This window comes from Haemophilus influenzae (genome assembly GCF_001457655.1).
GTDB classification, from domain to species: domain Bacteria; phylum Pseudomonadota; class Gammaproteobacteria; order Enterobacterales; family Pasteurellaceae; genus Haemophilus; species Haemophilus influenzae.
Genome location: NZ_LN831035.1, coordinates 1,612,059 through 1,727,401 on the forward strand (window position 1 = coordinate 1,612,059; position 115,343 = coordinate 1,727,401).

Sequence of the window (115,343 nt, forward strand, 5' to 3'; positions counted from 1 at the left end):
GCCGTATTCGCTTCTAAAGTACCATGCATACCCAACATACCTAAGAATTGTTTATCCGTACTTGGATAAGCACCCAATCCCATTAATGAGGAAGTCACTGGTAAATTTAAACGTTGTGCAAACTGAATTAACTGCTTACTACATTCAGCAGTGATTGCGCCACCACCGACAAAAAGTATTGGTTTCTTCGCCACTAAAAGTGCTTTTAACGCTTTTTTAATTTGACCTTTGTGTCCATTTACTGTGGGATTATAAGAACGTAACTCGACAGATTCAGGATATTCATAAGGATATTTAAAATTCGGATTTACAGTGTCTTTTGGAATATCCACAACAACAGGGCCTGGACGACCCGTAGATGCAATATAAAAGGCTTTTTTCAAAGTAGATGGAATATCTTCCGCCTTTTTGACAATAAAGCTATGCTTCACAACGGGACGAGAAATACCCAGCATATCACATTCTTGGAAAGCATCACTGCCAATTAAATTGCTCATAACCTGACCCGAAATGATAACCATAGGCACAGAATCGGTATAAGCCGTTAAAATACCAGTGATAGCATTTGTTGCACCAGGCCCCGAAGTCACTAGCACACATCCAACTTTACCCGTTGAACGTGCGTAACCATCCGCCATATGCACCGCGGCTTGTTCGTGGCGAACTAAAATATGTTCAATACCACCCAGCGTATGAATTGCATCATAAATATCTAATACCGCGCCTCCGGGATAACCAAATACATACTCTACGCCTTCATCACGTAAAGATTGAACCACCATCTCTGCGCCAGATAACTTCTTCATTTTTCACTCCTTAAATTCACCGCACTTTTAAAAATACGAACAGATTATGTCAATATTCCACATCATACAAAGTAAAAAAAATTTGTCTAGCCACTAAAACAACAAAAAAATCAATTAAAAAAATATAAAAAACCAAAGATAAATGAAAATTTAGTTTTTTATAAATTTTTACATCAATAAAAATAAAAAAATGCGACAAAATGCCGCATTTTATAAAATAGTAAAAATATTATTTTTTATTCAAGTTTTTGAATGAGATCACACTTTTAGCGTTTTTTAACTGCAAATACAATGACAATCAATGAAACTGCCGTTGCTGCAAAACCAGCTAAACCTGAATAAGTAAACCCTACCACAATGTAACCAATAGAAGTCGCTGTTGCAACTGTGGCAGCATAAGGAAGCTGAGTAGTAACGTGATCAATATGATTACATTTCGCACCCGTTGAAGACAAAATTGTTGTATCCGATACTGGCGAGCAATGATCACCACATACTGCCCCTGCCATTACTGCAGATAAACAAGGAAGCAATAATTCTGGTGCGGCATTCGCTGCCATTGCTGCGGCAATTGGTAACATAATACCGAATGTTCCCCAGCTAGTACCTGTTGAAAATGCCATCGCTGCACCAAGAACAAAAAGTATAACAGGCAAAAATTGCATTGGAATATTACCAGACACAAGAGAAGATAGATATTTACCTGTTTGCATATCGCCTACTATTTTATTAATTGTCCAAGCAAAGAATAAAATTGCGATTGCACCTGACATTGATTTAATTCCCACAATCCAAGAACGTGCATATTCAGGAACACTCACTTGACGATCAAGAATAATTAATAAAGTAGAAATAATAATTGAACAGAATCCACCTACAACCAAAGATGTTCCTACTACGGTGTTTTCAAATGCACCTAAAACACTAAACACTTTGCCATCCGCAGCCAATGCCTCTGCGCCTGTGTAAATCATCATTGAAACTGTAGCGATAATTAAAACTAAAATAGGTAATATAAGATTACGCACCTGACCTTTTTTACCCGTTTCTTCTTCCAACTGATCTTCAGTATTTTCCAAAGCTAATTTTTCGTGACGCACCATTGAAGCAATATCAAAAGAAAAATATGCCACAAAAAACACCATAATAATGGAGAAAATTGCATAGAAGTTCATTGAACTCATTGCTACGAATGCACCAATTGGTGTGTACTCCGTGATCGAATAAGTCGCTAATAAACCACCTATTAAAGTAATAATGTATGCGCCCCAACTGGAAACTGGCATCATTACACACATCGGTGCTGCCGTTGAATCTAAAATATAAGCAAGTTTCGCACGAGAAACTTTAAAACGATCTGTCACAGGACGAGCAATTGCACCTACAGCGAGACTATGGAAATAATCGTCAATAAAAGTAACAAAAACCAATGATGCCGCTAATAATTTAGCACCACGACGACCTTTAATACGGCTTTGTGCCCATTCAGCAAAGGCACGATTACTACCTGATACGGTTAAAAGTGCGGTTAAAACACCAAGCAATAATAGGAACAAAACAATGTTCATATTTGAATTGATTTCACCATCGGCATAAACCAAAGAAACCACATTTTTTACCAAATAATTAAATGCGCTGCCGATTTGCCAATCGCTTAACATTAATGATCCAATAATAATCCCCGCACTAAGGGAAACCAAAACACGGCGAGTTGCTATCGCCAAAATTATCGCCAACAAAGCAGGGACGATTGACCAAACAGATGATGAAAAATCAATAAGTTCCATTAAATAATACCTATAATTAATGGAGAGAACGGAAAGCACAGGACAGAATAAGACCAAAACAACCGTAGCACTCCATAGTTAATCAGAAAAACTATGACAGTGTCGCCCCTTTCGAGCACGCCACCAACCAAACAAAACGACTTTTATTTGATTTCGGCAACTATTCCTTTCTTTTTTCTTCTTCGTTATCCACTCTGAAAAAATACTTATAATAATTGCGCCTCTACTTTTGTAGTGATTGGAGAGATTACCGTAAAACAAACAAAATGCCAACAGATTTTATAAAAATTTTATAAACTTGAATAAAAATATAAAGAAAATAAACACAAAAAAATATATCTGTTTAGACCATTTATTTAATAATAGATATTTACAATAAATTTTATTTTCTCTATTATTAAATAAATTTTCCCACATTTAATGTTATTTATTGAGGTTTATTATGAACGAATTAGTAAGAGGTTTAACAAATCTTCGTAGTTTACGCGCAGCTGTACGTGAATTAACGTTAGAACAAGCAGAAAATGCCCTAGAAAAATTACAAACAGCTATCGAAGAAAAACGTGCTAATGAAGCAGAATTAATTAAAGCAGAGACAGAGCGAAAAGAGCGTTTAGCTAAATATAAAGAATTAATGGAAAAAGAAGGTATTACACCTGAAGAATTACACAAAATTTTTGGCACAAAAACTGTATCAATTCAAGCAAAACGTGCTCCACGCCCTGCAAAATATGCGTTTATTGATGAAAATGGCGAGCATAAAACTTGGACGGGTCAAGGTCGCACACCACGCCCAATTCAAAATGCGTTGAACAAAGGTAAATCATTATCTGATTTCGAAATTTAATTTTTCTATTTGAAACTAGAACCTATTTTATGGGTTCTATTTTTTTATCTAAACATAGCACACAACATTATGATTGAAAAAAAAATATTATTCACTGATTGCCCTGATGATAAAGGCTTAATCGCAAAAATAACTAATATTTGTTACAAACATCAACTAAATATTCTTCATAATAATGAATTTGTAGATTTTGAAACCAAACATTTCTTTATGCGCACAGAATTGGAAGGTATTTTTAACGAAGCTACTTTATTAGAAGATCTAAAATATAGCTTACCCGAAGAAACGAATTGTCGATTAATTGGCACCCAACGTAAGCGAATTGTAATTTTAGTCACCAAAGAAGCTCACTGCCTCGGCGATATTTTAATGAAAAATTATTATGGTGCGCTTGATGTAGAAATTGCAGCCGTAATCGGCAATCACGATAATTTACGTGAACTTGTTGAACGTTTTAATATTCCATTTCATTTAGTTAGCCACGAAAACTTAACCCGTGTAGAACACGACAAATTACTGGCAGAAAAAATTGATGAATATACGCCAGATTATATTGTTCTCGCTAAATATATGCGTGTGCTAAACCCTGAATTTGTCGCGCGTTATCCAAATCGAGTGATTAATATCCATCATTCATTCTTGCCTGCTTTTATTGGTGCCAAGCCTTATCAACAAGCCTATGAACGCGGTGTAAAAATTATCGGCGCAACGGCACATTTTATTAATAACGAATTAGATCAAGGCCCAATCATTATGCAAAATGTGATTAATGTGGATCATACTTATAATGCAGAAGCGATGATGCGTGCTGGCCGTGATGTGGAAAAAACCGTGTTAAGTCGCGCCCTTGATCTCGCTTTACACGATAGAATTTTTGTTTATAAAAATAAAACGGTGGTGTTGTAATGGAAAAAATTACTCTTGCACCAATAAGTGCGGTTGAAGGAACAATTAATTTACCAGGTTCTAAAAGTTTATCGAATCGCGCATTACTTTTAGCCGCCTTAGCTAAAGGCACAACAAAAGTAACCAATTTATTAGATAGCGATGATATTCGACATATGCTTAACGCCCTCAAAGCATTGGGCGTACGCTATCAACTGTCTGATGATAAAACTATTTGTGAAATAGAGGGATTAGGCGGAGCATTCAATATGCAGAATAATCTTTCACTCTTTCTTGGCAATGCTGGGACTGCAATGCGTCCATTAACCGCAGCACTTTGCTTAAAAGGAAACCACGAAGTCGAAATCATCTTAACGGGTGAACCTCGGATGAAAGAACGACCTATTCTTCATTTGGTAGATGCGCTACGCCAAGCGGGTGCAGATATTCGCTACTTAGAGAATGAGGGTTATCCTCCGCTCGCAATTCGCAACAAAGGGATAAAAGGTGGAAAAGTCAAAATTGATGGTTCAATTTCATCTCAATTTTTGACCGCACTTTTAATGTCTGCACCACTTGCAGAAAATGACACAGAAATAGAAATTATCGGTGAACTAGTCTCTAAACCCTATATTGACATTACCCTTGCAATGATGCGAGATTTTGGTGTTAAGGTTGAAAATCATCACTACCAAAAATTCTACATTAAAGGCAATCAATCCTATATTTCGCCTAATAAATACTTGGTAGAAGGCGATGCCTCATCGGCATCTTACTTTCTCGCAGCTGGTGCCATTAAAGGAAAAGTGAAAGTAACAGGCATTGGCAAAAACTCAATTCAAGGCGATCGTTTATTTGCTGATGTATTAGAGAAAATGGGGGCAAAAATCACTTGGGGAGAGGATTTTATCCAAGCCGAACAAGCTGAATTAAATAGTATTGATATGGATATGAACCACATTCCAGATGCCGCAATGACGATTGCGACCACTGCTCTTTTTGCCAACGGCGAAACCGTCATTCGCAATATTTATAACTGGCGTGTGAAAGAAACAGATCGTTTAACGGCTATGGCAACTGAACTCCGTAAAGTCGGTGCAGAAGTCGAAGAAGGCGAAGATTTTATTCGTATTCAACCGCTTGCACTCAATCAATTTAAACACGCCAATATTAAGACCTATAACGATCACCGTATGGCAATGTGTTTTTCTCTAATCGCTCTGTCCAATACACCTGTGACAATTTTAGATCCAAAATGTACTGCAAAAACCTTTCCAACATTCTTCAATGAATTTGAAAAGATTTGTTTAAGAGATTAAGTAAAAAATGCGGTCAATTTCAAAAAAGTTTTCAAAATTGACCGCACTTTCATTCCATTTTAAAAAATCCTAAATAAAGATTATTTATACCGTTTTTTCACCGCACTTTTATCTTGCTCACGTAACCGTTCTAGTTTTTCCTTAATCTGAATTTCCATACCTCTATTTGTCGGAAAATAATATTGAGTGTCTTTTAATTCAGGTGGGAAATAATTTTCGCCTGCCGCATAAGCGTTAGGTTCATCGTGGGCATAACGATATTCAGCACTATAGCCAAGCTCTTTCATTAAATTAGTCGGCGCATTGCGTAAATGTGGGGGAACATCGTAATCGGGTAAATCTTTCGCTTGCTGTTTTGCAGTATTAAACGCCGTATAAACTGCATTACTTTTTGGAGCAACCGCAAGATAAATGATGGCTTGGGCAATGGCACGCTCCCCTTCATAAGCCCCCACTCGAGTAAAGCAATCCCAAGCAGCCAATGCAACTTGCATAGCACGAGGATCTGCATTTCCCACATCTTCTGAAGCAATGGCAAGTAATCGACGCGCGACATATAGAGGATCGCCACCTGCCGTTAAAATTCTTGCATACCAATACAGCGCAGCATCTGGAGCAGAACCTCGGACAGATTTATGTAGCGCAGAAATTAAATCATAGAAACGATCGCCTTGTTTATCAAATCTCGCTTGGCGTTCACCTAAGACTTCTTTTAATAAAGTGCGGTCAATTTTCTTTCCATTTTCAGTTTCATCTGCCATATCCACCATTAATTCGAGACAATTCAAGGCTAATCGAGCATCCCCATTAACATATTCGGCAAGCACTTGCAGTAAATTCTCTTCTAAAATTAGCCGCTCTTTACCCAATCCTCGTTCAGGATCTTCTACAGCTTGCTGCAAAACTTGTTCAATTTCAGCCGTTGTGAGTGATTTCAGCACATACACGCGGGCACGAGAAAGCAATGCATTATTTAGCTCAAAAGAGGGATTTTCTGTTGTCGCCCCAATGAAAATAACGGTTCCGTCTTCAATGTGTGGTAAAAATGCATCTTGCTGGCTTTTATTAAAACGATGGACTTCATCCACAAATAAGATAGTTTTACGATCCGCAAGACGATTTTGTTTTGCACGATCAATCGCTTCACGAATTTCTTTGATGCCACTCGTCACCGCAGAAATTCGCTCTACTTCCGCATTAATACGTTGTGCTATGATTTCTGCAAGGGTTGTTTTCCCCGTACCTGGTGGGCCCCACAAAATCATTGAATGAATATGGCCAGCTTGGATAGCTTTTCGCAGTGGCTTGCCCTCGCCAATTAAATGGCTTTGCCCAAAATATTGTTCTAGACTCGTTGGACGCATCTTGGCCGCCAGTGGGCGAAAATCATTTTCGGCAAAATCAAAATTGAGGTTAGACATTTTTATTTCTCACAAAATTGAAGGGCGTATTTCTACGCCCTTATTTCAAATAATCATTCATTATTTTTTGCGTTGATCATCAACTTCAATGCCTTTTTCTGGCTTGAATTGGAACAAGCTATCAGACAAGGTTTGATTAGTAATATTACGTAAAACATAAAGATTGGTTTGACCATCTTTCTCTGTCGTGCTGAAATTTCGCAATATTCCATTAACATCAACGCGAATATCAAATTGCTTAATGTTGCTTGTGGATAAGGTTGGTTTTAACACAAAGGTATCCGCTTGTTGTGTCACCGTATATTGATGCCAATGGCTATGATCATTGCTGGTAAGCAAAACAAAAGGAGTATTATTGACCGCATCTTTTACCCATTGTGCGGTCACTTGTTGCACAAATGGATCGTAGAACCATAAGGTTTTACCATCAGAAATAATCTGGGTTTCTTGAGGGGTTTTAGTCTCCATACGGAATAAATTTGGGCGTTTAATTTGAAGTTTGCCACTTCCTTGTTGAACATTTTTTCCACTTCCAGAAGTCACTGTTTGCACAAATTCTGCACTTAATACATCGACTTTAGCTAAACGCATTTGTAATTCACTTGCCGCATCAGCCAATGCCAAATTACTCAAACCAAGTAAGGTAAGTGCGGCAAATTTTAAGGTTGTTTTTTTCATTTTACTTTTCTTTTAAATTAGTATTCTGGACGATGCGATAAAATCTCACGCTTACCATTTTGCATTGGGCTGACAATTCCTTGTTCTTCCATTTGATCCATAATACGCGCTGCTCGGTTAAAACCCACGCTGAATTTACGTTGAATAGAAGATACTGAAGTTGTACCAGTATTAATAACAAAATCCATTACTTCATCAAAGAGTGGATCTAATTCCCCACCGCTTGATATCCCTTTTTCTGAACTTTCCTCATCGTCTGCACTTTCTAAAATGCCATCAATATAATCAGGTTTACCGCGTGCTCGCCAATCATCGGCAATATTGATGACTTCATCATCACTCATATAGGCTCCATGTACGCGGATTAAATCAGATGAACCTTGTCCAGAATAAAGCATATCTCCACGACCTAAAAGAGCCTCAGCACCACCTTGATCAAGAATAGTACGTGAGTCAATTTTACTTGCCACCGTAAAGGCAATGCGACTTGGAATATTTGCTTTAATTAAACCAGTAATCACATCCACAGAGGGGCGTTGTGTGGCTAAAATTAAATGGATACCAATAGCTCGTGCTTTTTGTGCCAACCGTGCAATCAGTTCTTCGATTTGCTTACCCGCTACCATCATTAAATCAGCAAACTCATCGACAATAACCACAATATAACTCAATTTTTTCAACGCTGGTGGCATTGCATCCATCGTATCGCTCGGTCGCCAAATTGGATTTGGCACAGGCATTCCCATTGCTTCGTATTCATCAATTTTTTCATTAAAGCCTTCAATGTTTCGTACGCGTAAAGCTGAAAGCAACTGATAACGACGTTCCATTTCATCTACGCACCAACGCAACGCATTAGCGGCTTTTTTCATATCCGTTACAACTGGTGTCAGTAAATGCGGAATATCATTATAAACAGAAAGTTCGACGACTTTAGGATCAATCATAATAAATTTCACATCTTCTGGTTGAACACGATAAAGTAAACTTAGAATCATCGTATTCACACCAACAGACTTACCTGATCCCGTTGAACCTGCTACCAATAAATGTGGCATTTTTGCTAAATCAACAATGACTGGTTTGCCACTAATATCTTTACCTAAAGCAATAGGTAAAGTTGCCTTGCTATCACGGAATTCATTGCTATCTAATACATCACGTAATGGCACCATTTGACGATGAAGATTTGGGGTTTCAATACCAATATAAGGTTTACCTGGAATAACCTCTGCCACACGAATAGAACGAAACATCAATGCTCTTGCTAAATCGGTATCGATGCTCGTGACTTTTGACGCTTTCACCCCAGGTTGTAATTCTAATTCATAACGCGTAACAACAGGGCCAACAAGCACATCTTTTACGCTGGCTTTTACATTAAAATTGCGTAATTGTTGTTCAATACGCTGTGAGGTTTCCATTATTTCATCTGGTGTAATGCGTTGTTCATTTGGCGGATATTTTAAAAGCAAATCCAAACTAGGTAATGGTGTACTCGGTTTTTCACGTTTTGTTGTTTGCTGTTGAAATGCAGGATGAATCAAGCTACCGCTATAACCTTTATAATTAGGCTCTTGATTTTTGTCTAATTGAACGGCTTCCATATCATCCTGTAAGGATACGTTAAATTTCACTCCATCTTTTTCTAAATCTACCTTTTCATCAACTTGAGTAGCAAAATGATTATCTACCATTTCAGTATTCAAAGATTCATGACTGGGTCTTAATAAAACTGTTGGCATTTCATCTTTTGTTAGCAAAGAAACTTGAGTAAAATCATCCGCACTTTGATTAATTGCTAAATCTTCTTGAACAACTGTTTTTACAGGCTTATTCCAAACTGCGACAAAATCATTTTTGCTTACCCTTTGTTCATCTGAATCACTCGATAAATTCACACTAGGCAAGCTTTCAGAATCAAACCCAAAAGAAAATTGCGGTTTTTCATTCTCTTCGTTCGCAAGTTCATATTCTGATTTTATAGAAACCTCTGGATTTAACCCGCTAATATTAATTAAATGTGATGAAGATTCGCCAATTGAAATATTTTCTACTTCTAAGGATGGCTTTACTGTTTCTATTTCACTATTTTGTTCTACATTGAGATGATTTTGATCTAGATTTTCTGTTTCTGAACGATCTGATTTTACAATCACAATTTGCTCTAATTCTTCCATTGATTTTTCTTGCTCTGCATTTTCTGATTGCTCATTTTTCATTGTTAGCCAATGATAAAATGCAACAATTAATCGAATTAATGATGTGCCAGAACAAAAAATAAAACCAATTAAAGCAAGCACAAAACCAATTAAAATTGAACCAAATTTACCTAATACAGGATAAAACCAATTTACAACAAGCGATCCGCCCAATACGCCGCCACTCAAATAAAAAGTATTACTTGATAAAAGCAACATACTCACTACACAAAGCCCAATAATCAGCATGGTAAAGCCAAAACTACGTAAAATAATTCGAGTACAGGAAAGCTGTTTAACTGCTTTTGTTTTCAATAAATAAATAGGCACGAGAAAAGCGATGAAAGGAATAATATGGGCAACATAACCTAAAAAAACAAAAAAAAGATCGATTATCCACGCCCCAAATGAACCGACTTTATTAATTGTGTTTCCATACGCACTGGCGGTTGCCCAAGAATTATCAAGGGGCGTATAACTTGACCAAGCAACAATCAAATAAAGTCCAAAAAGTGCGGTTAATCCCAGCAAAAATTCCGCTAAATATTGTCTTGGCGTAAATCGTTCTGTAATTTGTTTAATCATATTATTTCAATACAAGGAAATTGGTTTGTTTTACTTCTTCCATCACAACATAAGTGCGAGTGTCATTTACACCTGGTAAACGTAATAATGTCGTGCCTAGCAATTTTCGGTATTCCGCCATATCTGCCACACGAGTTTTTAATAAATAATCAAAATCGCCCGATACCAAATGGCATTCTTGAATTTCTTCCAACGCTTGAATCGCTGCATTAAATTCTTCAAACACATCGGGCTTACCCCGTACTAATGTAATTTCAACAATCACTAACAATGGCGCATCCAATAATTCTGGATTTAACAGTGCGCGATACCCCATAATCACACCTTGTTTTTCCAAACGTTTAACTCGTTCTAAACAAGGCGTTGGCGAAAGCCCCACTTTTTTCGACAAATCGATATTGGAAATCTTACCGTTGCGTTGTAATTCATTCAGAATTTTTATATCTATCGCATCCAATGCTTTATTTCGTTTTTTTTCCATTTTCTTTATTTCTTTGCACATAAAAAGGAACAACTATTCTACAGAATTTTCCTTTCATTTTCAGTAGGCAATGATTTTTTTACAAATTATCTAACACAGCGAGCGCATCCGTGAGTTTTTTCACAGTAAAAACCTGCATATTTTCGACCGCACTTTTCGGCTTGTTACCAAAAGGAACAATAGCACGTTTAAAACCGTGTTTTGCAGCCTCGCTAATACGTTCCTGTCCACTTGGCACAGGACGAATTTCTCCCGCTAATCCAACTTCGCCAAAAATCACTAAATCTTGCGGCAAAGGGCGATTACGGAAACTTGAAATTAATGCAAGCAACAAAGCTAAATCCGCACTGGTTTCACTGACTTTTACACCACCAACCACATTTACAAAAACATCTTGATCCGCCATTTGCAAACCTCCGTGTCTATGTAAAACCGCCAGTAATAGCGCTAAGCGATTTTGCTCTAATCCCACCGCAACACGGCGAGGATTTGCCAGCATTGAATGATCCACCAAGGCTTGAATTTCCACTAAAAGAGGGCGAGTACCCTCCCAAAGTACCATAACAGAACTGCCTGACGTAATTTCATCTCCGCGACTTAAAAAAATCGCCGATGGATTTTTCACTTCGCGCAAACCCTGCTCTGTCATTCCAAATACACCTAATTCATTGACTGCACCAAAACGGTTTTTATGGCTACGCAAAGTACGATAACGAGAATCGGCTTCGCCTTCTAATAGTAATGAACAATCAATAGCATGCTCTAACACTTTCGGCCCTGCAAGCGTACCGTCTTTCGTTACATGCCCCACCATAATAATGGCGACTTGTCGGGTTTTCGCATAACGAGTGAGGAAAGAAGCACATTCACGCACTTGTGCCACACTGCCTGGCGATGATTGAATATCCGCCAGATGCATTACTTGGATCGAGTCTACCACTATAATTTGCGGTTTTAACTGATCCGACAAATTACAAATCTGTTCCACAGAGGTTTCTGACAACATTTTTAATTGATCGTTTGGCAATCCCAATCGACTAGCACGCATCGCAACCTGTTGTAACGATTCCTCTCCCGTCACATAAAGTGCGGTCATATTTTTCGCCAAACCACACATAACTTGTAATAACAAGGTACTTTTCCCTGCTCCAGGATGCCCACCAATTAAAATCGCACTGCCCGGTACGATCCCGCCGCCCAATACCCGATCTAATTCATTAAAGCCACTGGAAAAACGTGGTGTTTCTTGCAAACTAATTTCAGAAAGGGTTTGAATTTTTGCCTGAGTTTCCCCCGCATAGCCACTAAAACGATCATTTTTTGATTTTGCCGTGGAAATTAACCGCACTTCCGTGATTGTATTCCACGCTTTACAAGCCGAACATTGCCCTTGCCAACGAGAAAACTCTGCACCACAATCGTTACATACATAAGCTGTTTTCGGGGCTTTAGCCATTTCATTCTCCGTATTTGCCGTGGGTAAGTATACCCACAGTTAATTTATGTTTATAGTAGTTCCATCTGGGGAACATCAAACTACCCCAACGGGGTAACACTGAGATTAGCCTAGGGTATACCTACCCTAGGTTACATTAAATCTCCTCAATTAATTATGATTATAATGCTTCCCCTTTGGGGAACATCAAACTACCCCAACGGGTAGCACTGAGACTAGCCTAGGGTATACCTACCCTAGGTCATAAGATAATTCCATTAATTTGATCATTCGCTTAAAATAAACTCGACTTTTCAAAAGTGCGGTCAATTTTTCAATAGTTTTTTCATTGTCTTTGGTTTCACTATGAAAACGAATCAAGTCACGAATTTCAGCAAAGATTTTCTGATTGCTTTCTAACAAAGCTAGCAATAGCGTTTCTTTTTGTTTCTCTGTTGCCACCGCTTCTAAGATTTTTCCATTTTCATCATAATAATGATAAAGATTAAAAAATGCCCCAACTCGCTCCACTGTTTTCATAAAATCTTGGCTAAAAAGTGCGGGAGAAAAGGATAAGGTTTCTTCCAAAAGTTTCTGTTCCATTTTCAACACGGAATTAAATTTTACACAAAAATCTACCGCACTTTCTTCTCGTTCTTCTTTTAAGAAATCACGCCATTTATTTAACCAATCTGTTAAAAATTGTTTTGAGCCCAGCAAATAACCTCGCTTCGCTTTACTTCCACTATTAAAATAAATATCCCTTTCAAAAGGCAAGGTTTCTACAAAATCAAAAAGATCCTGCACGTTGCCAGATTTCAATTCAAACTCAATTTCACAAATCGGTTGCTCAGATTCGCCTGCAATAATTTTGCCTTGATCGAACGCCACTTCAATTTTGGATTGTTGAAATTCAACTAACCAAAAAGTGCGGTTAAAATCTGTGGAGAAAATAGGTTGTAGTGAAGAACGAGGTAATTGTTCAAAAGGATAAAGCTCTCTTAATTGGGCATTGGTTGGCGTTTCTTTTTCGGTTAATAGTAAATTATATTCTGGACGACTATGCAATCCACCAACAACTTTACCGTTGGTTTTAAGCGTTAATGTAAGTTCTTGCTCTTCTTGGCGAATACGTAATCCCATTTTTTGTTTAGCAAGAAAATGATCGGGATAATCATAATAGGTGTTGCCCAAAAATAAATTTTGATGTTCTAAAATCGTAAATTTTGCAAGATATTGTGGCAATTCAATACCTATTTGTGGCGAAATCGCCAATTTTAATTCAATTTCTTGTAGCATAATATTCCTTACTCAAATTAACTGTTTGAATATACAATACAATAAAAATAAATCAAGATTTTTGTGATGACAAACAACAATTACAACAGCTTCTTTGCAATCTATATGCAAATATTTTAAAAAAATAGTATAAATCCGCCATATAAAATGGTATAATCTTTCATCTTTCATCTTTCATCTTTCATCTTTCATCTTTCATCTTTCATCTTTCATCTTTCATCTTTCATCTTTCATCTTTCATCTTTCATCTTTCATCTTTCATCTTTCATCTTTCATCTTTCATCTTTCATCTTTCACATGAAATGATGAACCGAGGGAAGGGAGGGAGGGGCAAGAATGAAGAGGGGGCTGAATGAACGCAAATGATAAAGTAATTTAATTGTTCAACTAACCTTAGGAGAAAATATGAACAAGATATATCGTCTCAAATTCAGCAAACGCCTGAATGCTTTGGTTGCTGTGTCTGAATTGACACGGGGTTGTGACCATTCCACAGAAAAAGGCAGTGAAAAACCTGTTCGTACGAAAGTACGCCACTTAGCGTTAAAGCCACTTTCCGCTATGTTACTATCTTTAGGTGTAACATCTATTCCACAATCTGTTTTAGCAAGCGGCTTGCAAGGAATGGATGTAGTACACGGCACAGCCACTATGCAAGTAGACGGCAATAAAACCACCATCCGTAATAGCGTCAATGCAATTATTAACTGGAAACAATTTAACATTGACCAAAATGAAATGGTGCAGTTTTTACAAGAAAGCAACAACTCTGCCGTATTCAACCGTGTTACATCTGACCAAATCTCCCAATTAAAAGGGATTTTAGATTCTAACGGACAGGTCTTTTTAATCAACCCAAATGGTATCACAATAGGTAAAGACGCAATTATTAACACCAATGGCTTTACTGCTTCTACGCTAGACATTTCCAACGAAAACATCAAGGCGCGTAATTTCACCCTTGAGCAAACCAAGGATAAAGCGCTCGCTGAAATTGTGAATCACGGTTTAATTACCGTTGGTAAAGACGGTAGCGTAAACCTTATTGGTGGCAAAGTAAAAAATGAGGGTGTAATTAGCGTAAATGGCGGTAGCATTTCTTTACTTGCAGGGCAAAAAATTACCATCAGCGATATAATAAACCCAACCATTACTTACAGCATTGCTGCACCTGAAAATGAAGCAATCAATTTAGGTGATATCTTTGCTAAAGGCGGTAATATCAATGTCCGTGCTGCCAATATTCGCAATAAAGGTAAACTTTCTGCTGATTCTGTAAGTAAAGATAAAAGCGGTAACATTGTTCTTTCCGCCAAAGAAGGTGAAGCGGAGATTGGCGGTGTGATTTCCGCTCAAAATCAACAAGCCAAAGGTGGTAAGTTGATGATTACAGGCGACAAAGTCACATTAAAAACAGGTGCAGTTATCGACCTTTCAGGTAAAGAAGGAGGAGAAACTTATCTTGGCGGTGACGAGCGCGGCGAAGGTAAAAACGGCATTCAATTAGCAAAGAAAACCTCTTTAGAAAAAGGCTCAACAATTAATGTATCAGGCAAAGAAAAAGGCGGGCGTGCTATTGTATGGGGCGATATTGCGTTAATTGACGGCAATATTAACGCTCAAGGTAGTGGTGATATCGCTAAAACCGGTGGTTTTGTGGAGACATCGGGGCATTATTTATCCATTGACAGCAATGCAATTGTTAAAACAAAAGAGTGGTTGCTAGACCCTGATAATGTAACAATTGAAGCCTCTTCCTCTTCTCGCGGTAATGCCAGTATAGATAGTGAATTCCCGGACGGTTCGGGCACAAAGGAAAGCCCTAAAACAAACGGCGAACAGCCGACAGTATTAACCAATGAAACCATTTCAAATTATCTGAAAAGCGGCACCTGGGTAATGAATATAACAGCCAAGAAAAATATTACCGTTAACAGCTCAATTAACATTGGAGACAGCTCCCACTTAATCCTTCATAGTGAAGGCAAGAATAACGGCGGTGTTAAGATTAAAGAAGACATTACCTCTAATGGCGGAAACTTAACCATTCAATCCGGCGGATGGGTTGATGTTCACAAAAATATTACGCTTGGCACAGGCACCTTGAATATTACAGCTAAAGGATCCATAGCCTTTGAGGGAAACGGTGCAGAAAAAGCCCGCAACGCATCAAGCGCTCAAATCACCGCGCAGGGAACTATAACCAATACTGGCAATCAAAAACAACTCAGACTTAATAATGTATCTATTAATGGGACGGGTATAGGTTTAAATTTTGTTTCAATTCAGCCTAACACTTCTCACAGATTTGATGGGGAGCTTATTATTTCAGGGAGAGTACATGTTAATCAAACCACACCTAAAAACCTGTCTTTTTGGAAGGTATCCGATGAATCTTATTGGAATGTCAGCCATCTTACCGTAAAAGAGAAGTCAGCATTCTCATTTACCAAGTTTGCGTTAAATAACAATCATGGCCGAGAGACTTCCAGATACCGCAAAGGTGGAGGTGTAATCTTTCGCTCACCTACCGGTCACACAAATTTCACAGTTAAACAAGGCTCAGTGGCTAATTTTTCATTCAAGGCAAAAAATGATACAAATCATGCAAATCAACTCCCGATTCAGTTTAACTCTAATATCTCAGTCGATGGAGGAGGGAAAGTCCTTTTTTGTATAACCTCCAATTACTCCGGCAGATCAGTGGGGATAGGAATGTCTAGCATTAATGTTTCTGATGGCTCAAACCTTACTTTTAATTCTTCCATTCGCGGCCAGGAAGCCTTTAATATCAGTAAAGATTTAACCATAAATGCAACCGGTTCATTTTTTGAACTTGGGCAATACTCGGATACCTTTAATGGTAATGGCTTTAACCACGACGCCATTAAATCAACTCACAATATATCCATCTTAGGTGGCAATGTTACCCTTGGCGGGCAAGATTCAAGCAGTACCATTACAGGTAATATCAATATCTCTCAGGCAGCAAATGTTACCTTGCGAGCTTATAATGGTAACGGTCGAAACAAACAACTAACCCTTGGCAATGTATCTATTGAAGGGAATTTAAGTTTAATCGGTGCAAGTGCAAATATTAACGGCAACCTTTCCGTTAAAGAAAATGCTAAATTTAAAGGGGAAACCCAAGACAACTTGAACATCACCGGCACCTTTATCAATAACGGCGACTCTAAAATCAATATATCTCAAGGAGTGGTAAAACTTGGCAATGTTACCAATGATGGTGATTTAAACATTACCACTCACGCTAAACACAACCAAAGAAGCATCATCGGCGGAGATATAATCAACAATAAAGGAAGCTTAAATATTACAGACAGTAATAAGAATGCTGAAATCCAAATTGGCGGCAATATCTCGCAAAAAGAAGGCAATCTCACGATTTCTTCCGATAAAATCAATATTACCAATCAGATAACAATCAAAGCAGGTGTTGATGGGGAGAATTCCGATTCAGACGCGACAAACAATGCCAATCTAACCATTAAAACCAAAGAATTGAAATTAACGCAAGACCTAAATATTTCAGGTTTCAATAAAGCAGAGATTACAGCTAAAGATGGTAGTGATTTAACTATTGGTAACACCAATAGTGCTGATGGTACTAATGCCAAAAAAGTAACCTTTAACCAGGTTAAAGATTCAAAAATCTCTGCTGGCGACCATAATGTGACACTAAATAGCAAAGTGGAAACATCTGGTAATACTGACAACACTGGAGACGGCAGTGGCAATAATGCCGGCTTAACTATTGCCGCGAAAAATGTAGAAGTAAAAAACAACATTACTTCTAACAAAACAGTAAATATCACCGCGTCAGAAAAACTTACCACCAAAGCGGATGCAACCATTAATGCAACCACTGGTAACGTAGAAGTGACAGCCAAAACAGGTGATATTAAAGGTGAAGTCAAATCCACTTCCGGTAATGTAAATATTACAGCAAACGGCGACACGCTTAAGGTAAGTAACGTCACAGGTCAAAATGTAACAGTAACAGCAAGCTCGGGCGCTGTGACAACCACCGAAGGCACAACTATCAGTGCAACAACCGGTAAAGCAAGTATTACAACCCAAACAGGTGATATTAAGGGTGAGGTTAAATCTAATTCCGGCGATGTAGAGATTACAGCAAGCGGCGACACGCTTAATGTAAGTAATGTTTCAGGCAATGCTGTTACCATCACTGCAGATAAGGGCAAATTAACCACCCAAGCAAGCTCTAGCATTACCTCAAACAATGGCCAGACAACTCTTACAGCCAAGGATGGCAGTATCGCAGGAAGCATCAATGCCGCCAATGTGACATTAAATACCACAGGCACTTTAACTACTGTAGAAGGTTCAAACATTAACGCAGCCAGTGGTACCTTGGTTATTAATGCAAAAGATGCTAAGTTGAACGGCGCGGCATCAGGTGACCACACAGTAGTAAATGCAACTAACGCAAGTGGCTCTGGTAGTGTGACTGCGGTAACCTCAAGTAATGTGAATATCACCGGGGATTTAAGTACAGTAAATGGATTAAATATCATTTCGAAAAATGGTAGAAACACCGTAGTGTTAAAAGGTACTGAAATTGAGGTGAAATATATCCAGCCAGGTGTAGCAAGTGTAGAAGAAGTAATTGAAGCGAAACGCGTCCTTGAGAAAGTGAAAGATTTATCTGATGAAGAAAGAGAAACATTAGCTAAACTTGGTGTAAGTGCTGTACGTTTTATTGAACCAAATAATACCATTACGGTTAACACACAAAATGAGTTTACAACCAGACCATCAAGTCAAGTGACAATTTCTGAAGGTAAGGCGTGTTTCTCAAGTGGTAATGGCGCAGCAGTATGTACCAATGTTGCTGACGATGGACAGCAGTAGTCAGTAATTGACAAGGTAGATTTCATCCTGCAATGAAGTCATTTTATTTTCGTATTATTTACTGTGTGGGTTAAAGTTCAGTACGGGCTTTACCCATCTTGTAAAAAATTACGGAGAATACAATAAAGTATTTTTAACAGGTTATTATTATGAAAAATATAAAAAGCAGATTAAAACTCAGTGCAATATCAGTATTGCTTGGCCTGGCTTCTTCATCATTGTATGCAGAAGAAGCGTTTTTAGTAAAAGGCTTTCAGTTATCTGGTGCACTTGAAACTTTAAGTGAAGACGCCCAACTGTCTGTAGCAAAATCCTTATCCAAATACCAGGGTACACAAACTTTAACAAACCTAAAAACAGCACAGCTTGAATTACAAGCCGTGCTAGATAAGATTGAGCCAAATAAATTTGATGTGATATTGCCGCAACAAACCATTACGGATGGCAATATTATATTTGAACTGGTCTCGAAATCAGTCGCAGAAAGCCAAGTTTTTTATAAGGCGAGCAAGGGTTATAGTGAAGAAAATATCGCTCGCAGCCTGCCATCTTTGAAACAAGGAAAAGTGTATGAAGATGGTCGTCAGTGGTTCGATTTGCGTGAATTTAATATGGCAAAAGAAAATCCGCTTAAGGTTACCCGTGTACATTACGAACTAAACCCTAAAAACAAAACCTCTAATTTGATAATTGCGGGCTTCTCGCCTTTTGGTAAAACGCGTAGCTTTATTTCTTATGATAATTTCGGTGCAAGGGAGTTTAACTATCAACGTGTGAGTTTAGGTTTTGTTAATGCCAATTTAACTGGACATGATGATGTATTAAACCTAAACGCATTAACCAATGTGAAAGCACCATCAAAATCTTATGCGGTAGGCGTGGGATATACTTATCCGTTTTATGACAAACATCAATCCTTAAGCCTTTATACCAGCATGAGTTATGCTGATTCTAATGATATCGACGGCTTACCAAGTGCGATTAATCGTAAATTATCAAAAGGTCAATCTATCTCTGCAAATCTGAAATGGAGTTATTACCTCCCAACATTTAACCTTGGTATGGAAGACCAGTTTAAAATTAATTTAGGCTACAACTACCGCCATATTAATCAAACATCCGAGTTAAACACCCTGGGTGCAACGAAGAAAAAATTTGCAGTATCAGGCGTAAGTGCAGGCATTGATGGGCATATCCAATTCACCCCTAAAACAATCTTTAATATTGATTTAACTCATCATTATTACGCGAGTAAATTACCAGGCTCTTTTGGAATGGAGCGCATTGGCGAAACATTTAATCGCAGCTATCACATTAGCACAGCCAGTTTAGGGTTGAGTCAAGAGTTTGCTCAAGGTTGGCATTTTAGCAGTCAATTATCGGGTCAGTTTACTCTACAAGATATAAGTAGCATAGATTTATTCTCTGTAACAGGTACTTATGGCGTCAGAGGCTTTAAATACGGCGGTGCAAGTGGTGAGCGCGGTCTTGTATGGCGTAATGAATTAAGTATGCCAAAATACACCCGCTTTCAAATCAGCCCTTATGCGTTTTATGATGCAGGTCAGTTCCGTTATAATAGCGAAAATGCTAAAATTTACGGTGAAGATATGCACACAGTATCCTCTGCGGGTTTAGGCATTAAAACCTCTCCTACACAAAACTTAAGCCTAGATGCTTTTGTTGCTCGTCGCTTTGCAAATGCCAATAGTGACAATTTGAATGGCAACAAAAAACGCACAAGCTCACCTACAACCTTCTGGGGTAGATTAACATTCAGTTTCTAACCCTGAAATTTAATCAACTGGTAAGCGTTCCGCCTACCAGTTTATAACTATATGCTTTACCAGCCAATTTACAGTCTATACGCAACCCTGTTTTTACCCCTGTATATCAAGCAAACCAAGCAATGCTAAAAAACAATTTATATGATAAACTAAAGTATACTCCATGCCATGTGCCATGGCGATACAGGGGATTTCGATACAAGGGATTTAATAATATGACAAAAGAAAATTTGCAAAACGCTCCACAAAATACGACCGTTTCACTTGTGGAATCAAACAACAACCAAACTTCCCCGCAAATGCTTCAACAATCACCCAAACCTAGCCTATTGCGCTTGGAACAACATATCGCAAAAAAAGATTATGAGTTTGCTTGTCGTGAATTAATGGTGATTCTGGAAAAAATGGATGCTAATTTTGGAGGTGTTCACGATATTGAATTTGACGCACCCGCACAGCTGGCATATCTACCCGAAAAATTACTCATTTATTTTGCCACTCGTCTCGCCAATGCAATTACAACACTCTTTTCCGACCCCGAATTGGCAATTTCTGAAGAAGGGGCGTTAAAGATGATTAGTCTGCAACGCTGGTTGACGCTGATTTTTGCCTCTTCCCCCTACGTTAACGCAGACCATATTCTCAATAAATATAATATCAACCCAGATTCCGAAGGTGGCTTTCATTTAGCAACAGACAACTCTTCTATTGCTAAATTCTGTATTTTTTACTTACCCGAATCCAATGTCAATATGAGTTTAGATGCGTTATGGGCAGGGAATCAACAACTTTGTGCTTCATTGTGTTTTGCGTTGCAATCTTCACGTTTTATTGGTACTGCATCTGCGTTTCATAAAAGAGCGGTGGTTTTACAGTGGTTTCCTAAAAAACTCGCCGAAATTGCTAATTTAGATGAATTGCCTGCAAATATCCTTCATGATGTATATATGCACTGCAGTTATGATTTAGCAAAAAACAAGCACGATGTTAAGCGTCCATTAAACGAACTTGTCCGCAAGCATATCCTCACGCAAGGATGGCAAGACCGCTACCTTTACACCTTAGGTAAAAAGGACGGCAAACCTGTGATGATGGTACTGCTTGAACATTTTAATTCGGGACATTCGATTTATCGCACGCATTCAACTTCAATGATTGCTGCTCGAGAAAAATTCTATTTAGTCGGCTTAGGCCATGAGGGCGTTGATAACATAGGTCGAGAAGTGTTTGACGAGTTCTTTGAAATCAGTAGCAATAATATAATGGAGAGACTGTTTTTTATCCGTAAACAGTGCGAAACTTTCCAACCCGCAGTGTTCTATATGCCAAGCATTGGCATGGATATTACCACGATTTTTGTGAGCAACACTCGGCTTGCCCCTATTCAAGCTGTAGCCTTGGGTCATCCTGCCACTACGCACTCTGAATTTATTGATTATGTCATCGTAGAAGATGATTATGTGGGCAGTGAAGATTGTTTCAGCGAAACCCTTTTACGCTTGCCCAAAGATGCCCTACCTTATGTACCATCTGCGCTCGCCCCACAAAAAGTGGATTATGTACTAAGAGAAAATCCCGAAGTAGTCAATATCGGTATTGCTGCTACCACCATGAAATTAAACCCTGAATTTTTGGTAACATTGCAAGAAATCAGGGATAAAGCTAAAGTCAAAATACATTTTCATTTCGCACTTGGACAATCAACAGGCTTGACACACCCTTATGTCAAATGGTTCATCGAAAGCTATTTAGGCGACGATGCCACCGCACATCCCCACGCACCTTATCACGATTATCTGGCAATATTGCGTGATTGCGATATGCTACTAAATCCGTTTCCTTTCGGTAATACAAACGGCATAATTGATATGGTTACATTAGGTTTAGTTGGTGTATGCAAAACGGGGGATGAAGTACATGAACATATTGATGAAGGTCTGTTTAAACGCTTAGGACTACCAGAATGGCTGATAGCCGATACTCGCGAAACATACATTGAATGTGCTTTACGTTTGGCTGAAAACCATCAAGAACGTCTTGAACTCCGTCGTTACATCATAGAAAACAACGGCTTACAAAAGCTTTTTACAGGCGACCCTCGTCCATTGGGTAAAATACTGCTTAAGAAAACAAATGAATGGAAACGAAAGCACTTGAGTAAAAAATAACGGTTTCTTAAAGTAAAAGTGCGGTAAATTTTCAAAGCGTTTTAAAAAACTCTCAAAAATCAACCGCACTTTTATATTTATAACGCTCCCGCGCGCTGACAGTTTATCAGCCTCCCGCCGTAAAACTCTGCCTTTTATGGCAGAGATTTTAGCCAAAACTGGCAGAAATTAAAGGCTAAAATCACCAAATTGCACCACAAAATCACCAATACCCACAAAAAAACGACTTGCATCAAACCCCACACCGAATCAGCAAAAAAACACGCGATGATTTATGTTGAAGATTTACAGGTAGAGAATATGTCTAAATCAGCCAAAGGCACAGCGGAAAAACACGGCAAAAACGTGAAATAGAAATCAAGTTTGAACCGAGCGATATTAGACCAATCTTGGTATGAGTTCAGACGGCGATTGGATTACAAATTACGTAGTATGATAAACATCCATTTACCATCCTATCGAAAAATGACCCAAGTCGCAGATATATCGCAAAGAATATGATATAGTCGGTGCGATAAATGCATCGAGGAGTAGCCAAGAAATTTTGGCGGTACAAATAAGCGGTCAAATTAGAGCGGAACACACCCGTAGCGCGTGAGAAGAAAACGATTCAGCAAGATTGCCACTGTCGAAGTTGGTTGACAAAACATTACTAACCACGGCATGGAATACACAACCCAAACATAGTTTGCATCTTCCCTAAGGCATCGTTTACATTCATTAGCTTATTTATGCCACAGTGTGGCAAATTTAATTTCCTTGGCATCAAAACTGCCCAGTAAATAAAAGCGATAATAAATATGTCAAACGCCTTCGTGTGAACGTTCTTCATTGTATTCTCGTAAGAATTGGTTGAATAATATCTGTTGAGCTTCAAAGCTATTTTGAGGTTGAAGCGCCGCTTTTAAGCTACAGTGCATTCGCTCGTGTCGTCCGTTTTGCTCTGGGTGTGATAGCTGAATTCGTTCAGGACGAATACCTAAGCCAATCCACCATTTAGAAAGTTCACTGATTCCACTAATGCTTGCGATGCAAAAGGTGAGCCGTTATCGGTACGAATCGAATACGGCAGACCAAATTACTCAAAAAGACGTTCAAACTCAGCAATAACAGGCACTGATTTTGTATTCGGCAACCCCTTACAGCAAAATAAAAAGCGACTGAAATTATCCGTAATAGTTAGCGAATAGCAAAACTTCTGATTGCTGAGTAAAGCTATCTAAAAGCTTTTTGGCACCCCCAGTGAGGACGTTTAAGTTTCTCACTGATAAGCCAGTCATAAATCCATTATGGCGTGGCATTAGGGCTATGATGAGGTTTAGCCCTCAAAGCCAAGCTGTTGGTGGCGTTTAATCCATTTATCTGCCGTTGGACGGCTAATATTAAACTGCTGACACAGTTCAGTTTTAGTATAGCGTTGGCTTAGCCACGCTTTTAAGAAAAGTACACGCTGTTGCATCGCATCGGTCTCTATCCAAGGCATCATCAATCTCCAGTGGATTAGGTATTTTGATGATGAGTTTACGGGAAAAATGTAAACGATGTCCTCGGGTTAGAATGTAAATGATGTTATCAGGTTGTGCTCCTCTTTGAGAAAGAGGGGGTAGAAAAATTATCTTGTTCTAATCTTGCTATAAGCTAATGCTATAACAAAAAATGTGGCTTGCAGAAGAATAATACAAGCACCTGTTGAGGCATCAAAATGATAGCTCAATATTACACCAATTAGGCTTGATATAATTGAACTTATAATAGCAATCCATAACATTTTATCAAAAGATTTGTGAGCGTAAGTGCGGTAATTCTTGACGCAATTAACATTACCACCACCAAAATAACGCCTACCACTTGCATCGTACTTACAATGGTTAAAGCAAGCAGCATTAACAAACCATATAGCGGTCGAATTTCTGAACTTCTCTGACAATTGTTCCCAAAAATCAACGGACAAGTTAATACCTTTGGCTTGCTTGATATCACGTAAGTCATGCTACAACTAGGATGCCTTGAATGTGTATATGCCGAAATCAATATCGCTTTTCGCCTGCAAACGTGAAAAGCAGATTTTCAACGAATTTACAAGTAATAATCACGTCTCCCTTGCTAAGAAGTATGCTTTATCGTTGCAATGGATCTACAAAATCGTCAAACGTGTGCAGAAAGAAGAAATTGCCAAACGGCCGTTTAATATATTCGCCCAATCCTAAAAATAAACCTAGTAACTGTAAAAAAGTCTCTAGGTTTTCTTTTTATCTATGTGTAACTCCGCTTCATTTCTCCTTTCTCATTTCTTCCCCACTTCCCCCAAATTCTTCTCATTGATGTTGGATTATGCGTGAGAGTTATGTTGGATGGCTTTATCTACAAACAAATTTTTATTTATTGTGATTAAAATATTGCGACTTTTAAATAAAAAAATAATCCGAAAAACATAAACAGATTTCATCGGATAATATTGATAATTTTAAATAACAAAGCCAGATTAAAATGTGAATATTTACTAATCTAAATTAGCAATAATTGTGAAATGTCAATTAAAATAAGTAAGATGAAAATATGAATATTTTCATCTTACTCAGCATTTTCAAAAATTTTATCTTTGTTCGGGGTAAATTACTTCAGATGTAACCCATTTCATCCATACTTGCTCTAATAATGGGATTATTGAGGTACTGTCTTCAACCATTGTATTAAGTGCAGACAAAACATTTTCTAATGAATTTGGTTGTTCTTGTAGATAACTTAACAACCAGTAATCTAACTCTGAAAGGATTTGTTGCTGAATACTAAAATCACTATCACGCCATATAATAGCTTGAATTGGCGTGTCATCAAATTGTTTAAAGTCACTTGATAAAAAATCAACGTCATAACTTTTTAAATAAGCTGCGCCAGATAATTGCATTACGCTATGTCTATTCCACTCAAATTTTTCAGGCACTTTGGCTAAAGAAACTTCTGCGAGTAATTGTGTATTTTCAAAATCCATCAATGCCAATATATTTGTATCAAATATCTCTTTTTCTTGACAAAACAAGAGAAATTCTCCTGCAATATCTTGGAAATAAGGAGAATGGGCATTACCATTTTGCACAAAATTTTCTTTAGCATTTTTCCAATACTCTGGCTCAATATGCAATGGTGCTTCAACAAAACAACGATCAATAAAACCAAAAGCATTATTACGAACTAAACGTGTATATACCGCTAAACGGTTTGCAGCATAACCATTTAAAGGATCTGCATTACCTAACCGAATAGCATTTGCCAGTGCTTGCTGAGTTTCTTTCAGTAATGACTTAGGCTGCATAAGACATTACCTCTGTGTGAGCGTATTTTTGCTGTAATTGTGCAATATGCTCAACTTCGGCGTAAAGTTCTGCAAATGGTGGGAAGTTGAAATCACGTTCCAATAATGTTGGGGGAATCGTAGGTAGTCGTTGATAGGCATATTCGAGTAAATCCCATACAGTGCCTTTTACAGCTTCACCGTGTGTATCAATTAATAATTCAGGTAAATGGCGATATGCTCCTTTTACTTTATTAAATGATTCATCTGCTGAATTCTCCACAACTTGTGCAGCAGAATGTTCTTCATCGTGCCCTGCAATATGAATGTAATTAACACGTTTAACATCCACTTGATCTAAAAAGACATAAGGATCAAGCAATCCGTGATTAACACCATTAACATAAATATTATTCACATCTAAATGAATGCCACAATTAGCCTCTTGTGCAATAGCATTTAAAAATTCCACTTCATTCATTGTACTAGTTGGAGAATGCAAATAATAAGAAGTATTTTCTAATGAAATTTGCAATCCTAAGAAATCTTGCACATCACGTATTCGTTGCGCAACGTGTTTTACAGCTTCTTCTGTAAATGGCATAGGTAATAAATCATATAAATGCCCTTCACATTCACAATAACTTAAATGTTCAGAAAAGAAAGATGAATTATATTGATTCATTAGTGCTTTAGTATTACGGAGTAATTTGCGATCAAGTGGTGCTTGCCCACCTAAAGAAAGTGAAAGACCGTGTACTGCTAATGGAAATCTTTCTGCTGCTTGATCAAATTGATAACGAGCCATTCCACCCATTTTACTCCAATTTTCTGGTGCGACTTCAATAAATTGAATAGAGTTGTTTGGGGGAAGTTGTAAAAAATCCTCAGCTAAATTCCGACGATAACCTAATCCAGCACCTTGTAATTTCATAATTAACTCCTTTTTTAATAAAAGCTGGCATAAATTCTTACACCAGCATAATTATTATTCTTATTTAGAACCGCATTTACCTTCGCCACATTTGCCTTCAGCAGCTTTCGGTTTGCTCGCACCACATTTACCCTCGCCACATTTACCTTCAGCAGATTTAGCTTTATCTGCACCGCATTTGCCTTCACCACACTTACCTTCTGCGGCTTTCGTTTTGACACATTTATCGCCTACACAAGGTGTTGCTGTATTATCAGTATTGCTTGACTTTGATTCAGCCTGTACTGCTGTCGCTACTGCCATCGTTAATGCACTTGCTAATGCTGTTAATGTTGCTAATTTTTTCATTTGAATAATCTCCTAGAGTTTGAATTTTGAATAAATAATTAGAGAAATTTCAACCAGCTTTTAGTTGGATAAACCTTCTTAATAAGCGTGTCTAAAGAGAGTTTCCCCGCTCCCTGTGTAATTAAGATTAATAAAGTCACCACATAAATTAATGGTAATTTATAACCATTATCACATACGTTATAACCTGAATCGGCGTGAATGCTATACCACGCGACAGAGATTAAAATCGTTAAACTTAATGCACTAAAACGTGTTAGCACTCCAAATATCAGCAAAAATGGGAAAATTAATTCTGATCCCATTGCAACGTGCCAATTAATATCAGCTGGAATAAGATTAAATGGAAAAGGAAAACGATCTTGTATTTCAGCGAACCAATTTTGTCCATTCCATTTTTCTAATCCTGCTTCAAAAAACTCCCACGCAAGAAAAAAGCGTAAAATCAATAAACTTACGCCACTGCCGATACCTTGCATCTTACAATCCTTCATTTTTTTACCTTTCAAATTTTCTCGCTTTTAAAGCGAAAAGTGTATTGAGTTACTTATCTTACTACACTAGGAAATATTACCCAGTTACTTAGTTAGTCGAAGATAAACCTTTTTTCTTACAAATTTTTTTGAAAAATTTTAACTATCAACAAAAATCAGGTAATATGCGCACGAATTTTTAACCCCTTAGTTTGGAGTAAATCACTTATGGCAATGAATAATATTCTCGGATTATTTGCCCATTCGCCTCTCAAGCCGTTACAAAAACACTCTGAAAAAGTGACCGAATGTAGCGATCTTTTGATTCCTTTTTTTCAAACGACTTTCTCAAAGAATTGGGAACAAGCGGAAGAAAAACGCTTAGAAATTTCTCAATGCGAACGTGAGGCAGATAGTTTAAAACGCGAAATTCGGTTGAAATTGCCACGTGGTTTATTCTTACCTATCGATCGTACTGATCTTTTAGAATTAGTCACGCAACAAGATAAACTTGCCAATTATGCCAAAGATATTGCAGGCCGTATGATTGGTCGTCAATTTGGTATTCCTGAAGAAATGCAGGAAGAATTCTTACATTACGTAAAACGTAGTTTAGATGCAATTCATCAAGCCCACCGAGTAATCGAAGAAATGGATAAGCTATTAGAAACGGGTTTTAAAGGTCGTGAACTCAAATTAGTCAATGATATGATTCAAGAACTTGATTCAATTGAAGATGATACAGACCAAATGCAGATCAAATTGCGTAAAATGCTTTACACCATCGAAAGCCGTTATAATCCAATTGATGTAATGTTCTTATATAAAATTATTGAATGGGTTGGCGTTTTGGCTGACCAAGCACAACGAGTCGGTTCGCGCATTGAATTAATGCTGGCGCGTTCATAATCAACAAAACATAGGAAATTAACTATGGAAATTATTAGTCAATATGGTTCTTGGTTGGTGTGGATCACAGCAGCCTTTGGCTTTTTTATGGCATTCGGAATTGGAGCAAATGATGTCTCAAACTCAATGGGTACATCCGTAGGATCTGGTACTGTAACAGCCAAACAAGCAATTATTATTGCGTTAATTTTTGAATCTGCAGGTGCATATTTAGCTGGTGGCGAAGTAACACAAACCATAAAAAGTGGCGTAATCGACCCAATACAATTTGTTGATACACCCGATATTTTAGCCTTAGGTATGCTTTCAACCTTATTTGCATCAGGTGCTTGGTTATTTATTGTAACCAAAATGGGTTGGCCAGTTTCTGGTATACACACTATTATTGGTGCAATTATTGGATTTGCCTGTATTACGATTGGCCCTAGTTCTGTAGATTGGTCAAATATTGGCAGCATCGTTGGTAGCTGGTTTATCACGCCTGTCATCTCGGGTATTTTGGCTTATGCAATCTTTGCAAGTACGCAAAAACTTATTTTTGATACTGAACAGCCATTAAAAAATGCACAAAAATATGGCCCTTATTATATGGGGATAACCGTGTTTGTACTTTGTATCGTGACGATGAAAAAAGGCTTAAAACACGTAGGCTTAAATCTTTCAAACAGTGAAACTTTAATCATTTCACTTGCCATCAGTCTTATCGGAATGTTTTTCTTCCATTTCTATTTTAAAAGCAAAATCTTCACTCAATCAGCAAACAAAGGCACTTTTGGTGCCGTAGAAAAAGTCTTCAGTATTTTAATGTTATTAACCGCTTGTGCGATGGCATTTGCGCACGGTTCTAATGACGTAGCCAATGCAATTGGCCCTCTTTCTGCAGTGGTCTCTATTGTAAATGAAGGCGGTAAAATTGTTTCAGGTGGAGCCTTAACTTGGTGGATTTTACCCTTAGGTGCATTAGGTATTGCTGTGGGCTTAATTACTATGGGACAAAAAGTGATGGCGACTGTTGGATCTGGGATCACCGATTTAACGCCAAGCCGTGGCTTTGCTGCTCAATTTGCTACTGCAATGACTGTTGTAGTTGCATCAGGCACAGGCTTACCCATCTCAACAACACAAACACTTGTTGGAGCTATTTTAGGTATCGGTTTTGCACGTGGTATCGCTGCACTGAATTTAACGGTTATCCGAAACATCATTAGTTCTTGGATTGTCACATTACCAGCAGGCGCATTTTTCGCCATTATTATTTTCTATGTGCTAAGAACTATCTTTAATTAATTGATCTCAATAAAAAGTGCGGTTAATTTTAACCGCACTTTTGTTGTGATGTTTAAGGGGAAAAAATGAAAAAGATCTATAAAGCCTTAATCTCATCTTTACTTTTAAGTACATCAATAAATGTTGCTTATGCGGAAACCCAATATGTTACTGAAAATTTAAGTACTTTCTTACGTCGTGGTGCTGGCGAACAATTTAAAATTGCAGGTTCAATTCAAGCAGGCGAAGCGGTGAATGTATTAGAACGCCAAGGCAAATACACACTCATTCGCGACAATAAAAATCGTGAAGCTTGGATTTTAAATTCAGACTTAAGTAGCACGCCAAGTAGTAAAGAAGAAAATCCAAAATTAAAAGCGCAAGTCCAAGAATTAACCTTAAAACTTAGTCGTTTAGATGGCGATTGGCAACAACGTACCGTCGAAATGCAACGTCGAACCAAACAAGCTGAGCAACAAAGTGCGGATCTTTTAGAGCAAAATTCTCAACTTAAACGTGAACTTGAAATGACCAAAAATAAAAATCGTGATTTAGAAGCGATACTTGATGCAGGTAAACGAGAAATTGCGATCCAATGGTTTATTTATGGCGGTTCAGTATTGGGCGTAGGCTTACTCTTCGGCTTGCTTATTCCTTATGTATTACCAAAACGTCGCCGTCGTGATGGTTGGGCATAATCACGAATGAAAATTTATTTGGTTGGTGGGGCTGTTCGCGATCAATTATTGGGGTTACCAGTAAAAGATCGTGATTGGATTGTGGTAGGCGCAGACCACGCTACGCTACTCTCTCTCGGTTATCAGCAAGTAGGCAAAGATTTTCCGGTTTTTCTCAATCCTAAAACAAAAGAAGAATATGCGCTTGCCCGAACAGAACGTAAATCTAGCGCAGGTTACACTGGCTTTATTTGTGATTTCTCCCCAACAATCACATTAGAACAAGATTTAATTCGACGAGATCTCACTATTAACGCGATGGCTCAAAGCGAAGACGGTGAAATTATCGATCCTTATGGCGGAAAACAAGATTTAGAAAATCGAATTTTACGCCATATTTCTCCCGCTTTTTCAGAAGATCCTTTACGAGTATTACGCGTGGCACGCTTTGCAGCCCGTTATCATTCTCTCGGTTTTAAAATCGCCTCGGAAACATTAGCTCTAATGACAGAACTTGCCCTATCGGGAGAATTACAACATCTCACGGCGGAACGCGTTTGGCTAGAAACAGAAAAAGCCTTAAACGAAAAAAATCCTGAAATTTATTTTGAAACCTTACATAAAACAGGCGCATTAAGCGTTTTATTTTCTGAAATCGATGCCCTTCATGGGGTGCCAAATCCAGTAAAACATCATCCCGAAGTGGATAGTTTTATTCATACCATGTTGGTATTAAAACAAGCGGTTAATTTGACTGAAAATAACCCTATCCTAAATAAAAGTGCGGTTCGTTTTGCGGCTATTTGTCATGATCTTGGCAAGGCTCTTACACCTCAAAATATTCTTCCTCATCATTATGGGCATGAACAAGCTGGCATAAAACCGACTAGATCATTGTGCAAACGCTTGAAGGTTCCAAGTTATTTTCAAGAACTTGCAGAACTGACTTGTGAATTTCACACGCATATTCACAAAGCCTTTGAGCTTCGAGCTGAAACCGTCATAACGCTGTTTAATCGTTTTGATGTGTGGAGAAAACCACAACGCTTTCAAGAATTTCTACAAGTATGTTTAGCTGATACTCGAGGTAGAACAGGTTTTGAAACTAAAGACTATCCACAAATAGATTACATCAATCAATTATTACACTCTGCAAATGAAGTAGATGTACAGCAAGTTATTGCTGATGGATTTGAGAAACAAGCAATCAAAAATGAATTGACGAAACGAAGAATCTTAGCGGTTAAACAAACAAAAACGAATTACCCAACAAATTAACAAATAAAAGTAACTTTACTCAATTAAACTAAATCCTTAAAATATGCGAGCTTATTAACTTGATGAATAATATGAAAACGTTTAAATTTCTCACCGCACTTTTTGCCACTGCGATTCTAACCGCTTGCACATTAGATATGGAACGTCCTACTAATGTACAATACATTGATAAAACGGATGCGATATGGCAACAACATTTACAAAAGATTCAAAAAATTCAATCCTATCAAGCCAAAGGACAAATTGGTTATATCAGTCCTACAGAACGTTTTTCTAGCCGCTTTGAATGGCAATACCAAAATCCAAAATCTTATACACTTAAACTCTATTCTTTAATCAGTAAATCTACCCTGTTGATTCAAATGCATCAAAGTGGGATGACAATTTCCGATAACAATGGCAATCAACAATCTGCAGCCAATGCTAAACTACTATTACAAGAGATCATTGGCATGGATGTGCCATTAGAACATTTAGCTTATTGGTTGAAAGGCCAACCAGCAATGAACGCGGATTATCAAGTGGGTACCAACCATTTACTTGGTGCATTTACTTATCATGTGGATGGTTCTCAATGGACGGCAGATTATCTAACCTATCACTCAAATAATTCGATGCCTGAAAATATTTTGCTGAAAAATGACAGCACAAAACAAACCTTAAAAATTCGCGTAGACGAGTGGATTTACTAATGAATACATTAATGAAATCACATCAATTTTCTACCGCACTTTGCCAAAATACAACACAATCAAATGGGCAGCCATTACGCTTCCCTAGCCCTGCCAAACTGAATTTATTTCTTTATATCAATGGAAAATTGCCGAACGGCTATCATGAATTACAAACGCTTTTCCAATTTTTAGATTTTGGCGATTGGTTAGACATTAGTATTCGGGAACAAGATAATCAAATTGTTTTAACGCCAGAAATTCCAAATCTAAAAACGGAAAATAATCTAATTTATCGAGCTGCAAAACTTTTACAAGAAAAAGCCAATATTCAATTGGGTGCAAATATTCATTTAGATAAAATTCTTCCAATGGGAGGCGGTGTTGGTGGCGGTTCATCCAATGCAGCAACCGCATTAGTCTCTTTAAATTATTTATGGCAAGCCAATTTATCCATTGATGAACTGGCAAAATTGGGATTAACATTAGGCGCGGATGTGCCAATATTTGTATACGGACAGGCTGCTTTTGCTGAAGGCGTTGGGGAAAAAATCACTTATTGTGAACCTGCCGAGAAATGGTTTGTTATATTAAAACCCGATGATTCAATATCGACGGCTGTCATCTTTCAAGATCCAAATTTACCACGTAATACACCGAAAAAATCCCTCGAACAACTTTTGAGTGAACCTTATAAAAACGATTGCGAAAAAGTTGTGATAAATCATTATTCAAACGTTGAAAAAGCGTTAAACTGGTTGCTACAATATGCGCCGGCAAGATTAACAGGAACGGGAGCCTGTGTTTTTGCTGAATTTGATCATGAAGCAGAAGCGCAAGCGGTATTTAGACAAAAACCAGAAGCATTTTTTGGTTTCGTCGCTAAAGGACTCAATGTGTCTCCCTTGCACGCAATGTTGAAGCAGCTATCATCAACTCATACTCATCGACAATCTAAACCTGAGGTTTTATAAAATGCCTGACATTAAACTCTTCGCGGGTAATGCTACACCTGAACTTGCAAAACGTATTTCTGAACGTTTATATATTTCACTAGGCGATGCAACAGTCGCTCGTTTCAGCGATGGAGAAATTCAAGTTCAAATTAATGAAAATGTGCGTGGTGCGGATGTATTTATCATCCAATCAACTTGTGCGCCAACCAATGATAACTTGATGGAATTGGTTGTGATGGTAGATGCGTTACGTCGCGCATCTGCTGGTCGTATTACTGCCGTGATTCCCTATTTCGGCTATGCTCGCCAAGATCGTCGTGTTCGTTCTGCTCGTGTGCCTATTACTGCTAAAGTTGTGGCAGATTTACTTTCAATTGTTGGTATTGACCGTGTCTTAACCTGCGACCTACACGCAGAACAAATCCAAGGTTTCTTTGATGTTCCCGTAGACAACGTATTTGGTTCGCCAGTTTTAATTCACGATATTTTGAAAAAATCTGATCTTGAAAATCCAATTGTTGTTTCCCCAGATATTGGCGGCGTTGTGCGTGCTCGCGCTGTCGCTAAATTATTAAACGATACGGATATGGCTATTATTGACAAACGTCGCCCTCGTGCAAATGTAGCACAAGTGATGCATATTATCGGTGATATTGCAGACCGTGATTGTATTTTGGTTGATGATATGATTGATACTGGCGGTACGCTTTGTAAAGCGGCAGAAGCATTAAAAGAACGTGGTGCAAAACGTGTTTTTGCTTATGCAACTCACGCCGTTTTCTCTGGTGCAGCAGCCAAAAATTTAGCCAGCGATGCCATTGATGAAGTTGTAGTTACTGACACGATTCCTCTATCAGAAGAAATGAAAGCGATCGGTAAAGTTCGCGTGCTTACGCTTTCTTCCATGCTGGCAGAAGCCATTCGCCGCATTAGCAACGAAGAATCTATTTCTGCGATGTTTAACTAAATTAAAATTTCAATAAAAAATACCGCACTTTTATTGCCAAAGTGCGGTATTTTTTTATCTATTTTATTCCACAGTCACACGCGCAAATTTTCGTTTACCCACTTGGTAAACATTTGTGCCTTTCGGTGCATTATCTTTTACGTTATCGACTTTTTCACCATTGATTTTTACACCGCCTTGTTGAGCAGAGCGAATCGCTTCAGAAGTGGAAGGAACAAGGCCTGCTTCTTTTAATAAGGTGGCTAAACCAATTTCGCCAGAAAACGTAAATTCAGGCATTTCATCAGGCATTGCGCCTTTTTGGAAACGGTTAATAAATTCTTGTTCTGCAGCGTTTGCCGCCTCTTCATTGTGGAAACGTGCAATTAATTCTTTTGCTAATAAGATTTTTACATCACGTGGATTTTTGCCCTTTTCTACTTCCGATTTTAATTGTGCAATTTCGCTTAATGGACGAAATGAAAGAAGGTTATACCAATCCCACATGAGTTCATCAGAAATTGACATCACTTTACCGAACATATCGCTTGGTGCTTCCGTTACGCCAATATAGTTACCAAGTGATTTAGACATTTTTTTCTCGCCGTCTAATCCAACGAGTAATGGGAGTGTAATCGCAACCTGTGGTTTTTTGCCTGCTGATTTTTGTAATTCACGACCAACAAGTAAGTTGAATTTTTGGTCTGTACCGCCTAGTTCTACATCTGCATCTAATGCAACGGAATCGTAGCCTTGCAGTAATGGATAAATAAATTCATGGATGGCAATGGGTTGGTTGTTGCCAAAGCGTTTTTTGAAGTCGTCGCGTTCAAGCATACGCGCAACCGTATAGTTGCTTGCAAGACGAATCATACCTTCTGTACCAAGTTTGCTTAACCATTCAGAGTTGAAGACGATTTTGGTTTTTTGTGGATCGAGAATTTTATAAATTTGCTCTTTATAGGTTTCCGCATTGCGCAATACATCTTCACGGCTAAGTGGAGGACGAGTCGCATTTTTACCTGATGGATCGCCCACCATTCCAGTAAAATCGCCAATTAAGAAATAGACTTCATGACCGAGTTGTTGAAATTGACGTAATTTATTTAATACAACAGTATGTCCTAAATGAATATCTGGTGCGGTTGGATCTGCGCCTAATTTTACTTTTAATGGGCGATTTTCTTTCAGTTTTTCGATTAAATCCGCTTCTGAAAGGATTTCATCAGTACCACGCTTTAGTTCCGCGAGAACGGTATTAATGTTAGTCATTATTATTTCCTAAATTATGTTTTAAAAGGTTTTATTATAGGGATTCTTAGCGATTTGTGAATAAAAAAAACGCCTATTTGTGGGGAAATAGGCGGGAATGTTGGAGTGATTATCTAATATTGTTGTTGGAATGATTAGATGATAATTGTTATCAATAATATTGTCAATAAATAAATGAAAATAATTCTCAAAAAAAATATTATTTTATATAAGGCACCGATTCTGTCAAAGAAAGTGCGGTAGGAATTTCATTAGAAATTTCAAATTGTCCCGCATAAGCATAGGCTTCAACGCCTTGTTCCATTGCTTCTTTTAATAAGCGATCATATTCAGGATCGATATATTCTGCGATTTTGAAACGATCAAACCCATTATGTAACCCAGCAAATAGCACCACTGCTCTATGACCTTGTTTTTTCATTGCGAGTAATTCACGAACGTGTTTTTGTCCACGCGTAGTAACCGCATCGGGGAACATACCTAAATTACCTTTTACAAGCGTGATTGATTTCACTTCTACATAACAATCAGGCAAACCCTCGCCTTTTAGTAAGAAATCAATTCGGCTATTTTCTTCGCCGTATTTCACTTCAGGATAAATTTCATCATACATTGCTAATTCTTTGATTTGTTTATTTTGCAATGCTTCAAAGACAAGCTGATTAGAACGATGCGTATTGATACAACAAAGTTGTCCATTTGCAAGTTGTGTGAGCTCCCAAGAATGGGGATATTTGCGGGTTTGGCTATCAGAATGTGAATACCAAATGGTATCGCCTTTTTCACCGCAGCCAGTCATCGCACCTGTATTGGCGCAATGAATTGTCATCACATCACCAGTTGGTAGTTCAATATCCGCAAGAAAGCGTTTGTAACGACGAATTAATTTTGCCGATTGTAAAGCTGGAAGTTGCATAAAGTTCCTTATTTAAGTTTTTCTAAACGTTGTAAAATGGCGTTATCGCTCATGGCCTGCATTTTTTTCATTCTCAAAGAAAGTAAGAACGCCGCAAAAGTGAGTGAGACCACAAAAGCAATCCAGAAACCTTTCGCATCAATATGTGGAATAAGCCAATCTGTACGACCGAGTGTGTAACCAAGTGGCACACCAATTACCCAATAAGAAAAAAGGGTAATGTATAAAATCATTTTGGTATCTTTATAGCCACGTAAAATGCCACCAACCACCATTTGAATGGTATCTGAAAATTGATAAAGTGCGGCAAATAATAATAAATTTGCCGCCATTGCGATGACAATTTCATCGGTTACGAAAATAGAGGCAATTTCATAACGGAAGAAAATCGTAATTAATGCAGTAATAATCGTCACCGTTAGCCCTAATAATAATGCGGCATAGCCAATTTTCTTCGCATTTTGTGGAGAACCTGTACCCAACGCTTGTCCAACTAGAATCGTCGCTGCCATACCAATCGACATAGGGAACATAAAAATAAAAGAACTGGTATTCAATGTGATTTGATGGCTTGCGACAATAGTTGCACCCAGCGGAGAAAGCATTAAAGACGTAAGTGCAAATAACGCCACTTCACAACAAATTGCAATGGCAATGGGTAATCCTAAACGCAGTAATTTTTTAAGTGTTTTCAGATTTGGCATTTCGATTAATTGGCTAAATACTTTTAGTGAACGTTCTTGAGCATTCGTATAGGAATAAAAAATCATCATTAAGCACATTGCCCAGTTCACAATAGCTGTTGCAATACCACAGCCCACCGCACCAAAAGCAGGTATGCCAAATTTTCCATAAATAAAAATGTAATTAAGTGGAATATTAATTAGCAAACCTAAAAAGGTAATGACCATCGCAGGCTTAGTTTTAGCAATACCATCATTTAAACAGCGAAAATTAATCAGCATCAAATAGGCTGGCAATCCCCACAACATCGCATGTAAATAATCCCGTGCTAAATCTGACATTTTGCTTTCCATTTGCATATATTGCAGCGGAATTTCACAGAAATAAATCAGCAACCCTAAAGGAATACTCACGCCTAACACAAGCCAAATGCCTTGGCGAACTTGATGGGCAATGCGATGGCGTTGGCCTGAACCATTCAAATAAGAAATTGTAGGCGGCAATGCCAACAATAAACCTTGTCCAAAAAGCATCAATGGCATCCAAATTGAAGCACCAATAGAAATGGCTGCCATATCAGTGGAACTCACACGACCCGCCATAATGGTATCCGCTAATCCCATTGAGTTTTGTGCGATTTGTGCTAATAAAATAGGCAAGGAAATTTTAATCAACTTTTTAATATCAGCGTGGTATTGAGATAAAAGACGAAAATTCATAAATTTGATATACTGCTAAAAATTTTTAGAAAAGGAAAAAATTATGTTTACTGGAATTGTACAAGGCACCGCCCCCATCCACTCCATTAAAGAAACGGCTAATTTTAGAACACAAGTGGTAAAATTACTACCTGAAATGCGTAAAGATCTGGAAATTGGCGCATCAATAGCAAATAACGGTGTATGTTTAACTGTAACTGAAATCAATGGCGATCTGGTTAGCTTTGATCTGATGCAAGAAACTTTAAAAATTACAAATCTCGGCACAATAAAAGTGGGCGATTATGTGAATATCGAACGTGCTATGCAAATGGGAACGGAAATTGGCGGACATTTATTATCTGGTCATATTTATTGCACCGCAAAAATTTCAGATATTATCGCTAGTGAAAATAACCGACAAATTTGGTTCGAGCTCCCAAACGCAGATGTAATGAAATACATTTTAACGAAAGGATTTGTTGCGGTAGATGGTATTAGCCTCACTATTGGTGAAGTAAAAGGCACGCAATTCTGTGTGAATTTAATCCCTGAAACCTTGCAAAGAACGTTAATGGGGCAACGTAAAGTGGGCGATATTGTGAATATTGAAATCGATCCTCAAACGCAAGCTATTGTAGATACTGTAGAAAATTATTTGCAGTCAAAAAATTTTTAGTTCATTTAAAAATATTAAGCAATTGAATAAAGTGAGAATAGTCATAAAACCTATTCTCACATCATCAAGTGTTACTGCAACGCTTTCTCAATTTTTTCAAATAAATCTTTTGAAAGATTTTCTACAACGCTTAGGCGTTCTAAAGCACGTTTCATCAGCGTTTGGCGTTGAGCATCAAAGCGAGAAAATCGAATTAATGGCTCGATTAAACGCGCAGCCACTTGTGGATTACTTTCATTTAAACGGATTAACACATCCGTTAAGAAACGATAGCCAGAACCGCTTACGTTGTGAAATGCTTTTAAATTGTGATTTGCAAAACTACCCACTAATGAACGTAAACGGTTTGGATTATTAAAATTAAAACTTGGGTGATCCATTAATAACTGAATAATTTCCAACACATTTTCATCTGGGCGAGTGGCTTGTAATGCAAACCATTTATCCATCACTAATCCATCCTGTTGCCATTTTTGTTCAAAATCAGCTAATAACGCATCTCTGCAAGGTAATGCAGCTTTAGTTGCAACACTTAATGCTGCCAATGTATCTGTCATATTATTCGCATTATTATAGTGTTTTTGCACTAAGTTGTTACCCAAATTCGTATAAGCCAAATAAGTTAAGCAAAGATTACGCATTGCACGCAAGGCGATGTCTTGTTGCGTAACTTGATAATCATCAAGACGAATATGGGTATAAACACGCAAGAAATCATCTTTTAACGATTCTGCAATTTGCGCTTGCATAAATGCTCTTGCGACTGAAATACCATCAGGATCGATAGTTTTGAAACCTTCCGCAAATTCCATTTCTTTCGGCAGTGTGAGAATTAATGTTGCCAGTTCAATATCTTTCTCGTAATTATTCAGAACATAAGAAAGTGCGGTCAAAATTTCAGGCGAAATTTCTAGTGCCTCGCCTTGTTGGAAACGCACAACATTACGACGTAATTCTTGCGCAAATAGCATTTGTGCTGCATCCCAACGGATAAATTGATTGTCTGCAAATTTCAGCAAGCCTAATAACTGTTCCGTTTTATAATCATAATCCAGTTTTACTGGCGCAGAAAAATCACATAATAATGCTGGAATTGGGCGACCATAAATGCCGTGAAATTCAAAGACTTGGTCTTTTTCAGTGACATTTAATACATCACTCAACAATTCGCCATTATGTTGTAACATTTGTTTCGTGCCATTCGCATCATAAAGCGCGATTTTTAATGGAATATGTAAATTCACTTTTTCCATTTGATCTGCGGTTGGCGGTGTGGATTGTGAAACCGTTAAACGATAAGTATGCGTTTTTTCGTCATAAGCATCGCTAATCAATAATTCTGGTGTACCCGATTGGCTATACCAACGGCGGAACTGGTTTAAATCGAGGTTATTTGCACGTTCCATCGCAGAAACAAAATCTTCACAGGTTGCCGCTTTGCCATCATTTTCAGCAATATAAAGCTGCATCCCTTTTTGGAAGCCTTGTTCACCTAATAAGGTATGCAACATACGAATCACTTCTGCCCCTTTTTCATATACGGTTACGGTATAAAAATTATTCATTTCAATCACTTTTTCAGGGCGAATTGGGTGTGACATTGGGCTTGCATCTTCGGCAAATTGCACAGTGCGTAAAAATTTCACATTATTAATGCGATTCACTGCACGCGAACCTGTATCTGAAGAAAATTCTTGATCACGGAAAACCGTTAAGCCTTCTTTCAAACTTAATTGGAACCAATCACGGCAAGTCACACGATTGCCTGTCCAGTTATGGAAATATTCGTGTGCAATCACACTTTCAATAGCAAGATAATCCTCATCTGTTGCCGTTTGTGGATTGGCTAATACAAATTTAGAATTAAAAATATTCAACCCTTTGTTTTCCATTGCACCCATATTGAAAAAATCGACAGCGACGATCATATAAATATCTAAGTCGTATTCTAAATTAAAGCGATCTTCATCCCATTTCATCGCTTTTTTCAAACTTTCCATTGCCCAAGTTGCACGGTTAAGATTACCGCGATCCACATAAAGCTCTAACGCAACTTCACGGCCACTTTTAGTAATAAATTTATCTTGTAATAAATCAAAATCCCCTGCCACTAAAGCAAATAAATAGCTTGGTTTTGGGAATGGGTCATTCCATTCCACCCAATGACGACCATCTTCTAATTCGCCACTTGCAATGCGATTGCCATTAGAAAGTAAGAATGGATATTTGCTTTTGTCCGCCGTAATTTTGGTTGTATAGCACGCCAATACATCTGGACGGTCAAGCATATAAGTGATTTGACGGAAACCTTCCGCCTCACATTGCGTACAAATACCCTCGCCAGACTGATACAATCCTTGTAATGAAGTATTTTCAGCTGGCACAAGGAAAGTCACAATTTCAAGTTCAAATTCTTCCGCACTTTTGCCTTTCAAATCGAGCGTTAAACTCTCGCCATCTTGTTGATAAGCAGAAAATGGCTCGCCATTAAATTTAATAGAAGAAAACTGGAAGCTATGCCCGTCTAAACGTAAAGAAGTCGCTTCATCATTTAAGCGTTGGAATTTTGTGCTTGCGGTTACCACAGTATGTTTAGGATCAAGTTGAAAATCTAAATAAATGTCTGTGACCGTAAAATCTGGTTGTTTGTAATCTTTTCTATATTTTGCTTTGGCTAACATAATTTGACCTACTTTTGATGAAAGAAAATGTAAATACGTTTTGTTATCTTAAACTTGGTTTTTCACGAAAAATTTTTTCTTGAATCGCTTCCGTAACAAAAGCATTAAGAGAACGATCGCCTGCTATGATCGTAGCTTCTCTATGCAATTCCTCGCCAATTCGTACATTAAATACACCTTTAAAAGGCTTATTCGGTTCTTTACCTAATTCCAAACAATCTTGTAAATATAAATCAACAGATTGACGAAATTCTTTTTCTAGCTCAGATAATGACTCTGCTTCGTAAGTCACTAAATCACGAATGTAAGCAAGTTTGCCAAACAATATATTGTTTTCTAAATCCGCCTCAATCGTGCCAACATAACCTTTATAATTTAATAACTTCATAGAATACCTACCTGTTTTAATGATTCTTTCACTGACTTTAAAGCACCACCTTTAATATAATTTTCAGGGTGAGGCTTGTGTAACAAAATCGTATGTTCGAGTGTTCTATTATAAAATCTCACTCGAGAGCCTGCCATTTCTCGCTTTTCATAACCTTGTTGAGCTAACAAAGAAACTAATTCATTCCAATTAAATGTAGATTTTGATTGTGCGAGCTTATCTAATAATTTTTCAGTTCGTCCCATATAAACTATCGCCCATTAATTTGGTATCAAGTATAGTTACTAAAATTTAAAAATCAAATAATTATAAAATAATCCCCATTAATACTTACATAAATAGCAAACGTTTGCTCAATATATGTAATCTATGCTATTCTACGCCACCTTTTTAATTAGAAAATTGAGAAAATAGCATGTCAAAAACTGCACAAATTGCTGTTGTGATGGGTTCCAAAAGCGATTGGGCTACCATGCAAGAGGCAACTCAGATTTTAGATGAATTAAAAGTACCTTATCATGTGGAAATCGTCTCTGCTCATCGTACGCCTGATAAACTTTTTGAATTTGCTGAAAATGCACAAAAAAATGGCTATAAAGTAATTATTGCTGGGGCTGGCGGTGCGGCACATTTACCCGGCATGATCGCAGCCAAAACCCTTGTGCCTGTGCTGGGTGTGCCAGTAAAAAGTTCTATGTTAAGTGGCGTAGATAGCCTTTATTCAATTGTGCAAATGCCAAAAGGAATCCCAGTCGGAACATTGGCTATTGGCCCTGCGGGTGCGGCAAATGCTGGATTGTTAGCCGCACAAATTCTAGCAAGTTGGGATGCAGAATTGCTTTCACGCTTGCAATCTTTCCGTGAAAGCCAAACGAGTAATGTGCTTGATAATCCCGATCCACGCACATAAAAATATCTTCAGATCTGACCGCACTTTTAAAGTGCGGTTGTTTTTTTCGTAAATTTAACGAGAAATATTATGCAAAACTCCACCTTATACCCAACGGTTTATGTACTTGGCAACGGACAACTCGGCAGAATGTTAGGTTACGCTGGTGCACCTTTAGATATTTATGTTGAACCCTTAGCCTTCAATGCGCCAGTTTTTGACTTACCTGAAAATGCGATCATCACGGCAGAAATTGAACGCTGGGAAAAAACACCTTTGACTGAATTACTCGGCAATCATAAAAACTTCGTTAATCAACATGTATTTGGATTATTAGCCGATCGTTTTGCTCAAAAATCCTTGCTTGATGAACTCAATCTTTCTACCTCGCCTTGGTGTTTATTAAAAGATAAAACGCAATGGAATGATGTTTTCCAAACTGTTGGCGAGAAAGTCGTCGTCAAACGTAGAACAGGCGGATATGATGGGCGTGGTCAATGGATTATCAGCGATGAAAACAAAGCGGACATCACTGATGACTTATTTGGTGAAGTGATCGCAGAAAAATTTATTCCTTTTGATTATGAAGTTTCTATTGTAGGCGCAAGATTTAAAAATGGCGAAAAGCGTTTTTATCCCGTTACGCATAACCTGCAACAAAATGGTATTTTGCGTTACAGTGTGATTGATAATGCATTTCCTCAACAATCCGCACAACAAAAACAAGCTGAAACAATGCTCGGCAAAATTATGGATAAGTTAGGCTATGTGGGTGTGATGGCAATGGAATGTTTTGTTGTAGGCGACAAATTACTAATTAACGAACTTGCGCCTCGCGTACATAACAGTGGACATTGGACACAACTGGGATGTGCTATTAGTCAATTTGAATTACATTTACGCACGCTACTTGATTTGCCAACACCTGACTTACAAATTTTTGCCCCAAGTGTAATGGTAAATTTAATCGGCACAAACCATAATCCAAAATGGCTTAATATACCTTTTGCACAACTTCATTGGTACGGTAAAGAAGTGAGGGCTGGGCGTAAGGTTGGGCATATCAATCTTTCTCATCCTAATAAAGCGGTCATTATTCAACAATTAGAAAAGCTCCGAATTGAATTACCCGAAGATTATCAATCAGGATTAAATTGGGCGATTGAAAAACTAAAATAATGTAAAAAATGACCGCACTTTTTGATAAATATTTAAAAATATTAAAGTGCGGTTAATTTTTATAAAAATCTTTCTTGATAAAATAAAACGGCTGAAGTATAAAATTATCCATCACACAACTGATACATAAGGAAAAGCTATGTTTGAACATATTAAAGCGGCACCAGCCGATCCAATCTTAGGCTTAGGCGAAGCATTCAAATCCGAAACTCGCGAAAATAAAATTAACTTGGGTATTGGCGTTTATAAAGATGCGCAAGGCACAACCCCGATTATGCGTGCAGTGAAAGAAGCAGAAAAACGCTTATTTGATAAGGAAAAAACGAAAAATTATCTGACTATCGATGGTATTGCTGATTATAACGAACAAACAAAAGCGTTACTTTTCGGTAAAGATTCTGAAGTCATCAAATCTAATCGTGCAAGAACAGTACAAAGTTTAGGCGGAACAGGCGCATTACGCATTGCGGCAGAATTTATTAAACGTCAAACTAAAGCACAAAATGTTTGGATCAGCACCCCAACTTGGCCAAACCACAATGCCATTTTCAATGCCGTCGGTATGACAATTCGTGAATATCGTTATTATGATGCTGAACGCAAAGCCCTTGATTGGGATCATTTACTTGAAGATTTAAGCCAAGCAAGCGAAGGCGATGTGGTGCTTTTACACGGTTGTTGCCATAATCCGACTGGTATTGACCCTACTCCAGAACAATGGCAAGAATTAGCCGCACTTTCGGCGAAAAACGGCTGGTTGCCACTCTTTGACTTTGCTTATCAAGGTTTAGCCAATGGATTAGATGAAGATGCTTATGGCTTGCGTGCTTTTGCGGCAAACCACAAAGAATTGTTAGTAGCGAGTTCATTCTCGAAAAACTTTGGTTTATATAATGAACGTGTTGGTGCCTTTACTCTTGTGGCAGAAAATGCAGAAATTGCATCAACCGCATTAACCCAAGTGAAATCAATTATTCGTACACTCTACTCTAACCCTGCATCTCACGGCGGCGCAACTGTAGCAACAGTATTAAATGACACTCAACTTCGCCAAGAGTGGGAAAATGAATTAACTGAAATGCGCGAACGTATCAAAAAAATGCGTCATTTATTCGTTCAGTTATTAAAAGAATACGGTGCGGAACAAGATTTCAGCTTTATCATTGAACAAAACGGTATGTTCTCTTTCAGTGGATTAACTGGGGAACAAGTGGATCGCTTAAAAGAAGAATTTGCCATTTATGCTGTTCGTTCTGGTCGTATCAATGTGGCTGGTATTACTGAAGATAATATTCGCTATTTATGTGAAAGCATTGTGAAAGTGCTTTAATAGGGTTAGAAATAATATATCCTCTAAAATATTGTAAGTAAAAAATAAAGCCTTGATTATCAAGGCTTTAATTTTATTTAATCATTAACAAATTCTCGGCAATGGTTCATTTGTTGGTAAATCTAATAATTTCTGTGGCTAATTCGTTAATAAATCCATGATGATGGGATGAAATCAACATGGGTAAGGAAAGCTCACGCAAAAGTGCGGTCAATTTTTCAGTATTTTTTCGATCTAATCCATTGGTGGGTTCATCTAATAATAAAATTTTTGGCTGCATCGCTAAGACACCAGCAAGTGCCGTGAAATTTTTCTCACCACCAGATAGGGTATGCACCATACGATCTTTTAAACCTGTGATACCAAGACGTTCTAATTGCTGCTCTGCGATATGATACGCCTGCTCTCTGGGCATATTTTGGTTTAATGGCCCGAAGGCAACATCATCCAACACTGTTGGGCCAAAAAGTTGATCATCGGCATTTTGAAAACAAATACCAATCGTGCCACGAAAGGGCGCAAAATCTTTTTCTTCACGACAAACTTTGCCAAATAATTTAATTTCCCCTTTGGTTACAGGAACAAATCCCAACAAAGCAAGCAGTAAAGTGGTTTTTCCTGAACCAATTTCCCCTTGTACGAAGAGGCGTTTTTGACCTTCCAAGGTAAAACTCAAATCTTGAATAATCGCTCTACCATTGCGTTCTATACAAAGATTATTTACAGCTAACATATTATTTTTCTCTCTTTTTGCCAAACTGAAAACCACGACATTTTAACGCCATTTGCGCCGTTTCGGCTTTTAATAGGGCATGGATCAATAATAAAGCGACACTTTGAGCCGTCACATAAAGGGTTCGGCGATTAAGCCCAGGACGAAATCCACGAGCTCGCATGGCAATATCCATTTTTTGACGCAGTTCGCCAAGCAGTGCAATGTAACGTACGGTCAGCACAAAAAGTTGAATTAATTTTTCTGGCAAAGGCAATTTACCAATGGCTTGAACAAGTACTGCATCATTAATATTCCACAAAAAAAGCCAAAGAGAAATCAACAATAAATGAGTCCGCAAACTCAATTTTTCTGCTAATTCAATGCCTTGAAAATTGAGTTCAATGCCATTTTCTCCAATTTGCCAACTTAATGCCGCCCACATTAAAGCAATAAAAATGACTAAAGCAAACCAACGTTTAAGATAAGGCAAAAAAGATTTTTGACTGAGCTGCAGTGAAATAAAAAAGAGAGAAACTGCAAGCACATTAAGGGAGATAAGCCAAGTAAGATCACTCAATCCACTAATGATTAGCCCCCAGATAAACAGATAAATCAACCTAAAGTGCGGTTGAAATAAGCGATGAATTTTCATTAAGAGAAATTCTCGGTACGATTCATGACTTCAGGATACATTTTACCAAGCAAGGTAATCACCCCTACGCTGATAATACTATCCAAAACAAATACTGGAATATGAGAGACTAGCAAGAGCCAAACAAGATTCAGATAACTTTTACCACCATCTAACATCAGCACAAAAGAAGCAAGCACGCCTGCTCCGCCAACGCCAATTACGCCAGCACCAATACCGACTAATAAGCGATCTTTTAATGCCATTTGTGGCTGTAAACGAGAACGGAAAAGATAATAAGCGATCACAGCTGGTATTGCCATCACGCAAAGATTGACACCTAACACGGCAAATCCACCAAAAGAAAAGAAAATGACTTGCAATAAAAGTGCGATGAGGAATGCTGGAAAAACGGCCCACCCAAGAAATAAACCAGCCATGCCATTTAAAATTAAATGCACGCTACCAATTCCTACAGGCACATGAATGGTTCCTGCCACAAAAAATGCAGCGGCAAAAAGTGCGGTGAGCGGTAAACGTTCTGATTCTAAACGACGTACCCCCACAGCAATGCCCGCAACAGCAAGCACTGCACCAGCTAATAAAATAGGCGTATGTAACACGCCTTCAGATAAATGCATTAAATACGTCCTTGTTTAATTTTACGCGCATTACGTAAAGCAATAAGTCCAGCAATACCAACGATATAACCGATTCCACCTAAAATATCATGCAAATAAATTTTATCTTTTAAATGCGCAATATCTTCACGAAGCAGCATTAAATCTGCACTGCTTTGATTTTCGGCAGACGTATGAGCAGCAGCAACAACGGACGCACGGTGTCCTTCATCGCCTTCCACCACAACTTTTAAGGTTGTATGTGGTACATCAGCAATAGAAAGCTTAAATGCACCTTGGCGGTCTGTTTTTCCAGTTAAAACGGGATCAGAAACACCTGAGCGGAAAACTTCTAAATAAGTTTCAGCTGCTGGGGTCATATCAGAATAATAGGATTTGCCAGAAAGTGTTTGCCCATCATATTGGGCAAACACATAAAGCGCGTGGGCATAAGCATTCGGGAGATAGCAAGCCGCAAAAAGTGCGGTTAAAAAAGCAAATTTTTTCATCCCAAATCCATATTATTGCGCGTCAAAAGTTAGCATATATTCCACAGTTCGACGATCGTAATCTGCATTATTTGTTACTTTTTCCTCAAACTCTGCCCATACTTTGTTGAAGCCTTTAGTTGGGGTAAATTGAGCGATACCTTTTTCATTAGTTAAATTGAACGGTGCATCTTCACTCACACCCACTTTAATGCCTTGAACTGGTTTACCATTATGTAAAACAAGGATAGAAAGTGGTTTATTCGCTTGTGCTTTTTCTTGAGGAATCAATTCGTATGCTTGTTGATGAGATTTGAAAGATTCAGCATCCCATTTCAAAATCGCTTTACCAAATTTAACAGGATTAGTACTAAATTCTGCTGTTGGTTCTTCACGTTTTGTTTTTTCAACGTATTTACCGCTTGGTAATTTTGACCATACACCATTATCGAAATGAACGAAAACTAAATCTGATTTAGGCATAAGATAGGCTTCGCCATTTCTGAATTGGTAATCAACAGCAGTTAATTTGCCTTGCGCATTTAAGGCTTGGATAGATTTAAGTTTAGATTCTGGATAGGTTTCAGTTTGTTCATGTCCAAATTTCACTACGTATTCATCTTGCGATGAAGCAGGCTCAAGCCAAACATTATGTGCGTTAGCAACAGACATACCTAAAAGTGCGGTTAATCCTACAGCGATTTTTTTCAATTCCATTTTGGATACTCCTTGTTTGTTTAAGAAAATCTAGGCGTATGATAAAATATGAAGTAACTTTAGAATCAAGTCATTTTTTAAGGAAATTGATGAAAATTGGAGCACTTGCTAAAGCCCTAGGCTGTACCGTAGAAACCATCCGTTATTATGAACAACAAGGTTTAATCCCGCCCCCAAAACGTACTTTAGGCAATTTTCGGCAATATAATGAAGAACACTTGCAACGTTTATCATTTATTTGTAACTGCCGAAATTTAGATATTTCATTAAGTGAAATAAAAAGCCTACTGAATTTAGAAAATGCCTCCAAACAACAAGCAGAAGAAATTAATCGTGTGTTAGATAAACACATTAAAGAGGTGGCAACAAGGATTCACGAACTCGCCCATTTACGGATGAAATTAATTGAATTACGTGAAAAAACAGTCTCGAATGATGAAGATCCAATGAAATTGCTATTGCAACATAGTGGCGTGAAATTTGTGCGATTAAAATAGCCGCACTTTTAAGATTATGGCTGACTAGATAAACGCTGTTTTGCTTCCTTATTGCCTAATTCAGCTGCTTTTTTCAGCCATTCCAATGATTTTTCAGGTTGGTTTTGTAAGCGATAAATATTACTTAACATCATCATCGCATCCGTATCTTTAGCTCGAGCTGTACGTTCAAAAAGCTTAATGGCTTGCTCTGTATTTTGTTTGACGTAATCGCCACGTAGATACATAACGCCAAGGTTATTTAGCCCTTTCACACTACCCTTCTCTGCCGCTTCGCTAAACCACCAATAAGCCTTTTCATAGTCTCTCACCGTGCCACGCCCAAGGTTATATAACATACCTAGATTGCTTTGAGCAGTGGTGTTTCCCTCTAACGCCATCGGATACATGATATCGAAAACAGAGCTCCATTGCTGTTTATTGGCAAACTCTTGCGCCAAATTCATTCTTGCTTGATCATCCATTTTCGAATTCGCTGTAATATCAATGGTTTTCATCGCCCAAACAGGCAAACTAAAACAAAGTAATACTATATGAAAAAATAACTTCAGTTTCATTTACAAGGTTGCTACTAAAAGTAAAATAAAAAATACGGCAGTAATCGCAAATTCTGTTAGTCCAACTTGCATAACAGAAAGCTTTTTAGTGGGCAGATAAACCGCTCGCACTAATCCAGGCACAAAAGCTAATGCTAAAATAAATTGTTGCGAAACCACAAAAATCAGCACACATAATAAGTGAAAAATCACTGATGCCCAAAAATAACGTGGATTTTTTCGTTCACGCATCATTGATTTTACATAAAGTGTTGTTCCAATAAAAAATAATGTTGGATAAATCGCCACCCAAAGTATTTTTTCATCAAAAGTGCGGTCAGAAAAGTAATAGGATCCCATTCCAGCTAGGGCAAAAATTAAGATCCCTGCCAAGTCATTCCATAAATTGCGCTCATCTTTTTTCTTGGTGAAATAAATATTCACCGCAACAAACGGTAACATGGCAAACATAAAATACAACACCTGCCAATTATAAATTAACGCGGGAATCGCAAAAATCACGGCGGCAGCAAAATAAATCACAGACCATTTTTTATATAACTCAAGATTTTTACCTTTAAACAAATTCAAAAAAGGATAAGTCATCAAATAAAGCGAAAACCATCCTAATAATAAAAACATGTGCGCCCATACTGGATTAGCAAGCAACATACCATAAATAAAAGGCAGTAGTGCCATAACAATAGCACCGTGCTGATTAGAGATAAGCAGTTTCATAATAATTAAATAATTGAGAATAATTGTCGGATATTTTAGCCTAGTAAAGAGGATTTTACAAAGCAGTAAAGGCTATTTAGAATAGAAGAAAACACCCCAAAGGAGAACCCTATGACAATTCAACGCATTTTACCCAATGCACGTTTAAGTGAAGTTTCAATTCATAACAACCTCGCCTATTTTGCAGGGCAAGTTCCAGAATTAACCATCGAGCAAAATACCTACGAACAAACCAAAGAAGTATTAGGTTTAATTGATAAATTGTTAGCAGAAATTGGCTCCAATAAAAGCAATATTTTAACTGCGCAAATTTTCTTGGCAGATATGCAAGATTATGTTCAATTAAATCAAGCTTGGGATGAATGGGTCGATCATGTTAGCCCACCAAGTCGAGCGACAGTGGAAGCTAAATTAGCGGATCCTCGTTGGAAAGTTGAAATTGTTATTATTGCAACTTGTTAGTTTTTTAAGCCGAATAAACAGGAGAATATTATGGAAAATTGGACAAATGAAATTTGGGTAGCAATTGGTATCGCTTTTATTGTTGGGTTATTTATTGGTTACATTATTGTGCGTTTAACCAAAGGCTCGGTAAAACATCAAGCTAAAACAGAGGCTGAATTAAAAACAGTCAAAACCCAGCTTGATACACAAAAGGCGCAAATCGAAAAACATTTTGCAGAAAGTGCTGAGTTATTCAAAACCTTAATTAACGATTATCAAAAACTTTATCGCCACTACGCAACTTCCTCCAATAATTTACTGGGCGAAAAAGATCACAAAGGTTTATTCACCCAACAGTTAATTACTGCAACAGATAAATCTCAAAATGAACAGCCTAGAGATTATTCGGATGGTGCATCAGGCTTATTTAAAGAAAATAAAGAAGAAAATAAAGAAGAAAATTAAAAAGTGCGGCTAAAAATAGAAATATTTTTAGCCGTTTATTATTCTATTATTGCGTTGATTTTTTAGATTTTTTCCATTTCCAAAAAAAGAATAGTACAAGTAACCCAACAAATATATAAATCACAATTTGACCTTTTTGAATTTGTGTATGTAGCCAATCTAAATTTTTAGCCCCCAATTCCCCAAGATAAATCCAAATAGGTACAGAAATAATCGCAGCACAGAAATCTATTAAAACAAAACGAACATAACTTACACGGCGTGTAATACCTGATACCATATAAATTGGAGCACGTAAACCGGGTAAAAATCGTGCAACAAACAGTACTCGATTGCCATATTGACTGAATTTTTCACGCACAATTCTTAAACGCTGTAATGTTACGATTCTACGTATTGGTCGGAAACGTAAAATTTTCGTGCCATAAATTCGACCAAGCCAATACATACAGGAATCGCCAGCAAGCACACCAATCATACTAACCAGCAACATCAAATGAGAATTGACATTTTCTGGATAAAGCCCCGCAATGACACCGCCAGAAACTAACGTGATATCTTCTGGAATCGGCACACCAAATCCACAAATAATTAAAACAAAAAGAACAGCCCAATAACCATATTCAGTAAAAAATCCAATTAAAAATTCCATTTGTTCCTGCTTTTTTATTATATTAATAGATGTGATAAAAAATTGGTTCACATTTTAATCTTTTCAAATCAAAAAGCCTAGAAAAAAGTTTGATTTGAAAATAAGGATATTCTATAATCCACGGCTCTCAAGGCTTGTCTTTGAGCGGTTTTTAGGAAAATTGCTGGGTCGCCTGCGATTTTCTTTCTTTTAACATTTAATTTCAAGAGAACATAAAAATGGCATTTAAATTTAACGCTGAAGTTCGTACAGCGCAAGGTAAGGGTGCGAGCCGCCGCCTGCGTAACAATGGTCAAATCCCTGCAATCGTTTATGGTGGCAGCGAAGAGCCCGTTTCAATCATCTTAAACCACGATGAATTAAACAACGCGCAAGCACACGAATCTTTCTATTCTGAAGTGATTACTTTAGTGATCGGTGGTAAAGAAGTTGCAGTTAAAGTACAAGCAATGCAACGTCACCCATTCAAACCAAAATTGGTTCACATTGACTTCAAACGCGCGTAATTCACAAGTTTGAACAAAGTAAAAAAGCTAAGAGATCAATCTTAGCTTTTTTGTTCTGAGTATTTTAATTATTTCCCAATAAATACCTAAACTTTAATTTTTTATCAAATAACGATTTTTGCAAGTTATTACGAAGATATTGAAAATATGGCTGGGGTACTAGGATTCGAACCTAGGAATGCTGAGATCAAAACCCAGTGCCTTACCGCTTGGCGATACCCCAATTAGATAAATCTTTGATTAGATATAAAGAAGACTTTTTTGATAGTATGGCTGGGGTACTAGGATTCGAACCTAGGAATGCTGAGATCAAAACCCAGTGCCTTACCGCTTGGCGATACCCCAACGACTATTTGAATTACAAAGCGATAAATGGTGCGGGACGAGGGACTTGAACCCACACACCTCTCGGCGCCAGAACCTAAATCTGGTGCGTCTACCAATTTCGCCAGTCCCGCAAATTTGGTGGCTACAGCGAGATTCGAACTTGCGACCCCAACATTATGAGTGTTGTGCTCTAACCAACTGAGCTATGTAGCCATCACTTAATTTGCTTAACCATATCGGCTTTGCGGGGCGTATTATGCTAATTTTGATGATCCTCGTCAAATACTTTTTTACAAAAAAAGTAATTTTATGTTTGTTTGGTTATTAATGAAGCATATCACTTATTTTTTATTCATTTAAACAACTTATATGGCTTTCTCAACAGCCAAATTTTTCCTAATCCTATTTTTTCTTTTATGCGTTCATTTATTGTTAATTAAAATTTATTTGACAAAAAATGCCTAAATCGTTATTTCTATACCCACTATTCTAAAAAAAACACAACATCTAGGAGTATCTTATGCCCCATCTCTCAGTCGCCAAATTTGGCGGAACATCTGTTGCTAACTACAATGCGATGACAGCTTGTGCAAAAATTGTCATTGCCGATCCCAATACACGCGTAGTTGTGCTTTCTGCATCAGCTGGTGTAACAAATTTATTAGTGGCTTTAGTAAATGGTGTAAAAGCGACAGAACGTGAAAAATTAATTGGCAATGATCTGCATATCACTTCAGGTGTGGCAAAACGTATTTTTGATACTGTTCAATCTTATAATGTGCGAATGATTAGTTATGGGGCAAGTACCAACAATGTTTGTATGTTAGTACAAAGTGAACATTCTGATGAAATTGTACGCTCGTTACACAAATCCTTATTTGAATAAAATTTAAACCTAAAGTGCGGTGAAAAATCACCACACTTTTTCTTTTATATCATTGAGATTAAAGCCGAAAAAGAGTAAAGTAAACGGCTGTTCATTTGACTAATTTAACCGAATAAAAGGCGGAAATTATGGGAAAAAGCGTTGTTATCTTAGGCGCACAATGGGGCGATGAAGGTAAAGGAAAAATCGTTGATCTTTTGACGGATCGCGTAAAATACGTAGTTCGTTATCAAGGCGGCCATAACGCAGGTCACACACTTATTATCAATGGCGAAAAAACCGTATTACGTTTAATTCCATCTGGTATGTTACATCCAAACGTAACTTGCTTAATTGGTAATGGCGTTGTGGTTTCGCCTGAAGCATTAATGAAAGAAATGGGCGAACTTGAAAGCCGAGGTATTAAAGTTCGTGAACGTTTATTAATTTCAGAAGCTTGTCCTTTGATTCTGCCTTATCACGTTGCAATGGATCACGCACGCGAAGCAGCCCTTGGCAAAAAAGCTATAGGTACAACTGGTCGTGGTATTGGCCCAGCTTATGAAGATAAAGTAGCTCGTCGTGGTTTACGCGTAGGCGATTTATTTAATAAAGAAGCCTTTGCCGAAAAACTCAAAAACATCCTTGAATACTATAATTTCCAATTGGTGAACTACTACAAAGTTGAACCTGTCGATTATCAAAAAACCTTAGATGATGTAATGGCAATTGCCGATGTAATCACAGGTATGGTGGCAGATATCACTACAATTCTTGATACTGCGCGCAAAAATGGCGAACATATTTTATTTGAAGGCGCACAAGGGACAATGTTAGATATCGACCACGGTACTTATCCGTATGTAACCAGCTCAAACACAACGGCTGGTGGTGTTGCAACAGGCTCTGGTTTTGGCCCGCGTAATCTTGATTATGTACTTGGTATCATTAAGGCTTACTGTACTCGTGTAGGTGGTGGCCCATTCACAACTGAATTATTTGATGATGTAGGTGCTGAAATTGCACGTAAAGGTAACGAATTTGGTGCGGTAACAGGCCGTCCACGTCGTTGCGGTTGGTTCGATGCCGTCGCCATTCGTCGTGCAATCCAACTTAACTCTATTTCTGGTTTCTGTATGACTAAACTAGACGTATTAGATGGTTTTGATGAAGTAAAAATCTGTGTTGCTTACAAAATGCCAAATGGCGAAATCGTTGAATATGCACCGTTAGCGGCGAAAGATTGGGAAGGTGTAGAACCAATTTATGAAACATTACCAGGTTGGAAAGAAAATACTTTCCGCATCACAGATGTAAATAAATTGCCACAAAACTGCATTAACTATATTAAACGTATTGAAGAAGTAACTGGCGTACCTATTGATATTCTTTCAACTGGCCCTGATCGTGTAGAAACAATGATTTTACGTGATCCGTTCGCTGCTTAATTTCTTTTGATTTTCAGACCGCACTTTAAAAGTGCGGTCTTTTTTTATATTTTTTACTATTCTTCAATAGAACGTAATAATTCATTGATGCCCACTTTTCCTAAAGTTTTTGCATCCACTTTTTTCACGATCACGGCACAATATAGGCTATATTTTCCACATTTTGATGGAAGGCTACCTGATACCACCACAGAACCTGCTGGTACACGGCCGTAATGAATTTCGCCTGTTTCACGATCATAAATTTTGGTTGATTGACCAATGAATACGCCCATTGAAATAACACAACCATCTTCAACGATAACACCCTCAACCACTTCTGAACGCGCGCCAATAAAACAGTTATCGCCGATAATGGTTGGGTTAGCTTGTAATGGTTCTAACACGCCGCCGATGCCTACACCACCCGATAAATGCACGTTTTTACCAATTTGTGCGCATGAACCTACCGTCGCCCAAGTATCTACCATGGTGCCTTCGCCAACGTAAGCACCAATGTTTACATAAGATGGCATTAATACGCAGTTTTTAGAAATATATGCGCCTTTACGCACCGTTGCAGAAGGCACAACACGGAAACCTTCTTCAGTAAAACGTTCTTCAGTGTAATCCGCAAATTTTAATGCCACTTTGTCGTAATATTTTGTTTCTGCGCCGTCAATGATTTGGTTATCGTTAATGCGGAAAGATAGCAATACCGCTTTTTTTAACCATTGATGTGTTACCCATTCGCCAGCAATTTTTTCGGCTACACGATATTTTCCAGAATCTAATCCTTCGATCACTTCTTCAATTGCCGCACGCGTTTCTGCATCAACGGTTTTTGGTGTAATTTCTGCACGTTTTTCAAATGCAGCTTCAATAATTGCTTGTAAATTTGACATAGAACTTCCTATATATGTTGTGAATAAAACGGCATTAGTTTTACCATATTTTAAACGGGCAAGCAAAACACCGAAAAAAAATCACCGCACTTTGTAGAAACAAAACTGCGGTGATAATAAAAAGTTGATTTGATTAAAAGATTGAAAGTGCAAGCCCCACGACAACAGACATACTAAAAACAACCATAATCATTGCATAACCAAAATCGCTCATTTTGTTCTCCTCATAAAAAAAATAACGCAGACATTCTAGCAAGAATAATACGAAAAAATCACTTCTTTTTATAAAAAATTTGCAATAAAGATGACTAAATTCTCAACAAACCTTTATAATAGGAAAAATTTTTTAGGGATTTAAATATATGGCAACAATTAAAGATGTGGCAAAAATGGCTGGTGTGTCCACCACAACCGTATCTCACGTAATTAATAAAACCCGTTTCGTTGCAAAAGATACGGAAGAAGCGGTGTTATCCGCAATTAAACAACTTAATTATTCCCCTAGTGCTGTGGCACGCAGTTTAAAAGTCAATACCACCAAATCCATTGGTATGATTGTGACAACCAGTGAAGCACCGTATTTTGCCGAAATAATCCATTCTGTTGAAGAACATTGCTATCGACAAGGTTATTCTTTATTTTTGTGTAACACACAAAATGATCCTGAAAAAGTCAAAAATCATTTAGAAATGTTGGCAAAAAAAAGGGTCGATGGTTTGCTTGTAATGTGTTCTGAATATACTCAGGATTCATTGGATTTACTTTCATCATTTTCCACTATTCCAATGGTTGTAATGGATTGGGGGCCAAATACCAATACAGATGTGATTGATGATCATAGTTTTGATGGCGGTTATTTAGCAACCAAACATCTTATAGAGTGCGGTCATAAAAAAATCGGGATTATCTGCGGCGAACTCAATAAAACTACCGCAAGAACGCGTTATGAAGGCTTTGAAAAAGCAATGGAAGAAGCTAAATTAACAATCAATCCGTCTTGGGTACTAGAGGGTGCATTTGAGCCTGAAGATGGCTATGAATGTATGAATCGTTTACTGACTCAAGAGGAATTACCAACCGCCCTATTCTGCTGTAACGATGTGATGGCACTCGGTGCAATATCAGCACTAACAGAAAAAGGCTTGCGTGTGCCAGAGGATATGTCAATTATCGGCTATGATGATATTCACGCCTCACGTTTCTATGCGCCACCATTAACCACCATTCATCAATCAAAACTACGTTTAGGCAGACAGGCAGTAAATATTCTGTTAGAACGAATTACTCACAAAGATGAAGGTGTTCAACAATATAGTCGTATTGATATAACCCCTGAGCTTATCATTCGAAAATCCGTTAAATCGATTTTATAAACTTAGCAAAAATAGACCGCACTTTTTAAACAATCCCTAAAAAGTGCGGTTCTTTTTTAGCTATTTTTTAGCTTTTCTTGATTATTTTCAAAATTTCTCTGAATAGCATTTGCCCTCCACCCTATTTTTAGTTATATCTATCGCCAACTGACAAATTTTATTTTTTACTTTTAGGAGTTCCTATGACACAAGAGTACAGTACTCTGCGCAATAACATTAGTATGTTAGGGCGTTTTCTCGGAGAAACCATCAATGATGCACAGGGCGAGGATATTCTTGAGTTAATCGAAAACATTCGTAAACTTTCTCGTAATTCTCGTGCTGGCGATGATAAAGCAAGACAAGAATTGCTAGACACGCTAGGTAGTATTTCTAATGAAAATATTATTCCTGTCGCACGTGCTTTCAGTCAATTTTTAAACCTCACTAACATAGCTGAACAATATCAAACCATTTCCCGTGAACATTCTCTTGCTCAAAGTTCTTCTCAATCCTTAAGCGAACTTTTCAAACGCTTAAAAGAACAAAATGCTTCAGTGGAAGAGGTGCATAAAACCGTCGAAAAATTATTAATTGAGCTTGTTCTGACCGCACATCCAACAGAAACAACACGTCGTTCACTAATTCATAAACACATTGAAATCAATAAATGTTTAAGCAAGCTAGAACATCATGATTTAACGGAAAAAGAACGCAATATTATTGAGCGTCTATTACTTCGTTTAATCGCTGAAGCATGGCATACCAACGAAATTCGTACTGTTCGTCCAACGCCATTTGATGAAGCCAAATGGGGCTTTGCGATGTTAGAAAACAGTTTGTGGCAAGCTGTGCCAGAATTTTTACGCCAACTCAACGAAACCGCCCGTGAATTTTTAGGTTACGATTTGCCGGTAGGATTAAAACCTGTGCGTATTTCCTCTTGGATGGGCGGCGACCGTGATGGAAATCCATTTGTTACCGCACAAATTACCAAAAAAGTACTTTATTTTGCCCGCTGGAAAGCGGCGGATTTATTCTTACAAGACATCAGCAAATTAGCCGATGAACTTTCAATGATGAAATGTAGCGATGAATTTCGTGATAAATACGGCGAACATTTAGAACCCTATCGTTTCGTAGTAAAAAATTTACGCAATCAACTTACAGCAACATTAGCTTATTTTGATGATCACTTATCTAATCGCACACCAAGAGTCTCCGAAAGCGAGATTATTTTGGAAGATAATCAACTGTGGGAGCCGCTTTACGATTGTTATCAATCTTTAATTCAATGTGGTATGCGCATTATTGCAAATGGTTCATTGTTGGATATTTTGCACCGTATTAGTTGTTTTGGTGTGACGCTTTCTCAAATGGATATTCGCCAAGAAAGCACTCGTCACACCGATGCCATTGCTGAAATCACGCGCTATATTGGTTTGGGCGATTACTCTCAATGGATGGAAGACGATAAACAGGCTTTCTTAATTCGTGAATTAAGCTCTCGCCGTCCATTGATTCCGCAAAACTGGACACCATCGCCTGAAACCAAAGAAATTTTAGATACTTGTAAAGTCATTGCTCAACAAAAACAAGGTGTAATAGCTTGTTATGTTATTTCGATGGCGCGCAGTGCATCTGATGTTTTAGCCGTTCATTTACTCTTAAAAGAAGCAGGCGTGCCATATCATATTCCTGTTGTGCCATTATTTGAAACCTTAGAGGATTTAGATGCAGCCGAAAAAGTGATGACTCAACTTTTCAATGTGGGTTGGTATCGTGGCGTGATCAATAATCGTCAAATGGTAATGATTGGCTATTCAGATTCGGCAAAAGATGCGGGAATGATGGCTGCCTCTTGGGCGCAATACCGTGCACAAGAAGCCTTAGTGAATTTAACAGAAAAACTTGGCATTGAACTCACTTTATTCCACGGACGTGGTGGCACAATTGGTCGTGGCGGTGCGCCAGCACATGCGGCATTACTTTCTCAGCCACCTCGTTCCTTAAAAAATGGTTTACGTGTAACAGAACAAGGCGAAATGATTCGTTTCAAACTGGGTTTACCCGCAGTAGCAGTAGAAACCTTTGATCTTTACGCCAGCGCCATTTTAGAAGCAAATCTTTTACCGCCACCAGAACCGAAACCAGAATGGCGTACTATAATGGACGAGCTTTCCACGATTTCTTGCGATATTTATCGTGGTGTGGTGCGTGGCGATAAAGATTTTGTGCCTTATTTCCGCAGTGCGACGCCAGAACAGGAGCTATCCAAATTGCCGCTTGGCTCTCGCCCTGCAAAACGCAATCCAAATGGCGGCGTGGAAAGTTTACGTGCGATCCCGTGGATTTTTGCCTGGATGCAAAACCGTTTAATGCTGCCAGCTTGGTTAGGAGCTGGTGCAGCTATTCGTCAAATTATTGAACAAGGCAAAGGCGATATTATTCATAAAATGTGCGAAAACTGGCCGTTCTTTTCAACGCGAATCGGAATGTTGGAAATGGTCTTTAGTAAATCGGATACTTGGCTTTCCCAACAATATGATCAACGATTAGTGAAAAAAGAGCTTTGGTATTTAGGCGAAAATTTACGTAAGCAACTTGAAGATGATATTCAAACTGTGCTTTCACTTTCTCACCAAAGTGAATTGATGTCTGATTTACCTTGGATTGCAGATTCAATTGCATTGCGTAATATCTACACGGATCCACTCAATCTACTGCAAGTGGAATTGCTCCACCGTTTCCGTGAAAATCCAGAGCAAGTTAATCCCGATGTGGAACAAGCATTGATGATTACCATCACAGGTATCGCGGCTGGGATGCGCAATACGGGCTAGAAAGATGAAAAAAGTGCGGAAAATTTTCCGCACTTTTTTATTCAAATCGATCACTTAATAAAAATTGTAAAACCGCATCCATTCTCAAATGAGGAATGCTCTCCCCTTGTTCTAAAGGCTGAGGTTCAAAACTATCAAAATCAAAGTGCGGTTGTTTTTGCCAAAATTCTGTTTTTGGTAATTTACTCGGCACCGTTCCTGGATAAATCGTAATCGGTTGTTTATCAATAGAACGAATCCCTTGAATTGCTTTAATTTCTTTTCCTTGCTGATTCACAATCACTTGCTTTGTGGTACGAACAGCTGCAATAGCGGTATATTCTGTATCGATTCCTTCAAATTCTACATGGCGACCGCCCTCTTGCACAATTTGGCGCATTAAACTCACTAAATTAGGAATTTGATCACGAGTAATATGATCCGCCTTTGTCGCAACAAACATTAATCGATCAATTCGCGGAGAAAACAAACGATGAAGAAAATTTCTACTACCATAATGGAAATTATTAAATAACTGGTTTAAACCCATTTGCATATCTAAAAAGGCTTGCTGACTGTTATTTAAAGGCGTTAAACAATCCGCCAAAATAACTTGACGATCAAAGGTAGAAAAATAATTTTCGTAAAAACCTTTCACAATTTTATTGCGATAATAATCATAACGTTTTGTCAGCACGGCAAAATAGCTATTCGATTTGGCTGTTTTTTTCAAGGTTCGCCACTGTTCTTCTGAAAGATGAATCAATGGGAAAAATTGTAATGCGGGCGTGCCCTCTAAATCACTCGGCAATACAAATCGCCCAGGCTGAATAAATTGCATGCCTTGCACTTTGCATTGATGTAAATAATCCGTATAACTTTTCGCTATCTTGGCTAAAACATCTTCATTTGCGACCGCACTTAAATCCAAATCCTGCAACATAGCGAGCCAATTCTCCGCCAATTCTTCACGAATGCCTGTTGTTACCTTAATTTGCTCTTGTGACCATTGTTGAAAATCTAGATTTAATAACGGCAAATCGATCAGCCATTCCCCTGGATAATCAAAAATATCCAGATAAAGCGTGCCTCGTTCTTTCAAATGGCGTAGCAAGCCAGATTGGCGTTGAAAACGAATTGCTAAACGCGTTTCACTCACGCCTCGAGTAGATTGAAACCATTGCGGTGGATTTTGTGACAAATCATTTAAATTACTTTCATAATCAAAACGTGGCACGCTGAGATCTTGTTGGGATACTCGTTTGACTGCCAAAATTGAACCATTTCTCGCTGCTTCAAACAAGGGCAAATTCTGTGATGAATGTTGATTAATGGAGAGAAGTTGATTGATTAAACTTGTAATAAACGCCGTTTTTCCACTCCGACTTAACCCTGTTACCGCCAAGCGCAAAGTGCGGTCAAAACCACGATTAATAATTTGATTGATTTCCTTTTGAACCCGATTAAACATTCAATATCCTAGCCATTTTTACTAATATGCCTTACAATTTGACACATAATTTATCACAATGCATTTGTTATGTTACGTCTAAATCTGAGATTTTTATCTTTTCTGCTCTGTATAAGCCAAAGTGTAGAATTACAGGCTGCGCCAAGTGTTCCAACATTTTTAACTGAAAATGGCTTAACTTATTGCACCCACGCTTCAGGTTTTTCATTTAATCCGCAAACTGCAGATGCAGGAACCAGTATGAATGTGGTCACGGAACAAATTTATAACAAATTATTTGATATAAAAAATCACAGTGCAACATTAACACCAATGCTGGCACAATCTTATTCCATTTCAGATGATGGTAAAGAAATTTTATTAAATTTACGTCACGGCGTAAAATTTCACCAAACCCCTTGGTTTACCCCAACACGTGATTTTAACGCTGAAGACGTAGTATTTTCGATTAATCGTGTATTAGGGCATAATACTTATTTACCAACCTTAGCAGAGGCGAATGTTACCTATAGTAATCCACAATATAGAGTGTTTCACGAACAAGCAAGAAAAGTGCGTTTTCCTTATTTTGATAGCATTAAACTTAACGAAAAAATCAAATCTGTGACCGCACTTTCGCCTTATCAAGTAAAAATTGAATTATTTGCACCAGATTCCTCCATCTTGTCGCATCTTGCCAGCCAGTATGCCATTATTTTTTCACAAGAATATGCCTATCAATTAAGCGCAGATGACAACCTTGCTCAATTAGATACCCACCCAGTAGGCACAGGGCCTTATCAAGTAAAAGATTATGTATATAACCAATATGTTCGCTTAGTGCGTAACGAAAACTATTGGAAAAAAGAAGCCAAGATAGAACATATTATTGTGGATCTTTCTACTGATCGCAGCGGACGTTTAGTCAAATTTTTCAATAATGAATGTCAAATCGCCTCTTATCCTGAAGTAAGCCAAATTGGCTTATTAAAAAATGATGACAAACATTATTATATGCAATCTACTGATGGTATGAATTTAGCCTATTTAGCGTTTAATTTTGATAAGCCATTAATGCGAGATCACGAAATCCGTGCCGCTATTTCACAAAGTTTAAACCGAGCTCGAATCATTCATAGCATTTACCATAACACAGCAACTGTTGCTAATAATATTATTCCTGAAGTATCTTGGGCTTCAAGTGTCAATACGCCAGAATTTGAGTTTGATTACAATCCCAAAATCGCCAAAAATAAATTAGCAGATAAAAACCTTTTGTTAAATTTATGGGTAATTAATGAAGAACAAGTCTATAATCCTGCACCTTTTAAAATAGCTGAAATGATAAAATGGGATTTAGCTCAAGCGGGTGTGAAAGTTAAAGTGCGTGCCGTAACTCGTCCATTTTTAACTTCACAATTACGCAATCAATCGGAAAATTATGATTTGATTCTATCTGGTTGGTTAGCTGGTAATCTTGATCCTGATGGTTTTATGCGTCCAATTTTAAGCTGTGGAACAAAAAATGAACTCACTAATTTATCTAATTGGTGTAATGAAGAATTTGATCAATTTATGGATCGTGCCATTACCACCTCACATTTAAGTTCACGCGCAAAAGCCTATAATGAAGCCCAAGAACTCGTTTTACGTGAATTACCCATTATTCCTATTGCCAATGTAAAACGAATTTTAGTCGCAAATAGTCGTGTGAAAGGAGTAAAAATGACGCCTTTTGGTAGCTTAGATTTTTCCACCTTATATTTTATTCAGGAGAAACACTAATGTTCTGGTCGGTTCTTCGCCATATTCTGTGGGTGGCATTATTATTACTCGTATTATCGCTATTAGGCTTTGTTATTTTATTGCGCGATCCTCTTAATGCGAATCTTGTTACACAAAACATTTATATCGGCTATTTCCATTATTTAGGCACCTTGTTACAAGGTGATTTTGGCATTACCTATAACGGTGGAAAATCATTAATGAACCTTATTCTTACGGTTCTTCCTCCCACATTGGAACTTTGTTTCATTACATTGTTTTTGGCATTTATTTTTGGTTTGCCACTTGGCATTATAAGTGCGGTCAATTCTGAACAAGTTTTTGCAAAAAGTTTACAAATCCTATCTTATGTAGGGCTATCTATTCCAATATTTTGGTTAGCCCCCATTTTACTGTATGTTGCCGCGCTCTCACATTGGGAAATTGCCGCTATTGGACAATATAATTTGCTTTACGAAATTAAACCCATTACGGGATTTCCTGTTATTGATATGTGGTTTATGGAAGTACCTTATCGTACAAAAATCGTACAAAACATATTGCAACATTTAGCCTTACCAACATTGGTATTGTGTATTTTGCCAACAATGGAAATTATCCGTATTATTCATCAACGAGCAGAATATATTTTGAATCAAAATTTTTCTAAAGTAGCGACAACACGGGGTTGGTCAAAATGGAAAATTCTCCATCAATATGTATTCCGTAATACTTTTCCCCTGCTTGTTCCACAAGTACCACGTGTATTCACATTAGTATTAACGCAATGTATGTTGGTAGAAACGGCTTTAGGTTGGCCTGGCATTGGTCGTTGGTTAATTAATGCCGTAAATGAACAAGATTACAACAGCATTGCCGCAGGTGTAATTGTTATTGGTGTATGTATTATTTTGATTGATACATTCACTAAAATATTCACTTTTATACTCGATCCATTTAAAAAGAAAGGTTGGTATGCAAGATAAAGAACCTGATGAATTCCGCGAAAGCACCTCAATCTTTCAAATTTGGTTACGCTTTCGTCAAAATACCATCGCACTTTTTAGCTTTTATTTATTAATCGCATTAATTTTTACCGCACTTTTTGCTAGTTATCTTGCACCTTATGCTGATAATCGACAATTTATTGGGCAAGAATTAATGCCTCCTTCTTGGGTAGATAGAGGAAAAATTGCTTTTTTCTTTGGTACTGATGATTTAGGTCGCGACATATTAAGTCGTTTAATTATGGGTACTCGTTATACCTTAGGTTCTGCTTTACTGGTTGTCTTTTCAGTGGCAATAATAGGCGGCGCACTAGGAATTATTGCAGGACTACTGAAAGGTATTAAAGCTCGTTTTGTCGGGCATATTTTTGATGCTTTTTTATCGTTACCTATTCTATTAATTGCCGTTGTTATTTCAACATTAATGGAACCAAGTTTATGGAATGCAATGTTTGCTACGCTATTAGCAATTTTGCCTTATTTCATTCACACTATCTATCGCGCTATTCAAAAAGAATTAGAAAAGGATTATGTTGTAATGCTAAAACTTGAAGGCATTTCCAATCAAACCTTATTAAAAAGCACTATTTTACCGAATATTACTGTTATTTATATTCAAGAAGTGGCTCATGCTTTTGTTATAGCCGTGTTGGATATTAGCGCATTAAGTTTTATTTCTCTTGGTGCACAACGACCTACACCAGAATGGGGGGCAATGATAAAAGACTCTTTGGAACTACTTTATCTTGCACCTTGGACAGTACTTTTACCCGGTTTCGCTATTATTTTTACTATTTTATTAAGTATTATTTTCAGTAATGGCTTAACTAAAGCCATCAATCAACATCAAGAATAGCCTATGGCACTTTTAGACATTTGTAACCTCAATATTGAAATTCAAACCTCCAATGGACGTATAAAAATTGTAGATGGCGTCAATCTTTCCCTTAACGAAGGGGAAATCAGTGGATTAGTTGGCGAATCAGGCTCAGGAAAAAGCTTAATCGCTAAAGTCATTTGTAATGCAATCAAAGAAAATTGGATTATTACTGCCGATCGCTTTCGTTTTCACGATATCGAATTACTAAAACTCAGTCCTAATAAACGACGTAAGATTGTCGGCAAAGAAATATCCATGATTTTCCAAAATCCCTTATCTTGCCTTGATCCAAGTCGAAAAATAGGGAAACAACTCATCCAAAATATTCCTAATTGGACATTTAAAAATAAATGGTGGAAATGGTTTGGGTGGAAAAAAAGACGTGCTATTGAATTGTTACATCGCGTAGGAATTAAAGATCATCGTGATATTATGGCAAGCTATCCTAACGAACTGACAGAAGGCGAAGGACAAAAAGTTATGATCGCAATGGCTGTCGCTAATCAGCCACGTTTATTAATCGCAGATGAACCAACAAATACATTAGAATCAACCACTGCCCTACAAGTTTTTCGTTTACTTTCCAGTATGAACCAAAATCAGGGAACAACAATTTTACTTACGAGTAACGATATTAAAAGTATTAGTGAATGGTGCGATCAAATTTCAGTGCTTTATTGTGGGCAAAATACCGAATCTGCCCCGACTGAAATATTAATCGAAAGTCCCCATCATCCTTATACCCAAGCCTTAATTAATGCAGTACCCGATTTTACTCAACCTTTGGGGTTTAAAACTAAATTGGGTACGTTAGAAGGCACCGCGCCTATTTTAGAGCAAATGCCAATTGGCTGTCGTCTTGGCCCAAGATGCCCTTTTGCACAAAAAAAATGTATGGAAAAACCAAGACGATTGAAAATAAAACAACACGAATTTTCTTGTCATTATCCTATTAATTTACGAGAAAAAAATTTCAAAGAAAAAACAACCGCCACCCCTTTTATACTTAATTGCAAAGGAAATGAATAATGCCCTTATTACAAGTGGAAGATTTAACTAAAACTTTTAAAGGTCACGCCAGTTTATTTGGTCGAAATCAATTCAATGCAGTGGATAAAGTGAGTTTTACCCTTGAACGTAAACAAACACTTGCAATCATTGGCAATAATGGCTCTGGTAAATCAACCCTAGTGAAAATGATAGCAGGTATTATTCCGCCAACTTCTGGTCGAATTTTATTTAATGATCGAGAATTACAATATCAGGATGTACAATCTAGAGCTAAACATATTCGTATGGTTTTCCAAGATGCCAACTCTGCATTTAATCCACGTTTAAATATTGGACAAATATTAGACGAACCATTAAGCCTAGCGACAGATTGGACAGAAACACAACGTAATGAAAAAATCTTTGAGACCCTCTCTCTTGTTGGGCTTTATCCTGATTACACAAATCTCAATATTAAGCATCTTTCTATTAGCCAAAAACAGCGTGTCGCTTTGGCACGTGCGCTGATTTTAGAACCTGAAATAATTATTATAGATGATGCAATTGGCAATTTAGATGCTTCTGTACGTATTCAATTGCTTAATTTAACCCTTGATCTGCAGCAACGTTTAGGTATTTCTTATATTTATGTAGGGCAAGATCTCGGTGTAATTAAACATATTGCAGATACGATTATCGTAATGGATGAAGGAAAAATGATTGAATATGGCAGCCCTCAAAATCTTTTTACTGATCCACAAACTGATGTTACTCGTCGCTTAGTCGAAAGCTATTTTGGCAAAATTTTAGATGAAACCGCTTGGGTAAAAGACAAAAACGCTCACTAAGGAAAGAAAAAATGAACACTCGTCCCTTTTATTTCGGACTTATATTTATCACGATTATCGCTGTACTTGCTAACTATTTAGGAAGCACCGACTTTTCCCAGCATTATCATATCAGTGCCTTAATTATTGCCATCTTACTGGGAATGGCAATCGGCAATACCATTTACCCGCAATTTTCAACACTAGTGGAAAAAGGCGTATTATTTGCCAAAGGCACGCTTCTTCGCACTGGCATTGTGCTGTATGGTTTTCGTCTCACTTTTGGCGATATTGCCGATGTTGGCTTAAATGCTGTTGTCACTGATGCCATTATGCTAATTTCAACCTTTTTTCTTACCGCACTTTTGGGCATTCGTTATCTAAAAATGGATAAACAATTGGTTTATCTCACTGGGGCAGGATGTAGTATTTGTGGTGCGGCAGCGGTTATGGCGGCAGAGCCTGTTACCAAAGCAGAATCTCATAAAGTTTCAGTGGCGATTGCCGTAGTGGTCATTTTCGGGACGCTTTCTATTTTTACTTATCCATTTTTCTACACTTGGTCACAACATTTAATTAACGCTCATCAATTCGGTATTTATGTTGGTTCTAGCGTGCATGAAGTCGCTCAAGTTTATGCCATTGGGGGAAATATAGATCCTATCGTGGCGAATACTGCCGTCATTACCAAAATGCTCCGAGTAATGATGCTTGCACCATTTTTATTAATGCTCTCTTGGTTATTAACACGTAGTAATGGAGTATCAGAAAATACATCACACAAAATTACAATTCCTTGGTTTGCTGTACTTTTTATTGGCGTTGCCATTTTTAATTCTTTTGATTTATTACCAAAAGAACTCGTGAAATTATTCGTTGAAATCGATTCTTTCTTATTAATTTCAGCGATGGCTGCACTTGGCTTAACTACGCAAGCAAGTGCAATCAAGAAAGCAGGACTAAAACCGCTTGTTTTAGGCGTATTGATTTATTTATGGCTAGTGATTGGGGGATTTTTAGTGAACTATGGAATATCAAAATTAATATAAAATTCACTTAACATTGACCGCACTTTTAAAGTGCGGTCTTTTTTTATGAAGAATATTTTCAGATATGGTTATTTAAAAGATGAAATTACGCTTTATTTCAAAGGACGATTTAATAAACCATCCTCTAAAAATAAAGGGCCAATTGGGCGTCTAGGAATATCAAACTTTTGTGGATAAATCACATCCACCAAATACAATCCATCGGGTTTTGCTGTTGGTGCGGCAAGCTGACGATTTTTCTGCTCAAGTAACCATTGCATCCATTCAATCGGCTGATTTCCAGCTCCGACCTCAATCAAACTTCCCACAATATTGCGCACCATATGATGCACAAAAGCGTTCGCCTGAATATCAACAATAATATATTTTCCGATACGAGACACATTCAAATGATGCACATTACGCCAAGGCGTATGAGACTGACATTGCGCCGCACGGAAAGAGGAAAAATCCTGTTCGCCAAGTAAACATTGCCCTGCCTGATGCATTTTTTCCGCATCTAAATCTAAATGACAATGGGTTATTCCTCCCGCTAAAATCGCAGAGCGTAATTTATTACAATAAAGAATATAACGGTAACGGCGTGCTGTTGCAGAAAATCTGGCGTGAAATTCATCATCGACTTGTTTTGCCCAACTCACTGCAATGTCATCAGGTAAATGAGCATTCGTACCAAAAGCCCAAGCCTTCTCTGGGCGAACCGCATTGGTTTCAAAATGAACAACCTGCCCCGTTCCACTTACGCCAGAATCCGTTCGCCCCGCACAAAATATTTCAATTTTTTCATTTGCAATGTGAGAAAGTGCCTTTTCTAATTCTTCTTGTACACTGCGGACTTTTTCTTGTCTCTGCCAACCATAATAATTTTGTCCATTATACTCAATGCCTAATGCAATTTTCATTTTTTACCTTTTGGCTTAATAAAGTGCGGTTATGGTAGCCCAAGTTTATTTGGAGCGCAAATGCATAAAAACACTCCAAAATTTATTCAAAAATAAGCGATAGTTTCTAAAAATTGCAATAATAAATGTGAATTTTTTGTGATAAAGATCCCATTCTGATAATCTGCCATTAGAGTTTACACTCCAAACTCCCTATAATTAATCAACGTATTATGAAAAACTAAAAGGAAAATTATGAAAACATTAAGTGAATTTATCGTTGAACGCCAAGCTGAATATCCAAACGCAAAGGGGGAATTGAGTGGTATTTTGTCGTCAATTCGTCTTTTAGCGAAAATTATTCATCGAGATATTAACAAAGCAGGTTTAACAAATATTCTCGGTCAATCTGGTATTGAAAATGTACAAGGCGAAAGTCAAATGAAACTCGATTTATTCGCCCATAACACGATGAAAGCGGCATTAATGGCACGTGAAGAAGTGGCAGGGTTTGCCTCTGAAGAAGAAGAAAGTTTTATCGCATTTGATACAGAACGTGGCCGTAATGCAAAATATATTATTTTAACGGATCCCCTTGATGGTTCTTCAAATATTGATGTAAACGTATCTGTAGGAACAATTTTCTCTATTTACCGTCGCGTATCTCCAATTGGCTCACCTGTTACCTTAGAAGATTTTATGCAACCAGGTAATAAACAAGTCGCAGCGGGTTATATTGTTTATGGTTCATCAACAATGTTGGTATATACCACTGGTAATGGGGTTAATGGTTTTACTTATGACCCATCAATCGGTACATTCTGTCTTTCCCACGAAAATATGCAAATGCCAAAAGAGGGCAAAATTTATTCCATCAATGAAGGGCAATACCTGAAATTCCCACAAGGTGTGAAAAAATATATTAAATATTGCCAAGAAGAAGATAAAGCGACTCATCGCCCTTACGTATCTCGCTATATTGGTTCACTTGTAGCAGACTTCCACCGCAATTTATTAAAAGGCGGCATTTATATTTACCCAAGTGCAACCAACTATCCAAATGGAAAACTCCGTTTATTATATGAAGGCAATCCTATTGCATTTTTAGCGGAGCAAGCTGGTGGTGTCGCAACAGATGGTTATCGTCGAATTTTAGATATCGAACCAACCGCACTTCATGAACGTGTTCCACTATTTGTTGGTTCAGAAGATATGGTGAAAAAAGCACAAGAAATGATGGAAGAATTTAAAGAAGAATAATAAAAATCTCCTCGATTAAAAGGGGAGATTTTTATCAATAAAAAGCATAGCCCAACTTTTCAGCCAACGCATAACAAAGCGTCCCTTTCCCAGCACCACTAGGACCATCAACAGTAATAATCATTCCCATACAAATTATCCTTTCATTCTCAAAATTTTGCGCATTATAGTGAGAATTTGGTGATCCTGCTAATGTTAATATGGTATTAAACAATCTTTATCATATTCCATATTCTTCTATTAATACTATAACTAAACACAAATAGTAATAAAAATGTAAAAAATGAAAACAAAATGTTAAATTTTATGAGATATTGATCACATTTTCTTAAAATAGGTATATGCTTTTGCATATAAATCCATAAAATAACCACATCTTTTAATCTAACTCTGAGGATATTTTATGCTGTCTTTTATTCTAAGTATTTTTCCTATCGTTTTACTGATTTATCTTATGGTAAAAAGAAACGCGCTACCTTCTTATGTTGCCTTACCTTGGATTGCGACATTAGTTATGGGTGTTCATCTTTTACACTTTAATACAGATATTGTCACTATTAGTGCAAATGTTGTTTCTGCAATTATTGCGGTACAAACACCTATTACAGTAATTTTTGGTGCGATTCTCTTTAACCGTTTCTCTGAAATTTCAGGCGCAACAAATATTATGCGAAAATGGCTAGGAAATATTAATCCAAATCCCGTTGCACAATTAATGATTATTGGTTGGGCGTTTGCTTTTATGATCGAGGGAGCAAGTGGTTTTGGTACACCAGCGGCAATTGCTGCACCTATTTTAGTGGGATTAGGTTTTCATCCATTAAAAGTGGCGATGTTGGCACTTATTATGAACTCAGTTCCCGTATCCTTTGGTGCGGTAGGTACACCAACTTGGTTTGGTTTTGGTGCTTTAAAATTATCAGAAGATATGATTTTAGAAATTGGGTCTATTACAGCATTTATACACTCCATTGCTGCACTTATTATCCCATTATTAGCACTTCGTATCTTAGTAAATTGGGATGATATTCGTAAAAACATCGTATTTATCTATATTAGCGTACTGGGTTGCGTAGTACCTTATTTCTTGATTGCTCAAGTCAATTACGAATTTCCATCACTCGTTGGGGGGGCAATCGGCTTATTTATTTCTGTATGGGCTGCTAATCGCAATATTGGTTTAGCAAAAGTAACAAATACCCTTGATAATAATGCGGTAAGTGCAGGACAAGTAGTTAAAGCATTATTCCCGACAGGTTTACTTATTGCATTTTTAATTGTGACTCGTATTCATCAATTACCATTCAAAGCAATGATGAATGACGCAACTATTTGGTTCTCAACCACATTAGGTTCGTTAGGATTATTTGAAATTAGCAAAGGTTTAATCTTTAGCTTAAAAAATATTTTTGGCTCAAATGTTTCATCAAGCTATAAACTTCTTTACGTACCTGCATTGATTCCATTTGTCATTACAGTACTAATTGCGATTCCTGTCTTTAAAATTTCCAGTTCAAATGTTAAACAGATTTTTGCATCAAGTTTACAACAATCTAAAAATCCATTTATTGCCTTAGTTGGTGCCTTAGTGATGGTAAACCTAATGTTAGTGGGTGGCGAACATTCTATGGTAAAAATTATAGGTAGAACTTTTGCTGAAATTTCTGGTAGTAACTGGACTATTTTCTCCTCTTTCTTAGGCGCGATTGGATCCTTTTTCTCAGGTTCAAATACCGTATCCAACCTAACATTTGGTAGTGTTCAACTTTCTACCGCAGAAACAACAGGCATTTCTGTCGCACTTGTTCTTGCTTTACAATCTGTTGGTGGGGCAATGGGGAATATGGTATGTATAAATAACATTGTAGCGGTAAGTTCAGTGTTAAATATTTCAAACCAAGAAGGCACAATTATTAAGAAAACCATTATACCTATGATCATTTACGGTATTATTGCCGCACTTGGCGCGTTGTTCTTAGTACCTTTATTTTATAATCTATAAAATCCACACCAAAAATGACCGCACTTTTGCGGTCATTTCCTATTTTTCTCTTTTATATTTCTACTATCAAAACTAACCTTTAACCCATTAAAGTGCGGTTGATTTTGCGAATGAATTTGCCCATTTAGCAAAAACCAAACGTTCTTTTTCTTTATCTTCTCAACATATTTCCTCTCTAAAAATTAATTTTTTTCATTATTTTTAGGTATTTTCATTAAATCATTCCTTGAAATCCCTCTTATAAAATGGATAATCGTAATCCTTCTCAAAAATAAATAGGAACTATAATGAAGAAAGCTATAAAATTAAATTTAATTACACTTGGCCTAATTAATACGATCGGTATAACGATTACACAAGCTCAAGCCGAAGAAACATTAGGGCAAATTGATGTCGTAGAAAAAGTGATATCAAATGACAAAAAACCTTTCACTGAAGCCAAAGCCAAAAGTACGCGTGAAAATGTCTTTAAGGAAACACAAACCATTGACCAAGTGATTCGGAGCATTCCTGGTGCATTTACTCAACAAGATAAAGGCTCGGGTGTGGTTTCTGTAAATATTCGTGGCGAAAATGGATTAGGTCGTGTCAATACGATGGTTGATGGTGTAACCCAAACCTTCTATTCTACAGCCTTAGACTCTGGTCAATCAGGCGGAAGTTCTCAATTTGGTGCGGCAATCGATCCTAATTTTATTGCAGGTGTAGATGTTAATAAAAGTAACTTTTCGGGAGCAAGCGGTATAAATGCCTTAGCAGGCAGTGCTAATTTTAGAACATTAAGCGTTAATGATGTGATTACTGATGACAAACCATTCGGCATTATTCTGAAAGGAATGACAGGAAGCAATGCCACTAAATCCAATTTTATGACGACGGCTGCTGGCAGAAAATGGCTTGATAACGGTGGCTATGTAGGCGTGGTGTATGGTTATAGCCAACGTGAAGTTTCACAAGATTATCGTATCGGTGGCGGAGAACGATTAGCATCATTAGGGCAAGATATTCTTGCTAAAGAAAAAGAAGCCTATTTCCACAATGCAGGTTATGTTTTAGACTCAGCTGGACAGTGGACACCTGATTTAAGTAAGAAGTTTTGGTCTTGCAATTCCACCCCCCCCCCTAAGAATGGTTGCTCATTTTACAAAGTTCAAAAATACAAAGAAATACTTGATGAACTAAAAATGGTAAACACGCCTCAGAAAGCACATAAATTACAAAAAGACATAAAAGAAACTGATGAAAGCTTTGAGCGCAATAAAGATCAATATAGTGTCGCACCTATTGAACCAGGCAGTTTGCAATCTCGTTCTCGTAGCCATTTATTAAAATTTGAATATAGCGATGATCACCATACGCTAGGGGCGCAAATACGTACCCTTGATAATAAAATTGGTTCTCGCAAAATTGAAAACCGTAATTACCAAGTCAATTATAACTTCAATAATAACAGCTATCTTGATCTTAATTTAATGGCTGCACATAACATTGGCAAAACTATTTATCCTAAAGGCGGTTTTTTTGCTGGCTGGCGAGTGGCAGATAAACTTATCACAAAAAATGTGGCAAATATTGTTGATATTAACAACAGCCATACTTTCTTGCTGCCAAAAGAAATTGATTTAAAAACCACATTAGGGTTTAACTATTTTACCAATGAATACAGTAAAAACCGTTTTCCAGAAGAATTAAGTTTGTTTTATAAAGATGATTCACATGATCAAGGCTTATATTCATTCAGTAATTCAGGGAGATATTCTGGCTCAAAAGGTTTATTACCACAACGTTCAGTAATCTTACAACCTTCTGGCAAGCAAAAATTTAAAACAGTGTATTTTGATACCGCACTTTCTAAAGGTATTTATCATTTAAATTACAGCGTGAATTTTACCCATTATGCCTTTAATGGTGAGTATGTTGGATATGAAAATAAAGAAAAACAAATTAATGAACCGATTTTGCATAAATCAGGGCATAAAAAGGCATTCAATCATTCCGCTACATTAAGTGCAGAGCTAAGTGATTATTTTATGCCATTTTTTACTTATTCACGCACACACAGAATGCCGAATATTCAAGAGATGTTTTTCTCTCAAGTGTCTGATGCTGGGGTAAACACAGCATTAAAACCTGAACAATCTGACACCTATCAACTAGGCTTTAATACTTATAAAAAAGGTCTATTCACTCAAGACGATGTGCTAGGTATCAAATTAGTGGGTTATCGTAGCTTTATTAAAAACTATATCCATAATGTGTATGGAGATTGGTCACGAGATGGTGTTACTCCAGAGTGGGCAAGACTCAATAGTTTTCGTCTGACGATTGCTCATCAAAATTATAAGCCTATTGTGAAAAAGAGCGGCGTCGAGTTAGAAATTAACTATGACATGGGACGTTTTTTTGCAAATCTGTCTTATGCATATCAACGAACAAATCAGCCAACCAATTATGCCGATGCCAGCCCACGTCCGAATAATGCTTCAAAAGAAGACATTTTGAAACAAGGTTATGGTTTATCACGTATCACTATGTTACCAAAGGACTACGGTAGATTAGAGCTTGGCACACGCTGGTTTGATCAAAAATTAACCTTAGGTCTGGCAGCTCGTTATTATGGAAAAAGTAAACGTGCTACAACTCAAGAAGAATACATCAACGGTTCTCGCTATGAAAAAAATACTACGAGCGACAGAATTTATTATGCTATTAAAAAGACAGAAGATATTAAAAAACAACCGATTATTTTAGATTTACACGTCAGCTATGAACCAATCAAAGATTTGATTATTAAAGCGGAAGTACAAAATCTGTTAGATAAACGTTATGTTGATCCGTTAGATGCTGGAAATGATGCGGCTTCGCAAAGATATTATTCAAGCTTAAATGATTCAATTTGTAGTAAAAGTCAGGATTGTGAAGGTGGAGGAAAAGATAAAACTGTACTTTATAACTTTGCACGTGGAAGAACTTATATTCTGAGTTTGAACTATAAATTCTAGGGAGTTCATATAAAAGGCATAGCTAATAGCTATGCCTTTAATTTTAGCATTTATTATCTTATTAAAAGATTATTACGACAGTCTGTCAATCATCCCTAATACTAACGCCGAAGACTGCTTCGCCGCTAATGGTAAAAACTCTTCAAAAGACATACTTGCTTTGCCATCTCCGCCATCAGAAATTGCTCGAACCACCACAAAAGGCACATTAAACGCATAGCAAACTTGCGCAATCGCTGTGGCTTCCATTTCAACCCCCGTTACATTCGGGAAGTCTGCTTTTATTTGTGCAATTTTATCTTCACTATTAATAAAACTATCGCCAGAGCAAATTAAACCACGTTTTACTGATTGTTCTTGCTTTTCTGCAATTTCTTGAGCGAGATCTGCTAATTTTTTGTCCGATAAAAATGCCGCAGGATTAGCAGGCAACTGCCCTTTTTCATAACCAAAAGCGGTCACATCCGCATCGTGATAGCGTGTTTCATCAGAAATCACAATATCCCCCACTTTCAAGCCTTTTGCTACCCCACCAGCAGAGCCAGTATTGATCACACAATCTGGCTTGGCTAATTGCAACAATGCCGTCGTGCCAATGGCAGCCGCCACTTTGCCAATGCCTGATTGTAATAATACAACATTTTTACCGTTAATTTTGCCTTCAAAAATGACCGCACTTGCTACGCAAGTTTCCGTTCTCTCTGTCATTAAATTTTTTAAAATTTCCACTTCTTGCGCCATTGCGCCAACAATTCCGATTTTCATTGTTTTTGTTCCTGTTCTATTTTATTTACCAAAAAATCTAACACTGCCACGCTATAATCATCGTTATAAAGCGTACTCGCAGTGAGTACATATTTTCCCCCAATAACAACGTAAGGATAGGTAAAAACACCATATTCTTCCGTCAATTCAATCGCATTTTGAATTTGTTCTTTTACGCTTTGTGAATTTTCAGTTTGAATAAATAACTGCTTATCTAGCCCTTGTTCTTCTGCCCATTGTTGAATTTTATTTGATGTAGACAATTCTGTATAACGGGATTTTTCTGAAGTTTCAAATAACAAAACATTGGATAATTCGCCCGCACTTAATGCTTGCAAAGTATAAAAAATACGTGCGCTAAACTGGCTATCGGCAGTTGCAATAGGATATTGTTCCAACACAACTTTATATGTGCGTATTTGGCTATAAAGCTCTAAAATATCCTGCGCTGAAGAACACACTCGACAATCATAATCAAAAAAGAATTGAATGCGGATTTTTTTATCGGCTCGAGACGCTTGTTCAATAGGTTCTTTATAAGAAAAATAATCACGCCCGTCTTCAAAATAGATTGTGTCCCTTGATGGCAAGTGCGGAGAATTTTGCACTGAAAATTCTTTCTGATTGACTTCTGCTAAAACAAACGACGATAAAAAAAGCAAACAAAATGCCAATAACCCTTTTAATTTCATTCTATCACTCATCTATCGGCTCAATATAATCTACCAATAATTGTAGGCTACGATTGCCACGAAATTCGTTAATCTCTAATTTATAGGCTAAACGAGCCTGTTTAATTGAAAAATCAGGATACAATCTTGTATTAATATTAAATGCAATCGCATCTAATAAAACCCCACCTTGTTTCGGTTCTAGCAACATTTTTAGATGATTTTTATTTTGCCCAATTGCACGCTGGTCTAAAATTTTAAATTCGCCATCAAAACAAGGCTCAGGAAACCCTTGCCCCCAAGTGCCTACTGATTTTATCAGCTCTGCCGTTTCAAGATTAAATTCATTTGAATTCAGTTCGCCATCTGTCCAAATTATGCTTTGCATATGTTCTTCATCAAACCAATCGGCAACGGTTTGATTAAAAAGATGTTGAAAATCCGCAAAATATTCTTCGCGAATACTCAAGCCTGCCGCCATTGCGTGTCCGCCAAATTTTAAAATTATATTAGGATGTTGCGAATGAATACGCTCTAAAACATCGCGCATATGTAACCCCTCAATAGAACGAGCTGAACCTTTCAAAATTCCCTCACCATCTTGCGTAAAGGCAATCACTGGACGATGATATTGATCCTTAACCCTTGATGAAACAATGCCTAATACGCCTTGATGCCAATCGGGCTGATAAAGCGTAATACCATAGGGTAACTCTTTAAAAAGTGCGGTAAGATTTTGACAAATTTTTATTGCCTCAAGTTTCATACCCGCTTCAATTTCTTTACGCGTTTGGTTGAGTTGGTCGAGATCTAAAGCTAATTCTCTGGCTTTTGACATTTCGTTCGCCAGCAAAAGCTCCACCCCAATCGACATATTATCTAAACGCCCTGCCGCATTTAAACGAGGTCCGATACAAAAACCGATATCACTTGAGGTAAACTGTTCAACATTACGGTTAGCCACTTCAGCCAACGCAATAATACCAGGACGACAACGCCGTGCACGAATCCGCATTAAACCTTGATAAGCAAGGATACGATTATTTTGATCTAAAGGCACAACATCCGCGACAGTACCCAATGCCACCAGATCGAGCAAGTCAGTAAAATTAGGTTGTGTTTCTGCCGTAAAAATACCGAGTTCACGAAATTTTGCACGCACCGCCAGCATCAAATAAAATGCCACACCAACGCCTGCTAAGGATTTTGAAGGGAAATGACACTGACTTAAATTAGGATTAACAATCGCATCGGCTGGCGGCAAAGTTTCGGGCGGTAAATGATGATCCGTGACTAAAACTCGAATGCCTTTTTCTTTCAAAAATGCAATGCCTTCAAAAGATGAAACGCCGTTATCCACCGTCATTAAAAGCTGAACGCCCTTTTCAAGAGCCATTTCAGCCACAGGAATACTCAAACCATAACCTTGTTCAAATCGATTTGGTACAAGGTAATCTACATCGGAAAAACCAAGTTGTCTTAAAGCCAGCACACTCAATGCTGTGCTGGTTGCACCATCAGCATCGAAATCCCCAACAATCACTATTTTTTGCTGTTGTTGATAGGCTTCAACTAATAAATTTACCGCTTGATCAATGCCATATAATTGATTTGGATTGAGCATTGATTTCAAAGTGCGGTCTAATTCTTTGGTGTTTTTAATATGACGAGCGCGATAAAGGCGATCTAATAACGGATGGTTTGAAACAGAATTTCCAACTGGAATTTCACGGCGTTTGATAAGTTTTTTCACTGGATATTAATTCATACCTAAAAGCAAAAAGCTGTTGAAATCAACAGCTCTTTTATCTATACTTTTTCCTGTCGGTCAGGGCTTTTAACCCTGAATGCTGACAGGGGTTAAAAGCCCTACTGACCATTAGTCTAACTATTGTGTCAGCTAAGGATTTTAATGATGCCTAAATTATGCATTTATATCATAATTTTTGTGTTGTTAATGCTTTTAAGCTCCCCAGCATATTAAGCATAACCGACTAAACACAAGGGGTAGGCAACTGCCCCTTGCTCTTTATTATAAAATTATTGTGCCGTTTCTTCAAGAGCTCTTAATAAATCAGCTGGTTTTAAATAACCGCCAATAAGCTCACCAGTTGAGGTAACAATACTTGGTGTTCCTCGTACACCAAATTGAATACCTAATTCATAATGTTTTTTCACGATATTTGGCGTTTTAACTTCTTTTGGTAAATTGCCTTTTTCTGCTTCATTTAAAGCAAAAACGGGATCTTTCGCCGTCCAAATCGCTTCCATTTGTTTCGCCGTTTGATTATTCATACCTGCACGAGGGAAAGCTAAATAACGCACGGTAATGCCAAGATCGTTATATTCTTTTAATTGCTGATGTAATAAATGGCAATAATGGCAGGTAATATCCATAAATACTGTTACTACGTGTTTTTCATTTTTCGCAGGATAAACAATCATCTCGTCTTTATAAGAATTAAGTTTATCCACTAAAATTTTACCTGCGACATCAACAGGGCCATTATTTGTGAGTTCATAAAGTTTACCTTCAAAAAGATATTTTCCATCTTCGCTCACATAGAGTATACCTTGATCCGTGACAGCCGTTTTAATGCCTGAAATCGGCGAAGATTTAATAACAATATTTGATATATTAAAAGACTGTAATTTGCGTTTAATTGCTGCATCATCTGCCATTGCATTAGCCGCAGCCACGCACAAAAGTGCGGTAAAAATTTTCTTCATTTTTTGTTCCTAAATTAGCTTGAGTGAGAAAGTCTAAAATTATAGAGAGATTGCTAATTTCTGCAAGGTCAAACTATCCAAAAATCAGAAAATAGCATATAATTCCACAATTTATCACACAGTGAATTTATTATGTTTGAAATCAATCCTGTAAAAAATAAAATCATCGATTTATCTGACCGCACTTCAGTGCTTCGGGGGTATCTTTGACTTTGATGCCAAAGTTGAGCGTTTAGAAGAAGTCAATGCGGAATTAGAACAGCCAGATGTTTGGAATGATCCAGATAAAGCCCAAGCACTTGGTAAAGAACGCGTTTCTTTAGAACAAGTTGTAAATACCATCAAAAATTTAGAACAAGGTTTAGAAGATATTGATGGGTTGCTAGAACTTGCCATTGAAGCAGAAGACGAAGACACCTTCAATGAAGCGGTAGCTGAATTAGATGAACTCGAACAACAACTCGAAAAATTAGAGTTCCGTCGAATGTTTAGTGGCGAACATGATGCTTGCGATTGCTATGTGGACTTACAAGCAGGCTCTGGCGGTACGGAAGCTCAAGATTGGACAGAAATGTTGCTGCGTATGTATCTCCGTTGGGCTGAAAGCAAAGGTTTTAAAACAGAACTGATGGAAGTCTCTGACGGCGATGTAGCTGGATTGAAATCGGCAACCATTAAAGTGAGCGGTGAATATGCTTTTGGTTGGTTACGAACAGAAACGGGGATTCATCGCTTAGTGCGTAAAAGTCCATTTGATTCCAATAACCGTCGTCACACATCATTCAGCGCAGCATTTGTCTATCCTGAAATTGATGATGATATTGATATTGAAATCAATCCTGCTGATTTACGTATTGATGTTTATCGAGCATCGGGAGCTGGTGGGCAGCACGTAAACAAAACTGAAAGTGCGGTGCGAATTACCCATATGCCAAGTGGTATTGTGGTGCAATGTCAAAATGACCGTTCACAGCACAAGAACAAAGATCAAGCGATGAAACAATTAAAAGCGAAATTGTATGAGCTTGAATTACAGAAGAAAAATGCGGATAAACAAGCAATGGAAGATAATAAATCTGACATTGGTTGGGGAAGCCAAATTCGCTCTTACGTATTAGACGATTCACGCATTAAAGATTTACGTACTGGCGTGGAAAACCGTAATACGCAAGCCGTATTAGACGGGGATTTAGATCGATTTATTGAAGCGAGTTTAAAAGCTGGGCTTTAAGCATGATTTGCTGGATAAGTAAAGACGCGTTACTTATCCCATCATAGAAATAACCCAAAAGTGCGGTTATTTTTTAAGGTATTTTTAAAGTTAAAATTAAAGGTAAACAACATGTCAGAACAAGAAGTTAAAGAATTAGATCTCAATGGCGAAATGCTCGTCCGTCGTGAAAAATTAGCCGCATTGCGTGCAAAAGGTAATGCCTTTCCGAATAAATTCCGTCGTGATGCGCTCGCACAAGATTTGCACAATCAATATGATTCAGAAGACGGGGAAATCTTAAAAGAGAAAAGCATTGAAGTACAAGTTGCTGGTCGTATTATGACTCGCCGTGCAATGGGTAAAGCAACGTTTATCACTATTCAAGATATGAGCAGTAAAATCCAGCTTTATGTTGCACGCGATAATTTGCCTGAAGGTGTTTATAAAGATGACGTTGGTACTTGGGATTTAGGCGACATCGTTGGCGTTAAAGGCACTTTATTTAAAACAAAAACCGATGAACTTACCGTTAAAACCACTGAGGTTCAACTTTTAACTAAAGCACTTCGCCCATTACCAGATAAATTCCACGGTTTAACCGACCAAGAAGTTCGTTATCGCCAACGTTATTTAGATTTAATTTCTAACGAAGAATCTCGCCGCACTTTTATTATTCGTTCTAAAGTTGTCGCGGGGATTCGTGAATATTTCATTTCTAAAGGCTTTATGGAAGTGGAAACGCCAATGTTACAAGTCATTCCAGGCGGTGCATCTGCGCGTCCTTTCGTAACTCATCACAATGCATTAGATGTGGATATGTATTTACGTATCGCACCTGAACTTTATTTAAAACGCTTAGTCGTTGGTGGGTTTGAACGAGTATTTGAATTAAACCGTAACTTCCGTAATGAAGGGGTTTCTGTTCGTCATAATCCAGAATTTACTATGCTTGAATATTATCAAGCCTATGCGGATTACCATGATTTAATGGATAACACCGAAGAACTGCTTCGTAAATTAGCGATTGATATTCTTGGTACTACTATTGTGAAATACGGCGAATACGAATTTGATTTTGGTAAACCATTCGAACGTATTACGTTACACGATGCAACGGTTAAATATGGTGCAGACAAAGGTATCGTAAAAGAAGATTTATATGACTTTGATCGTGCAAAAGCCACGGCAGAACGCTTAGGTATTGAAGTACAAAAATCTTGGGGTTTAGGCAGCATTGTCAATGCAATTTTTGAAGAAGTGGCTGAACATCACTTAATTCAACCAACATTCTTAATGGCTCATCCTGCGGAAATTTCTCCACTTGCACGTCGTAATGATGAAAATCCAGATGTAACAGATCGTTTTGAGCTCTTTATCGGTGGTCGTGAAATCGGTAATGGTTTCTCAGAATTAAATGACGCAGAAGATCAAAATGAACGTTTTGATGCACAAGTGGCTGCAAAAGAAGCTGGCGATGATGAAGCGATGTTTAAAGATGAAGACTTTGTTGTTGCATTAGAGCACGGCTTACCACCAACAGCTGGGGAAGGTTTAGGTATCGACCGCCTAGCAATGCTTTATGCAAATGCACCATCAATTCGTGATGTGATCTTATTCCCTGCAATGCGTCAGAAATAATAAAGATACAAACAAAAGCCACCATTTGGTGGCTTTTTTATTTTAATAAAAAGAGAATTTTATATTCCCTTCTTATTGTTTAACGATTAACCATTAATAAATTTTTCGCCTAATTCAATATCTGCACGTAAAGTTGGCAACATATTTTCTAAAGCTTGTTGTTCAAAATTGCTTAATGGGCCAATTGGTAAAATTTCTTCTACACCCTCTTTGCCTAAACGAACGGGTTGAGAGAAGAAACGAGCATATTTGCCATCGCCTTCAACATAAGTACATTCAACCACTGTCTCGCCACTTAATCCTTTCACTAAAGAACGAGCAAAACGTGCCGCAGCTTGCGCCATTGAAAGCGTTGCAGAACCGCCACCTGCTTTTGCATTGACCACTTCTGTACCTGCATTTTGGATACGTTTTGCTAATGGTTCGATTTCATCTTCATTCCATTTTGCATATTGAACTTGAGAAAGTAATGGAAGAATAGTCACACCTGAGTGACCACCAATAACAGGAACGCTGGTACGAGAAACATTTAAACCTTTTAATTCAGCCACAAAAGTTTCAGAACGTAACACGTCTAAAGTTGTCACACCAAATAATTTACGTTTGTCATAAACGCCTGCTTTTTTCAACACTTCAGCCGCAATCGCAACAGTAGTATTTACTGGGTTAGTGATGATACCAACACAAGCTTTTGGGCAAGTAATCGCGACTTTCTCAATTAAACCACGCACGATACCTGCATTAATATTGAATAAATCTGAACGATCCATACCAGGTTTACGTGCAACACCAGCAGAAATTAATACAACATCCGCACCTTCAAGTGCAGGAGTTGGATCTTCGCCAGAAAAACCTTTTACATTCACTGCTGTTGGAATATGGCTCACATCTACTGCAACACCTGGTGTTACTGGGGCAATATCATATAATGCTAAGTCGGTGCCTGCTGGCAACTGAAGTTTTAGTAATAACGCTAATGCTTGACCAATACCACCTGCGGCACCTAATACAGCAACTTTCATAAATACTCCTTATGTGTTAGTTAATTTAAAACAGACTGATTTTAAAATGTTCATCTTACAATTACAAATAGAGAAATATCATTCTATGATCTAGTTCACATTTCTGAGATAAATATTTTCTTCTCTTTGTTCTTATTCATATTTCAGTTGATGAAAGTGAATTTTTATGCAATTCTTATGCAAATTTTGACTATTAAAAAATAAAGATGACTGACAATTTAACTCGTGCTTTTAAAGAATTACTCAATCAAGAACGCTTTGGTTCTCAAAATGAAATTGTCGATGCCTTAAAAAAACAAGGCTTTACTGGTATTAATCAATCAAAAATATCGAGAATGCTCAGCAAATTTGGTGCGGTTCGCACTCGTAATACAAAAATGGAAATGGTCTATTGCTTACCAAATGAATTAAGTGTTCCCAATACCAGTAGTCCATTAAAAAATCTTGTCTTAGATGTTGATCACAATTCGATGTTAATCGTAATAAAAACGACGCCCGGTGCTGCTCAATTAATTGCACGATTACTTGATTCCATTGGAAAATCGGAAGGCATTTTAGGCACTATCGCAGGCGATGATACTATTTTTGTCACGCCCACAAACGATAAACCTATTGCTGAATTATTGCAAAATATCCAACGTTTATTTGAAAACGCATTGTAATGAATATTTTATTAACAGGAGGCACAGGGCTTATCGGCAAAGCACTTGTTGAACAACTTTGCTTACGTAATGAACAAGTGACGATCTTAACGCGCTCAAGTTCGCCGCACACTCTCTCAAAGCAAAAAAACATCAAATTTATTACCGCACTTTCAGAACTCGATTTACAAGAACAGTTTGATGCCATCATCAATCTTGCTGGCGAACCAATTTTTCATAAAGTTTGGTCGAAAAACCAGAAATCTATTTTACGAGAAAGTCGTTTAAGCCTCACTACTCAACTGGTTGAATTCATCAATCAGTATCAGCAATACCCAATTTTTATATCAGGTTCAGCAACTGGAATTTACGGCGATCAAGGCGAACAAAAAATTACCGAAACAAGCAAAACAGCAAAAACCTTTACCGCACAATTATGCCAAGATTGGGAAAATATCGCTCAACAAGCTAATGCGAGAGTTTGTTTGATTCGAACAGGCATGGTCTTTTCTACAAAAGGTGGCGCACTTGCTAAAATGTTGCCTTTATACAAATGGGGACTTGGCGGTAAACTGGGCAATGGAGAGCAATATTTCCCTTGGATTGCTTTGGAAGATATGGTAAACGGCATTTTATTTTTACTCGACCATTCAGAATGCCAAGGATCATTTAACTTCACCGCCCCGAATCCCATAAAACAGCATAAATTTAACCGCACTTTGGCTGGAATATTAAAACGTCCTGCCTTTGCAACTATTCCAAAATGGATATTACATTTCATTCTTGGCGAACGAGCGAATCTATTACTAGAAAGCCAAAATGTTGTGCCTGAAAAATTACTCAACGCTGGATTCCAATTTCAGTATTCTGATTGCAAAAACTATCTAGAAGAAATCCTAAAAAACAAATAAAAAATCACCGCACTTTTTTAATGCGGTGATTTTTATCGGACTAAATATCTCACCTTATCGCAATTTATTGTTCATTATAAATTTCAAGATTGGATGCTTGTTTTTCACGTTTTTTCTTTGCACTATCGTTGCGTTGAAGTGCGATTTTATCAAGATATTCAGGACTAATATCGCCTGTAATATATTCGCCTGTGAATACTGAACAATCAAAACCTTGAATGGCTGGATTTTCCAATTGAACAGATTCAGTAAGTGCGGTCAGATCTTGGAAAATTAATTTATCTACGCCGATCAAATGTGCAATTTCCTCAACATTTCGACCGTAAGCGATCAGTTCATCACAACTCGGCATATCAATACCATATACATTCGGATAACGAATTTCAGGAGCTGCAGAGGCAAAGTAAATTTTCTTCGCACCAGCTGAGCGAGCCATTTCAACAATTTGCTCAGAGGTTGTGCCACGAACGATAGAATCGTCCACCAATAACACATTTTTATCTTTAAATTCAGCTTTAATGGTATTCAATTTGCGACGAACAGAACTAATACGCTGTGCTTGACCTGGCATAATAAAGGTACGACCAACATAGCGATTTTTCACAAATCCTTGTCGATAAGGCTTCCCTAGAACACGAGCTATTTGTAACGCAATATCTGTGGAGGTTTCAGGAATAGGAATGACCACATCAATATTATCAATTTCATCCGCCCATTCTTTTGCAATTTTTTTCCCGAGTTTTTCCCCCATATGAACACGTGCCGCATAAACAGAGACACCATCAATCGTTGAATCTGGGCGTGCAAAATAAACATACTCAAAAATACAAGGATTTAACACCGCACTTTCGGTACATTGTTGTGAATAAAGCTCGCCATCAAATGTCACATAAACGGCTTCGCCCGCAGCAATATCACGCACAAACTCGAAACCCACAATATCTAAAGCTACTGTTTCAGAGGCGAACATATAATCAGTTTTGCCATTTTCTTCACGTTTACCCAACACCAAAGGACGAATACCAAAAGGATCTCTAAATGCAACCATTCCGTGTCCAATAATCATCGCTACGCAGGCATAAGCACCACGAATATCATTGTGAGTTTTACGAACAGCATAGAAAATATCTTGTGGATCAAGATGGTTTTGAGGAATGTGATCAAGATGATTAGCGAGAATATTAAGAAGAAGTTCAGAATCTGAATTAGTGTTTACGTGACGGCGGGCAGTTTTAAAGACTTTTTCTTTTAACTCCACTGAGTTGGTTAAATTGCCGTTATGCACCAAAGTGACACCATAGGGAGAATTTACATAAAAAGGTTGTGCCTCTGAGACGCTAGAACTTCCTGCCGTAGGATAGCGAATATGCCCTAATCCAGCATTTCCTTGCAAGCGTAGCATATGCTCTTGACGGAACACATCGCTGACTAAGCCATTAGCTTTACGTAAGCGGAAACGGTTTTCATCATCAACCGTTACAATACCCGCCGCATCTTGTCCACGATGTTGCAAAAGAGTTAATGCTGCATAAATAGATTCATTAACCGGACTTTGGCTAACAATACCGACAATACCACACATTTTGTGTTCCTTATTGATTAAGCGTTGGATTTAAAAAACTTGAACTTGACTGAAGCTGTTGAAAGAACCATTCAATAATAAAACCAAAATGCGGTATTAATTGAGATTCTTTCCACCAATCAGTTTGTTCAAAATTGGTAAAAGTATCCATAAAAAATAACAACGCAGCCACAATCAATGCACCGCGCACTAAACCGAAAGCAGCACCTAATACGCGATCAGTGCCGCTTAAACCCGTCTTATCTACTAATTGACTAATCACATAATTTACTATTGCGCCCACGATTAAAGTCAGAACAAACAGAATGGCGATTGCAGTTCCATTACGCACATACATTGATTCAATTTGCGTAAGATAAGTGGCAAGATAAGGATAGAACTGGCTTGCTACGATAAATGCCACAACCCAGCTACCAAGTGAAAGTACTTCGCGTACAAAACCACGTAATAAGCTGACAAGAATGGAAAAAGCGATAATGCCAATAATAATGTAATCGATCATTAAAAAATCTCTCAATGAAAAACGGCCGTTTAAAACGACCGAGGTATTCTACAAAAATACAGCCAAAAAGAAAACGTTTGCGTAAACTAAATTTCCTGCCAAAAAGCACGTTCAAATTTGCTTTGAGCTTTCCTTAAGACTTCCGCTAAATGTTGATATGTCGGTTTTTCTTGCACAAAAGGCAAGGGTTCATTTTGTTGTTTTAAGCGTTCGCAAATATCGTAAAACCATACCGCACTTTGATTTTCTAATGGCGAATTTGCACGCTTACCAAGCCAATAAAGCCCTTGAAAAGGAATAAGCAAGGCAAAAAGTGCGGTCAAAATTGCGATAGAAAATGCCATTAAATCATTTTTTGCATAAATCTGTTGCCACAGTATTGCAAATACAGCAACAAAAGGCATAAATTTTTGTGCAAAACTCGTGGCTTTCATAATACGGTTTTCAGGGAAAATAATCCCTAACTTCGCCTCCTGCGGCCAAGTATTAAGATAAATTTGTCCCTGTTTAAAAATGGAAAAAAACGCCATAAAAAACACCTCAAAAAATTGACCGCACTTATCATACGCTATTTTAAGTCTATTTTTAGTAAAAATAGTTTAATTTTTCAAAAAATACGATAAAGTTTGTATTTTTTCCTTACCGATGAATTTATTTTATTCATCAAAAGGTGTATCCTATACCTAATTTTTCAAACCATCTTAAATGATGGATTTCTATTAACCTCAATCAAATATAGGGTTCCTATGTCAAAACTTGTTCTTATCCTTAACTGCGGTAGTTCTTCACTAAAATTTGCAATTCTTGATCCAGCAACAGGGGAAGAAAAATTATCTGGCTTAGCCGAAGCATTTTTCTTACCAGAAGCACGTATCAAATGGAAACTCAATGGAGAGAAAGGTAACGCAGATTTAGGCGCAGGCGCAGCGCATACTGAAGCGCTTAATTTTATTGCATCTAACATTCTGACTGATGAACTAAAAAATTCTATCGCAGCAATTGGTCACCGTATCGTTCACGGTGGCGAAAAATACACCCAATCTGTTATCGTAACTGATGAAGTTGTTAAAGGTATTGAAGATGCTGCACAATTTGCGCCACTTCACAATCCAGCTCACTTAATTGGTATTCGCGAAGCATTTAACGCATTCCCACACTTAAAAGATAAAAACGTGGTAGTTTTTGATACAGCATTCCACCAAACTATGTCTGAAGAAGCATTCCTTTATGCCCTTCCATACTCTTTATATAAAGAACACGGCGTACGTCGCTATGGTGCACACGGCACAAGTCACTACTTCATTTCTCGTGAAGTCGCTGAATATGTAGGCAAACCCGCAGACCAAGTCAATGCTATTATTTGTCACTTAGGTAATGGTGGTTCTGTTTCTGTTGTGCGTAACGGTCAATGTATCGATACGTCAATGGGTTTAACTCCACTAGAAGGTTTGGTAATGGGTACGCGTTGTGGCGATATTGACCCTGCAATCGTATTCTATCTATACAAAACACTAGGTATGTCTATGGAACAAATCGAAGAGACTTTAGTGAAAAAATCTGGTCTTTTAGGTTTAACTGAAGTAACCAGCGACTGCCGTTATGCTGAAGATAACTACGATAATGCATCTAAACCAGAAGCAAAACGCGCTTTAAATGTTTATAGCTATCGTTTAGCGAAATACATTGGTGCTTATATGGCTGTGTTGGGCGATGATCACTTAGATGCGATTGCATTCACTGGTGGTATTGGCGAAAACTCAGCGCACGTTCGTGAATTAGCATTGAATCACTTAAAATTATTTGGCATTAAAATTGATAATGAACGAAATCTTGCCGCACGTTTTGGTAAAGATGGCGTAATCACGACTGATGATTCCGCATTTAAAGCGATTGTTCTTCCAACTAACGAAGAATTGGTTATCGCACAAGATACCGCAAGACTTTGTTTCTAATTCAACAACAAACTGCCGAATTTTTCGGCAGTTTTTATTTATAACATATACATATTAAGGTTTAACTATGTCTCGCACGATTATTCTTATCCCTGTAAGTACAGGCGTGGGTTTAACTAGCATTAGTCTTGGATTAATCCACTCTCTCGAACAAAAAGGCACAAAAGTTGCTTTTATGAAACCCGTTTCTCAACCAAGCACTGGCGAAGATAAATTGGATCGCACAACCTCTATTATTCGCACTAGCACTAGCCTTGAAACTGCCGAACCCTTTATGTTAAGCGTGGCAGAATCATTAATTGGTCAAAATCAGTCTGACGTATTGTTAGAAAAAATTGTAGCTAACCACCAACAATTAACCAAAAACAACGATATCGTTGTGGTGGAAGGTTTAATTCCAACAAGAAAACACGGTTATGCAAATAATATCAACTATGAAATTGCACAAGCATTAGATGCAGAAATCGTATTAGTTGCAGCACCAGCAACTGAAACCCCAACCGAATTAAAAGATCGTGTAGAAGCAGCAGCCTCTTTATTTGGTGGTAAAAACAATCCAAATCTTTTAGGCGTAGTTGTAAACAAATTCAATGCACCTGTTGATGAATCTGGTCGTACACGCCCCGATCTTGCTGAAATCTTTGATTCATTCCAACACAATCATATTAGCGAAACAGAAGTAAACAAATTATTTGCAGGTAGTGCCATCAAGTTATTAGCTTGTGTGCCTTGGAATGCAAATTTAATCGCTACACGAGCAATCGACTTAGTCAAACATTTAGGTGCATCAATCATTAATGAAGGGGAAATCAATCGCCGTATTCGTGGTATCACTTTCTGCGCAAGAAGTTTACCAAATATGGTTGAGCATTTCCGTGCAGGCAGTTTATTAGTCGCTTCAGCAGATCGTCCAGATGTGCTTGTAGCAGCCGCTCTCGCAGCGTCAAATGGTATTGAAATCGGCGGTATTTTATTAACAGGCGGTTATAAAATTGATGCTCAAATTAATAAACTTTGCCAACCTACTTTTGAAAAAGCAAAATTGCCGATCTTCCGTATTGAAGGCAATACTTGGCAAACGGCATTAAGTTTACAAAGCTTTAATCTTGAAGTGCCTGTTGATGACAAAGAACGTATTGAGAATATTAAACAATACATTAGCCAACACTTTAATGCTGACTTTATCAATAATTTAGTTGCAGATTCTAGCCGTTTACCTCGCTTATCCCCACCTGCATTCCGTTTCCAATTAACTGAACTTGCTCGTGCGGCGAAAAAACGTATTGTGCTTCCTGAAGGCGATGAACCTCGTACAATCAAAGCAGCCGTACTTTGCGCAGAACGTGGCATTGCGGAATGTGTGCTTTTAGCAGATCCTGCATCCGTTCAACGTGTTGCAGAAGCACAAGGTGTTAAATTAGGTAAAGGCATTACAATCATTAACCCAGCAGATGTTCGAGAAAACTATGTTGATCGTTTAGTTGAATTACGTAAAGCGAAAGGCATGACCGAAACCGCAGCACGTGAACAATTAGAAGATACCGTAGTGCTTGCTACTATGATGTTAGAAGCAAATGAAGTAGATGGTTTAGTATCTGGTGCCGTTCACACGACTGCAAACACCATTCGCCCACCAATGCAGATCATCAAAACTGCACCAGGTAGTTCAATCGTTTCTTCTATCTTCTTTATGTTATTACCAGATCAAGTACTTGTTTACGGTGACTGTGCGGTAAACCCAGATCCAACTGCAGAACAACTTGCGGAAATCGCAATTCAATCTGCGGATTCTGCGAAAGCATTTGGTATTGATCCAAAAGTCGCAATGATCTCTTACTCAACAGGTACATCTGGTAGCGGTGCTGATGTGGAAAAAGTGAAAGAAGCAACCCGTATTGCGAAAGAAAAACGCCCTGATTTATTAATCGATGGCCCATTACAATACGATGCAGCTGTGATGGAAGACGTGGCTCGCTCTAAAGCACCAAATTCACCAGTAGCAGGTAAAGCAACAGTATTCGTATTCCCTGACTTAAATACGGGTAACACCACTTACAAAGCAGTACAACGTTCTGCAGATTTAGTGTCTATTGGCCCAATGCTTCAAGGTATGCGTAAACCAGTCAATGACTTGTCTCGCGGTGCCTTAGTTGATGATATTGTATACACAATTGCCTTAACCGCAATTCAAGCAACACAATAGTTCATACAAAATTGTAAAAGAAAATACCGCACTTTGCCCTAGGCAGTAAAAGTGCGGTATTTTTTTATAACGTTTTTTTACAAATCAACCAAAATCAAAATTGCGGCTTCACCGCCCCATTCTCTTGGCGCTTGATGCAATGCCCGCACTTTAGGATGTTGTACTAGCCAACGTGGAATTTGTTTTTTCAATGTAAAGGTGCCATAGCCCGTCATGATACTGGCACAATCAATATGCTCATTTTCACAAGCCAGTAAAAGTGCGGCTAATTCTTGCTTAGCTTGTTCACGGGTTAAACCGTGTAAATCTAAAAACAATTCTGGCGAAAAATCTCCACGACGAAGTTGTTTTAATAAATGGGAATCTTCCCCATCACGTAAATATTTCACAACACCATCATGCTCATTCAGTAACGGCTCATATTCATCAGAAAAATAAAATAACGTATCTTCTTTCGCTCGTAATTCTTTCAATTCTATTTTTTTCTGATCACGTTTTTGGTGAGGGGCAACAAAAGTATCTTGTTTCATTGGCTTAATGCCTTTGGTTTCCGCACGGAATAAATCAAATTCGTCTTGCATTTTTTTCTCATTAATTTCAAATTTTGCGTATCATATCATAGTTCTACATTCTCATCTGTGGTATAACTACGCCAAATTTTCATACCGAATTTTATGCTAACTTTTCTACTCACTTTTATGGAGAAATGCGATGGAAACTTCACATAACCAAGAATTAGTTGCAACTATCTTGGAAGATAATGTTGCAAACGAACTGCAAACCATCCAAGATTTTCTGCGTTGGACGTATAGCATTCTCAATCGTTCTGATATTTACTTCGGGCAAGGGCACGATAATCCTTGGGATGAAAGCCTGCAACTCGTTTTAAGTGGCTTACATTTACCCATTGATTTACCTACCGAATTATTTAACAGTCGATTAACCCCATCTGAAAAAGAAACCTTAGTTCAACTTGTATTAACCCGAATCGAACAACGCATACCTGTGGCATATTTAACGAATAGCGCTTGGTTCTGCGGTCACGAATTTTATGTCGATGAACGAACCATTATTCCACGTTCTCCAATTAGTGCTTTAATTCAAGATCGCTTTGAAGATTTAATTTCACAAGAACCAAATCATATTCTCGATCTATGCACAGGCAGCGGTTGTATTGCCATTGCTTGTGCTTATGCTTTCCCGAATGCGGAAGTAGATGCGGTAGATTTATCGGTTGATGCACTTAATGTCGCAGAGATCAATATTTCACGCCATCAATTAGAGCATCGTGTATTCCCGATTCAATCAAACTTATTTGAAAATATTTTGGGACAGAAATACGATCTTATCGTGACCAATCCACCTTATGTGGATGAAGAAGATCTCGCCGATATGCCAGAAGAATTCCATTTTGAACCAGAGTTAGCCTTAGGTTCTGGCAGTGATGGCTTAAACATTACCAAACAAATTTTGAAACAAGCACCAGATTACTTAACCGAAAATGGCGTGTTGGTGTGTGAAGTGGGTAATAGTATGATTAGCTTAATTGAGCAATATCCAGATGTACCATTTGAATGGGTAGAACTTAAAAATGGCGGACTAGGCGTATTTGCTATTCAGCGTAAAGATTTAGTGAAATATCACGATCTGTTTTAATCTTTCAAGTGCGGTTAAAATTCTTATTAAATTTCAACCGCACTTCATTTATACATTGTTATCTTGTTTCCAATTCAATGCCTTCAAATAATTTTTTCACTGAATTGTTATCACGCAAACGCTCGGCTTTTTCTACGACACTACGAATTAAGTGCGGTGAAAAATATTCCATAAAATCGTACATATAATTACGTAAGAACGTGCTATGTTTAAATGCAATATTCGTCATACTCGGGCGGAACAAATGGCTTGCATCAATTAGCACAAGATCCGCATCTAATGCCGTATGCGCCATAGATGCCATAATGCCCACCCCTAAACCCAAGCGCACATAAGTTTTAATAACATCAGCATCGGTAGCCGTAAAAACTATATTTGGTAAAATGCCTGCACTATTAAATGCGTAATCTAAATCAGAAACACCCGTAAAACCAAACGTGTAAGTCACAAGTGGGTATTTGCCTAATTCCTCAATGGTCAGTTCTTTCACTTTGGCAAGCGGATGTTCTGGCGAAACAATCACGGCACGATTCCACCAATAGCATGGAATCTGAACTAAATCATCAAATAAATAAGGTGCTTCAGTGGTAATTGCCAAATCCACTTCACCTGACATTAAAGCATCGTGAATTTGTGTTGGCGAACCTTGATGAATATGCAAGCTCACATCAGGATATTTTTTAGAAAAACGTTCAATCACGCTTGGCAGCATATAACGTGCCTGAGTATTTGTCGTCGCAATACGTAATACACCGTGATTTGGCCGAGTATATTCATCGGCAACGGCACGGATACCTTGCGCTTTAACAAGTAACTCGCGTGCAATTGAGATAATCTTTTTCCCTGCTGGTGTAATTGATTTTATATGCTTGCCATGACGCTCAAAAATTTCCAGACCTAATTCATCTTCTAATAGGCGAACTTGTTTACTGATACCCGGCTGTGATGTGTAAAGTGCATTTGCCGCTTCTGTGACATTCAAATTTTGGTTTACAATCTCAACGATATAACGCAATTGATGCATTTTCATAAAAAAGTCCTTATTTTTTATAACGTTTGTTCATCTCCGAATAACGTTTTACCGCTTTACGAATTTGCCCAGATTTTGGACGACGACTAGCCTGTTTTACATCTAATTTCGTTTCAGTCTCAGCAGGTAATCCCACCAATTCACGTAAATAATTGACGTTTTCAAGATCCATTTCTTCCCAGCCACCACGAGGCAAACCTTTCATCAGTTTGATATTTCCATAACGAATACGAATCAAGCGGCTAACTTGAATCCCTTGAGATTCCCACAAACGACGAACCTCACGGTTACGTCCTTCCATCAAGGTTACGTCATACCATTGGTTAATACCCACACCGCCTGTAAATTTAATTTCTTTAAAATTAGCAGGACCATCTTCAAGCTGAACGCCTTTACGTAAACGCGCTAACATCGCATCATCAACTTGACCAAATACACGCACAGAATATTCACGTTCAACTTCACGGCTTGGGTGCATTAAACGATTTGCTAATTCGCCATCAGTGGTAAAAAGCAATAAACCTGATGTATTAATATCTAAACGCCCCACCGCAATCCAACGAGATCCCGTTAAACGCGGCAAACGATCAAACACGGTCGCACGCCCTTCTGGGTCGCTACGTGTACAGAGTTCGCCTTCAGGTTTGTAATACATTAATACACGGCAAATTTCTTTTTGTGCGTGGCTAAGATTAATGATTTGACCATCAATACGCACTTTCACGCCAGAATGTACGTCAATACGATCGCCTAAAGTCGCAATTTTACCCTCTACGCTCACTCTGCCTGCGGCAATCATCGTTTCAATTTCACGACGAGAGCCTTGTCCAGCACGCGCTAAAACTTTCTGTAATTTTTCGCCCTCTGCTTTCGGTTGATTCGAGGCTCTTACAACAGGTTTCGCTTTTGGCTTAGATAAAAATTTGTTGTCAGAATTAACCGCACTTTTTTTCGTATTTGCTGTTTCTATGCGAGCAGTACGAGATACTGAACGTCTGTCATTTTTAGCTGAAAAATCACGTTTCTTTGCTGAATCTTTGGAAAAGTGCGGTTGTCTTTGAGTTTGTTTTTGACTAGGTTTCATTGTTTTCCTTGAATAATGGAAAGGTCGCTTTCACAAGCGTCTATAGGTTAAATAAAAGGAGCAGTACTTCCACTTCCTTCGCGTAAAATCACTGGCGATTCTTCCGTTAAATCTACCACTGTTGTAGGCTCTTGCCCTAAATATCCACCATGAATAATTAAATCCACTTGATGTTCCAAACGATCACGAATTTCTTCAGGATCGGATTGCGTAGTATGTTCTTCATTCGGCAACATTAACGAACAAGATAAAATCGGCTCGCCTAAGGCTGAAAGCAAATCTAAAGCAATTTTATTATCTGGTACGCGTAAACCAATGGTTTTACGTTTTGATGTCATTAAACGGCGAGGTAATTCTTTCGTTGCTGTAAGAATAAAAGTATAACGCCCTGGCGTATTATTTTTAATCAAACGATAAGCGGTATTATTTACCGTTGCATAAGTTGAAAGTTCCGACAAATCGCTACACACCAAGGTAAAATTATGTCCTTCAGGCAATTTACGAATTGCTACAATGCGATCCATTGCGTGTTTATCGCCCATCATACAGCCCAAGGCATATCCCGAATCCGTTGGATACACAATCACACCGCCTTTTTGTAAAATCTCTACGGCTTGATTAATCAAGCGCGCTTGTGGATTTTCAGGGTGGATATAGAAAAATTGGCTCATGTGTTTCTTCCTTAAAAAATGTGCGCTGATTATAGCAATTTTGTGCTCACTTTATAATGGCGAGCATATAAAAATAAAGGCGTAGAAAGCCAATCTACGCTTTAGAAAACTAAAGTGCGGTTAATTTTTAGATGATTTTAATAGCTTTCTCAAGGCTTCACCAATTTCAGCGAGGCTTTTTACACAGGTCACACCAGCGGCTTCTAACGCTGCAATTTTTTCTACTGCAGTACCTTTTCCGCCGCTAATAATGGCTCCCGCATGCCCCATCCGTTTTCCTTTTGGCGCAGTGATACCCGCAATATACGCAACCACTGGTTTAGTAACATTATCTTTAATGAAGATTGCTGCTTCTTCCTCTGCAGAGCCGCCAATCTCGCCAATCATCACAATGGCTTCTGTTTCGGGATCTTGTTGAAATCTTTCAAGAATATCAATAAAACTAGAACCTGGAATAGGATCTCCCCCGATACCCACACAAGTCGATTGTCCAAAGCCTTCATCTGTAGTTTGTTTTACCGCTTCATAAGTTAAAGTTCCAGAACGAGAAACAATCCCCACTTTACCTTTTTTATGTATGTGAGCGGGCATAATGCCGATTTTACATTCATCAGGCGTAATCACACCTGGGCAATTTGGCCCAATCATTACTACGCCCGTTTCATTTAATTTCTGTTTCACTTTAAGCATATCCAATGTAGGAATACCCTCAGTAATACAGACAATTAACTGAATCCCTGCATCAATGGCTTCAATTATGGCATCTTTACAAAATGATGCTGGCACATAAATAACTGTCGCTGTTGCCCCCGTATTTTCGACAGCTTCACGAACTGTATTAAATACAGGTAAACCAAGATGAGTGGTTCCACCTTTATTTGGCGATACGCCACCAACTAATTGCGTTCCGTAGGCTAATGCTTGTTCGGAATGAAAAGCCCCTTGTCCACCAGTAAAACCTTGGCAAATCACTTTAGTATTTTTATCAATTAAAATCGCCATTAGTGTTCTCCTTTTGCTGCATTCACAGCTAATTCTGCAGCTTGTTGTAAACTCTGTGCTGTAAGAATATTAACGTCGCTTTGCGCTAAAATTTGGCGACCCATTTCAGCATTCGTTCCTTCTAATCGCACAACCACAGGCACTCTCACGCCCACTTCATTTACTGCAGCAATCACGCCTTCAGCAATCAAATCACAACGAACAATGCCACCAAAAATATTCACTAAAATCACTTTAACGGAAGGATCGGTTAAAATGATTTTGAACGCTTCAGCAACCCGCTCTTTCGTTGCACCACCACCCACATCAAGAAAATTCGCAGGCTTCCCACCATAGAGTTTCACAATATCCATGGTGCCCATTGCAAGCCCAGCCCCGTTTACCATACAACCAATATCGCCCTCTAAAGCCACATAGTTTAACTGGAATTTTTCAGCTTCTGCTTCACGGGCATCATTTTGAGTTAAATCTTGCAGTGCTAAGAGATCTTTATGGCGAAATAAAGCGTTATCATCGACAGATATTTTGGCGTCGAGACAAACCAAATAGCCTTGTTTAGTTAGAACAAGTGGATTGACTTCCACTAAAGATAAATCTTTTTCTAAAAACAAACGAGATAAGCCCATAAAGATATCGGTAAACTGTTTGTTTTGCGTACCACTTAACCCTAATTTAAACGCCAATTCACGGCCTTGATAAGGCAATCCTCCAAATAAAGGATCAATCTCGACTTTATGGAGTAAGTGCAGTGAATTTTGCGCGACTTCTTCAATATTCATTCCACCAGCAGGAGAAGCAATAAACATAACTTTTTGAGAGGCACGATCAACAACCGCACTTAAGTAAAATTCTTTATCAATATCGCAAGTTTCTTCAAAATAAATCTGGTTTACTGGCTGACCCAATTTATCCGTTTGAAAAGTGACTAAACGTTGTCCCAGCCATTTTTCTGCAAAAGCTCTCGCTTCCTCTACATCCTGTACCAATTTAACGCCACCCGCTTTACCACGCCCACCAGCATGAACTTGGCATTTCGCCGCCCACTTATCGCCTGAAAGTTGAGCCAGTACCAAATCGACATCCTCAACAGATTGACAGACTGCCCCATTTTTTACGGGTAATCCATAATGCTCAAATAGTTGTTTTGCTTGGTATTCGTGTAAATTCATTCGCGACGTCCTTTTTGGTTATGAAAACAATTCACTCAAGGTTTTAATGCTATATGAACCGTGATTTCTTCACGATCGTGATATAAATGTTTTGCTTGGATATCAAAATTTAAATTCTGCTCAGCCAACATAACAGCCAAGTTTTCTAAACATAATATCACTTCTTGATAACGTTTTTTCATGGGTAATTTTAAATTGAAGATGGTTTCTCGGCACCAACCATTCAACAACCATTTACCAATCAATAACGAAATACGACTTGGTTGTTCCACCATATCACAGACTAACCAATCCACTTTTTTCCTTTTTGGGGGCTGAAATTTAAAACCATCTTCCGCGCAATGTTCAATGCACCCCGTATCATGCAAACTCGCCGCCATTTTTCCGTGATCAACTGCATAAACAAATAAACCTCGTTTGACTAATTGATACGTCCAACCGCCAGGGCAAGCCCCTAAATCAACGCCAATCATATTTTCATTTAAACGTTTATTCTCTTCTTTACGCGGAATAAAAGTCAAAATAGCTTCTTCTAGTTTTAACGTAGATCGACTCGGCGCATCTGCAGGAAATTTTAAACGAGGGATTCCCATAAAATGGGAGGAATGATTATCCACATAAGAATATCCCACATAGCAGCAATTCGGTTTTACAAAAAAACAATGTAAAAATTGACCGCACTTTTGACTCGCCTTTGCCGAAAGCCAACCTTGTTTTTTCAATGCCTGACGTAAAGGCACGGTAAACTTACGACAAAAAGTGGAAAGCTCCTTTGCTTCATTTGTGTCTGCAGTTTCTACAAAAAGCTCGCTAGATTGAGCAAAATTAACTTGTTGTGATAATTCTTCAAATGCCGCCACGATGGGACTAATACGATCAGCGGGATCTAAATCTTCCAATAAATCGGAAATAACCATCATCTGACGAGCAAAAATCAAACGATTAAAAGGAATGTCTCGGGCAAGGCGATCTGCCTCATCAGGTTGATAACATTCAAAAATCACGTAGCCCGAATTATCTTGCACTCGAGCAAAACCAAATACACCTAAATGACTTGCTTGATCGGTAATCTCTGCGGCGACTTCTTTCTCAAAACCTGGGCGACAATATAATGCGAGTTTATTCATTTTCTTCTTGTTTAATTGAGTTAATAATCCACTGACGGAATGCTTGAATTTTTTGGTCATCAAGGCGATCAAGATGATTGACCACATAAAATGATTTTGGATCAGGCAAATTAGTCGGCAACACTGCTTGCAATGAGCCATTTTCAATTTCTTGCAAGGCTAATAAGCGATTAGCTAATACAATACCTTGCCCGTGAATAGCCGCCTGTAACGCCATAAATGTATGGCTAAATAACGGCCCTTGCTGAATATTTAAATCATCTAACTGTAAATGATTTGCCATCGCTTGCCAATTATCACAGGTATGAATGTGAATTAATGTGTGTTTTTTTAAATCTTCAGGCTGAATAATTGGATTTTCTGCTAGCAATTCAGGTGAGGCTAAAATCAATAAATTTTCTTCGCAAAGACGATCTACTTGAAGATTCTGCCAATTTCCCAAACCATAATAAATAGCAAGATCAATTTCTTTATTTAACAAACCTTCATCTTGATCCACGCCTGTTAAACGAACCTCAATTTGCGGATAAAGCTGATTAAATTCACTTAAATGTGGCACTAACCATTGGATACCAAAAGTTTGTGGCACGCTAATATTTAAATGCGGATCCGTTTTTAACGTTAATAATCGCTCTGTTGCTTCATTTAAGCGACGCAGAATTTTATTAATATCAACAAAATAAGCTTTACCAAGCTCCGTTAATTCTAAAGAACGATTCTTTCGCTTAAATAATTCAATCCCTAAAAATTCTTCTAATAATTTAATTTGATGACTAACCGCCGCCTGTGTAACACAAAGCTCATCTGCTGCTTTAGTAAAACTTAAATAACGAGCAGCCGACTCAAAAGATTTTAGTGAATTCAATGGTGGCAAACGTTTATACATATAGTATTTCCATTTATAAAATTTTCGTCTATAATGGACAAGATTTATTTCAAATTAGTTTTTCTAATACCTAAAATAAAAAAACGTCACTTGTCCTTTCCTACCCTTTTCCTTACAATACAACCATACTTAATGATTGGTAATTCCTTACTAGTTAATGAGTTTCAGACTTAAGTATGATGTTGTGTTTGCATATAGTTCGGGAAACCGAACTTGAGTAACAATTTGTTACTCATTTACTTCCTGTATATTATTAAACCGATTTGGTTAAACGCTGCTCTCATTGAGTGGCGTTTTTTTCATCCCGATTTTAGCATAACTATATTGTTATTTCCTGCCCTGTTTCCAAAATTTCATTATTCCTTTTTAGTTGGCTAAAAATTGCATCATTTCGAGAATTTATTATTTAAATCACTTCAGGAATGGTGTAGATTAAGCGAAATTTCATTCAAAAAATAATATTAAGGAAGTAAAATGAAAGACTTAGACTGGAATAACCTTGGTTTTAGTTATATTAAAACAGATTACCGCTTCATCGCTCACTGGAAAGATGGCAAATGGGACGAAGGAAAACTCACCACAGACAATACTTTACATATTCACGAAGGTTCTACCGCACTTCACTACGGCCAACAATGCTTTGAAGGCTTAAAAGCTTACCGTTGCAAAGATGGTTCAATCAACTTATTCCGCCCGCAAGCAAATGCAGAGCGTATGCAACGTACCGCAGACCGTCTTTTAATGCCACGCGTACCAACTGAATTATTCGTGCGTGCATGTAAAGAAGTGGTTAAAGCTAACCAAGATTGGTTGGGTCCTTACGGTTCTGGTGCAACCTTATACTTACGTCCATTCTTAATTGGCGTGGGCGAAAATATCGGCGTGAAAACGGCACCAGAGTTTATTTTCTCTGTTTTTTGTTGCCCAGTGGGTGCTTACTTCAAAGGTGGTTTGGCTCCATCAAACTTTATCACGACTGATTATGACCGTGCTGCACCAATGGGCACTGGTGGTGTGAAAGTGGGTGGGAACTACGCAGCAAGCTTACTTCCACACGAATTAGCCGCAGAACAAGGTACGCCAGAACGTAAATTTGCGGATGCAATCTATTTAGATCCAAAAACTCACACTAAAATTGAAGAAGTCGGTGCGGCAAACTTCTTTGGGATCACAAAAGACAATAAATTCATCACACCAAAATCAGAATCTATTTTACCAAGTATCACTAAATACTCTCTTTTACATATCGCAAAAGAGCGTTTAGGTATGGAAGCTATTGAAGGCGATGTGTATATCGATCAACTCGATCAATTCGTAGAAGCTGGTGCGTGCGGTACAGCGGCGGTGATTACTCCAGTGGGCGGCATTCAACACAACGGAAAATTCCACGTATTCTATTCAGAAACTGAAGTAGGCCCTGTTACCCGTCGTCTTTATGATGAATTAACAGGCATCCAATTCGGTGATATCGAAGCACCTGAAGGCTGGATTGTGAAAGTAGAATAATTTCTACCAATAGAAAAACGAAAGTGCGGTTAAAAATCAACCGCACTTTTTTATTGATTCAATCCCCATTGGCGAGAATCTTTATCAAATTTAACACCTGAATGCGAACCTTCTGCACCGTTAAAATACACATCCTTATTTGCGCAAGCTGAAATAATCAACGCGCCTGCGATAATCAACAACCATTTTTTCATAAGTAAACCTTTTTGCTAAATTAAAAACCTGCGAATTGTAGCACAACGACTTCACATCCAACGAAATATTTCACTTGTCTTGCTAAAATAGAACTTCCCCACTAGAATACCCCCCGTAGTTCGCAAACCTCCTACAATAAAAAACTAGGTAAAATATGAATATTTTCAATCCAAACCACGATCGTAAAGCGATTGTCATCTTTTCAGGTGGACAAGACTCCACGACTTGTTTATTCCAAGCTATTGCTGAATACGGCAAAGAAAACATAGAAGCCATTACCTTTCAATATGGGCAGCGTCATGCTATTGAATTAGAAAAGGCGCGCGCCATTGTGCAAGATCTCGGCATTAAACAAACCTTGATTGATACATCTGTTATGAAAGCTATCACACATAATGCATTAATGGATGAACAGGCGCATATTGAGCAAAAAGAGAATGAATTGCCAAACACTTTTGTTGATGGTCGCAATGCCCTATTTTTACTTTATGCAGCGATTTATGCGAAAGGCCAAGGCATTCAAGATATTATCACTGGCGTATGTGAAACAGATTTCAGCGGTTATCCAGATTGCCGAGATGTGTTTATCAAGTCAATGAATGTCACATTAAATTTAGCTATGGATTATCAATTCAATATCAAAACACCATTAATGTATCTCACTAAAGCCCAAACTTGGCAGCTTGCTGATGAATTAGGCGTATTAGATTATGTACAAAAACATACTCACACTTGCTATGAAGGCATCGAAGGTGGATGCGGAAAATGCCCAAGCTGTATTTTACGCAATAAAGGTCTAAAGAAATATTTGACTCAAAAAGGTAGAAAAAATGTTTAAAATTTCCAAAGAATTTAGCTTTGACATGGCACATTTATTAGATGGACATGATGGGAAATGTCAAAATTTACATGGACACACATATAAATTACAAGTTGAAATTTCGGGTGACTTATATGAATCAGGTGCAAAAAAAGCAATGGTCATTGATTTTTCAGATCTAAAGTCTATTGTGAAAAAAGTTATTTTAGATCCGATGGATCACGCCTTTATTTATGATCAAACCAATGAGCGAGAAAGCCAAATTGCCACTCTATTGCAAAAGTTAAACTCAAAAACTTTTGGTGTTCCCTTTAGAACTACGGCAGAAGAAATAGCTCGTTTTATTTTTAATCGTTTAAAACATGATGAACAACTGTCCATATCATCCATTCGTTTATGGGAAACCCCAGCTTCATTTTGCGAGTATCAGGAGTAAATGTTGATGGAAAAATATCATGATTTTGAACCGAACTTTAACATAGTCGAAATTTTTGAAAGTCTGCAAGGGGAGGGCTTCAATACGGGAATGCCAAGTGTTTTTGTACGATTTGGTAAATGCAATCTAGACTGTCCTTGGTGTGATACACCTTATAATAATTTTAAACGCTGGTCTGTATCACAAATTCTAGAAAAAGTGCGGTCATTTTCGTCAAAGAATATTATCATCACAGGTGGTGAGCCAACAATTGTACCAAAAATTGAATACTTACTTGAGCAATTTAAATCAGATGGCTATTTTCTTGCAATTGAAACCAATGGTCTAAAAGCAATTCCTGCACAAATAGATTATATTGCGACGAGTCCTAAGAGCCTTTATGCTCATAAGTATGAAAAGCGTTGCATTCCATTTGCAAATGAAGTACGTATTGTAATGGACAGTAATATGCCATCATTTTGTGAATTGATCGAGCAAAAAATAAAAGCAAAGAATTACTATCTTTCACCTTGTGAAATTGATGGAAAAATGAATTTACTTGAGACTATCACTTTACTTGGTCAATTGAATCAACGTTCAAATAAACCTAAATGGCAGCTAAGTTTACAAACACATAAATTGATTGGTATTGAGTAATAGAAGGAAATATTATTTTTTGATCAGTATATAATTTAGTATATGACGTTTTCTACTTTAGAGAGTGATCATAATGAAACTTGGATAGCACACTTCTCCCATTCCTTTGTGCTAACCATTTTTTGAAATTTTGTACCATATCTCACTCTTTCTTATTTGTATTAATTATGAATAACATTGAATTTGAGTAACTTTTTAACCTAAAACTTAATTCGGACAAAATCACCGACTATGCGTAAAATGGCGTGCAAGTAGAAGGAAAAGCAAATGTTTATAAAATCATTACAGGAATCCTAGCAAATCAAGTATTGATTAAGTCATTAAACAACATTCCTATACTATTACATCATGGGTATTTTTGGAAAAATGAGAAACCTTGCATTTTAGGAATGAGAGGTAAACGAATTAAAAATTTGTTTATAGATAGTATAAAAATAGCTTTCAAAGCATATGGTTTTGATGTTGAGTTTAAGGATATAGGAGAATCCCGCTTAATATTATTCTTAAAATGTTCTACCCTACTTTTGATATACTCACAAATCTTATTGTTTCACAAGATAGATGAGACTATAATAACTGTAAATTTAAACAGATTAAAGATAGTTTATGATGGATATTTCTGAATTACTTGACGGGCTTAACGATAAACAACGCGAAGCCGTAGCTGCTCCTCTTGGTAATCACCTAGTGCTAGCTGGTGCAGGATCGGGCAAAACGCGTGTATTGACGCACCGTATTGCTTGGTTAATTGCGGTCGAAAATATTTCTGAAGGCAGCATTATGGCGGTGACCTTTACCAATAAAGCCGCAGCAGAAATGCGTCATCGTATTCAATCTACCCTTGCCAAACACGCACAACATCAATTAGTTGGTATGTGGATTGGCACCTTTCACAGCATTGCCCATCGTTTATTACGAGCTCATCATTTAGATGTGGGATTGCCACAAGATTTCCAAATTTTAGATTCAGAAGATCAACTTCGTTTAATTAAACGATTATTAAAATTACATAATTTTGATGAAAAAGCTTTTCCGCCTAAACAGGCTTGTTGGTACATCAATAACAAAAAAGATGAAGGCTTGCGACCAAATGATATTGAAGATTTTAATGATCGCCAAGAACGTGAATGGATTAAAATTTATCAGATCTATCAAGACACTTGCGATCGCGCAGGGTTGGTCGATTTTGCTGAATTATTAATTCGGGTCTATGAATTATTTGAGAAAAAACCATTAATTTTGCAACGTTATCAACAACGTTTTCAGCATATTTTGGTGGATGAATTTCAAGACACCAATAAAATCCAATATAAATGGATCAAAATTCTTTCTGGAAAAACAGGCAAAGTCATGATTGTGGGCGATGATGATCAATCTATATACGGTTGGCGTGGTGCACAAATAGAAAATATCCAAAAATTCTTGAAAGATTTCAAAGCCGAAACAATTCGCCTTGAACAAAACTATCGTTCTACCGCCAATATCCTAAACAGCGCAAATGAATTAATTGCAAACAATAGTGATCGTCTTGGTAAAAATTTATGGACAGAGGGTGAAAAAGGCGATCCTGTGGGCATCTATGCTGCCTTTAATGAATTAGACGAAGCAAAATTTGTCGCCTCACAAATTCAGGATTGGGTGGAACATGGCGGAAAACTTGATGATTGCGCTGTACTTTATCGTAGTAATAGCCAATCACGGGTTATTGAAGAAGCTTTAATTCGTTGTCAAATTCCATACCGTATTTATGGCGGTATGCGTTTCTTCGAACGTCAAGAAATTAAAGATGCGTTAGCCTATCTTCGTTTGATTAATAATCGTCAAGATGATGCGGCTTTTGAGCGTGTAATTAATACGCCAACCCGTGGCATTGGCGACCGCACTTTAGATATATTGCGTAACTTAACACGTGAACGCCAAATTACCTTATGGCAAGCAGTACAAGTCGCAACACAAGAAAATATGTTGGCAGGGCGAGCCTCAACAGCCTTATTACGTTTCCAAGAATTAATTAATTCACTACAACTTGATACCGCAGAAATGCCGCTTTTCGCACAAACTGATTTTGTGATTAAACATTCGGGCTTATATGAAATGTATCAACAAGAAAAAGGCGAAAAAGGCGAAGTGCGTATTGAAAATTTGGAAGAATTAGTTACCGCAACCCGTGAATTTATCAAACCTGATAATGCGGAAGAAATGACCGAACTCACTGCCTTTTTAACGCACGCTTCCTTAGAAGCTGGCGAAGAACAAGCCTCGCCGCATCAATCTTGTGTAGAAATGATGACGTTGCACTCTGCGAAAGGCTTAGAATTTCCTCGTGTATTTATGGTGGGCGTAGAAGAAGGATTATTCCCAAGTTTTCGTTCTTTTGAAGAACCCGGACGTTTAGAAGAAGAGCGTCGTTTAGCTTATGTCGGTATTACTCGTGCGCAGAAAAAACTGACCATCTCTTATGCGGAAAGCCGTCGATTATATGCCAAAGAAGAACGCCATTTGCCATCACGGTTTATCGCAGAATTACCGAGAGAATGTATCCAAGAAATTCGTTTACGAGGGACAGTCACGCGTGCGATGAACCTAGCAAAAGTCGGTTCATTGTCGAATACCAGTGCGGTCGAAAATGAATGGAAAATGGGTCAAAAAGTTAAACACGAAAAATTTGGTTTCGGCACAGTGATTAATGTGGAAGGATCTGAAAATAACACACGTTTACAAATAGCGTTCCAAGCTCAAGGCATTAAATGGTTGATTGCGCATTTGGCAAAATTGGAAAAAGTGCGGTAGAATTCAAGAGTATTATATTTTTTACCGATTAATTTCTTTGAAAAGTGCGGTGAATTTTTACCGCACTTTTATTATCTACGAGTGATGGAATGTTTAAATTTGTATTCAAACGAATCTTAATGGTGATCCCTACTTTTATTGCCATTACTCTTATTACCTTTGCCCTTGTGCATTTTATTCCCGGTGATCCTGTGGAAATTCTGATGGGGGAACGTGGCTTAACGGCAGAAGTACATCAACAAATGATGCACCAATTGGGTTTAGATTTACCTCTTTATCAGCAATATTTCCACTATATTGGCAATGTAATTCAAGGGGATTTCGGTGCATCGTTCCGCACTCAACAACCTGTCCTTACTGAATTTTTTACGCTTTTTCCTGCTACCGCTGAATTAGCTTTTTTTGCGTTATTTTGGTCATTATTAGGTGGAATAATTTTAGGCACGATTGCCGCAGTAAAAAAAGACAGTTGGATTTCTCACACCGTTACAGCTGCATCGCTCACAGGTTATTCTATGCCGATTTTCTGGTGGGGTTTAATTTTAATTTTATATGTTTCGCCACAACTCGGTTTGCCACAAGGTGGACGTTTAGATAATGAATTTTGGATCGATACACCAACAGGATTTATGCTTATTGACAGCTGGCTTTCTGGTATGCCAGGTGCCTTCGAAAATGCGGTGAAATCCTTAATTCTTCCTGCAATAGTCCTAGGCACAGTTCCTCTCGCCATTATTACGCGTATGACACGATCTGCAATGCTGGAAGTATTAGGCGAAGATTACATTCGCACGGCAAAAGCAAAAGGTTTAAGCTATACTCGAATTGTTATTGTTCACGCATTGCGTAATGCGTTAATTCCTGTTGTCACTGTGGTCGGGTTAATTGTAGGTCAATTGCTTTCTGGTGCAGTTCTCACAGAAACTATTTTCTCTTGGCCGGGGATTGGAAAATGGATTATTGATGCCATTCAAGCCCGTGATTATCCGGTATTACAAGGTTCTGTACTGATTATTGCGACGATTATTATTGTGGTGAATTTAACCGTCGATTTACTTTACGGCGTGGTCAATCCGCGTATCCGTCATTAATTGTAGGAGAAATTATGTCTGACACGCCTTTAACTTTTGCGCCAAAAACACCTTTACAAGAATTTTGGTTTTACTTCAAACAAAATCGTGGTGCGCTAATTGGTTTAATTTTTATTTTGATTGTTGCCTTAATCAGCATTCTCGCACCTTATATTGCGCCTTTTGATCCAACAGAACAAAATCGTACCGCACTTTTACTTCCCCCTGCTTGGTATGAGGGCGGTAATCCTGCTTATTTACTCGGCACAGACGATATTGGGCGAGATATTCTTTCGCGTATTATTTATGGAACGCGAATTTCCGTCTTTGCGGGATTTATCATCGTATTACTATCTTGCGCCTTTGGTACCAGCCTTGGCTTGATTTCTGGCTATTATGGCGGCGTGCTAGATACAATTATCATTCGCCTAATTGATATTATGCTCGCAATTCCAAACTTACTTTTGACGATTGTAGTCGTCTCTATTTTAGAGCCATCACTCGCCAATGCCACTTTAGCGATCGCCGTGGTATCGATTCCTAGCTATGTGCGTTTAACTCGAGCAGCGATGATGAATGAAAAAAATCGTGATTATGTGACTTCATCTAAAGTGGCAGGGGCAGGTATTTTACGCCTCATGTTTATTGTGATTTTACCAAACTGTTTAGCCCCTTTAATTGTGCAAATGACTATGGGAATATCCAATGCTATCTTAGAACTCGCGACACTTGGTTTCTTAGGCATTGGTGCAAAACCACCAACACCAGAACTTGGCACAATGCTTTCCGAAGCTCGTGGTTTTATGCAAGCGGCAAACTGGTTAGTTACAATTCCTGGCTTAGTGATTTTATCTTTGGTATTAGCTTTCAACTTAATGGGCGATGGCTTGCGTGATGCCCTTGATCCAAAACTCAAACAATAGGAAAACAGAATGGCATTATTAGACGTAAAAGAACTTTCTGTTCACTTTGGCGATAAAAAAACGCCATTTAAAGCAGTGGATCGCATTAGCTATCAAGTCGCACAAGGCGAAGTGCTTGGCATTGTGGGAGAATCAGGTTCGGGTAAATCTGTGAGTTCTCTCGCAATTATGGGATTAATTGATCATCCTGGACGTGTATCTGCTGAATCCTTGCAATTTGAAAATACTGATTTACTCACTTTAGAGAGTAAAGCTAAACGCCAGCTTATTGGTGCTGATGTTGCGATGATTTTCCAAGATCCGATGACAAGTTTAAATCCTGCTTATACTGTGGGATTCCAAATTATGGAAGCGTTAAAAACTCACGAAGGCGGCACAAAAAAGGCGAGAAAAGACCGCACTTTAGAGCTTTTAAAATTGGTCGGTATTCCTGATCCTGAATCTCGGATTGATGTTTATCCCCATCAGCTGTCTGGTGGAATGAGCCAGCGCGTGATGATTGCGATGGCAATTGCTTGCAGACCTAAATTATTGATTGCTGACGAACCAACCACGGCATTGGACGTGACTATCCAAGCTCAAATTATGGAACTCTTACTTGAATTGCAAAAGAAAGAATGTATGTCCCTAATTTTGATTACTCACGATCTAGCACTTGTGGCTGAAGCGGCAGAGCGAATTATCGTGATGTATGCTGGACAAATCGTTGAAGAAGGCACCGCAAAAGATATTTTCCGCGAACCAAAACATCCTTACACACAAGCCTTGTTACGTTCATTACCTGAATTTGCAGAGGGAAAATCTCGCTTAGAATCATTACAAGGGGTCGTCCCTGGAAAATACGATCGCCCAACAGGCTGTTTATTAAATCCTCGCTGCCCTTATGCCACCGAATATTGTCGCCAAGTTGAACCTCAATTGCATCATATCGGTTCGCGTAAAGTAAAATGCCATACTTCGCTGAACGAGCAAGGCAATCCAGTTGAATATCAAGGAGCTTAATAATGACGAATGAAGTAAAAGAAAATACGCCATTATTAAATGCCATTGGCTTAAAAAAATATTACCCTGTAAAAAAAGGCTTGTTTGCAAAACCACAGCAAGTAAAAGCGTTGGATGGTGTCTCTTTTCAGCTTGAACGAGGTAAAACTTTAGCAGTCGTGGGGGAATCTGGTTGTGGAAAATCAACGCTAGGTCGTTTATTGACAATGATTGAAGAACCAACCAAAGGCGAACTTTATTACAAAGGGCATAATTTTTTAGAAAATGATTCTGAAACAAAAGCACTACGTCGTAAAAAAATTCAAATAGTTTTTCAAAATCCTTACGCATCGTTAAATCCACGCAAAAAGATTGGTTCAATTTTGGAAGAACCATTAATCATCAATACAAAACTTTCCGCCAAAGAACGGCGAGAAAAAGTTTTATCGATGATGGAAAAAGTGGGCTTGCGCGCTGAATTTTATGATCGTTATCCCCACATGTTCTCAGGCGGACAACGCCAACGTATTGCCATCGCTCGTGGTTTAATGTTAGATCCAGATGTTGTCGTTGCCGATGAGCCTGTTTCTGCATTGGATGTTTCCGTGCGTGCACAAGTACTGAATTTAATGATGGATTTACAAGATGAATTAGGCTTGTCTTACGTGTTCATTTCACACGATCTTTCTGTGGTAGAACATATCGCTGATGAAGTGATGGTAATGTATCTAGGTCGTTGTATTGAAAAAGGGACGACAGAGCAGATTTTTTCTAATCCTCAGCATCCTTATACCAAAGCGTTACTTTCAGCGACACCACGTTTGTCGCCAAACTTGCGCCGTGAACGCATAAAACTGACAGGCGAATTGCCAAGCCCGATTAATCCGCCAAAAGGCTGTGCATTTAATCCTCGTTGTTGGAAAGCGACAGAAAAATGTCGTGAAAATCAACCGCACTTGGAACAATATACTGATGGAAAATTAATCGCTTGTTTCCATATTGATTAAATTCATTTTGTCAGATTTATAAATAGGCTCATTTTTTCTCTCGCCAATAGGTTGCAAATCGAGGTTTTCCACTATTCGTAATGCCTCGATATTTATAAGTAATCACAGATCCTATCGGAGGGGGATTTTCTCGTTCGTTTAAATTAAAACCCGAACCGATTTTAAATTCTCCCCGATGATTTTTACAAGTTAAAGCACCCATCACATTTTCAAATTGTCCTTTGCCTTTATGGTGTGCAATAACCGTACATTCTTCATCTCGTGCTGTTTTCAATTTTAAAATTTGTGAGCTTCGCTTACGTTCATAAGGTGCATTAGGGTTACGTACAACAACGCCCTCGCCTTGCAAATTTTCGACTTGTGCAAGAAATTGATATAAATGGGTTTTATCTTTAACAGGAATTTGCTCAATAATTTCAATATAAGTTGTAGGATATTCAAGTAAATAGGCTTTCAATTTAGCTAAACGCTCAAATAAATTGCCCTCTGCATCAGGCACATCAAAAACATACAATTTAAGTTTTTCCCAACCATCGCCTTTAAAAGATTTTGTGATGGATGAAATTTCCTCAAAATGATTTCGCTCACTAAATAATTCGCCATCAATGGCAAAAGGCGGAAAATCCTTAGTGAAATAGGCGGGCGGTAATAAAGGTTGCCCTTGTCGGGTTAATAATTGCTTTCCATCCCAATAACCGCGTACACCATCTAACTTTTCAGACATCACCCAACCCTCTATGGGTTGATTATTATAGGTATGAAGAAGCATTAAATCTGAGTTAGCAAAAGCAAAAGAACTAGCAAAGAAAAGTAACAAAGTGCGGTAAAATTTCATTGTGTTTTTGAAAATTAAAGGGCTAATAAGTTTACGCAAGATAAACATATCTTGAAAAATATCCAACCACTCAAACTTATTTTTTCGATCTAAATCGCAAAAAATCATTATTTCATCGAAAAAAGATGAATTTTTATTTAGGCTAGCGAAGAATCTTCATCTGCTATACAATGCCATCGCGATTTTATTCCCAACAAGGAGCAATCAATGTATTTAGATCAAATCAAAGCAGAACTTGTGGAAGCACAAGATGTGTTAAACAAATTTATTTCTGACGAAAATAACATTAAATTAATTCAAGAAGCGGCATTATTAATTTCCAATAGTTTTAAACAAGGTGGAAAAGTGCTTTCTTGTGGTAATGGCGGTTCGCACTGTGATGCGATGCATTTTGCAGAAGAATTAACGGGGCGTTATCGTGAAAATCGCCCTGGCTACCCCGCTATTGCGATTTCAGATGTAAGTCATTTAAGCTGTGTAAGTAATGATTTTGGCTATGAATATGTCTTTTCTCGCTATGTTGAAGCGGTGGGGCAAAAAGGCGATGTGTTATTCGGTTTATCAACCTCTGGTAATTCAAAAAATATCTTAAATGCTATTGAAGCGGCAAAAGCAAAAGGCATGAAAGTCATTGCGATGACAGGAAAAGACGGCGGGAAAATGGCAGGATTAGCAGATGTTGAAATTCGTGTACCCCATTTCCGTTATGCAGATCGTATTCAAGAAATCCATATCAAAGTTATTCATATTTTAATGATGTTAATTGAGTTTGAAATGGCAAAACAAGCCTAAAGTGCGGTTGATTTCAATCAAGTTTTTAAAATCCCAAATTTTTTGGGATTTTTTATTAATAGCACTTGCATAATTATGCATAAAAATGTAATATTTTTTCATCTTATGAAGCATAGAGAAGAAAAATGGCTATTCGTGTTAAAAATCTCAATTTCTTTTACGGTTCATCACAAACGTTATTTGATATTAACCTTGAAGCAGAAGAAGGCGATACCGTTGTGTTGCTGGGCCCAAGTGGTGCAGGCAAAAGTACATTAATTCGCACATTAAATTTGTTAGAAGTGCCAAAGTCTGGTGAATTAAGTATTGCAAATAATGATTTTAATTTATCCAATGCAATGGCAAATCCCAAAGCAATCCGACAATTACGCCAAGATGTAGGAATGGTTTTTCAACAATATCATCTCTGGCCGCACTTAACGGTAATTGAAAACCTAATTGAAGCACCAATGAAAGTACGTGGTGTGAGTGAAAATGAAGCGAAAACCGATGCAATGGAATTGTTAAAACGTTTACGTTTAGAACAACTTGCCGATCGCTTTCCATTGCATTTATCAGGCGGTCAACAACAACGTGTTGCAATAGCGCGCGCCCTGATGATGAAGCCACAAGTTCTGTTATTTGATGAACCAACGGCTGCGCTAGATCCAGAAATTACAGCGCAAGTTGTAGATATTATTAAAGAATTACAAGAAACTGGCATTACGCAAGTGATTGTAACCCACGAAGTCAATGTGGCGCAAAAAGTAGCGACAAAAGTCGTCTATATGGAACAAGGTAAAATCGTCGAAATGGGATCGGCTGATTGCTTTGAAAATCCAAAAACGGAACAATTTAAACACTATCTTTCTCACTAGAAAATAAGGAACTTACGATGAAAAAAACATTATTAACTGCCATTTTATTGGGATCATCTATTGCTGTAAGCGCACAAGAACTCACTTTTGCAATGGAACCTAGCTATCCACCATTTGAAACCACAAATGCAAAAGGCGAAATTATTGGTTTTGATGTGGATGTGGCGAATGCAATTTGTCAAGAAATTCAAGTAACCTGTAAATTCAAGAGCGAAACCTTTGATTCATTAATTCCAAGTTTAAAAGCAAAACGTTTTGATGCAGCAATTTCCGCAATCGATATTACCGATGCTCGTGCAAAACAAGTGTTATTCTCTGATGCGTATTACGATAGCTCTGCAAGCTATGTTGCTCTTAAAGGCAAAGCAACCTTAGAAAGTGCAAAAAATATAGGTGTTCAAAATGGTACAACATTCCAACAATATACCGTAGCAGAAACCAAGCAATATAGTCCAAAATCCTATGCAAGTTTACAAAATGCCATTTTAGACTTAAAGAGCGGTCGGATTGACATTATTTTGGGCGATACCGCAGTGCTTTCCGATATGATTTCCAAAGAGCCAGAAATTCAATTTGTAGGCGAAAAAGTAACCAATAAAAAATATTTTGGTAATGGTTTAGGTATTGCAATGCACAAATCAAACAAAGATTTGGCTGCACAATTAAACAAAGGTTTAGCTGCAATTAAAGCAAATGGCGAATACCAAAAAATCTATGATAAATGGATGACAAAATAATTTATGTTTTCTGACTTTCTTTCTTTAATGTTTACCGCTGCTCTAATGACTTTAGGGCTTGCGGTCTGTTCATTGCTCTTAGGCTTATTTTTAAGCCTTATTTTTGCCGTGCTTGAAGCAAATCGCTTTGTTGGCAAGCCGATGACAGTATTTGTGGCATTATTACGTGGCTTACCCGAAATTATTGTTGTATTACTTGTCTATTTTGGTTCTACCGAATTAGTCGAAATGCTGACAGGAGAATACATTGAATTTGGGGCATTTGGCTGTGGTGTGTTTGCGCTTTCTCTCATTTTTGCAGCTTATGCTTCACAAACATTACGCGGTGCAATTCAAGCCATACCAAAAGGACAATGGGAATCAGGTGCAGCGTTAGGCTTAAGCAAAAGCTATACGTTCATTCATATTGTTATGCCACAAGTATGGCGTCACGCCTTACCTGGTTTAAGCAACCAATGGCTTGTATTGCTAAAAGATACGGCATTGGTTTCATTAATTGGCGTAGACGATTTGATGCGCCAAGCGGATCTGATTAATACCAACACCCATCAGCCTTTTACTTGGTATGGTATTGCTGCGTTAATTTATTTAGCAGTGACATTAATTAGCCAAGTTGGTATTCGAAAATTAGAGCTGCGTTTTACTCGTTTTGAAAGGGGCGTGAAATAATGTTTCAAGAATATTTAACTGTGATCGCACAAGGGATCCCAACGAGTTTACTCCTCACAGTCGTATCCTTACTGATTGCTTTCTTTTTAGCCTTATTTCTTACTTTTTTACTTTCAATGGAAAACAAATGGATAAAAAGTGCGGTCAATTTATACCTTACTTTATTCACAGGCACGCCACTGTTAGTACAGTTCTTTTTAATTTATGCAGGGCCCGGTCAATTCCAATGGATTATTGACAGCCCATTATGGTATGTCTTATCCAATGCGTGGTTCTGTGCTGCATTAGCTTTAGCACTAAACAGTGCAGCCTATTCCACCCAATTATTTCACGGTGCAGTGAAAGCCATTCCCAAAGGACAATGGGAAAGTTGTGGCGCATTAGGATTAAACCGCATACAAACTTTAAAAATTTTAATTCCTTATGCCTTAAAACGTGCGTTGCCGTCTTACAGTAACGAAATTATTTTGGTATTTAAAGGCACGGCATTAGCATCCACCATTACGATTATGGATATTATGGGTTACGCACGCCAACTTTATGGGACAGAATATGATGCAATCACAATTTACGGCATTGCGGGCGGTATCTATTTAATTATTACGGGCATTGCAACATTATTACTACGTAAATTAGAGAAAAAAGTATTGGCATTTGAACGTTTTGAAGTAAGCAAAGCATAAAGTGCGGTAAAATTTTTAGTGATTTTAAATCCCAATCTCCGTTGGGATTTTTTATTTTGTGATCTTGATCACATATTTTTGAAATTAAGCCATTGGAAAATGCTTATAAAACAGAGCGTCAAAATTATGCTGATTTGGCAGAATTACATAATATTCTTTACGATTTGCCGAAAAAAAAAGAGGAAGTTGCTGGGTTAAAAAGCAATATGGAACAGTTGAAAACCGCAGCTAATCCAAATCAAGCTAAGATTGACAATGCGACTAAATCTTATGAAACAGCTAAAAATGAATTAGTTTCAATTTGGAAAGGCACTGCGGGTTCGGTTTCAGTGGGGAATGAAATAAGAGGCATAACCCGCCAAATTACTGGCGTAGCTGCAGGGACTACTTATCGAGGACAATCTGCCGTTGCAGTTGGGGTTAGTTATACACCTAAACCGAATATGGTAATTAGCCTTTCAGGCTCTGCTGATACCAATAACGGTGTGGGTGCTGCAACTGGGGTAAGTTTTGGGTTTTAGCGTATTGAAATCATCCCAAAATAAATAACGGTGATTGTTTTAAACGATCACCGTTAAATTAAAGTGTTTTATAAAAAAGATTTTTGTATTCTAAAAATTAGAATCCGTAACCCACACCAACTTTCGCACCATAGTTATTAACTTTGGTACTATCAAAATTACCTAAACGATTGTACTCAACTCCACCATTTGCGTACCAGTTGCCATCTAACTTATATTTTGCACCTGCTACAACCCCATATCCGAGCTTAATATCAGAAGAACTTTTAAACTTTTGTTCTGCGCGATTGGTGTATTTAAATTGATTAGTCGCTACACGAGCACCAACATAAGGTTGCACTTTAGAATTCGTGTCAAAATCATATAATACTGATGCACCTAAACCTTGAATTTTTGTGCCATCAACTTTTCCATGATGAGTATAATCACCCGCAACACGTGTATTTCCTACTTTATAACCCACGGATACGCGAGGTTCAACTCTTGTATTGTTACTACCGTTTGCTTTAGTTTGAGATAAACCGATATCGCCCTCAGCATAAATATTCGCATT

Annotated in this window: 107 protein-coding genes, 4 tRNA genes, 2 pseudogenes and 2 riboswitches (2 of these 115 cut by a window edge); of the genes and pseudogenes, 57 read left to right on the forward strand and 56 right to left on the reverse strand. The window is 37.8% G+C overall.

The annotated features are described in order from the left end of the window. Positions 1-806: the 5' end (the start) of an acetolactate synthase 3 large subunit gene (locus tag AT683_RS07985; protein ID WP_005656914.1), read on the reverse strand. 916 nt of this gene lie to the left of the window's left edge; only the first 806 of its 1,722 coding nucleotides appear in the window; its start codon is at positions 804-806; its stop codon lies beyond the left edge, outside the window. 266 nt (positions 807-1,072) lie between these two features. Continuing rightward, complete coding sequence (locus tag AT683_RS07990) at positions 1,073-2,593, reverse strand: Na+/H+ antiporter NhaC family protein (RefSeq protein WP_005661480.1); 1,521 nt, start codon at positions 2,591-2,593, stop codon at positions 1,073-1,075. 57 nt (positions 2,594-2,650) lie between these two features. After that, positions 2,651-2,827: riboswitch (Lysine riboswitch) on the reverse strand. Positions 2,828-3,035: 208 nt separating this feature from the next. On the opposite strand from AT683_RS07990, the gene AT683_RS07995 reads away from it, so the two are divergent. From AT683_RS07995 to aroA, 3 genes are all read left to right on the forward strand, one after another. Beyond that, on the forward strand, positions 3,036-3,440 hold the full coding sequence (locus tag AT683_RS07995) for an H-NS histone family protein (protein WP_005656923.1): 405 nt from the start codon (positions 3,036-3,038) through the stop codon (positions 3,438-3,440). 69 nt (positions 3,441-3,509) lie between these two features. After that, positions 3,510-4,346 (forward strand): formyltetrahydrofolate deformylase, encoded by an 837-nt coding sequence (purU, locus tag AT683_RS08000; RefSeq protein WP_005656925.1) that lies wholly within the window; start codon positions 3,510-3,512, stop codon positions 4,344-4,346. Continuing rightward, positions 4,346-5,644, forward strand: coding sequence for a 3-phosphoshikimate 1-carboxyvinyltransferase (gene aroA / locus AT683_RS08005; protein WP_005656927.1), 1,299 nt, complete (start codon positions 4,346-4,348; stop codon positions 5,642-5,644). Before purU ends, aroA begins: the two co-directional genes overlap by 1 nt. 80 nt (positions 5,645-5,724) lie before the next feature. Here the strand turns inward: aroA and AT683_RS08010 are convergent, their stop codons facing one another. From AT683_RS08010 to AT683_RS08035, 6 genes are all read right to left on the reverse strand, one after another. Next, complete coding sequence (locus AT683_RS08010; RefSeq protein WP_005690069.1) at positions 5,725-7,065, reverse strand: replication-associated recombination protein A; 1,341 nt, start codon at positions 7,063-7,065, stop codon at positions 5,725-5,727. A 60-nt stretch (positions 7,066-7,125) separates the two neighbouring features. Then, complete coding sequence (lolA, locus tag AT683_RS08015) at positions 7,126-7,743, reverse strand: outer membrane lipoprotein periplasmic chaperone LolA (RefSeq protein ID WP_042611209.1); 618 nt, start codon at positions 7,741-7,743, stop codon at positions 7,126-7,128. A 17-nt stretch (positions 7,744-7,760) separates the two neighbouring features. Continuing rightward, the gene (locus AT683_RS08020) at positions 7,761-10,529 is read right to left on the reverse strand and encodes a DNA translocase FtsK (RefSeq protein ID WP_058222225.1); all 2,769 of its coding nucleotides are present in this window, start codon (positions 10,527-10,529) and stop codon (positions 7,761-7,763) included. A 1-nt stretch (position 10,530) separates the two neighbouring features. Next, positions 10,531-11,010, reverse strand: coding sequence for a leucine-responsive transcriptional regulator Lrp (gene lrp, locus AT683_RS08025; protein ID WP_005664572.1), 480 nt, complete (start codon positions 11,008-11,010; stop codon positions 10,531-10,533). A 79-nt stretch (positions 11,011-11,089) separates the two neighbouring features. Beyond that, the gene (radA, locus tag AT683_RS08030) at positions 11,090-12,466 is read right to left on the reverse strand and encodes a DNA repair protein RadA (protein ID WP_048952018.1); all 1,377 of its coding nucleotides are present in this window, start codon (positions 12,464-12,466) and stop codon (positions 11,090-11,092) included. A gap of 231 nt (positions 12,467-12,697) precedes the next feature. After that, on the reverse strand, positions 12,698-13,744 hold the full coding sequence (locus AT683_RS08035) for a CYTH domain-containing protein (protein ID WP_005656937.1): 1,047 nt from the start codon (positions 13,742-13,744) through the stop codon (positions 12,698-12,700). Between the two features lie 405 nt (positions 13,745-14,149). Between AT683_RS08035 and AT683_RS08040 the strand changes: the two genes are divergently transcribed. From AT683_RS08040 to AT683_RS08050, 3 genes are all read left to right on the forward strand, one after another. After that, complete coding sequence (locus AT683_RS08040; RefSeq protein WP_058222226.1) at positions 14,150-18,640, forward strand: two-partner secretion domain-containing protein; 4,491 nt, start codon at positions 14,150-14,152, stop codon at positions 18,638-18,640. 149 nt (positions 18,641-18,789) lie between these two features. Then, complete coding sequence (gene hmw1B, locus AT683_RS08045; RefSeq protein WP_050846043.1) at positions 18,790-20,427, forward strand: two-partner secretion (TPS) system translocator Hmw1B; 1,638 nt, start codon at positions 18,790-18,792, stop codon at positions 20,425-20,427. 215 nt (positions 20,428-20,642) lie between these two features. Then, positions 20,643-22,595, forward strand: a complete 1,953-nt coding sequence (locus AT683_RS08050) for a UDP-glucose:protein N-beta-glucosyltransferase (RefSeq protein WP_080390664.1) — start codon at positions 20,643-20,645, stop codon at positions 22,593-22,595. A gap of 803 nt (positions 22,596-23,398) precedes the next feature. On the opposite strand, the gene AT683_RS09635 is transcribed toward AT683_RS08050, so the two are convergent. The 3 genes and pseudogenes from AT683_RS09635 to AT683_RS08060 all read right to left on the reverse strand — a co-directional run. Continuing rightward, the gene (locus AT683_RS09635) at positions 23,399-23,515 is read right to left on the reverse strand and encodes a hypothetical protein (RefSeq protein WP_011272468.1); all 117 of its coding nucleotides are present in this window, start codon (positions 23,513-23,515) and stop codon (positions 23,399-23,401) included. Between the two features lie 398 nt (positions 23,516-23,913). Continuing rightward, positions 23,914-24,081 carry a helix-turn-helix domain-containing protein gene (locus AT683_RS09550; protein ID WP_011272467.1) on the reverse strand — a complete coding sequence of 56 codons (168 nt, stop codon included), beginning with the start codon at positions 24,079-24,081 and terminating at the stop codon, positions 23,914-23,916. A gap of 126 nt (positions 24,082-24,207) precedes the next feature. After that, positions 24,208-24,491: pseudogene (locus AT683_RS08060) on the reverse strand (metal ABC transporter permease); the annotation flags it as partial. Positions 24,492-24,613: 122 nt separating this feature from the next. On the opposite strand from AT683_RS08060, the gene AT683_RS09555 reads away from it, so the two are divergent. Next, on the forward strand, positions 24,614-24,802 hold the full coding sequence (locus AT683_RS09555) for a Mor transcription activator family protein (RefSeq protein ID WP_012054427.1): 189 nt from the start codon (positions 24,614-24,616) through the stop codon (positions 24,800-24,802). Positions 24,803-25,188: 386 nt separating this feature from the next. On the opposite strand, the gene AT683_RS08065 is transcribed toward AT683_RS09555, so the two are convergent. Genes AT683_RS08065 through AT683_RS08080 form a run of 4 tightly spaced genes read right to left on the reverse strand, consistent with a single transcriptional unit; the run spans position 25,189 to position 27,645 of the window. Then, positions 25,189-25,905 carry an HvfC family RiPP maturation protein gene (locus tag AT683_RS08065; RefSeq protein WP_005686602.1) on the reverse strand — a complete coding sequence of 239 codons (717 nt, stop codon included), beginning with the start codon at positions 25,903-25,905 and terminating at the stop codon, positions 25,189-25,191. Beyond that, a complete protein-coding gene (locus tag AT683_RS08070) occupies positions 25,895-26,818 on the reverse strand; it encodes an HvfB family MNIO-type RiPP peptide maturase (protein WP_058222227.1) in 924 nt (307 codons plus the stop codon). The genes AT683_RS08065 and AT683_RS08070 overlap by 11 nt, the downstream gene beginning before the upstream one ends. Positions 26,819-26,878: 60 nt before the next feature. After that, the gene (gene hvfA, locus AT683_RS08075) at positions 26,879-27,166 is read right to left on the reverse strand and encodes an oxazolone/thioamide-modified RiPP metallophore HvfA (protein WP_005656980.1); all 288 of its coding nucleotides are present in this window, start codon (positions 27,164-27,166) and stop codon (positions 26,879-26,881) included. 38 nt (positions 27,167-27,204) lie between these two features. Then, positions 27,205-27,645 (reverse strand): HvfX family Cu-binding RiPP maturation protein, encoded by a 441-nt coding sequence (locus AT683_RS08080; RefSeq protein ID WP_005686601.1) that lies wholly within the window; start codon positions 27,643-27,645, stop codon positions 27,205-27,207. Between the two features lie 222 nt (positions 27,646-27,867). Between AT683_RS08080 and AT683_RS08085 the strand changes: the two genes are divergently transcribed. The 7 genes from AT683_RS08085 to AT683_RS08115 all read left to right on the forward strand — a co-directional run bounded on the left by AT683_RS08085 (position 27,868) and on the right by AT683_RS08115 (position 34,363). Further along, on the forward strand, positions 27,868-28,548 hold the full coding sequence (locus tag AT683_RS08085; RefSeq protein ID WP_005647270.1) for a TIGR00153 family protein: 681 nt from the start codon (positions 27,868-27,870) through the stop codon (positions 28,546-28,548). Positions 28,549-28,572: 24 nt separating this feature from the next. After that, the gene (locus AT683_RS08090) at positions 28,573-29,835 is read left to right on the forward strand and encodes an inorganic phosphate transporter (protein WP_005660565.1); all 1,263 of its coding nucleotides are present in this window, start codon (positions 28,573-28,575) and stop codon (positions 29,833-29,835) included. A 65-nt stretch (positions 29,836-29,900) separates the two neighbouring features. Continuing rightward, the gene (locus AT683_RS08095; protein ID WP_005656994.1) at positions 29,901-30,512 is read left to right on the forward strand and encodes a TIGR04211 family SH3 domain-containing protein; all 612 of its coding nucleotides are present in this window, start codon (positions 29,901-29,903) and stop codon (positions 30,510-30,512) included. A 6-nt stretch (positions 30,513-30,518) separates the two neighbouring features. Then, a complete protein-coding gene (locus tag AT683_RS08100; RefSeq protein WP_005656997.1) occupies positions 30,519-31,769 on the forward strand; it encodes a multifunctional CCA addition/repair protein in 1,251 nt (416 codons plus the stop codon). Positions 31,770-31,840: 71 nt separating this feature from the next. Further along, positions 31,841-32,461 (forward strand): lipoprotein insertase outer membrane protein LolB, encoded by a 621-nt coding sequence (lolB, locus tag AT683_RS08105; protein ID WP_005657000.1) that lies wholly within the window; start codon positions 31,841-31,843, stop codon positions 32,459-32,461. 11 nt (positions 32,462-32,472) lie between these two features. Then, a complete protein-coding gene (gene ispE / locus AT683_RS08110) occupies positions 32,473-33,414 on the forward strand; it encodes a 4-(cytidine 5'-diphospho)-2-C-methyl-D-erythritol kinase (RefSeq protein WP_032827554.1) in 942 nt (313 codons plus the stop codon). Position 33,415: 1 nt separating this feature from the next. Further along, positions 33,416-34,363, forward strand: coding sequence for a ribose-phosphate pyrophosphokinase (locus AT683_RS08115; RefSeq protein WP_005657007.1), 948 nt, complete (start codon positions 33,416-33,418; stop codon positions 34,361-34,363). A gap of 63 nt (positions 34,364-34,426) precedes the next feature. On the opposite strand, the gene tyrS is transcribed toward AT683_RS08115, so the two are convergent. The 3 genes from tyrS to hmrM all read right to left on the reverse strand — a co-directional run bounded on the left by tyrS (position 34,427) and on the right by hmrM (position 37,933). After that, positions 34,427-35,614 carry a tyrosine--tRNA ligase gene (gene tyrS, locus AT683_RS08120; RefSeq protein ID WP_005657010.1) on the reverse strand — a complete coding sequence of 396 codons (1,188 nt, stop codon included), beginning with the start codon at positions 35,612-35,614 and terminating at the stop codon, positions 34,427-34,429. A 199-nt stretch (positions 35,615-35,813) separates the two neighbouring features. Then, entirely contained in the window at positions 35,814-36,530 is a 717-nt protein-coding gene (gene sfsA, locus AT683_RS08125) for a DNA/RNA nuclease SfsA (protein ID WP_005632483.1), read from the reverse strand. A gap of 8 nt (positions 36,531-36,538) precedes the next feature. Further along, positions 36,539-37,933: a sodium-coupled multidrug efflux MATE transporter HmrM gene (gene hmrM / locus AT683_RS08130; RefSeq protein ID WP_005657016.1), complete on the reverse strand. Its 1,395-nt coding sequence runs from the start codon at positions 37,931-37,933 to the stop codon at positions 36,539-36,541. A gap of 43 nt (positions 37,934-37,976) precedes the next feature. Between hmrM and ribE the strand changes: the two genes are divergently transcribed. Continuing rightward, on the forward strand, positions 37,977-38,591 hold the full coding sequence (gene ribE / locus AT683_RS08135) for a riboflavin synthase (RefSeq protein WP_005657019.1): 615 nt from the start codon (positions 37,977-37,979) through the stop codon (positions 38,589-38,591). A gap of 71 nt (positions 38,592-38,662) precedes the next feature. Here the strand turns inward: ribE and pepN are convergent, their stop codons facing one another. Genes pepN through AT683_RS08150 form a run of 3 tightly spaced genes read right to left on the reverse strand, consistent with a single transcriptional unit; the run spans position 38,663 to position 41,905 of the window. Next, entirely contained in the window at positions 38,663-41,272 is a 2,610-nt protein-coding gene (gene pepN, locus AT683_RS08140) for an aminopeptidase N (RefSeq protein WP_011272463.1), read from the reverse strand. A gap of 43 nt (positions 41,273-41,315) precedes the next feature. Beyond that, on the reverse strand, positions 41,316-41,660 hold the full coding sequence (locus AT683_RS08145; RefSeq protein WP_005653201.1) for a type II toxin-antitoxin system HicB family antitoxin: 345 nt from the start codon (positions 41,658-41,660) through the stop codon (positions 41,316-41,318). Beyond that, positions 41,657-41,905: a type II toxin-antitoxin system HicA family toxin gene (locus tag AT683_RS08150; protein WP_005653200.1), complete on the reverse strand. Its 249-nt coding sequence runs from the start codon at positions 41,903-41,905 to the stop codon at positions 41,657-41,659. The genes AT683_RS08145 and AT683_RS08150 overlap by 4 nt, the downstream gene beginning before the upstream one ends. Positions 41,906-42,075: 170 nt before the next feature. Between AT683_RS08150 and purE the strand changes: the two genes are divergently transcribed. From purE to AT683_RS08165, 3 genes are all read left to right on the forward strand, one after another. Further along, the gene (gene purE / locus AT683_RS08155) at positions 42,076-42,570 is read left to right on the forward strand and encodes a 5-(carboxyamino)imidazole ribonucleotide mutase (protein WP_005653194.1); all 495 of its coding nucleotides are present in this window, start codon (positions 42,076-42,078) and stop codon (positions 42,568-42,570) included. A 69-nt stretch (positions 42,571-42,639) separates the two neighbouring features. Then, a complete protein-coding gene (gene purK, locus AT683_RS08160) occupies positions 42,640-43,728 on the forward strand; it encodes a 5-(carboxyamino)imidazole ribonucleotide synthase (protein WP_005686592.1) in 1,089 nt (362 codons plus the stop codon). Positions 43,729-43,867: 139 nt separating this feature from the next. Continuing rightward, positions 43,868-45,058, forward strand: a complete 1,191-nt coding sequence (locus AT683_RS08165; protein WP_005657030.1) for an amino acid aminotransferase — start codon at positions 43,868-43,870, stop codon at positions 45,056-45,058. A 106-nt stretch (positions 45,059-45,164) separates the two neighbouring features. On the opposite strand, the gene AT683_RS08170 is transcribed toward AT683_RS08165, so the two are convergent. Genes AT683_RS08170 through AT683_RS08190 form a run of 5 tightly spaced genes read right to left on the reverse strand, consistent with a single transcriptional unit; the run spans position 45,165 to position 48,229 of the window. Next, positions 45,165-45,791 carry an energy-coupling factor ABC transporter ATP-binding protein gene (locus AT683_RS08170; protein ID WP_011272462.1) on the reverse strand — a complete coding sequence of 209 codons (627 nt, stop codon included), beginning with the start codon at positions 45,789-45,791 and terminating at the stop codon, positions 45,165-45,167. Position 45,792: 1 nt separating this feature from the next. Further along, a complete protein-coding gene (locus AT683_RS08175; RefSeq protein ID WP_011272461.1) occupies positions 45,793-46,425 on the reverse strand; it encodes an energy-coupling factor transporter transmembrane component T family protein in 633 nt (210 codons plus the stop codon). Continuing rightward, complete coding sequence (cbiM, locus tag AT683_RS08180; RefSeq protein ID WP_011272460.1) at positions 46,425-47,045, reverse strand: cobalt transporter CbiM; 621 nt, start codon at positions 47,043-47,045, stop codon at positions 46,425-46,427. The genes AT683_RS08175 and cbiM overlap by 1 nt, the downstream gene beginning before the upstream one ends. After that, entirely contained in the window at positions 47,045-47,533 is a 489-nt protein-coding gene (locus tag AT683_RS08185; RefSeq protein ID WP_005686582.1) for a hypothetical protein, read from the reverse strand. Before AT683_RS08185 ends, cbiM begins: the two co-directional genes overlap by 1 nt. Before the next feature lie 12 nt (positions 47,534-47,545). Continuing rightward, positions 47,546-48,229 (reverse strand): DUF4198 domain-containing protein, encoded by a 684-nt coding sequence (locus AT683_RS08190; RefSeq protein WP_005671602.1) that lies wholly within the window; start codon positions 48,227-48,229, stop codon positions 47,546-47,548. A gap of 89 nt (positions 48,230-48,318) precedes the next feature. On the opposite strand from AT683_RS08190, the gene AT683_RS08195 reads away from it, so the two are divergent. Then, the gene (locus AT683_RS08195; RefSeq protein WP_005686580.1) at positions 48,319-48,726 is read left to right on the forward strand and encodes a Cd(II)/Pb(II)-responsive transcriptional regulator; all 408 of its coding nucleotides are present in this window, start codon (positions 48,319-48,321) and stop codon (positions 48,724-48,726) included. Between the two features lie 14 nt (positions 48,727-48,740). On the opposite strand, the gene AT683_RS08200 is transcribed toward AT683_RS08195, so the two are convergent. Both AT683_RS08200 and AT683_RS08205 read right to left on the reverse strand, forming a co-directional pair. Next, entirely contained in the window at positions 48,741-49,283 is a 543-nt protein-coding gene (locus tag AT683_RS08200; RefSeq protein WP_005686578.1) for a tetratricopeptide repeat protein, read from the reverse strand. Then, entirely contained in the window at positions 49,284-50,000 is a 717-nt protein-coding gene (locus AT683_RS08205) for a YwiC-like family protein (RefSeq protein WP_011272458.1), read from the reverse strand. 111 nt (positions 50,001-50,111) lie between these two features. Between AT683_RS08205 and AT683_RS08210 the strand changes: the two genes are divergently transcribed. Further along, entirely contained in the window at positions 50,112-50,462 is a 351-nt protein-coding gene (locus AT683_RS08210; RefSeq protein ID WP_005686574.1) for a RidA family protein, read from the forward strand. 30 nt (positions 50,463-50,492) lie between these two features. Next, positions 50,493-50,909: a Z-ring associated ZapG family protein gene (locus AT683_RS08215; RefSeq protein ID WP_005686573.1), complete on the forward strand. Its 417-nt coding sequence runs from the start codon at positions 50,493-50,495 to the stop codon at positions 50,907-50,909. Positions 50,910-50,955: 46 nt separating this feature from the next. On the opposite strand, the gene AT683_RS08220 is transcribed toward AT683_RS08215, so the two are convergent. Next, positions 50,956-51,561, reverse strand: coding sequence for a DedA family protein (locus AT683_RS08220; RefSeq protein ID WP_005686571.1), 606 nt, complete (start codon positions 51,559-51,561; stop codon positions 50,956-50,958). 218 nt (positions 51,562-51,779) lie between these two features. On the opposite strand from AT683_RS08220, the gene rplY reads away from it, so the two are divergent. Beyond that, entirely contained in the window at positions 51,780-52,067 is a 288-nt protein-coding gene (gene rplY, locus AT683_RS08225) for a 50S ribosomal protein L25 (protein ID WP_005660520.1), read from the forward strand. A 148-nt stretch (positions 52,068-52,215) separates the two neighbouring features. Here rplY and AT683_RS08230 read toward each other — a convergent pair. From AT683_RS08230 to AT683_RS08245, 4 genes are all read right to left on the reverse strand, one after another. Then, a tRNA-Gln gene (locus tag AT683_RS08230) sits at positions 52,216-52,290 on the reverse strand. Positions 52,291-52,337: 47 nt separating this feature from the next. After that, positions 52,338-52,412, reverse strand: a tRNA-Gln gene (locus AT683_RS08235). Between the two features lie 28 nt (positions 52,413-52,440). After that, positions 52,441-52,525 (reverse strand) — tRNA-Leu (locus tag AT683_RS08240). Between the two features lie 5 nt (positions 52,526-52,530). After that, a tRNA-Met gene (locus tag AT683_RS08245) sits at positions 52,531-52,607 on the reverse strand. Positions 52,608-52,914: 307 nt separating this feature from the next. On the opposite strand from AT683_RS08245, the gene AT683_RS10075 reads away from it, so the two are divergent. Together AT683_RS10075 and purA are read left to right on the forward strand one after the other, a co-directional pair. Beyond that, a complete protein-coding gene (locus AT683_RS10075; protein WP_005689212.1) occupies positions 52,915-53,280 on the forward strand; it encodes an ACT domain-containing protein in 366 nt (121 codons plus the stop codon). 128 nt (positions 53,281-53,408) lie between these two features. Next, positions 53,409-54,707, forward strand: coding sequence for an adenylosuccinate synthase (purA, locus tag AT683_RS08255; protein ID WP_005660513.1), 1,299 nt, complete (start codon positions 53,409-53,411; stop codon positions 54,705-54,707). 56 nt (positions 54,708-54,763) lie between these two features. On the opposite strand, the gene dapD is transcribed toward purA, so the two are convergent. After that, positions 54,764-55,591, reverse strand: coding sequence for a 2,3,4,5-tetrahydropyridine-2,6-dicarboxylate N-succinyltransferase (gene dapD, locus AT683_RS08260; protein WP_005632504.1), 828 nt, complete (start codon positions 55,589-55,591; stop codon positions 54,764-54,766). A 362-nt stretch (positions 55,592-55,953) separates the two neighbouring features. On the opposite strand from dapD, the gene purR reads away from it, so the two are divergent. Continuing rightward, the gene (purR, locus tag AT683_RS08265) at positions 55,954-56,964 is read left to right on the forward strand and encodes an HTH-type transcriptional repressor PurR (RefSeq protein WP_038441314.1); all 1,011 of its coding nucleotides are present in this window, start codon (positions 55,954-55,956) and stop codon (positions 56,962-56,964) included. A gap of 182 nt (positions 56,965-57,146) precedes the next feature. Further along, complete coding sequence (ppc, locus tag AT683_RS08270; protein ID WP_038441315.1) at positions 57,147-59,786, forward strand: phosphoenolpyruvate carboxylase; 2,640 nt, start codon at positions 57,147-57,149, stop codon at positions 59,784-59,786. Between the two features lie 37 nt (positions 59,787-59,823). Here the strand turns inward: ppc and AT683_RS08275 are convergent, their stop codons facing one another. After that, the gene (locus tag AT683_RS08275) at positions 59,824-61,236 is read right to left on the reverse strand and encodes a YcjX family GTP-binding protein (RefSeq protein WP_005691210.1); all 1,413 of its coding nucleotides are present in this window, start codon (positions 61,234-61,236) and stop codon (positions 59,824-59,826) included. Positions 61,237-61,305: 69 nt separating this feature from the next. On the opposite strand from AT683_RS08275, the gene AT683_RS08280 reads away from it, so the two are divergent. The 6 genes from AT683_RS08280 to AT683_RS08305 are packed head-to-tail and all read left to right on the forward strand — an operon-like array spanning position 61,306 to position 67,732. Then, positions 61,306-63,000, forward strand: coding sequence for an ABC transporter substrate-binding protein (locus tag AT683_RS08280; RefSeq protein WP_038441319.1), 1,695 nt, complete (start codon positions 61,306-61,308; stop codon positions 62,998-63,000). Further along, complete coding sequence (locus AT683_RS08285; protein ID WP_011272453.1) at positions 63,000-63,965, forward strand: ABC transporter permease; 966 nt, start codon at positions 63,000-63,002, stop codon at positions 63,963-63,965. Before AT683_RS08280 ends, AT683_RS08285 begins: the two co-directional genes overlap by 1 nt. Beyond that, on the forward strand, positions 63,955-64,842 hold the full coding sequence (locus AT683_RS08290; RefSeq protein WP_005670531.1) for an ABC transporter permease subunit: 888 nt from the start codon (positions 63,955-63,957) through the stop codon (positions 64,840-64,842). Before AT683_RS08285 ends, AT683_RS08290 begins: the two co-directional genes overlap by 11 nt. Before the next feature lie 3 nt (positions 64,843-64,845). Continuing rightward, positions 64,846-65,895, forward strand: coding sequence for a peptide ABC transporter ATP-binding protein (locus tag AT683_RS08295; RefSeq protein WP_005670535.1), 1,050 nt, complete (start codon positions 64,846-64,848; stop codon positions 65,893-65,895). Next, positions 65,895-66,704 (forward strand): peptide ABC transporter ATP-binding protein, encoded by an 810-nt coding sequence (locus AT683_RS08300; protein ID WP_048950109.1) that lies wholly within the window; start codon positions 65,895-65,897, stop codon positions 66,702-66,704. Before AT683_RS08295 ends, AT683_RS08300 begins: the two co-directional genes overlap by 1 nt. Before the next feature lie 11 nt (positions 66,705-66,715). Further along, complete coding sequence (locus tag AT683_RS08305; protein WP_058222228.1) at positions 66,716-67,732, forward strand: YeiH family protein; 1,017 nt, start codon at positions 66,716-66,718, stop codon at positions 67,730-67,732. A 92-nt stretch (positions 67,733-67,824) separates the two neighbouring features. On the opposite strand, the gene truA is transcribed toward AT683_RS08305, so the two are convergent. Continuing rightward, complete coding sequence (truA, locus tag AT683_RS08310) at positions 67,825-68,634, reverse strand: tRNA pseudouridine(38-40) synthase TruA (RefSeq protein ID WP_058222229.1); 810 nt, start codon at positions 68,632-68,634, stop codon at positions 67,825-67,827. A gap of 234 nt (positions 68,635-68,868) precedes the next feature. Between truA and fbp the strand changes: the two genes are divergently transcribed. After that, positions 68,869-69,873, forward strand: coding sequence for a class 1 fructose-bisphosphatase (gene fbp / locus AT683_RS08315; RefSeq protein WP_048950111.1), 1,005 nt, complete (start codon positions 68,869-68,871; stop codon positions 69,871-69,873). Between the two features lie 43 nt (positions 69,874-69,916). Here the strand turns inward: fbp and AT683_RS08320 are convergent. After that, positions 69,917-70,009 (reverse strand): annotated as a pseudogene (locus AT683_RS08320) ((d)CMP kinase); the annotation flags it as partial. A 267-nt stretch (positions 70,010-70,276) separates the two neighbouring features. Between AT683_RS08320 and AT683_RS08325 the strand changes: the two are divergent. Both AT683_RS08325 and AT683_RS08330 read left to right on the forward strand, forming a co-directional pair. After that, entirely contained in the window at positions 70,277-71,875 is a 1,599-nt protein-coding gene (locus AT683_RS08325; protein ID WP_080390665.1) for a lactate permease LctP family transporter, read from the forward strand. 287 nt (positions 71,876-72,162) lie between these two features. Further along, positions 72,163-74,877, forward strand: coding sequence for a TonB-dependent receptor domain-containing protein (locus AT683_RS08330; protein WP_058222230.1), 2,715 nt, complete (start codon positions 72,163-72,165; stop codon positions 74,875-74,877). 72 nt (positions 74,878-74,949) lie between these two features. Here AT683_RS08330 and AT683_RS08335 read toward each other — a convergent pair whose 3' ends face one another. The 4 genes from AT683_RS08335 to dsbC form a co-directional block, all read right to left on the reverse strand. Further along, positions 74,950-75,642 (reverse strand): 5'-methylthioadenosine/adenosylhomocysteine nucleosidase, encoded by a 693-nt coding sequence (locus AT683_RS08335; RefSeq protein WP_058222231.1) that lies wholly within the window; start codon positions 75,640-75,642, stop codon positions 74,950-74,952. Then, positions 75,639-76,334 carry a thiol:disulfide interchange protein DsbA/DsbL gene (locus AT683_RS08340; RefSeq protein ID WP_020910104.1) on the reverse strand — a complete coding sequence of 232 codons (696 nt, stop codon included), beginning with the start codon at positions 76,332-76,334 and terminating at the stop codon, positions 75,639-75,641. Before AT683_RS08340 ends, AT683_RS08335 begins: the two co-directional genes overlap by 4 nt. Positions 76,335-76,338: 4 nt before the next feature. Beyond that, positions 76,339-78,066 (reverse strand): single-stranded-DNA-specific exonuclease RecJ, encoded by a 1,728-nt coding sequence (recJ, locus tag AT683_RS08345; protein ID WP_058222232.1) that lies wholly within the window; start codon positions 78,064-78,066, stop codon positions 76,339-76,341. Between the two features lie 287 nt (positions 78,067-78,353). Next, on the reverse strand, positions 78,354-79,043 hold the full coding sequence (gene dsbC, locus AT683_RS08350; RefSeq protein ID WP_005647404.1) for a bifunctional protein-disulfide isomerase/oxidoreductase DsbC: 690 nt from the start codon (positions 79,041-79,043) through the stop codon (positions 78,354-78,356). 132 nt (positions 79,044-79,175) lie between these two features. Here dsbC and prfB point away from each other — a divergent pair. Together prfB and lysS are read left to right on the forward strand one after the other, a co-directional pair. Next, positions 79,176-80,274 (forward strand): peptide chain release factor 2 gene (prfB, locus tag AT683_RS08355; protein ID WP_105873601.1). Its coding sequence is split into 2 segments (ribosomal slippage): positions 79,176-79,250 and positions 79,252-80,274, totalling 1,098 coding nucleotides; the frame shifts between segments, so codons are not numbered across the junction. Between the two features lie 111 nt (positions 80,275-80,385). Continuing rightward, positions 80,386-81,894, forward strand: coding sequence for a lysine--tRNA ligase (gene lysS, locus AT683_RS08360; RefSeq protein ID WP_011272443.1), 1,509 nt, complete (start codon positions 80,386-80,388; stop codon positions 81,892-81,894). Between the two features lie 86 nt (positions 81,895-81,980). Here lysS and mdh read toward each other — a convergent pair whose 3' ends face one another. Continuing rightward, entirely contained in the window at positions 81,981-82,916 is a 936-nt protein-coding gene (gene mdh, locus AT683_RS08365; RefSeq protein ID WP_005657108.1) for a malate dehydrogenase, read from the reverse strand. 206 nt (positions 82,917-83,122) lie between these two features. Here mdh and argR point away from each other — a divergent pair, with 206 nt between their 5' ends. Then, positions 83,123-83,578, forward strand: coding sequence for a transcriptional regulator ArgR (gene argR / locus AT683_RS08370; RefSeq protein WP_005657110.1), 456 nt, complete (start codon positions 83,123-83,125; stop codon positions 83,576-83,578). Beyond that, complete coding sequence (locus AT683_RS08375; RefSeq protein WP_005657112.1) at positions 83,578-84,468, forward strand: TIGR01777 family oxidoreductase; 891 nt, start codon at positions 83,578-83,580, stop codon at positions 84,466-84,468. Before argR ends, AT683_RS08375 begins: the two co-directional genes overlap by 1 nt. Positions 84,469-84,532: 64 nt before the next feature. On the opposite strand, the gene purF is transcribed toward AT683_RS08375, so the two are convergent. The 3 genes from purF to yfbV form a co-directional block, all read right to left on the reverse strand. Beyond that, the gene (gene purF, locus AT683_RS08380; RefSeq protein ID WP_011272442.1) at positions 84,533-86,050 is read right to left on the reverse strand and encodes an amidophosphoribosyltransferase; all 1,518 of its coding nucleotides are present in this window, start codon (positions 86,048-86,050) and stop codon (positions 84,533-84,535) included. Between the two features lie 10 nt (positions 86,051-86,060). Next, on the reverse strand, positions 86,061-86,552 hold the full coding sequence (locus tag AT683_RS08385; RefSeq protein ID WP_005657117.1) for a CvpA family protein: 492 nt from the start codon (positions 86,550-86,552) through the stop codon (positions 86,061-86,063). A gap of 86 nt (positions 86,553-86,638) precedes the next feature. After that, a complete protein-coding gene (gene yfbV / locus AT683_RS08390) occupies positions 86,639-87,082 on the reverse strand; it encodes a terminus macrodomain insulation protein YfbV (protein WP_005657119.1) in 444 nt (147 codons plus the stop codon). Between the two features lie 216 nt (positions 87,083-87,298). Between yfbV and AT683_RS08395 the strand changes: the two genes are divergently transcribed. Together AT683_RS08395 and pta are read left to right on the forward strand one after the other, a co-directional pair. After that, entirely contained in the window at positions 87,299-88,504 is a 1,206-nt protein-coding gene (locus AT683_RS08395; protein WP_011272441.1) for an acetate kinase, read from the forward strand. 67 nt (positions 88,505-88,571) lie between these two features. After that, positions 88,572-90,707 carry a phosphate acetyltransferase gene (gene pta, locus AT683_RS08400; protein ID WP_038441339.1) on the forward strand — a complete coding sequence of 712 codons (2,136 nt, stop codon included), beginning with the start codon at positions 88,572-88,574 and terminating at the stop codon, positions 90,705-90,707. 77 nt (positions 90,708-90,784) lie between these two features. On the opposite strand, the gene smrB is transcribed toward pta, so the two are convergent. After that, positions 90,785-91,288, reverse strand: a complete 504-nt coding sequence (smrB, locus tag AT683_RS08405) for an endonuclease SmrB (protein WP_005689264.1) — start codon at positions 91,286-91,288, stop codon at positions 90,785-90,787. Between the two features lie 130 nt (positions 91,289-91,418). On the opposite strand from smrB, the gene prmB reads away from it, so the two are divergent. Next, entirely contained in the window at positions 91,419-92,363 is a 945-nt protein-coding gene (gene prmB, locus AT683_RS08410) for a 50S ribosomal protein L3 N(5)-glutamine methyltransferase (protein ID WP_011272440.1), read from the forward strand. Positions 92,364-92,421: 58 nt separating this feature from the next. Here the strand turns inward: prmB and cysB are convergent, their stop codons facing one another. From cysB to AT683_RS08445, 7 genes are all read right to left on the reverse strand, one after another. Further along, positions 92,422-93,393, reverse strand: coding sequence for an HTH-type transcriptional regulator CysB (cysB, locus tag AT683_RS08415; RefSeq protein WP_005689269.1), 972 nt, complete (start codon positions 93,391-93,393; stop codon positions 92,422-92,424). Between the two features lie 10 nt (positions 93,394-93,403). Further along, complete coding sequence (gene rluB / locus AT683_RS08420) at positions 93,404-94,477, reverse strand: 23S rRNA pseudouridine(2605) synthase RluB (RefSeq protein ID WP_011272439.1); 1,074 nt, start codon at positions 94,475-94,477, stop codon at positions 93,404-93,406. Positions 94,478-94,524: 47 nt separating this feature from the next. Next, complete coding sequence (locus AT683_RS08425) at positions 94,525-95,148, reverse strand: L-threonylcarbamoyladenylate synthase (protein WP_005689272.1); 624 nt, start codon at positions 95,146-95,148, stop codon at positions 94,525-94,527. A 120-nt stretch (positions 95,149-95,268) separates the two neighbouring features. Then, positions 95,269-96,150 carry a succinate--CoA ligase subunit alpha gene (sucD, locus tag AT683_RS08430; RefSeq protein WP_011272438.1) on the reverse strand — a complete coding sequence of 294 codons (882 nt, stop codon included), beginning with the start codon at positions 96,148-96,150 and terminating at the stop codon, positions 95,269-95,271. After that, the gene (sucC, locus tag AT683_RS08435; RefSeq protein WP_011272437.1) at positions 96,150-97,319 is read right to left on the reverse strand and encodes an ADP-forming succinate--CoA ligase subunit beta; all 1,170 of its coding nucleotides are present in this window, start codon (positions 97,317-97,319) and stop codon (positions 96,150-96,152) included. The genes sucD and sucC overlap by 1 nt, the downstream gene beginning before the upstream one ends. A gap of 35 nt (positions 97,320-97,354) precedes the next feature. Further along, a complete protein-coding gene (gene rlmM / locus AT683_RS08440) occupies positions 97,355-98,446 on the reverse strand; it encodes a 23S rRNA (cytidine(2498)-2'-O)-methyltransferase RlmM (protein ID WP_011272436.1) in 1,092 nt (363 codons plus the stop codon). Continuing rightward, the gene (locus tag AT683_RS08445) at positions 98,439-99,332 is read right to left on the reverse strand and encodes a transcriptional regulator GcvA (protein ID WP_005667412.1); all 894 of its coding nucleotides are present in this window, start codon (positions 99,330-99,332) and stop codon (positions 98,439-98,441) included. The genes rlmM and AT683_RS08445 overlap by 8 nt, the downstream gene beginning before the upstream one ends. Before the next feature lie 474 nt (positions 99,333-99,806). Here AT683_RS08445 and ilvE point away from each other — a divergent pair, with 474 nt between their 5' ends. Then, the gene (gene ilvE / locus AT683_RS08450) at positions 99,807-100,838 is read left to right on the forward strand and encodes a branched-chain-amino-acid transaminase (RefSeq protein ID WP_011272435.1); all 1,032 of its coding nucleotides are present in this window, start codon (positions 99,807-99,809) and stop codon (positions 100,836-100,838) included. 50 nt (positions 100,839-100,888) lie between these two features. On the opposite strand, the gene AT683_RS08455 is transcribed toward ilvE, so the two are convergent. Beyond that, the gene (locus AT683_RS08455) at positions 100,889-101,032 is read right to left on the reverse strand and encodes a hypothetical protein (RefSeq protein ID WP_005634891.1); all 144 of its coding nucleotides are present in this window, start codon (positions 101,030-101,032) and stop codon (positions 100,889-100,891) included. Between the two features lie 109 nt (positions 101,033-101,141). After that, positions 101,142-101,186, forward strand: a riboswitch (PreQ1 riboswitch). A gap of 1 nt (position 101,187) precedes the next feature. Between AT683_RS08455 and queC the strand changes: the two genes are divergently transcribed. The 8 genes from queC to AT683_RS08500 all read left to right on the forward strand — a co-directional run bounded on the left by queC (position 101,188) and on the right by AT683_RS08500 (position 109,696). Then, complete coding sequence (queC, locus tag AT683_RS08460; RefSeq protein ID WP_011272434.1) at positions 101,188-101,871, forward strand: 7-cyano-7-deazaguanine synthase QueC; 684 nt, start codon at positions 101,188-101,190, stop codon at positions 101,869-101,871. Beyond that, positions 101,864-102,289, forward strand: coding sequence for a 6-carboxytetrahydropterin synthase QueD (gene queD, locus AT683_RS08465; protein WP_011272433.1), 426 nt, complete (start codon positions 101,864-101,866; stop codon positions 102,287-102,289). The genes queC and queD overlap by 8 nt, the downstream gene beginning before the upstream one ends. Further along, positions 102,290-102,925, forward strand: a complete 636-nt coding sequence (locus AT683_RS08470) for a 7-carboxy-7-deazaguanine synthase QueE (protein ID WP_005686506.1) — start codon at positions 102,290-102,292, stop codon at positions 102,923-102,925. A gap of 609 nt (positions 102,926-103,534) precedes the next feature. Continuing rightward, positions 103,535-105,715, forward strand: coding sequence for a DNA helicase II (uvrD, locus tag AT683_RS08480; RefSeq protein WP_042594456.1), 2,181 nt, complete (start codon positions 103,535-103,537; stop codon positions 105,713-105,715). An 89-nt stretch (positions 105,716-105,804) separates the two neighbouring features. After that, positions 105,805-106,806: an ABC transporter permease subunit gene (locus AT683_RS08485; protein ID WP_005647473.1), complete on the forward strand. Its 1,002-nt coding sequence runs from the start codon at positions 105,805-105,807 to the stop codon at positions 106,804-106,806. A 14-nt stretch (positions 106,807-106,820) separates the two neighbouring features. Beyond that, positions 106,821-107,708, forward strand: coding sequence for an ABC transporter permease subunit (locus AT683_RS08490; RefSeq protein ID WP_005653671.1), 888 nt, complete (start codon positions 106,821-106,823; stop codon positions 107,706-107,708). Positions 107,709-107,717: 9 nt separating this feature from the next. After that, positions 107,718-108,710 carry a dipeptide ABC transporter ATP-binding protein gene (gene dppD / locus AT683_RS08495; protein ID WP_058222233.1) on the forward strand — a complete coding sequence of 331 codons (993 nt, stop codon included), beginning with the start codon at positions 107,718-107,720 and terminating at the stop codon, positions 108,708-108,710. Between the two features lie 2 nt (positions 108,711-108,712). Further along, complete coding sequence (locus tag AT683_RS08500) at positions 108,713-109,696, forward strand: peptide ABC transporter ATP-binding protein (RefSeq protein ID WP_005663823.1); 984 nt, start codon at positions 108,713-108,715, stop codon at positions 109,694-109,696. Between the two features lie 28 nt (positions 109,697-109,724). Here the strand turns inward: AT683_RS08500 and AT683_RS08505 are convergent, their stop codons facing one another. Next, positions 109,725-110,531, reverse strand: coding sequence for a DNA ligase (locus AT683_RS08505; RefSeq protein ID WP_058222244.1), 807 nt, complete (start codon positions 110,529-110,531; stop codon positions 109,725-109,727). A 207-nt stretch (positions 110,532-110,738) separates the two neighbouring features. Here AT683_RS08505 and lpcA point away from each other — a divergent pair, with 207 nt between their 5' ends. From lpcA to AT683_RS08535, 6 genes are all read left to right on the forward strand, one after another. Further along, complete coding sequence (gene lpcA, locus AT683_RS08510; protein ID WP_005663828.1) at positions 110,739-111,323, forward strand: D-sedoheptulose 7-phosphate isomerase; 585 nt, start codon at positions 110,739-110,741, stop codon at positions 111,321-111,323. 125 nt (positions 111,324-111,448) lie between these two features. Beyond that, positions 111,449-112,180, forward strand: coding sequence for an arginine ABC transporter ATP-binding protein ArtP (gene artP / locus AT683_RS08515; protein WP_058222234.1), 732 nt, complete (start codon positions 111,449-111,451; stop codon positions 112,178-112,180). 17 nt (positions 112,181-112,197) lie between these two features. Continuing rightward, the gene (locus tag AT683_RS08520; RefSeq protein ID WP_050845870.1) at positions 112,198-112,917 is read left to right on the forward strand and encodes a lysine/arginine/ornithine ABC transporter substrate-binding protein; all 720 of its coding nucleotides are present in this window, start codon (positions 112,198-112,200) and stop codon (positions 112,915-112,917) included. A 3-nt stretch (positions 112,918-112,920) separates the two neighbouring features. Continuing rightward, positions 112,921-113,586 carry an arginine ABC transporter permease ArtQ gene (artQ, locus tag AT683_RS08525; protein WP_005660414.1) on the forward strand — a complete coding sequence of 222 codons (666 nt, stop codon included), beginning with the start codon at positions 112,921-112,923 and terminating at the stop codon, positions 113,584-113,586. Further along, on the forward strand, positions 113,586-114,269 hold the full coding sequence (gene artM / locus AT683_RS08530; protein WP_005657179.1) for an arginine ABC transporter permease ArtM: 684 nt from the start codon (positions 113,586-113,588) through the stop codon (positions 114,267-114,269). Before artQ ends, artM begins: the two co-directional genes overlap by 1 nt. A 92-nt stretch (positions 114,270-114,361) precedes the next feature. After that, positions 114,362-114,790, forward strand: a complete 429-nt coding sequence (locus AT683_RS08535) for a YadA C-terminal domain-containing protein (protein ID WP_227990536.1) — start codon at positions 114,362-114,364, stop codon at positions 114,788-114,790. Positions 114,791-114,887: 97 nt separating this feature from the next. Here the strand turns inward: AT683_RS08535 and AT683_RS08540 are convergent, their stop codons facing one another. After that, positions 114,888-115,343: the 3' portion of an opacity family porin gene (locus tag AT683_RS08540; RefSeq protein ID WP_005647500.1), read on the reverse strand. 57 nt of this gene lie beyond the right edge of the window; the window shows 456 of its 513 coding nt (coding positions 58-513); the start codon falls outside the window, past its right edge — the gene reads right to left on this strand; the stop codon is at positions 114,888-114,890.

What these genes read in the sequence shown, in the direction of transcription:
- AT683_RS07990 (WP_005661480.1), bottom strand. Translation starts at nt 2,593, where the DNA reads ATGGAACTTATTGATTTTTCATCATCTGTTTGGTCAATCGTCCCTGCT.
- AT683_RS07995 (WP_005656923.1), top strand. Translation starts at nt 3,036, where the DNA reads ATGAACGAATTAGTAAGAGGTTTAACAAATCTTCGTAGTTTACGCGCA.
- purU (WP_005656925.1), top strand. Translation starts at nt 3,510, where the DNA reads ATGATTGAAAAAAAAATATTATTCACTGATTGCCCTGATGATAAAGGC.
- aroA (WP_005656927.1), top strand. Translation starts at nt 4,346, where the DNA reads ATGGAAAAAATTACTCTTGCACCAATAAGTGCGGTTGAAGGAACAATT.
- AT683_RS08010 (WP_005690069.1), bottom strand. Translation starts at nt 7,065, where the DNA reads ATGTCTAACCTCAATTTTGATTTTGCCGAAAATGATTTTCGCCCACTG.
- lolA (WP_042611209.1), bottom strand. Translation starts at nt 7,743, where the DNA reads ATGAAAAAAACAACCTTAAAATTTGCCGCACTTACCTTACTTGGTTTG.
- AT683_RS08020 (WP_058222225.1), bottom strand. Translation starts at nt 10,529, where the DNA reads ATGATTAAACAAATTACAGAACGATTTACGCCAAGACAATATTTAGCG.
- lrp (WP_005664572.1), bottom strand. Translation starts at nt 11,010, where the DNA reads ATGGAAAAAAAACGAAATAAAGCATTGGATGCGATAGATATAAAAATT.
- radA (WP_048952018.1), bottom strand. Translation starts at nt 12,466, where the DNA reads ATGGCTAAAGCCCCGAAAACAGCTTATGTATGTAACGATTGTGGTGCA.
- AT683_RS08035 (WP_005656937.1), bottom strand. Translation starts at nt 13,744, where the DNA reads ATGCTACAAGAAATTGAATTAAAATTGGCGATTTCGCCACAAATAGGT.
- AT683_RS08040 (WP_058222226.1), top strand. Translation starts at nt 14,150, where the DNA reads ATGAACAAGATATATCGTCTCAAATTCAGCAAACGCCTGAATGCTTTG.
- hmw1B (WP_050846043.1), top strand. Translation starts at nt 18,790, where the DNA reads ATGAAAAATATAAAAAGCAGATTAAAACTCAGTGCAATATCAGTATTG.
- AT683_RS08050 (WP_080390664.1), top strand. Translation starts at nt 20,643, where the DNA reads ATGACAAAAGAAAATTTGCAAAACGCTCCACAAAATACGACCGTTTCA.
- AT683_RS09635 (WP_011272468.1), bottom strand. Translation starts at nt 23,515, where the DNA reads ATGCACTGTAGCTTAAAAGCGGCGCTTCAACCTCAAAATAGCTTTGAA.
- AT683_RS09550 (WP_011272467.1), bottom strand. Translation starts at nt 24,081, where the DNA reads ATGATGCCTTGGATAGAGACCGATGCGATGCAACAGCGTGTACTTTTC.
- AT683_RS09555 (WP_012054427.1), top strand. Translation starts at nt 24,614, where the DNA reads ATGCCGAAATCAATATCGCTTTTCGCCTGCAAACGTGAAAAGCAGATT.
- AT683_RS08065 (WP_005686602.1), bottom strand. Translation starts at nt 25,905, where the DNA reads ATGCAGCCTAAGTCATTACTGAAAGAAACTCAGCAAGCACTGGCAAAT.
- AT683_RS08070 (WP_058222227.1), bottom strand. Translation starts at nt 26,818, where the DNA reads ATGAAATTACAAGGTGCTGGATTAGGTTATCGTCGGAATTTAGCTGAG.
- hvfA (WP_005656980.1), bottom strand. Translation starts at nt 27,166, where the DNA reads ATGAAAAAATTAGCAACATTAACAGCATTAGCAAGTGCATTAACGATG.
- AT683_RS08080 (WP_005686601.1), bottom strand. Translation starts at nt 27,645, where the DNA reads ATGCAAGGTATCGGCAGTGGCGTAAGTTTATTGATTTTACGCTTTTTT.
- AT683_RS08085 (WP_005647270.1), top strand. Translation starts at nt 27,868, where the DNA reads ATGGCAATGAATAATATTCTCGGATTATTTGCCCATTCGCCTCTCAAG.
- AT683_RS08090 (WP_005660565.1), top strand. Translation starts at nt 28,573, where the DNA reads ATGGAAATTATTAGTCAATATGGTTCTTGGTTGGTGTGGATCACAGCA.
- AT683_RS08095 (WP_005656994.1), top strand. Translation starts at nt 29,901, where the DNA reads ATGAAAAAGATCTATAAAGCCTTAATCTCATCTTTACTTTTAAGTACA.
- AT683_RS08100 (WP_005656997.1), top strand. Translation starts at nt 30,519, where the DNA reads ATGAAAATTTATTTGGTTGGTGGGGCTGTTCGCGATCAATTATTGGGG.
- lolB (WP_005657000.1), top strand. Translation starts at nt 31,841, where the DNA reads ATGAAAACGTTTAAATTTCTCACCGCACTTTTTGCCACTGCGATTCTA.
- ispE (WP_032827554.1), top strand. Translation starts at nt 32,473, where the DNA reads ATGAAATCACATCAATTTTCTACCGCACTTTGCCAAAATACAACACAA.
- AT683_RS08115 (WP_005657007.1), top strand. Translation starts at nt 33,416, where the DNA reads ATGCCTGACATTAAACTCTTCGCGGGTAATGCTACACCTGAACTTGCA.
- tyrS (WP_005657010.1), bottom strand. Translation starts at nt 35,614, where the DNA reads ATGACTAACATTAATACCGTTCTCGCGGAACTAAAGCGTGGTACTGAT.
- sfsA (WP_005632483.1), bottom strand. Translation starts at nt 36,530, where the DNA reads ATGCAACTTCCAGCTTTACAATCGGCAAAATTAATTCGTCGTTACAAA.
- hmrM (WP_005657016.1), bottom strand. Translation starts at nt 37,933, where the DNA reads ATGAATTTTCGTCTTTTATCTCAATACCACGCTGATATTAAAAAGTTG.
- ribE (WP_005657019.1), top strand. Translation starts at nt 37,977, where the DNA reads ATGTTTACTGGAATTGTACAAGGCACCGCCCCCATCCACTCCATTAAA.
- pepN (WP_011272463.1), bottom strand. Translation starts at nt 41,272, where the DNA reads ATGTTAGCCAAAGCAAAATATAGAAAAGATTACAAACAACCAGATTTT.
- AT683_RS08145 (WP_005653201.1), bottom strand. Translation starts at nt 41,660, where the DNA reads ATGAAGTTATTAAATTATAAAGGTTATGTTGGCACGATTGAGGCGGAT.
- AT683_RS08150 (WP_005653200.1), bottom strand. Translation starts at nt 41,905, where the DNA reads ATGGGACGAACTGAAAAATTATTAGATAAGCTCGCACAATCAAAATCT.
- purE (WP_005653194.1), top strand. Translation starts at nt 42,076, where the DNA reads ATGTCAAAAACTGCACAAATTGCTGTTGTGATGGGTTCCAAAAGCGAT.
- purK (WP_005686592.1), top strand. Translation starts at nt 42,640, where the DNA reads ATGCAAAACTCCACCTTATACCCAACGGTTTATGTACTTGGCAACGGA.
- AT683_RS08165 (WP_005657030.1), top strand. Translation starts at nt 43,868, where the DNA reads ATGTTTGAACATATTAAAGCGGCACCAGCCGATCCAATCTTAGGCTTA.
- AT683_RS08170 (WP_011272462.1), bottom strand. Translation starts at nt 45,791, where the DNA reads ATGTTAGCTGTAAATAATCTTTGTATAGAACGCAATGGTAGAGCGATT.
- AT683_RS08175 (WP_011272461.1), bottom strand. Translation starts at nt 46,425, where the DNA reads ATGAAAATTCATCGCTTATTTCAACCGCACTTTAGGTTGATTTATCTG.
- cbiM (WP_011272460.1), bottom strand. Translation starts at nt 47,045, where the DNA reads ATGCATTTATCTGAAGGCGTGTTACATACGCCTATTTTATTAGCTGGT.
- AT683_RS08185 (WP_005686582.1), bottom strand. Translation starts at nt 47,533, where the DNA reads ATGAAAAAATTTGCTTTTTTAACCGCACTTTTTGCGGCTTGCTATCTC.
- AT683_RS08190 (WP_005671602.1), bottom strand. Translation starts at nt 48,229, where the DNA reads ATGGAATTGAAAAAAATCGCTGTAGGATTAACCGCACTTTTAGGTATG.
- AT683_RS08195 (WP_005686580.1), top strand. Translation starts at nt 48,319, where the DNA reads ATGAAAATTGGAGCACTTGCTAAAGCCCTAGGCTGTACCGTAGAAACC.
- AT683_RS08200 (WP_005686578.1), bottom strand. Translation starts at nt 49,283, where the DNA reads ATGAAACTGAAGTTATTTTTTCATATAGTATTACTTTGTTTTAGTTTG.
- AT683_RS08205 (WP_011272458.1), bottom strand. Translation starts at nt 50,000, where the DNA reads ATGAAACTGCTTATCTCTAATCAGCACGGTGCTATTGTTATGGCACTA.
- AT683_RS08210 (WP_005686574.1), top strand. Translation starts at nt 50,112, where the DNA reads ATGACAATTCAACGCATTTTACCCAATGCACGTTTAAGTGAAGTTTCA.
- AT683_RS08215 (WP_005686573.1), top strand. Translation starts at nt 50,493, where the DNA reads ATGGAAAATTGGACAAATGAAATTTGGGTAGCAATTGGTATCGCTTTT.
- AT683_RS08220 (WP_005686571.1), bottom strand. Translation starts at nt 51,561, where the DNA reads ATGGAATTTTTAATTGGATTTTTTACTGAATATGGTTATTGGGCTGTT.
- rplY (WP_005660520.1), top strand. Translation starts at nt 51,780, where the DNA reads ATGGCATTTAAATTTAACGCTGAAGTTCGTACAGCGCAAGGTAAGGGT.
- AT683_RS10075 (WP_005689212.1), top strand. Translation starts at nt 52,915, where the DNA reads ATGCCCCATCTCTCAGTCGCCAAATTTGGCGGAACATCTGTTGCTAAC.
- purA (WP_005660513.1), top strand. Translation starts at nt 53,409, where the DNA reads ATGGGAAAAAGCGTTGTTATCTTAGGCGCACAATGGGGCGATGAAGGT.
- dapD (WP_005632504.1), bottom strand. Translation starts at nt 55,591, where the DNA reads ATGTCAAATTTACAAGCAATTATTGAAGCTGCATTTGAAAAACGTGCA.
- purR (WP_038441314.1), top strand. Translation starts at nt 55,954, where the DNA reads ATGGCAACAATTAAAGATGTGGCAAAAATGGCTGGTGTGTCCACCACA.
- ppc (WP_038441315.1), top strand. Translation starts at nt 57,147, where the DNA reads ATGACACAAGAGTACAGTACTCTGCGCAATAACATTAGTATGTTAGGG.
- AT683_RS08275 (WP_005691210.1), bottom strand. Translation starts at nt 61,236, where the DNA reads ATGTTTAATCGGGTTCAAAAGGAAATCAATCAAATTATTAATCGTGGT.
- AT683_RS08280 (WP_038441319.1), top strand. Translation starts at nt 61,306, where the DNA reads ATGTTACGTCTAAATCTGAGATTTTTATCTTTTCTGCTCTGTATAAGC.
- AT683_RS08285 (WP_011272453.1), top strand. Translation starts at nt 63,000, where the DNA reads ATGTTCTGGTCGGTTCTTCGCCATATTCTGTGGGTGGCATTATTATTA.
- AT683_RS08290 (WP_005670531.1), top strand. Translation starts at nt 63,955, where the DNA reads ATGCAAGATAAAGAACCTGATGAATTCCGCGAAAGCACCTCAATCTTT.
- AT683_RS08295 (WP_005670535.1), top strand. Translation starts at nt 64,846, where the DNA reads ATGGCACTTTTAGACATTTGTAACCTCAATATTGAAATTCAAACCTCC.
- AT683_RS08300 (WP_048950109.1), top strand. Translation starts at nt 65,895, where the DNA reads ATGCCCTTATTACAAGTGGAAGATTTAACTAAAACTTTTAAAGGTCAC.
- AT683_RS08305 (WP_058222228.1), top strand. Translation starts at nt 66,716, where the DNA reads ATGAACACTCGTCCCTTTTATTTCGGACTTATATTTATCACGATTATC.
- truA (WP_058222229.1), bottom strand. Translation starts at nt 68,634, where the DNA reads ATGAAAATTGCATTAGGCATTGAGTATAATGGACAAAATTATTATGGT.
- fbp (WP_048950111.1), top strand. Translation starts at nt 68,869, where the DNA reads ATGAAAACATTAAGTGAATTTATCGTTGAACGCCAAGCTGAATATCCA.
- AT683_RS08325 (WP_080390665.1), top strand. Translation starts at nt 70,277, where the DNA reads ATGCTGTCTTTTATTCTAAGTATTTTTCCTATCGTTTTACTGATTTAT.
- AT683_RS08330 (WP_058222230.1), top strand. Translation starts at nt 72,163, where the DNA reads ATGAAGAAAGCTATAAAATTAAATTTAATTACACTTGGCCTAATTAAT.
- AT683_RS08335 (WP_058222231.1), bottom strand. Translation starts at nt 75,642, where the DNA reads ATGAAAATCGGAATTGTTGGCGCAATGGCGCAAGAAGTGGAAATTTTA.
- AT683_RS08340 (WP_020910104.1), bottom strand. Translation starts at nt 76,334, where the DNA reads ATGAAATTAAAAGGGTTATTGGCATTTTGTTTGCTTTTTTTATCGTCG.
- dsbC (WP_005647404.1), bottom strand. Translation starts at nt 79,043, where the DNA reads ATGAAGAAAATTTTTACCGCACTTTTGTGCGTGGCTGCGGCTAATGCA.
- lysS (WP_011272443.1), top strand. Translation starts at nt 80,386, where the DNA reads ATGTCAGAACAAGAAGTTAAAGAATTAGATCTCAATGGCGAAATGCTC.
- mdh (WP_005657108.1), bottom strand. Translation starts at nt 82,916, where the DNA reads ATGAAAGTTGCTGTATTAGGTGCCGCAGGTGGTATTGGTCAAGCATTA.
- argR (WP_005657110.1), top strand. Translation starts at nt 83,123, where the DNA reads ATGACTGACAATTTAACTCGTGCTTTTAAAGAATTACTCAATCAAGAA.
- AT683_RS08375 (WP_005657112.1), top strand. Translation starts at nt 83,578, where the DNA reads ATGAATATTTTATTAACAGGAGGCACAGGGCTTATCGGCAAAGCACTT.
- purF (WP_011272442.1), bottom strand. Translation starts at nt 86,050, where the DNA reads ATGTGTGGTATTGTCGGTATTGTTAGCCAAAGTCCGGTTAATGAATCT.
- AT683_RS08385 (WP_005657117.1), bottom strand. Translation starts at nt 86,552, where the DNA reads ATGATCGATTACATTATTATTGGCATTATCGCTTTTTCCATTCTTGTC.
- yfbV (WP_005657119.1), bottom strand. Translation starts at nt 87,082, where the DNA reads ATGGCGTTTTTTTCCATTTTTAAACAGGGACAAATTTATCTTAATACT.
- AT683_RS08395 (WP_011272441.1), top strand. Translation starts at nt 87,299, where the DNA reads ATGTCAAAACTTGTTCTTATCCTTAACTGCGGTAGTTCTTCACTAAAA.
- pta (WP_038441339.1), top strand. Translation starts at nt 88,572, where the DNA reads ATGTCTCGCACGATTATTCTTATCCCTGTAAGTACAGGCGTGGGTTTA.
- smrB (WP_005689264.1), bottom strand. Translation starts at nt 91,288, where the DNA reads ATGCAAGACGAATTTGATTTATTCCGTGCGGAAACCAAAGGCATTAAG.
- prmB (WP_011272440.1), top strand. Translation starts at nt 91,419, where the DNA reads ATGGAAACTTCACATAACCAAGAATTAGTTGCAACTATCTTGGAAGAT.
- cysB (WP_005689269.1), bottom strand. Translation starts at nt 93,393, where the DNA reads ATGAAAATGCATCAATTGCGTTATATCGTTGAGATTGTAAACCAAAAT.
- rluB (WP_011272439.1), bottom strand. Translation starts at nt 94,477, where the DNA reads ATGAAACCTAGTCAAAAACAAACTCAAAGACAACCGCACTTTTCCAAA.
- AT683_RS08425 (WP_005689272.1), bottom strand. Translation starts at nt 95,148, where the DNA reads ATGAGCCAATTTTTCTATATCCACCCTGAAAATCCACAAGCGCGCTTG.
- sucD (WP_011272438.1), bottom strand. Translation starts at nt 96,150, where the DNA reads ATGGCGATTTTAATTGATAAAAATACTAAAGTGATTTGCCAAGGTTTT.
- sucC (WP_011272437.1), bottom strand. Translation starts at nt 97,319, where the DNA reads ATGAATTTACACGAATACCAAGCAAAACAACTATTTGAGCATTATGGA.
- rlmM (WP_011272436.1), bottom strand. Translation starts at nt 98,446, where the DNA reads ATGAATAAACTCGCATTATATTGTCGCCCAGGTTTTGAGAAAGAAGTC.
- AT683_RS08445 (WP_005667412.1), bottom strand. Translation starts at nt 99,332, where the DNA reads ATGTATAAACGTTTGCCACCATTGAATTCACTAAAATCTTTTGAGTCG.
- ilvE (WP_011272435.1), top strand. Translation starts at nt 99,807, where the DNA reads ATGAAAGACTTAGACTGGAATAACCTTGGTTTTAGTTATATTAAAACA.
- AT683_RS08455 (WP_005634891.1), bottom strand. Translation starts at nt 101,032, where the DNA reads ATGAAAAAATGGTTGTTGATTATCGCAGGCGCGTTGATTATTTCAGCT.
- queC (WP_011272434.1), top strand. Translation starts at nt 101,188, where the DNA reads ATGAATATTTTCAATCCAAACCACGATCGTAAAGCGATTGTCATCTTT.
- queD (WP_011272433.1), top strand. Translation starts at nt 101,864, where the DNA reads ATGTTTAAAATTTCCAAAGAATTTAGCTTTGACATGGCACATTTATTA.
- AT683_RS08470 (WP_005686506.1), top strand. Translation starts at nt 102,290, where the DNA reads ATGTTGATGGAAAAATATCATGATTTTGAACCGAACTTTAACATAGTC.
- uvrD (WP_042594456.1), top strand. Translation starts at nt 103,535, where the DNA reads ATGGATATTTCTGAATTACTTGACGGGCTTAACGATAAACAACGCGAA.
- AT683_RS08485 (WP_005647473.1), top strand. Translation starts at nt 105,805, where the DNA reads ATGTTTAAATTTGTATTCAAACGAATCTTAATGGTGATCCCTACTTTT.
- AT683_RS08490 (WP_005653671.1), top strand. Translation starts at nt 106,821, where the DNA reads ATGTCTGACACGCCTTTAACTTTTGCGCCAAAAACACCTTTACAAGAA.
- dppD (WP_058222233.1), top strand. Translation starts at nt 107,718, where the DNA reads ATGGCATTATTAGACGTAAAAGAACTTTCTGTTCACTTTGGCGATAAA.
- AT683_RS08500 (WP_005663823.1), top strand. Translation starts at nt 108,713, where the DNA reads ATGACGAATGAAGTAAAAGAAAATACGCCATTATTAAATGCCATTGGC.
- AT683_RS08505 (WP_058222244.1), bottom strand. Translation starts at nt 110,531, where the DNA reads ATGAAATTTTACCGCACTTTGTTACTTTTCTTTGCTAGTTCTTTTGCT.
- lpcA (WP_005663828.1), top strand. Translation starts at nt 110,739, where the DNA reads ATGTATTTAGATCAAATCAAAGCAGAACTTGTGGAAGCACAAGATGTG.
- artP (WP_058222234.1), top strand. Translation starts at nt 111,449, where the DNA reads ATGGCTATTCGTGTTAAAAATCTCAATTTCTTTTACGGTTCATCACAA.
- AT683_RS08520 (WP_050845870.1), top strand. Translation starts at nt 112,198, where the DNA reads ATGAAAAAAACATTATTAACTGCCATTTTATTGGGATCATCTATTGCT.
- artQ (WP_005660414.1), top strand. Translation starts at nt 112,921, where the DNA reads ATGTTTTCTGACTTTCTTTCTTTAATGTTTACCGCTGCTCTAATGACT.
- artM (WP_005657179.1), top strand. Translation starts at nt 113,586, where the DNA reads ATGTTTCAAGAATATTTAACTGTGATCGCACAAGGGATCCCAACGAGT.